The organism is Paractinoplanes tereljensis (assembly GCF_016862435.1).
GTDB lineage: Bacteria > Actinomycetota > Actinomycetes > Mycobacteriales > Micromonosporaceae > Actinoplanes > Actinoplanes tereljensis.
Map to the genome: position 1 here is coordinate 1 of NZ_BOMY01000061.1, position 111,274 is coordinate 111,274.

Below are 111,274 nucleotides of genomic sequence, written 5' to 3' on the forward strand. Positions count from 1 at the left end.
CGGAGCAGATCCTGTTCAACGAGCTGCGCCCCGGCCAGATCGTGGTCGTGGACTGCGAGGGTGACCCGGAGAACATCGAGAAGTCGAAGCTGACCTTCAGCGCCGCCGACCGCCGAGTGCCGGACGCCGTTCCGGACGACCTCGGAGCCATCACCACCGAGGAGTGACGACCGATGGCCTGGCCGGCGATGCCGGCCGGGCTTCTCGGCCATTCGCGCCGCCGTGCACCTGGACACCGACGCCGACGCCGCGGCGATCGCCGAGCTGCACCGCAAGGTAGCCGCGACCTCCCCGGTCGGACACACCCTGCAGTCCGCGATCCCGGTCCAGATCACGCCCGCCTGAAACAGCTTGGGTCGCTGTGATCCGCAGGATCAAGGTCTTCTTTCGGTACGGGCTGGTTCAGTTCCGTGGCACTCAGTCCCGGTGGGTGCAACTCGCCCTCCGCGCGCCCGCTGCGGGTGGGCCCGGCCCCGGACGCCCGGTCCCGCTTGCCGTCAGGGCGTAAGCACCGTAATGCTCAACGGGCCACCCCCGTCGAAGGCAGGTTCAGCAGCCGCAGGACGGCGTGGGCGAGCACGTCGGCTGCTTCGGCGGTCTCTGCGGGCGAGAGCGAGATCGTTCGCCGGAGAACGGCCATGATCGCACCGAGGGTGGCGGTGACGAGGATGTCGAATTCGAGCGTTTCCGGAACTGCACCGCCCACGGCCATCGCGGCGCGCACATCTGCCCGGATTCTCTGTCCGCGCGGATCGTCACCGTTATCGAGCAGTGCGAGGCGACGGGTAAGGATCGCGGCTATCCGCGGTTGCTCGAGGGCCAGCCGCCCGGTCTGGCGGACGCTTTCGATCAGACGGGCAACAGGGTCGATGCCATCGGGTAGGCGCTCAGAGAGCCAGCGCAGGTAGTCATCGACAGCCGTGGCCGCCGCCGCTTCGAAGAGCTCCTCCTTGGAGGAGAAGTAGTTGTAGAACGAGCCGAATCCGACATCAGCCAGCTCGGTGATCGCCTGGATGCTGGCGTGCGCATCTTCACCCTCCGAGAGGAGGTGCTGCGCCGCTGCGACAAGGGCTGCACGCGTGCGTGCCTTGCGGCGGTCCTGCCGGGCAGGAGGCGGTGCACTGAAGGCTGACACGGCAGGATCTTACAGCACTCAGCAGTTTTGATAATTCCATCAATAGTGGCTATATGATCACCTGGGGAATCGAGCGAAGGATGAAGAGATGTCTGAAAATACCGACGACCCGGGCACTGAGCAGGTGGAACGTGGTCCATCGGAGGTGAAGTCGGCGCGGCGCAGCTCTCGTCGGGCCTTCCTGAAGCGCGCGGGATTGGGTACCGCCCTTGTGGGGCTCGGGGTGGCCGCCGACGAGACGATCAGGAGCGCGACAGCGCCGGTGGTGCCGCCACGAACCACCGTCACCGCAGCGGACGGCGTGCGGATCGACAACGTGACCGTCATCGACCCGACCGACGGCAGCAGACGAGCCCGTCAATCGATCGTCGTGCGCAATGGGCGCATCGCCGACGTCATGCCGACCGCGTCGGCGCCTGTCGAGTCGTCCCTGCGTGTCATCGACGGCGCGGGGCGCTTCGCTGTTCCGGGCTACAACGATATGCACACCCACGTGCTCCAATCGCCCAGCACCGAGCTCGGTTTCGCACTGATGCTGGCCCAGGGCATCACCGGGATTCGCCAGATGGAGGGTTCCGAGGAGCTTTTGACCAACCGCGCCGAGAACCGGCTCGGGCTGAACGAGACAGCCCCGCGGCTCCTGCAGCTGCCGGGCGCACTGCTTTTGCCGTTCAACGCGAACAGCGTCGACGACGCCCGAACCGAGATCGCCCGCCAGTGGGATCAGGGTGCCGACTTCATCAAGATGGTCCTGACCGACCAGGACGTCTTTTTCGCTGCCATCGACGCGGCCCACGAGAAGGGCCTGCGCATCGCGGGTCACCTGCCTCCGCCGGTGCACATCGACGCTGCGGCCGAGAAGGGCTTCGATTCCATCGAGCATCTCGGGACCGGTTCGAGCGTCTTTCTCACGCTCTCCACGAAAGCCGATGAGCTCTGGGCACAGACCCCGTCCACGCTGCCGTTCCCCACCTGGGCTGCGAGCATCCCCTTCGCAGGCTGGGCGTTCGACACCTTCCTGAAGAAGAACTTCCTCGGCCCGGCCACCAGCACCACTAATGCCGCCCAGCTCGGCCTCCTGAAACAGGCCTTCGCCACCTACTCCGAAGACCGCGCGACCGGACTCGCCGGATCCTTCGTCGAGAAGCGGATTTGGAACATCCCGACCATGGCGAACATCAGGAGCAAGTACGTCCTTGACGATCCGGAGTTCCGTGACGACCCCTGGCTCAAGCAGCTCCCCGCCAAGGAACAGGAGGAACACCTCGCCGCCGTCGAATCGTTCCGCTCCACCCCGCCGGCCGACCTCGACATCTTCCACGAGTACTACGAACGCACCCTCCAGACCGTGGGCATCTGGGCAAAGGAAGGAGCGCCGATCATGACGGGAACCGACGGCAACGGCCGCGGGGTCGGCAACAGCTTCGCGATCGAGTTCCGCGAACTGGGACGCGCAGGTCTCACCCCGCTCCAGGTTCTGCGGGCTACGACCAGCCAGCCGGCGACCTACCTCGGCCGCACCGACCGAATGGGCCGGATCGCCGCGGGAATGGACGCCGACCTGCTCCTTCTCGACGCCGACCCGCTGGCGTCGATCGAGGGCCTGAGCTCCATCTCCCTCGTCATGCGCGACGGACACGACCACACGTCCGCCGATCTCGAAGCACGCATCGAACGGCTCATGACGGCACAGGACTGATCCTGACGCGGAAAGCTTGGCTCACGCTGGGGTGGGGAAGCGCAGCGGCAGCTCGTTCGGGCCGTGGGTGCCGATCGCCGGGCGCCAGGTCACCTCGCCGGTGATGACCGGTGGGCCGAAGCGGCGGACCAGGACCGGGAGGGCCTCGCTGAGCTGGGCGCCGGCTAGCGCGGAGCCGAGGCAGTAGTGCGGGCCGGCCCCGAACTGGAGCAGCGGCGCCTCGCGTACCGCAGCGATGTTGAATGTTTCTCCGCCGGGGTAGGCCCGCGGGTCCCGCTGGGCGGTCTGCACGGCCATCGTCACGAAGGTGCCGGCGGTGATGGCCAGGCCCTGGAACTCGAAGTCCTCGGTCGCGCGCCGGAACACGCTCGCTGCCGACGGCCGCCAGCGCATCGTCTCGGTCACCGCGCGCTCGATCAGTTCCGGGCGGTTGCGCAGCAGCGTCCACTGCGCGGGGTGTTCGGCGAACGAGACCATCGTGTTGGACAGCTGGTGGCGGGTGTTGTCGTGGGCGCCGAAGACCAGCGTGACCAGCAGGTTGCGCAGCTCCTCGCGGGTGACCGTTTTCTCGTTGCGCCAGGCGGCGACCATCTTGGAGATCAGGTCGTCGGCCGGGTGCCGGGTCTTCTCGTCGATCAGGGTGTCCACGTAACCGTCCAGGCCCGCTACCGCCCGTTCCACCCGGGCCTCGGTGTCGCCGCCGGCGGCCAGGGCGAAGATCAGGCCGATGTCGCTGGACCAGACGCTGAAGATGTCGTGGTCGGCGGCCGGCACGCCGAGCAGTTCGCCCATCACCGCCAGCGGCAGCCGGTTGGCGAACGCGTCGACGAAATCGGCGTCCTGCACCTCGTCGGCCAGCGACTCGGCCATCGAGGCGATGAACGGCCGCAGCCGGTCGATGGTGCGCGGCGTGAACGCGCGGCTGACCAGGCCGCGGAGCCGGCGGTGGTCGGCGCCGTCGTGGTTGACGATCATCGGGGCCCACCAGTCGTGGATCGGCCCGGCGGTGATCCCGTTTTGCTGCAGGTAGCCGTCGCCGCCGTGGTCCAGCCGGCGGTCCCGGAGCAGTTCCTGGGTCTCCGCGTAACGCAGCACGAGCGGTCCCAGCGGGCTGTCGGCGTGCCAGCCGGCGGCCTGTGCGGCGAACACCTCCGGCGCGGTGAAGTCAAACGCCGGATCAACAACGTTGAGGTACGGCATGGAGCCGAGTGTGACGCACCGGTCACCAAGAGCGGAATGCCTCAGGGGCGCCAGCGGGGGCCGTGGATCTGGGCGTGCAGCCGTTCCATCCGCTCGTCGAGACGGGCGGCGTCGGTCGCGGCGGCGGTCAGCTCGTCCTTGAGCGCGGCCGGCACGTCCTCCTCGTACTTGTAATAGATCTTGTGTTCGAGGCTGGCCCAGAAGTCCATCGCCACGGTGCGCAGCTGCACCTCGACCGGGACGGTGACGACCCGGTCGGAGAGGAAGACCGGGATCTCCACGATCAGGTGCAGGCTGCGGTAGCCGTTGGACTTGGGCTCGGCGATGTAGTCCTTGGTCTGCAGCAGCGTGACGTCCTGCTGGCGGGTCAGCATGTCGGCGACCGTGTAGACGTCCGAGACGAAGCTGCACACGACGCGGACGCCGGCGATGTCGCGGATCCGGGCGCGCACCACGTCCAGCGCCTGCGGGCAGCCGATCCGCTCGGCCTTGGCGGTGAGGCTGTCCACCGTCTTCAGCCGGGTGTTGACGTGCTCGATCGGGTTGCCCCGGCCCCGGTGGGCCAGCTCCTCGGCCAGGATCGTGATCTTGGTGCCGATCTCGGCCAGCCCGAACTTGTAGACCAGCATGAAGTGCTTCAGCTCGTCGGCCTGCCACCGCAGCGGCTCAAGCCCGCCGGCGGTCACCCGCGCCAGCGCGGACCGATCGGTGGTCACTGTTTCGTCTCCCGGGATGTTCCTGCGTCGTTCGACGCGCGCCACCACCGTATGCGGCCCGCGCACCCCGTGGTGGTCCATCTGTGGCATGACTCTCAGCTGTCGCCCGGTGGACTGTACCGCTGGTAGATGGCGGCCCGGTCACCGTCCGGATCGAGGCGCCGCAGGATGGCGCCGGTGATCTCGCCGAGCTGGGTCACCTGTTCGGGGGAGAGGGCATCGATCACCTTCTCCCGGACGATCGCCACGTGGCCCGGGGCGCTGTCCTGCACCTTCTGCCAGCCGGCCTCGGTCAGCCGGGCGTTCGTCGCCCGCCGATCCTCCGGGCAGGGGAAGCGTTCGAGCAGGCCACGGCCTTCTAGGCGCTGCACCACGTGGGAGAGGCGGGCCAGGGTGGCGGTGGTGCGCTCGGCCAGCGCGGTCATCCGCAGGGTGTGCTCGGGCGCCTCGGAGAGCATCGCTAGCACGTAGTAGTCGAAGTGGGTGAGCTCGGCGTCCCGCCGGAGCTGGCTGTCCAGGGTCGCCGGGAGCAATTCCAGCACGGCGGCCAGCCGCACCCAGGTCGCCAGCTGTTCCGAGGTAAGCCATCGCGTGTCCACGCTCACAGTATGTCACCGAGTTAGTTGTTGCTACAACCTTCAATCACGCGTAGGTTGTAGCTACAACCAATTGGGAGGCCATCATGGCGCACATCAGCATCATCGGCAGCGGGAACATGGGACAGGCGATCTCCGGCCTGGTCGCCAAGGGTGGCAACACCGTCGAGCTGGTGACCAGCTCCGACACCGACAAGGTGGTCACCGGCGAGATCGTGGTGCTCGCCGTGCCGTACGCGTCGGTCGCCCAGATCGTCGCCGACCGCGGCCCGCAGCTGGCCGGCAAGGTCGTCGTCGACATCACCAACCCGGTCGACTTCGCCACCTTCGACGGCCTGACCGTGGCCGCCGACGGCTCGGCGGCCGCCGAGATCGCCGCCGCGCTGCCCGAGTCGCGGGTCGTCAAGGCGTTCAACACCAACTTCGCCGGCACCCTGGTGGCCGGTTCGGTCGGCGACCAGCCGACGACCGTACTCATCGCGGGCGACGACGCCGACGCCAAGGCCCTGCTGGCCGCCGCGGTCGGCGCGGCCGGCCTCCGCGCGATCGACGCGGGCGGCCTCAAGCGCGCCCGCGAGCTCGAGGCCCTCGGCTTCCTGCAGATCACCCTGGCCGCCGGCGAGAAGGTCTCCTGGGCCGGCGGCTTCGCCGTCGCCGCATGACCCAGGTAATCGCGACTGCCGGTTCGAAAGACTCGTCGGTGCCGCTGGTCGTGCTGCTGCACGGCCGCGGCTCCCACGAGAAGGAGATCATCAACCTCGCGGATCACCTTCCGGCCACTGTGGCGTACGCGGCGGTACGCGCCCCGATCGCCGAGGGCAGCGGCTTCGCGTGGTTCGCCAACCGCGGCATCGGGCGCCCCCGCCCGGATTCACTTGCCGAAACCATGCGGTGGTTCCGGGAATGGCTCGACGACGAGGCACCCGAGGGCCGGCCGGTGATCCTGATCGGCTTCAGCGGCGGCGCGGCCTTCGCCGGCGGCCTGCTGCTGGCCGACCCGGACCGTTACGCCGGGTCGGCCACGGCATCGCCCCGGCCGCCCTGGAAAACCTCGCCGATTGGCTGACCACGCACACCGCGACCTAGACCCAGAAGTCGAGGCCGGGTGCCGCCCGATCCACCGGTGGCTCCCGGCCCGCGGTTGCCCAGTCCGCGCGGTCGTACTCCCGGACGAGTTCGAGAAACGACCGGATCGCCGCCCGCTGCCGGTCGTCGAACTGCTCGGCCCGGGCCTGGAAGAAGTCCCATTCCCATCCGTCGCGCCGGGCCGGGGGAGTGAGGTTGAAGATCGTGCCGTCCAGGGCGGCTCCCACGTCGTGCCGTGCCTCCACGCAACCGGCCAGGTAGGCGGGCAGGTAGTAGCGGAAGGCGGCCGGCGTGAACAGCGGTAGCGCGTAGGCGTGGGTGCGCAGTTCCGCGGTGGTGATCTCGTGCCAGCCCCGGCCGGCGAAGGACGTCACGATCTCCCGGGCCTCGGGGTCGCCGGGGGACACCACCAGGCTCTCGCCGTCCGGGCGGGGTACCTCGCCGAACGCGTCCTCGAGCTGTCGCCTGGTCAGCGACGTCATTTACATTTCTCCTTCATCACGTGCTGGCAGTTCAGCAGCGAGGCGCGCTGCTGGGCGATCTGCTGCATGTGGCCCTGGTACCCCGGATGGTCCTTGGCCCAGCAGTGTTTCTGGATCCGTTCGCGCAGGTCGATGCACGCGTAGAGGGCCGCCACCTTCGCGGTCGCCGAGGCGCAGGTGTCGGTCTGCATGTTGCAGCCTCCCTCGCCGCACCGCTTCTTCATCTCTGAATACCACTCGTCCAGCTGCGCGTTGGTGCACAGCTGTTTCGGGTCCGCCCGCTGGTGCGGCAGCGTCCCGATGTCGGGCAGGGTTCGCGTCCGGGTCTTCGGCTTCGGGGCTCCCTTCAGGGCGATCTCGATCGTGTCTATCGACTTGTCGAGTGCCTGCGGGACGGTCGGGTCGACGCGGGGATAGTCGAGCGTGGCGATGTAGTAGATGCTCAGTCCCACGGCCACCGCCACCACCGCGACGATGAGCACGGCGGCCACGGTGGTGCCCACCCCCACCGCCGCGCCCCCGGCCACCGTGCCGCCGGCGGCCGTGGTGGCCCCGGCTCCGGCCCCGACCGTGGTGGCGGTTCCGGCCCCGGCCCCGGCTAAGGTGGCGGTTCCGGCCGACTCGGCCAGGGCCAGCGGGACGAAGGCCAGGGCCGGGCCGCCCAGATCGGCGGTCAGCGGAACAGCTGCCCGCTCCGGCAACGCGGGCATTTCCACACCGCCGCGCAGCAGCGCGAAATGGGCCGAGCGGAGCGCGTCGTCGATGGTGAGCGCGTCCGCCAGGGTCAGATCGTCCTGCTTCATCCGCTGGTAGTACTCCGCGGTCAGCGCCTCGAGCCGCCGGATCCGCGCCGGATCGACCACCTCCGAGGTCCGAACCTGACGGCACTCCTCCTCGGTCGGGGCGATCACCGGTCCGCTGTAACCGGTCTCGCCGAGGCAGGACTCGTTGAAACCGGGGATGGCCGACTCGTCGACCGTGCCGCCGGACAGCACGTGGCCGCACGCTCCCTGCATCGCCACGCAGGCCGCCTGCCGGGAGTACGCCTTGGTCCCCGGCGAGTCGATCCGGCCGGGCGAGCCGAGGTGCGGTACCTCCACGGTCCCCGCGTCGGCCTGGCGGGCGATCCGGCCCGGCGGCGCGTGGTCCTGCTGCTGAACGACGTGCGTCAGCTCGTGCGCGAGCAGCCGCTGCCCGGCCGGGCTGTCCGGCGCGAACTCGCGGCCACCGAACACGATGTCCTGGCCCGACGTGTACGCCCGGGCCTGGATCGACCGGGCCGAGCTGGCCGCGGCCGGGCCGGTGTGTACCCGTACGCCGCCGAAGTCTCGTCCGAAGCCGGCTTCGAAGCTGGACCGGGTGGCCGGCGGCAGCGGCTGCACCACGTCGCCGGCCGGGCCCTCCGGCGTTCGCTGCACCCGGCCGGCCGGCGCCGACGGGACCAGGCGTTCCGCGGTCCGTTCCGCCTCCAGCTCGTCGGCATCGCCGGGATGGCTGACGGCGGCGGCCTTCTGCTCGGGCGGGCAGTCGCACGACGAGTCGGTTCCGCACCGCTGCACCCAGGCCGGCCAGACGACCGGCCGGACCCGTTCGGCTTCATGACCCGAGGCCGGGGGCGTCCGGGGCGAGGCTGGGGCCGCGCATCGGGCCAGGAGCCGAGGTCCCATCTTCCGGACCTTCGTCGTGGTCCGTCACCGCAGCGTCACCGGCCGGTCGCGACGGGGCAGCGCGGATCGCGGCGCGTTGCTAAATTCCGACCGGCATGATCGTCGATCTTTTGAGCCGTCCGGGGGTGAGACGATGAGCGCCCGCCGCGATCGGGTCGTCGAGGTCATGCGCGCCGGGCAGGACGCGTTCGGGCGCGCCCTCGAGGAGTGCGACGGCGGGGGCCGCTTCACCCCGCACCGGTGGAGCCGGCCCGGCGGGGGCGGCGGCGAGGCGCGCATCCTGGAGGACGGCCGGGTCTTCGAACGGGCCGGGGTCAACGTGTCGGCGGTCTACGGCGACGAGGCCCCGGCCTCGATCGCGGCCGAGCACGGGGTGGACCCCGCGGTCGGCTTCTTCGCCACCGGCCTGTCGACCGTCGTGCACCCGCGCAACCCGCACGTGCCGTCGTTCCACGCCAACTTCCGCTACTTCGAGATGGGCGACCAGGCCTGGTGGTTCGGCGGCGGCGCCGACCTGACCCCCGCCTACGGGTACGCCGAGGACGCGGCCCACTTCCACCGCACCCTCAAGGACTACTGCGACGGTTACGGTCCGGCGTTCTATCCCGAGGCCAAGACCGCCTGCGACGAATACTTCTACCTGCCGCACCGGCGGGAGACCCGGGGCGTCGGCGGCATCTTCTTCGACGGCCTGCGCCCCGACGGCCCGGACGGCTGGGATCGCGGCCTGAGGCTGGCCGCCCGCGGCATCGAAACCCTGGCGGCGGCCTATCTGCCGATCGTCCGCCGGCGCACCGACCAGCCGTACGGCGACCGCGAACGCCAGTGGCAGCTCTACCGCCGGGGCCGCTACGTGGAGTTCAACCTGGTCTACGACCGAGGCACCAGGTTCGGCCTGCAGACCGGCGGCAACATCGAGGCCATCCTGATGTCCCTGCCCCCACTGGCCAGCTGGGCCTTCGACGTCCAGCCCGAGCCGGGCACCCCCGAGGCGGAGATGCGCGACAACTTTCTGACTCCGCGCGACTGGGCATCACCCGCACGATGATGAACAGCGTCCGGCCAGGTGATATATGGTGGCATAGCCGCCCTGGACCCCGGTGGCACGCCAGTTCTGGCTAGGTGCCCGGGGGAGCATTTTGACTGTCGATGGCCTGCAGCCTCCATACCTGTTGACCGCCATCACCGACGGTAGCGGCGTGGGCGTGACCATCACCGGTGACGCCGGCCTGGCGGTCGTCGAGGTGGTAGCGCACGGACTCTGGTCGGAGCAGCTGGGTGATCAGGTGACCACCGCCCTGCAGATGTGCCTGGCCGGGCTGTCCGTCTCGATAATCGTCGATCTGCACGATCTGGACGATCCGCCCGGGGTGAGCATGTCGTTCTGGCTGGCGCTGTGGCGGCAGGCGCGGTTCGGAGCCCCGCCGGCGCACCTGACGTTCTGCCTGCCCGCGACGACCACGCTGAGCCGGCGCCTCCGGTATCTCCGCGGACCGCAACCACGGGTCTTCGCGACCGTGGCCGAGGCCCGCACCGCGATCGCCGGGCGGCTGTCGCGCGCCGACCAGCTGCAGGCCCGCCTGGAGCCGCGGCCGGCTTCGGTCCGGGTCGCCCGCAACCTCGTCACCCAGGCCTGCCACGCCTGGCAGCGGCCGGAGTTGCTGGCGGACACCTCGCTGATCGTGTCCGAACTGGCCGCCAACGCGGTCGAACACGCGGCCACCGACTTCATCGTCACCGTGTCCCGCAACGGCACCGGACTGCACCTGGCGATTCACGACTGTGTCAGCCGGTTCCCGCGCCCGAGCGGATCGGAACTCACCAGTCCGCAGGCCTCGTTCGTCGAACGGGGGCGAGGCCTGCGGCTGGTGCACACGGTCGCCGCGGCGTGGGGCACGATGCCCACCCGCGAGGGCAAGGTCGTGTGGGCCACGGTGATGTGACGGGTATCTGCGGCGGTCGGACCGGCCACATCTCGGGCGACATCGAAAATTCTTCGTCCCGGGGAGTTGCCGTGCGGACTCGTCACTCGCACACCGCCGCCATCGTCGTGCTGGTCGTCATTGTCGTAGGGATCATTCTTTCGGTGCTCGGTTGACGCGTTAGTGTCGCGATCATGTCTGTTGTTCTTTCGCTGCTCGACCTCGCTTCGGTGCCGGCCGGAAAGCCGGTGCGGGACAGCTTTGCCGCCTCCGTCGAACTCGCCCGGGCGGCCGAGCGCAGCGGGTTTCGCCGGGTTTGGTACGCCGAGCACCACAACATGCCGGTCATCGCCTCGTCGGCCACCAGCGTGCTGATCGGGTACATCGCCGATCGGACCGAGTCGATCCGGCTCGGGGCCGGTGGGGTGATGTTGCCCAACCACTCGCCGCTGGTGATCGCCGAGCAGTTCGGGACCCTGGCCACGCTGCACCCGGGGCGGATCGACCTCGGGCTCGGGCGGGCGCCGGGCAGCGACCAGAACACGATGCTCGCGCTGCGCCGCGATCCGGCCTCGGCCGACTCGTTCCCGGAGGACGTGCTGGAGCTGCAGGGATACCTCAGCGGGCACAGCCGGGTGCCGGGCGTGCAGGCGGTGCCGCGGGCCGACGAGGTGGTTCCGCTGTACATTCTCGGGTCGTCGATGTTCGGCGCGCGGCTCGCCGCTCAGCTGGGACTTCCGTACGCTTTCGCCTCGCATTTCGCCCCGGATCTGCTGCACCAGGCCGTCGACGCCTACCGGGACACGTTCCGGCCGTCGGAGCAGCTTTCCGCGCCGTACGTTATGGCGGGGGTCAATGTTTTCGCGGCTGAGGATCATGATCTGGCGGTGCAGCAGAAAACCGTGGCCTACCGGTCTCGCACGCGTGCCTTCCTGCGGCGGGGCAATTTCACCGACGCCGAGATCGACGCGTTTCTGGCCTCGCCGAACGGTGCTCAGCTGGCCGGGATGACCCGGTACACCGCGGTCGGCACCCCGGATGAGGTGGCCGAATACCTCGGTGCCTTCGCGAAGGGCTGCCAGGCCGACGAGTTGATCACCACTCATCAGGCGCCGGAGCCGGCCGACCGGGTTCGCTCGATCGAACTGACCCGAATAGTTTCGTAAGCGTTTCCAGCGCAGGGAAGAAGATCTGTAACCTCGCTCACTTCACCCGGTGCCGGGTCGCGTAATTGTTTGCACGGAATTTACCTGGCACCGGTTTGTGTGCAGGTCAGCGCGATCTCGGAAATCGATCAAGAACGTTTGGATATGCCGCCGGAAATGTGACCGGAAAGAAATGTTCCGCAAACGCTCGTCGATGAAACGTATCTCCGGTTATCTGGATATCGGCACCGAATTCACGGTGTTGAATATCAACGATCCGGGGAGCATCCATGACGGCAACGTCCCCTACGCCGGCTCGGCTGGCATGGCGGCCGCTGCAACGGTCAACGCGCGTCGCGATCATCGCCGCTCTCGCCGCCACCGTGTTCTACCAACTGTTCCTGCTGAACCCGGCGTACCGCGGACCGGGCTGGCTCTGGGTCACCATGCTGCTGGCCGAGGGGCTGACCGCCCTGCACCTGGTGGGCACCTGGTGGACGATCCTGGCCCACGACGACCGGGCCGAGGCGGTGGACGCCACCGTCTGGCGCAACCGGCTGCGGGCCGGCGCCGACGTCCCCACCATCGACGTCTTCATCACCGCGTACGGCGAGGAGCCGGCCCTGGTCGGCCGGACCGTGCTCGCCGCCCGGGACATGGAGCTGGAACACCGCACGTTCCTGCTCGACGACGGGGACAGTGACGAGCTGCAGCGGATCGCCGAGGACGCCGGCATCGGTTACCTGCGCCGGCCCGGTGGCGCGCACGCCAAGGCCGGCAACGTCAACGCCGGTCTGGCCCGCACCGACGGCGAGTACGTGGTCATCTTCGACGCCGACCACGTGCCCGAGCCGGGCTTCCTGATCAGCATCCTGCCGCACTTCCAGGACCCGGACGTGGCGTTCGTGCAGTCCCCGCAGTCGTACACCAACAACGTCAACCTGGTCGCCACCGGCTCCGGTGAGGCCCAGCGCATTTTCTACGAGCTCGTCTGCCCGGGGAAAAACCATTTCAACGCCGCATTCTGCGTCGGCACCAACGTCATGTTCCGGCGTACGGCGTTGGACAGCATCGGTGGCATCTGGACCGGCAGCAACTCCGAGGACATCTGGACCTCGATCGAGCTGCACAAGCGCGGCTGGAAGTCGATCTACGTGCCGCAGGTGCTGGCCCGCGGGCTGGCACCGGAGGACGTCTCGGCCTATCTGAAACAGCAACTGCGCTGGGCCGGCGGCGGTTTCGAGGTGCTGCTGAAGGGCCGGCTGTTCAAGCGCGGCATCGGCCTGACCATCGACCAGCGCCTGCAATATCTGTTCTGCGGCACGCACTACCTGCTGTCCCTGGCGATGCTGACGTTCATGCTGTTCCCGGCGCTGTACCTGCTGTTCGCGCTGAGCCCGATCCGGGCCGACGGCGTTGCCTGGGCCACTCACTACCTGCCGTTCCAGGCGGCCGTGCTGCTTGTCACCTGGCTGCAGTCGGGCGGGTTCAAGCTGTCCGCGATCGTGGCCAGCATCGGCGCGGTGCCGGTGCACCTGCGGGCGCTCGGCGGTGTGCTGATCGGCCGGCCGGCCAAGTGGAAGGTCACCAACGCCGGTGGTCAGGGCGTCCGGTCACTGTGGGCGGTCATGCCGCTGTTCGCCCTGCTCGTGCTCAATACCACCGCCATTGTGGTCGGCGTGCTGGTGATGGCCGACCCGGCGCCGACCTGGCTGTCGGTCGGCTGGGCCAGCATGATCGTGCTCATTCTCGGCCGGATGATCGTCGAATCGATCACCGGTGGCCGGATCCGGAACCGCAACGCGGTGCCGGTCGCGACCCCGCTCGCGCCCGCCGGCGCCGAGCTCGACAGCCGGCCGCAGCCCGTCCCGGCCGTCGCCTGAGCCTTTCCCGCCAAGACCTGAGCCATTCCTGCCGAGAGAGGCACGACTATGACCACCACCATCGAAGCTCCCGTCGAAACTTCACCGGAAACGCCCCCGCCGCCCAGTAAAGGCCGATTGCGGAAGGCTTTGCGGGTCACGCGTACCATTCTCGTTGTCTTGATCTTGCTGGCTGTGGCCGTTGGCGGCGGCAGCTACGTCGTGCGGCAGCGCCTCGCCGAACGGACCATGGTGGACGCCGGCACCGCCGTGCTGACCGCGCAACCGATCACCGTCGGCTCGGCCGACGCCGCCGTCGTCGACAAGGTGCTGGTCGCGGAGCGCAAGACCGTGGCCGCCGGGACGATCCTGGCCGCGATCACGCTGACCTCGGACGGGGGAGCGCCGCGGGTGCAGGAGCTGGAGGCGCCGGCCGCCGGCATCGTCACCGAGATCAATGTCGCGCCGGGGCAGATCGCCCGGGCCGGTGAACCGATCGTCACGCTGTACGACCCGGCCAAGCTGTCCTTCCAGGTCGACGTGCCGTTGGAGACGTTGCGGCAGCTGCGGCTGGGGATGACCGCCTACGTGAGCGGGCCTGGCCTGTCCGGCCGGATCACCACGAAACTGCAGGAGGTCGAGGCTCGCGTCGATACTCAGGCCACGGCCACGCCGGACCTGCTCACCGTCGTGCTCAAGCCTGACCCGGCCGCCCTCTCGACCGTGCGGACGCTGGTGCCCGGGTTGCGGTTCGACGTTGTCGTGGACACCACCACGGCCTCCGGTGGAACCCCGGCGGTGAACAGCGCGTGAGTCGCCTCCTTGTCGCTTTTGCGATGATCGCCGTCCTGGCCGCTTGCAGTTCCGCTGCTCCGAAGGAAAGTGGCTCGATCACGGAAGACGCCGCGAAACCGCGGCTCGGCGTTCCCGCGGTTACCGGCCGCGGGAGCATTGCCGGCACCCTGCCGGCCGCCTCCGCGCCGACCAAGACCCCCGCCCAGGCCGGTGACCTGGCCGGGCAGGCGCTGCCCACCAACCAATGGTGGAGTTCGGCGCTGACCGGGCCGCGCACCCAGCCGATCTGGGCGCACCCGCTCGCCGTGCAGGCCGCGGCGGGCGGGGTGCAGATCAGCGGCGCGGCCGTCACCGCCTCGGCGAACGCCATCATCACCCCGTTCCTGCCCGCGCTCACCGCGGCCGGCGCCACCGGCCCGGTCAGCGTCGCCTCCTACGGCGCCTTCCATGTGGTACTGCGGGTGGGTCAGGTCGAGGTCACGCTGGTGCAGGGCAGCCCGGTGGTGTGGCTGCGGTTCGCCGACAAGGCGCCCACCCTGACCGGCGCGTTCCAGGACGTCGGCAGCTCGGACAGCCGGGCCCGGCTCGACATCGCGGGCGGGCGCTGGGATGTCCTCGGCACCGGCCTGACGCTGAGCGGAACCACCGTCACCGGTACCGGCGAGCAGATCGCCGTCGCCCGGGTGCCGGCCGGGGCCGACCGGGCGAGCTGGGAAAAGGCCAGCACGGCCGATCCGGTGGTGCGGACCACGGCCGCGATGGCGTACGACGAGAAGGCCGGCACGGTCACCCAGACCCTCACCGCCGAGCGGGCCGGCGGTGGCACCGGGGCGTGGGCGCTGCTGCCGCACCAGCAGGCCGGGCAGACCCCGCTGGCGGGCTCCTATCCGGACGCGCGCGGCACGATGTCCCTGGTGGTGGCCTCCTCGATCCGGATCACCGTGCCGATGCCGGGACTGCTGACCAGCGTGCCCAAGGTGCCGCTGAACGCGGCCGCTCGGACTGCGGTGCTGACTGACCTGGACCGGGACCTGGCCGACCCGCCCGGTGCCGGCGGCAGCTACTTCGGACTCAAGGAACTCGGCCGGCTGGCCACCATCGCCGAGGTGGCCGGCGCGGCCGGTGCTTCCGCGCAACGGCAGAAGGCGCTCGACCGGCTGCGCCCGCAACTGGTCGACTGGCTGACCTACGGCGGCCCGTCCGACGCGCGCTACTTCGGCTACGACAAGGTCTGGGGCGGGCTGATCGCGGTGCCCGCCGAATTCGGCGCCAACGACTACAACGACCATCACTTCCAGTACGGCTACCTGGTGCGCGCCGCCGCGGTGCTGGCGGCGGCCGACCCCGGGTTCGCCCACGACTACGGCGACGTCGTCGACCTGATCGTCGGCGACTACGCCGGCTCGAAGACGCCCGGGTTGCCGCCGTTCCGGGTGTTCAACGCCTATCTCGGCAGCTCGGCGGCGTCCGGGTTCGCGCCGTTCGCCGACGGCAACAACCAGGAGTCGTCAAGCGAGGCGGTGGCGGCCTGGGAGGCCGTGGTCCGCTGGGGCCTGGTCCGCGGCAACGCCGAGATGACCGCGTACGGCGTCACCCACTACGCGCTGGAAGCGGCGACGGCCCGGATGTACTGGCTCGGCGCCGGGCTCACCCGCCCGGCCGGGTACGCGCACACCACGGCCGGCATCGTCTGGGACGCCAAGGTCGACTACGCGACGTGGTTCGACCCGAAGCCGGAGTCGATCCTCGGCATCCAACTGCTGCCGCTGACCGCCGGCTCGTTCTACCGCGGCCCGTCGGCGGTGCGCGAGCGGGAGCTGGGTGACAAGCCGGTGGTCTGGGGCGACCTGTTCGCCGCCGACCTGGCCCTGTCCGACCCGGCCGCCGCCCGCCGACGGCTCGACGCCGGGGTCACCCGGGAGGAGAGCACCAGCCGGGCCATGGTCCGGTACTGGATCGAGGCACTGGTGGTGCTGGGACCGCCGAAACCCGGTTCCGTTCAACCGGTCGGAGCGCTGGCGTTCGGGTCGCGGGTCGCCGGGAATCCCGGACGGTAACGCCGCCCGGCCGGGGTCCAGGCGGAGTAGGGTGATGTTCGCATCCACCGCCTGGACCCAGCGGGTTTTACCTGACGTCCGGCGTGCCATCAGAGGTGTCACCAAACCGGGCCGGTCGTCGGCATGACCTACCCGGCAAGGACGTTCTTCATGGACATCGACGCCCTGACTCACCCCACCGACACCCGGTCCGGGGCCCTGGCCCTGGCCGATGCGGCCGCGACCGCCGGATACGCTCCCTCGATCCACAACACCCAGCCGTGGCGGTGGCGCCTTACCGGCACCACCCTCGACCTGCATCTGGTTCGCAGCCGCATCCCGCCGGGCACCGATCCGGACGCTCGCCTGGCCACCCTGAGCTGCGGTGCCGCCCTGCACCACGCCCGGATCGCGATGGCCGCGCACGGCTGGCAGATCACGGTGAACCGGATGCTGCGGGGCGCCGACCGTGATCTGCTCGCCCGGCTGCACGTCCACCGGCGGGCACCGGTCGATCTCACGTCCGCGAAGCTGCTTCGCGCCGTCCCGACCCGGCAGATCATCCGCCGTCCGGGCGTCGACACCACGGTGACCCGGGAAGCCTTGACGGCGATCACCACCGCGGTCGAGGCCGAGGACACCCGGTTGTACGAGATGCGGGCCGGCCAGCTCTTCGGGAAGGACACCGTACTGCTGCACGCCGCCCACGACGAACCGTTCGACTGGCTGCGCGCCGGCGAAGCGGTCTCCGCCGCCTGGCTCACCGCCACCGGCAACGACATCTCGGTCGTGCCGCACAGCGCCCCGATCGAAACCGCCGCCACCCGCCAGTCGCTGCGCACGATGATCGCCGACGCCGGTTTTCCCTGCCTGTTGCTGCGCCTCACGCCGGCCGGCCCGGCCGTGATCGGGCTGCCGCGCCCGGCACGCCGACCGGCCAACCAGACCATCGAGCGATATTGATCCCCCCGGAGGGGAGGGCCACCGTGAATCTCGCCATCACCAGCCGAAGCACCGCGACCAGTGTTCGCCTCAACGTCTCGGGCGAGATCGACCTGGATACCGCCGGCCAGCTCGACGACGCCATCGCCGCGGTGCTGGGTACCGGCGCCGACCGGCTGGAGGTCGACCTCTCCGGCACCACCTTTTGCTCCTGTGCGGGCATCACCGCCCTGCTCAACGGCCGCCGCGAGGCCGTCGCCAGGCAGGTGGGATTCGAGGTGGTCAACGCGACCGGCATCCCGCTGCGGGTGCTGCAGCTCACCGGCGTGAGCAGTCTTCTCACCACTCGCAGCCATCGACCGCCTCGCCGGCCGGTCGAGGCTGCCTGACGCGGCTCGCCCGGTGGGCCGGTGCCGAGGGGGAATCGGCCCGCCGGGCAAGTCGTGCCGCGATCAACCGGCCGGGAGACGGCCGATCGTGTCGAGATGCCGCAACGCCTGCGCGTACGACGGGATCAGGCCGGTCTCCAGGTAGGACACCTGGTGGTCGCGGCAGAAGGCCCGGACGAGGGGCTGGGCGTGCCGCAGGTTACCGCGCGGCATCGACGGGAACAGGTGGTGCTCGATCTGGTAGTTGAGCCCGCCCAGGCCGAAGTCGGTGAGCCAGTGACCGCGCACGTTGCGCGAGGTGAGGACCTGCCGGCGCAGGTAGTCGGCGTCGTCGGCGGCGCTGAGCGGCGGCATGCCCTTGTGGTTGGGCGCGAACGAACAACCGAGATAAAGGCCGAACAGGCCCTGGTGGATCGCTACGAACGCGACCGCCTTGCCGGGGGAGAGAACCACAAAGACCAGGATCAAATACGCGACGATGTGTACGCCGATCAGCAGCGCCTCGCGCAACCGTGGCCGATCCCGCCCGCCGCGGAGATATCGCATGCTCGCGACCCGCAGGTTGACCGCCTCGAGCAGCAGCAACGGGAAGAACGTCCACGCCTGGTAGCGGTAGAACATCCGGGCGACCGGCCCGCTGGCCTGGGCCTGCCCGGCGGTGAAGATCAGCGCCCCGGCCCCGATGTCCGGGTCCTTCTCCTCGTCGTTGGGGTGGGCGTGGTGGCGGCTGTGCTTGTCCACCCACCAGCCGTAACTGAATCCCACGCCCAGGTTCGCGAACGCGACGCCGAACAGATAGTTGGCCCGGCCCGAGCGGAAGATCTGCTTGTGCCCGGCGTCGTGGCCGAGGAATCCCAGCTGGGTGGAGACGACCGCGAAGTACGCCGCGATGGCCAGCTGCCACCACGAGTCGCCGAGGAGCAGGAACGCGGCCACTCCGGCCGCAGCGAGGACGAGGATGAACGCGATCTGCCCGGTGTAGTAACCCGGACGCCGGTCCAGCAACCCGGCCTGCTTGATGGTTCGCGACAATTCCGCGAAAGCGCTGCCGCGCGCGGGCGCGATCACTTCGGTTGACTGCATGGACGCTCCAGCTTGACGCCGCCTGTGGGAAACGTCGCCGGGGTCCGGGGCGAGCAGGCCCAAGTATTACCCACCTCCGGTGCGTTGACACCCGAGCAGGTAGGATCCCGAGTTATTCAACAGGCTGCTGCCCCGGACCACGGCGGTTCCTCGGGTCAGGAAGAGGTGCGGCCGTGGATGAACTGCTCGCCCGAGTCGCGCGCCTGATCGCCGACGAACCGCCACGGGACGCTGACCGAGCCGGAGTCGGCGGAGCGTTACGCCGGTTGTGCAGTGCCGCTGGGCGGTCGCTGGCCGCCTCGGGAGTTGGGGTGAGCGTGATGGCCGAGGACGGCATGCGCGGCGTGGCGGCGGTGTCCGAGCCCGCCTACGAGGCCATCGAGGAACTCCAGTTCACTCTCGGCGAAGGCCCCTGCCTGGAGGCTTTCGCCACCCGCCAGCCGGTGCTGGTCCCGGAGCTCGCCGGCCCGGCGATGCTGCGGTGGCCCGGCTACACGCCGGCCATTCACGATCGTGGGCTGCGCGCGGTGTTCGCGTTCCCGTTGCAGGTCGGCGCCGCACGCCTCGGCGTCCTCGACGTGTTCCGGGCCGAGGAGGGTGCGCTGTCGGCCGGGCAGGTCCGGCAGGCGCTGACCTTCGCCGACGTAGCGGTCACCACGTTGCTCGACGAGCAGGAACGGGCCGCGCCGGGAACGGCGGCCGAGGGCCTCGACGAGGTGATGGGACAGCGCGCGGAGGTGTACCAGGCTCAGGGGATGGTGTCGGTGCAGATGGGCGTGACCCTGGTCGACGCACTCGCTCGGCTGCGTGCCTACTCCTACGCCGAGAACCGCCCGCTGGGAGAAGTCGCGCGCGACGTGGTGGCGCGTAGGCTGACCTTCGACAGCGACCAGCCTGGAGAGGAACGGTTGACCTGATGTCCACTGTTTCCGCCGCACGGCTCTCGTCCGTGTTCGTAGAGGTCGCCGACACCCTCGTCGACGAGTTCGACGTGATCGAGTTCCTGCAGATGCTCACCTCGCGGGTGGCGGGGTTCTTCGACACCGCGGCGGTCGGCCTGATGCTCGCCGACCACCGCAACCGCCTCAACTTCATGGCCGCCTCCGACGAGAACGCCCGGCTCATGGAGCTCATCCAGCTGCAGTACGACGACGGTCCATGCCTGGACGCCTTCCGCAGCGGCCGGCCGGTGACCAACGTAAGTCTCGAAGGGGCCGAGAGTCGCTGGCCGCAGTTCGCGCCCCGCGCGTCCGAGGCCGGATTCGAGTCGGTGCACGCGTTCCCCTTGCGCCTGCGTAAGGAGGTGATCGGCGCGATGGGCGTTTTCGCCGGCGCCGTCGAACTCGACGAGTCGGACAACCACATCGTGCAGTCGCTGGCCGACGTCGCCGTGATCGGGTTGCTGCAGGAACGGGCCATCCGCCGCGGCGAGGTCCTCTCCGAGCAACTGCAGAAGGCCCTGAACAGCCGGGTCGTCATCGAGCAGGCCAAGGGCATCATCGCGCAGGCCCATGGGGTGACCCCCGACCAGGCGTTCGTCCTGATCCGGGACTACGCCCGCAGCCACAACCGGCGCCTCGGCGAGGTCACCCACGGCATCGTCACCGATCTGCCCACGGTGTCAGACCTGAGGTAAAGCCGGATGGCCCGATCAGCCGACGTGCTTGATGTCGGCGAGCAGTTCGGGTGTTCGCTGCCGGTTCTTTCCGTCGGCCGCGGCGGTCAGTGCGGCGTCGGCCGAGTCCGGGCTCGCGTCCGGCGGGATGACCAGAAGATCGAATCGGTCGCGGCCGAACTCGCTCACCACGGTGATCAACCCGGCCGGTTGGGAGGTGTACCAGCCGAGGTTCACCCGGCGGGAACCGGTAGCGGCTCGGCGGTCGTGCGGGAGGTCCCACTCGGCGGCGTTCAACAGGACGTGGGTGATCTCCCCGCGGGCGTCGCCCAAGGCGTCGAGCAGGCGGGGGAGTTCCTCGACCGCGTTCGTCGAGCGGGGCCACCAGGCCCCGTCGAGGACGGTGGTCCGGGAGGAATCCGGGTCCAGCCGCAGGCGTGCGTCAATGGTGGCCGATGTCATCAGAAAGCCTCTCTCTCGACGACGTCCGCCCTCAGGGGCGGGCGCGATGTGCGCACGTCGGAGAAAGTCGAGAAGCCGCTTCTACCCCCACAGTACGCGGCTTACCGGCGGCTGCGCGTACGGTGGGGTAAGTAGATCCGCACGCACCGGCCTCGGTGGACCTCGTCCTCGCCCTTTCCCAGGGTTGGGCCCCGCGCCCGCGATTGGTCCACAACGATGGGAACCCACCAATGGCCTCACGGCCTGCACTCGAATCGCCCCGGATGCGGCTCGAGCCGGTTTGGTTGCACCACACCCTGCTCGACGGAACCTGGTGGCCGGAATCGGCCGACCCCAGCCTGGAACTGCCCGTCATGCTGTCGATCCTCCAGGACGCGCACGGCCCGGTGACCCGGTTGCTGTTGAGCGCCGCGGGCTGGTCGGCCCGGCCGCACCAGGTGGTCATGGGTGGCCGTCCGGTCAGCATCGGCTATTGCTCCGACCAATCCCCGTCGATGATGCGGGTTTTCTGCGCCGACGGCCGCACGTTCATCCTGCGCGTCGCGCCTTCCGGGTTGCCGCTGCAACGGGTGGGCGGGCCGGCCGACTGACCCTGTTTCATCTGGCACGCCCGCCGCGCTGCCGCCGTTGACAATCGCGCGCATGCTCGGCCGATGGCGTACCCGACAATTGCCGAAATTGATCGAGCTGATATCGAGAAATTGGCTCGGGAAGCGGCCGCGGGCGACCCGGTCGCGCTGAACTCCCTGCTGTCCGCGATCCGGCCGGAGACTCTCCGGCTGTGTGCGCGCTTTCTGCCGAACCGGGAGGACGCGGAGGAAGCGTGCCAGGACGCGCTGTGGGCGGTGACCCGCGGCATCGGCGACTTCCAGGGCCGCTCCACGTTCCGGACCTGGCTGTACGGCCTGACCGCCAACCGGGCTCGGTCGACCTACCAGGCGCTGCGCCGCCGGCACGAGAGTGGCGGCCCGCTGCCTGATCCGCCCGACCCGAGGCGGACCAGCGTGGTGGCCGGCACCCGGCTGGACCTGCTGGAGGCCCTGGACGAGCTGCCTGCGGAGTATGCGGAGGCGGCCACCCTCCGGGACGTGCTCGGCCTCGGTTACGGCGACATCGCCACCCTGCTCGATGTACCGGTGGGGACCGTGAAGTCGCGTATCCACGAGGCCCGGCGGCGGCTGCGTCTGCGGCTCAGCGATTACCGATAACCAATGACCTTGCGAAATCCGCGAACAAAAGGCGGTAACGGCGTGACCAACAGAGTGACCGAGCAGAAAGTCAACGAAAGAGAGTTGTCATGCGTCACTCGAAGTTTCGTCGTATCGCGGCCGCCGGTGCGCTCGCCCTGATCGTGACGACTCCGCTGGCCGCCTGCGGCGACCCGGCGGTGTCACCGCGGCCGGCGGAGGCGGCCACCCCGAGCCGCGCCCCCGCGTCGGCCGCCCCGAAACCGGCCGCCCCGAAACCGGCCGCCACGAGAACATCGGCCGAGCCGGTGCGGACCCGCACCGTGAAACCGAGCCGGACGACGACAAAGCCGAAGCCGACCGGCACCTGCCTGGGTGCCGTCCGGTACGACCTGGACCTGCGGAACACCGTGCTGGACCTGGTCAAGTCGATGTGCTTCCACACCGGCGGGGTGCTGCGCCTGCAGGGAATCGGGCCGGGCCTGGTGACCGCGACCCCCGAGTCGCTCCGGTCGCAGAGCTACGAGGGCGGCGTGGTGGACATTCGCTTCCTCCGGCCGGGAACGGTCACCGTGATGATCCCGCAGGACGACAAGACGTACACGATCGAGGTCGTGGTCATCTCCTAGGGCCGCACCTCTACCCCGGCGAGCAGCGTGTCGACGAAGGTCGACGAGTTGGTCGCCGGCGGTGCGATCTGGACGTAGATCAGCCCGGTGCCGGCCGCCTCGACCAGCATGCCTCGCCGGTCCGGGCAGAGGTAGGCGGCGATCACCCAGTCGATGCCGGCCTGCCGGCTGCGCCGCACCGGTTCCGGCGCGCAGCCGGCGTGCGGAATGCCGGCGACGAATCTCTCCGGTGAGCCGCCGTCGGGCACCAACCCGAGGAAAGCCCCCCGCACCGCATCGTCGGTGCGCCAACGGGCCGGGTCGGGGGAGATCACCAGCGCCGGCCCGGACCAGCGGCCGGGCTGGGCCCGCCAGCCGTCCGGGAGCCGTACCGAGATCCGGCCGGTCCGGTCCGTCGCCACCCCGGCCGGCCGGGAGGTGTCGGCGGCCAGCACCGACACCGCGGCGGCCGACGCGAACGCCATCGTCACCCGGGCGGTGCGGGCCATCGGTTTGGTGGTGGTGGCCCGGTCGAGGGCGGTCGCCATCGCCCGGGCATCCGGATAGCGGCCGGCCGGGCGCTGTGTCGTGGCGGTCCGGAGCACGTCGGCGACCTTGCGCGGTGCGCCGGGGCGGAGCCGTACCGGCCCGTCCGGCCGGCGGCGCACCGGTGCACCGAGCAGCCGGATCCCGAGCTGACCCAGGCCGTACACGTCGGTGCGCCGGTCGACGACGGCCAGTGGGTCGTCCTGCTCGGGTGCCATGTAGCCGGGCGTGCCGGCGCGGGCGGTCATCCCGGAGGCGGTGGCGAGCGCCTTGGCCAGCCCGAGATCCGCGACCATGACCTGGCCGGCCCGGAAGAGAATGTTTCCCGGCGTCAGATCACGATGGACGATGCCGTGGTCGTGCAGCACCGCGACGCCGTCACAGATCGCCCGCAACAGCGGTGCGGCCTGCCGAACCGGGATCGGTCCCCGCGCCAGCCGATCGCGCAGGCTGCCGCCGTCGGCCCAGCCCATCACCGTGTAGGGCCGGCCGTCGGGCAACTCGCCGAGGGCGTGCACCGACACGATCCGATGGTCGTCGAGCTGCCAGAGCATGCGCGCCTCGTCCCGGAATCGTTCCCGGATGCGCAGGTCATGACTCCAGTTCTCGGCCAGGACCTTGATCGCCACATGGGCGCCGAGCGCCGCGTCGTATCCCAGCCAAACGGTCGCGAAGGAACCGATGCCGAGCAACCGTTCGATGCGGTACGACCCGATCCGGACCGGAGAGGTCACCACGGACCGAGCATAGAGCGCGGGTGGAGTGCCGGCCGGTCGGGCGACCGGCCGTCACCAAGCCGCTGGATCAGACCGGGCGGATGTTCTCCGCCTGGGGGCCCTTGGCGCCCTGGGCCACGTCGAACTCGACCTTCTGGTTTTCCTCGAGGGTGCGGAAGCCCGAGGTCGCGATGGCCGAGAAGTGCGCGAACACGTCGGCGCCACCGCCGTCCGGCGTGATGAATCCGAAGCCTTTGTCACCGTTGAACCACTTGACGGTACCGGAAGCCACTATTTCTCCTTTTTAGAATGTGAAAACGCCTGACAGGTCAAGATGACCCATCAGGCGTCTAAACGTCCTAAGGCTAGCACGTACTAAATGAGCGTCAGCGCCTCGGCATAGTGGCAGGCGGTCTGATGTCCCTGGCCCCGCTCGGCGAGCGCGGGAATTTCGTCAGTGCATTTCTTGCGTTCATCGTCAGTTAGCTGACCAGCGAACTTGGGGCACCGGGTGCGGAAACGGCAACCACTCGGCGGTGACACCGGACTCGGTACGTCACCCGCGAGAATTACTCGTTTTCGAGTCCTTTCCTTTTTCGGATCGGGCACCGGAATAGCCGAGATCAACGCTTGGGTGTACGGGTGGGCGGCGTTCCGGAACAGATCTTCCACCGCGGCTATCTCCACGATCCGGCCCAGGTACATCACCGCCACCCGGTCGGCGATGTGCCGCACCACCGACAGGTCGTGCGAGATGAACAGATAGGACAGTCCGAGCTCGTCCTGCAGGTCCTCGAGCAGGTTGATCACGCCGGCCTGGATGGAGACGTCCAGGGCCGACACCGGCTCGTCCAGGACCAGCAGCTTCGGTTGCAGGGCCAGGGCCCGGGCCACGCCGATGCGCTGGCGCTGACCGCCGGAGAACTCGTGCGCGTAGCGGTTGCCGTGCTCGGGACTCAGGCCGACCATCTTCAGCAGATCGCGGACCTTGTCCCGCTTGTAGACACCGTGGATGCGCAGCGGCTCCGCGATGATCTCGTTGACCGTCATCCGGGGGTCCAGCGACGCGTACGGGTCCTGGAAGACGATCTGCATCTCGCGGCGCAGCGGGCGCATCTGACTGCGGGACAGCGGCACGATGTCCCGGTCCTGGAAGCGGATCTCGCCGGCGGTGGCCGGCACCAGGTTGAGCAGCAGGCGCCCGGTGGTGGTCTTCCCGCAGCCGGACTCGCCGACCAGGCCGAGCGTCTCGTGCGAGTAGATGTCGAAGTTGACGTCGCAGACCGCGTGCACGTCGCCGACCTGACGGCGCAGGACGCCGCGGGACCGGACCGGGAAATGCTTGACCAGCCCGCGTACGGAGACGATCGGGGTCTTAGTCGGGGCCAGGGTCACGAGAACACCTCTTCGGCGGTGGCCGAGGCGAGCTCGGTGTGGAAGTGGCAGGCGGCCTGATGGCGCGGGTTGGTCGTGCCGGTCAGCGCCGGTTCGGACGCCTCGCAGAGATCCCGCACCTTCGGGCAGCGCGGCCCGAACGGGCAGCCGGGCGGCAGGTTGAGCAGCGACGGCGGGGTCCCGGTGATCGGGATCAGCCGGGGCCGGCCGGACTCGTCGATGCGGGGCAGGCTGCCCAGCAGGCCCAACGTGTACGGCATCCGGGGCTGGTAGAAGATCTCGTCCACCGTGCCGGTCTCGACCAGCTTGCCGGCGTACATCACGTTGACCCGGTCGGCGTGCCCGGCGATGACCCCCAGGTCGTGGGTGATCAGGACGAGCGCCGCGCCGGTCTCCTTGCGCGCCGCCTCCAGGGCTTCCAGCACCTGGGCCTGCACCGTCACGTCGAGCGCGGTGGTCGGCTCGTCGGCGATGATCAGGTCGGGGTCGTTGGCCATCGCGATCGCGATCACGACCCGCTGCCGCATGCCGCCGGACATCTCGTGCGGATAGCTGTTGACCCGCAGTTGCGGGTTCGGGATGCCGACGACCTCGAGCAGCTCGGCCGCCCGCTGCATCGCCCGCACCTTGCCGACGCTGTGGTGTGCCTGGATCGCCTCGGCGATCTGAACACCCACGGTGTAGACCGGGTTGAGCGAGGTCAGCGGGTCCTGGAAGATCATCGCGACCTTGTTGCCGCGGATCTTCGACATCGCGTCGTCGGTGCGGCCCAGCAGTTCCTCGCCGAGCAGCCGGATCGAGCCGGTGATCCGCGCGTTGCGGGGCAGCAGGCCCATCACCGCGAGCGAGGTCACCGACTTGCCGGAACCGGACTCGCCGACGATGCCGACGGCGTCGCCCCGGCGGACCTGGTAGGAGACACCGCGGACGGCCTGGACGATGCCATCTTCGGTGGGGAAGCCGACGGTGAGGTCGTCGACCTCGAGGAGAACCTCGGAAGGCGCTGTCATTGCCGTACCCTCGTCTGCTTGGGGTCGAACGCGTCCCGCAGGCCGTCGCCGACGAAGTTGATGGTCAGCGCGATGAGGATGATGAACAGGCCGGGGAAGTAGAACAGCCACGGCCGGGTGTTCACCGCGTCCCGGTTGATCGACACGAGCAGCCCGAGCGAGGTGTCCGGGGACTGCACGCCGACGCCGAGGAACGACAGGGCCGCCTCACCGAGGATGCCGGTGGCGATGGTCAGGGTGGCGGTCACCGTGATCGCGCCGAGGGCGTTGGGCAGCAGGTGCCGCAGGATGATCCGGGTGCTGCCGCCGCCGAGGGCCCGGGCCGCCTCGATGAATTCCTGCTCGCGCAGGGAAAGAACCACCCCACGAACCACCCGGGAAACGTACGGCCAGGTCAGCGCGCCGAGGATGATCGCGATCGACCACCACTGGCTGCCGCCGACGCCCTGAGCCGCCACCGCGGCGGCGACCGCGATGGTCGGCAGGGTGAGGATGACGTCGACGATGCGCATCATCAGGAAGTCCCACCGGCCGCGGTAGAGGCCGGCGATCGCGCCCCACAGCGAGCCGAGCACGGTGCCGATCAGCGCGATCGAGAGCGCGATCTTCAGCGACTGCTGGGTTCCGCGCATCACCTGCGCCATCGTGTCGTGGCCGATCAGGTCGGTGCCGAACGGATGGCCCAGCGACGGCGGCTGGGACAAATCGTCGGTGATGTCGGTGAAGCTGTACTTCCAGATCAGCGGCCCGACGTAGGCGAACAGCACCACCAGCAGCAGGAGCACCAGGCTGGTCACCGCGGCCCGGTGCCGGCTGAACCGGCGCAGCACCATCTCGGACTGGGTGCGTTCGCGGACCACTGCTGCTGCTGGTACCGGTACTACCGGCGGGGCGCTAGTCATGACGGATCCTCGGGTCCAGCACCGCGTACAGCACATCGGCGATGACGTTGAAGGCGATGACGACGAGCCCGGCGAGAAGCAGCCAGCCGGCCACCGCGTTGGTGTCGGCCCGGCTGACGCCGGTGAGCAGCATCCGGCCGAGGCCGTTCCAGTTGAAGACGGTCTCGGTGATCACGGCGCCGCCGAGGATCGCCGCGATGTCCAGCGCGGTCACCGTGACCAGCGGGATGAGCGCGGTGCGCAGCACGTGCTTGACCAGCACCTTGCGCCAGGTGAGTCCCTTGGCCCGGGCCAGCCGCACGTAGTCGGAGTTGAGCACCTCGAGCATGGCGGCCCGCTGGTAGCGGCTCCACGCCGCGTACGAGATCAGGGCCAGCGAGATCGTGGGCAACACCAGGTGCCCGACGATGTCGCCGAACTTCCCGGCGGCCGACAGGCTGTCGTAGTTCTGGGAGGTCTCGCCGATCGTGTAGAAGACCGTGGTGCCGGTGGCCTTGTTGTAGCGGACCGCGAAGTCCTTGAGCACGATGGCGATCCAGAACGACGGCATGGCCAGGAAGACGAAGCCGAGGAACGTCGTGGTGTAGTCGAACTTCGAGTACTGCCGGACCGCGCTGAGCACGCCGGTGAGCACGGCCAGGATCAGGGCCAGCAGCATCGCGACCACCACGAGCCGCAGCGTGACGACCGACGAGCGGGCCAGGTTGTCGCCGATGTCGTAGTTACTCTGCACCGACTCACCGAAGTTGCCGTGCAGCACGCCCCAGAGCCAGTGGCCGTACCGGGCGAAGATGTTGTCATCCAGACCCAGACGCTGGGTTTCCAGGTCGATGGTCCGTTGTGGGGCCGGAGGGTTGCGCAGCTTCATCGGTTCGAGCGGGTCACCCGACAGGGCGACCAGCGCGTACGCGAGGAAAGACGCGACAACGAGGACGGGAATGGCGGCGATCAAGCGCCGCACGACGTACGCGAACATGGGTTTCTCCATCAAAGAGCAGGCCGCCGGGTGCGGGGGATCCCACACCCGGCGGCGCTACGGGGCTACTTGGCGGTTGCCTTGAGGCCCCACTCTTCGGTGTTGAACGTCGGCCCGGTCGAGGTGGAGTTCGGCCGGATGTTCACGTAGTCGGACTTGGAGACCATGAAGTTGGCCCGCTGGAACAGCGGCAGGACGTAGTAGTCCTTGGCCATCAGCGCGTCGGCCTGGTTGAGCAGGTCGGCGCCCTTCGCCTCGTCCAGGCCCGCCTGCACACCCGACTTCAGCACCGCGTCGGCCTCCGGGTTGACCCAGTGGCCGTAGTTGCTGTCGCTGTCCTTGCCCCAGAGCTGCTCGGCGCCCTGGAAGAAGAACGGGGTGTTCACCCAGGCGAAGACGATCATGTCGAAGTCACCCGAGTCGAGCGTCGCGCCGAGCGTGTTGGTGGTCTGGATGGTCATGTTGATGCCGAGTTCCTTGAGCTTCGCCTGCACCAGTTCCGCCGTGGCGGCCCGGTTGACGTTGCCCTCGGTGTGCCGGAACCGCAGGGTGACCGCCTCGCCCTTGGGCGTCTTGAGGGCGGTGCCGACCCCGGTGTAGCCCGCGTCGGTCAGCGCCTTCTTCGCACCCTCGATGTCCGCCTTGCCGACGCCGGTGTCGCTGACGACGTCCTTGTAGTACGGGCTCTCGGGCGTGAAGTTGTGGTTCAGCAGCGGCTTGGCGTCTTTCCAGAAGGTGCCGACCGTACGGCTGATGATGCCCTGCACGTCGATCGCCTTGAAGATCGCCTCACGCAGCGCCTTGTCCTTCAGGAACTTGTTCTCCAGGTTGAGGTCGATGTGCTCCCACGAAAGCCCACCGGCGACTCGGTAGTTCACGCCCTGCTGGTTCTGGATCTGGGTGACCATGTCGAGGTTGGGCTGCGGGTCACCGGCGTTGATCTCGCCGTTCTGCAGCGCCGGAACGAACGACGACTGGTCGGTCACGATCTTGAAGATCAGCTTGTCCAGCGACGGCTTCTTGCCCCACCACTTCGGGTTCGGCACCTCCACCAGCTGCTGGCCCTGCGCGTAGCTCTCGATCTGGAACGGACCGCCGGACCAGGTCGGCTGGGTCTTGCCGAAGGCGGTCCAGGACTTGGCCAGACCGGCCGGGGTGCCGTCGTCGCCGGCCGCCTTCGCGATGTGCGCCGGGTAGATCTCGCCGAACAGCGACTTCCAGTCCGGGTAGACCTTGCCGGGCTGGAACGTCGCGGTGACGGTCTTGCCGCCGTCCGAGCCGACCACGCTGGCCAGGATGTCGTAGCCGGAGTTGCTGGACGAGGCGCAGTCCGGGCAGTCCTTGGTGTTGCGGGCCCGGAAGGCGTAGGCGAAGTCGTCGGCGCTGATCGGGGTGCCGTCGCTCCACACCGCCTCGGGCTTGATCTTGTAAACCACGGTCTGCGGGCTGCTGCTCGTGACCTTGGGCTCCTCGGCCACCAGGTTGGTGTTGAGGCCGGGCTTGGTGTCCGGTGCGCCGTAGTAGACGCCGGGGATCAGGCCGCCGAGCATCACCGAGGTGGCGTAGTGCCCACCGTCGGCGCCCACCGTGTTCCAGGTGGCGATGTCCTGCTCTTCGTAGTAGACCAGCGAGCCGCCGGCCTTGGTCTCGCCGGTATTACAGGTCAGTGGGGTCTTCGCGCAGGAGTCGAAGCCGAGCAACTCCTCGGTCGGGGTGCCCTCACTGCCGCTGCACGCGGTTATGGCGAGCAACGAAGCGGCCGCGATCGCGATCCCCTTCGAACGGATAGTCATATTTCCTCCGGGCGTGCCGGGGCGCCATCGATCAGAAGGTCGCCGATGCGAGACTGCGGTGTGAGCACATCTGACTGCACACAGTGGAGAACCGCATAGACTCCAGTATCGACTTGTGACTATCCCGTTATTTGATCTAGATCAATTTTACGAGAGCGCAACGCCGCCGGGCGTTGATCGTCGATCAACTTTTCATCTATTTCGTGGGCCTATGGTCGGTTTGCTGGTCGCGGCCGGAGACGCTGTAGGGGAGTGGAACTGGTCGCGTCGCCTCCGTGGTCCTGGGGGATCAACGACTCGGAGGTAAAAGCGGTGCGGTGGCCACGCCGGCCACCGCACCGCACGGCTTCGCGAGGGCTTCCCGACGGCTTCACTTCGGCAGAACTGATCGTTGAGTGGGGTTCACCTACGGTCTGCCCATGACGGTCGTTGTTGCTGGTCACAGGGTTCGGCCCGGGTGCCGGGGGGTGCACCGGCTGGAGTTCCGGGTGCTCGGTGGGGTGCGGGCCTTCCGCAACGGGACGGAGCTGGACCTCGGGTCGCCGCAGCAGCGGACCATGCTCGCGGTCCTGCTGCTGCACGAGGGACAGGTCGTGCAGTGGGCCGACCTGATCGCCGCGGTGTGGGCCGACGGCCCGCCCCGGGCCGCGCTCGGCACCCTGCGCACCTACGCCTCCCGGTTGCGCCGGGTGCTGTCGCCGGCCGCGATCGACGCGACGGCCGGTGGTTACGCGCTGCGACCGGGGCAGTTCGAACTCGACCTCACCGTGTTCCGCGCGCTGGTCCATCGAGGGCGGTCGGCCCGGGCGGCCGGGCGGAACCGGGAGGCGGCCGCGCTTCTCGCCGAGGCCCTCGACGGGTGGCGCGGGGTGCCGCTGGCCGGGGTGCCGGGTGGATACGCCGAGGCCCGCCGGGCCGGGCTGAGCGAGCTGCACCTCGCCGTACAGCTGGAACGCATTGCCCTTGACCTGGAAGAGGGCCGGGCCGGGACCGTGATTCCGCAGCTCACCGCGATGGTCGAGGCGCATCCGCTGCGGGAGCGGCCCCGCGAGCTGCTGATGTCCGGGCTGAGCCGGGCCGGGCGCCGGGCCGAGGCGCTGGCCACCTTCGCCGAGGGAAGGCGGCTGCTCGCCGACGGACTCGGGATGGATCCGGGGCCGGGCCTGCAGGAGATGTTCCGGCAGATCGTGCGGATCGCGCCGGCGCCGGCCCAGCTGCCCCGCGCCCCGGCCGACTTCACCGGGCGGGTCCGCGAGCTGGACCGCCTGGTCGACCGGCTGCGCGGCCCGGGCTCGCCGATCGCCGGGATCACCGGCCCGCCCGGGGTCGGCAAGAGCGTGCTCGCCGCGCGGGCCGGGCACCGGCTGCGGGACGCCTTCCCGGACGGGCAGCTCTACGCCGACCTGCGGGAATCCGGCGAGGACGTGCCGGCCCGGTTCCGGGGTGCCTTCGGGCCGTCCGGCCGATGGCCGGAGATCCTGGCCGGGCGGCGGGTGCTTGTGGTGCTGGACCACGCCGACGATCCGGAGCGGGTGCGCGCGCTGCTGCCGGCGGTGGCCGGATGCGCGGCGATCGTCACCGGGCGGCGGCCGCTGCCGGGATTGCCGGGCGTGTCCTGGTCGGAGCTGGCGGGCTTCGCGCCGGACGAGGGGGTCGAGCTGCTCGCCCGGATGGCCGGGGAGCGGCGAGTGCGGGCCGAGCCGGCCGCCGCCCGCCGGGTGGTGGCGGCCTGCGGCGGGATCCCCGGCCGGCTGCGCATCTGCGGTGCGCGGCTGGCCAGCCGCCCGGAGTGGACGGTCGCGTCGCTGGCGGCATGGGTCATCGCGGACGGCGGCTAGCGATTAGGCTGCGGGGTCTGAACCGGCGACCGCAGGAGTGCGCCCCCGTTGACTGTCCGTTTCACCGTGCTCGGCCCGGTGCGTCTCTGGGTCGGCGACGCCGAGGTCGATCCCGGCGCGCCGAAGCAGGTCGCCCTGCTCGCGATGCTGCTGGTCGCGGGCGGCCGGCCGGTGGGGCTGGCCGAGCTGGTCGCGGCGCTGTGGGGGAGCGAGCCGCCGGCCTCCGCGGTCAACATCGTGCACCGGTTCGTCGGCGCGCTGCGCCGGCTGATCGAGCCGGAGCTGCCGGCCCGCGCGACCGGACGCTGGCTGCTCGCCTCGGCCGGCGGCTATCGGATCGACGCCGGGCCGGACAGCCTCGACCTGCTGCGGTTCCGCGATCTCGGGCGGCAGGCGCGCTACGCCGAGGCCCTCGACCTGTGGCAGGGCCCGGCCGGGGCCGGTCTGCCGGCGAGCGTCCGCACCGAGCCGTCGGTCGCCGCCCTGAACCTCGAACACGCGACCGTGGCCAAGGCCGCCGCCGATGCCGCCCTCACCACCGGCACCGACGCCGCCCGGCTGCTGCCGGGGGTCGGGCGGGCCGCCGACCTCGCTCCCTTCGACGAGCCGTTGCAGGCCCGGTTCATCCGGCTGCTGCGGGCGGCGGGCCGGCCCGGCGACGCGCAGGCCCGGTTCTGGACGGTCGCCGACCGGCTCGCCGGCGAGTTCGGCCTCGACCCCGGCCCGGAGCTGACCGCGGCACTGGGCGACGCCGCGACGCCCGCCCAGCTGCCCGCCGACCTGCCGGCCTTCGCGGGCCGGGCGGCCGAGCTGGCCCGGGCGATGAGTCTGCTGGACACCGGCCAGGCTCCGCCGGCCGTGCTGATCACCGCGATCGGCGGAATGGCCGGGGTCGGCAAGACCGCCCTGGCCGTGCACTGGGCGCACCGGGTCGCCGACCGGTTCCCGGACGGTCAGCTCTACGTGAACCTGCGCGGCTTCGACCCGCAGTCGGCGCCGGTCGAGCCGGCCGAGGCGCTGCGCGGGCTGCTCCGGACCCTGGACGCCGGGCCGGGTGACCAGGGCGCCGGGCTGGCCGAGCTCTCCGCCCGGTTCCGCACCCGCACGGCCGGGCGCCGGATGCTGCTCGTGCTCGACAACGCCCGCGACGAGAAGCAGGTCCGCCCGCTGCTTCCGGCGTCGCCGTCCTGCCTGGTCATCGTGACCAGCCGCAACCTTCTCGGCGGGCTGGTCGCGGCGGACGGGGCGATCCCGCTGCCACTCGACCGGCTCGGCGACCGGGAGAGCCGCGACCTGCTGATCCGCCGGCTCGGCGCCGACCGGGCCGGGGCCGAACCGGACGCGGTGGCCGAGATCGTCGCCCGGTGCGCCGGCCTGCCGCTGGCGCTGTCCATCGTGGCCGCCCGCGCGGCGCTGCACCCGTCGTTCCCGCTCGACGCGCTCGCCGAGGAGCTGCGGGCCGCGCACGGCAGCCTCGAGGCGTTCGCCGGGGCCGAGACCGCCGTCGACGCCCGGGCGGTGTTCTCCTGGTCCTACCGGGCGCTGACGCCGGCCGCCGCGCGGCTGTTCCGGCTGCTCGGCGTGCACCCGGGGCCCGACCTGTCGGCGCCCGCGGCGGCCAGCGTCGCCGGGCTGCCGGCCGACCGGGTGCGGCCGCTGCTGCGCGAACTGGTCCGGGCCCAGCTGCTGACCGAGAGCGCCCCGGGCCGCTTCGGCTTCCACGACCTGCTGCGGGCGTACGCGATCGAGCTGGCCGACGACGAGGCGCCGGCCGCCCGGGAACGGATGCTCGACCACTACCTGCACTCGGCGCTGCCGGCCAACCGGTTGCTCAACCCGGGCGCCCACCCGATACCCGTCGCCGAACCGGCCGGCGGGGTCACGCCCGAGCGGGTCGACGACGAGAAGCAGGCTTTCACCTGGTACCGGGCCGAGGAGGCGGTGCTGTTCGAGACGGTGCCGCTGGCCGTCCGGCACGGCCTCGACCGGCACGCGGTGCTGCTCGGCCGGGTGACGTACTCATACCTGCGCCGGCAGATGGCCCCCGACCGGGTGATCGCGATGATGACGATCGCCTCGGCGGCGGTCGACCGGCTCGGCGACGACGTCCTGCGCGGCGCGGTCTCGCTGAACCTGGCCGGCCTGTACGTCCAGGCCGGCCGGCTCGATCTCGCCGACGACGAGTACCGGCGGGCGCTGGCCGGATTCGAGCGGATGGCCGACCTCGTCGGGCAGACCGCCGTCCATCAGGGTCTGGCCTCGTCGTCGGATCGGCGCGGTGCGCATCACGAGACGATCCGGCACGCCGAACGGGCCCTGGCGATCAGCCGCCGGATCGGCGACCGGGGTGCCGAGTTACGGGCGCTCGGCGGCCTGGCCTGGGCGCGGACCCAGCTGGGCGACTATCGCGACGCCCTCGCCCTGGCCCGGGACCTGGCTGACCTGTCCGCGGGGGCGGATACCGCCGACGCCGGCGCGATGTGGCACACCATCGGGTACGCCCACCTCCGGCTCGGCGAACACGACCGGGCGATCGAGATCCTGGGGCGGGCCGCCGAGCTGCTGGAACTGGCCGGCGAACGGTTGCTGTCCGGCCTCACCCTCGGCCACCTGGGCGAGGCCTGCGCGGCCGCGGGCGACCCGGCGACGGCCCGGCCGCGCCGGCGACCGTCGTGCCCGGACGGCAGATGCAGAACATGCAGACCGGCACCTGTTTATATGCGCCGGACTCCGGCGGCGGCCTCGAACTCTGGGCCTGCACCGGCACCGACCCGCAGAAGTTCGACCTGCCGTCGGACGGGACGCTGCGGGTGCGCGACCGATGTGTGCAGGTCGCCGACGACGGCGCCGCCCTGCAGTTGGCCACCTGCTCCGGGTCGGCCCGCCAGCAATTCGCCCTCAATGCCGCGTACGACCTGGTCAATGTGTCGGTCGACCGGTGTGTGGAGGTGCCGGGCGGGGACAGTGGCAACGGCGTCCCGGCCCGGATCGCGACCTGCACCGGCGCCGGCAGCCAGAAATGGCGTTACTGAGGCTGGCTGCCCGGGGTCACGAGCCCGTTCTGGTAGGCGACGACGACCGCCTGGGACCGGTCGTGCACGTCCAGCCGCATCATGATCCGGCAGACGTGGGTCTTCACGGTCGCCATCGCGAGGTACAGCTGGGCGGCGATGTCGTCGTTGTTCAGGCCGTGCGCCATCAACGTCAGGATCTCCCGCTCGCGGGGGGTCAGCCGGTCCAGGATGCCGGACACCGGGCGGGCCGGGGAGGGCCGGGTGGCGATGCTGGCGATCACCCCGCGCGTGATGTCCGGCGCGAGGTAGCCGTTGCCCCTGGCCACACACTTGATCGCGGTGGTCAGCTCGGCCGGCGCGGACGCCTTGAGGACGAATCCGGACGCCCCGGCGCGCAGGGCGGCGTGGACGTTCTCGTCGTCGGCGAGCCCGGTCAGCATCAGCACCTTCGCGGTGTAGTCCGGGTCCGGGGTGAAATCGTCGGCGGTGAGCTGCCGGGTCGCCTCGATGCCGTCCATGCCGTCGTGCAGGTTCAGGTCCATCAGGACGACGTCCGGGGTCAGCTCGCGGGTCAGCGTGATGGCCTCCTGGCCGCTGCCGGCCTCGCCCACCACCTCGAGATCGGGCTGGACGGAGAGCATCAGGGACAGCCCGCTGCGGATCAGCACCTCATCGTCGGTGAGGAGCAGGGTGATCGGCATCAGCTCGAGATCCTCTCGTGCGCCGCCCCGAAGGCGGAGAGCGGGACGGTTGTCGGCAGAACGGCCTGGACGACGAAACCGGTGGAGCTCGGCCCGGTGTGCAGGGTGCCGCCGGCGGTCTGGACGCGCTCGCGCAGCCCCAGCAGCCCGTGCCCGGTGGAGAGCGCGCTGCCGGACGGGTGCTTGCCCGGCAGCGGCGCGTCGTTCTGCACGGTGACGGTGAGCTGCTCGGGTGCCCAGTTCAGGGCGACCTGGGCCACGGTTCCCGGCCCGGCGTGCTTGAGGGCGTTGGTGAGTGACTCCTGCACGAGGCGGTACGCGGCCAGGTTCACGCTCGGGTCCAGCAAGCCCGGCGTTCCCGATACCTGCTTGTCGACGGTCAGCCCGGCGGCCCGGGCATTGGCGAGCAGCGTGTCGACGCCGTCCAGATCGAGGTGTTGGTCGGTGGCCGGCACGTCGAGGTCGGCGGAGGCGGAGCGCAGCAGGCCGAGGAGCCGGCGCAGCTCGTTCATCGACTGCCGCCCGACGTCCTGCACGGTGTCGAGGGCGGCCTCGGCCCGCACCGGATCGGTGGTGAGCACGGCCCGCGCGCCGGCGACCTGGAGCACCATCACACTCACCGCATGGGCGACGATGTCGTGCAGTTCACGGGCGATCCGCAGCCGCTCGGTGCGCACGGCCTCGGCGGACGCAGCGGCCCGCTCGGCGTCCCGCTGCGCGGCCAACTGTTCGGCGAGCCGGCTGCGATCACCCAGAATCCACGCGGTTCCGGTGATGAGCATGAAGATGAATACGAAGGTGACCTGCCACGGACCGTCGTTCTTGCCCTGCGCGTAGAGCACGTAGGGAAGCAGGCAAGCCGCCCAACCCGACACTGACTGGAGCTTGGATCGGTGGTGGGCCAGCGCGTCGATCGCCACCAGCATCCCGATCACGGGGGTGTACTCGGTGAACCAGATCCCGCACGCGGTCGCCCACAGCAGCTGGACGACGAATACCGGCAGCGGAAAACGTTGCCGCAACAGCAGGGTGGCAAGGGTGGCGAGGCTGCCGACCGGGACTACCCAGGGCGGCACGATTTCGCCGCTGCGCAGGCCGTTGTCATCCGCCCACATCAGTAGGTCCAGCGCACCGGCGGCGCCCACCAGCAGGAAGCCGCGGACCCGGTTCATCGGGCTCATGGCTCGAGCACCAGCGTTCCGATGTCGATGCGGTCAATCTTCTCGTTCCACCAGGTGCCCTTCGGCGGACGGGGCACCTTCCAGTTGATGAAGTCGCCGCCGTGATTGGCGGCCTCGTCGCCGTTGGGGAACAGAGCCGACACCGAACCGGGCAGGGTGACCTGCGTCGTGCTGATGATCGGCTCGTCGCCCGGCTCGGGCGGTGCGGCCTGGGCCTCCTGCGGGCCGGCCAGGAGAATCAGGGCGCAGGCTCCCACCGTCCCGAGCGTGGCGAGCGAAATATGCCTGATGTTTCTTTTGTCGGTCATGAACTTATAGTCGGCTTTCCGGAAGCCGGACGCGTCAGGCTTCAGCGGTATTGCCGGCCGGCTGTCGTACACCCGACGCGGTAATACCCAGGCGTTAGATGCGACGTCGCCGCAGAGGTGGACCTGGACCCCGAGAGCGGACAACAGGGCCGCCTTCGCCAGCAGGGCCTTGTGGCGGTAAGAGCGTTGGCTTTGTGGCGGGCCATGAACTGGTCTCGGCTGACGCCGTGCAGGACGGCGTACATGATCGGCCAGGCCGGGGTGGTGGCCTGGGAGCGGCGCTCGGACTCCTCGGCCGGCAGCGTTACCGCGCTCGCCCCGCCCGGGTCGGCTTTGCGGAGGCGCTCCTTATATTTATACCGAGGGGATCGAGCAGCGGCGCCGTGATGATCGCCCTGCTCCGGCGGTGCGGCCTGCGCCTCCGGCGCGCCGGGCAGGAAGGCCCTCGCCGTTGACTCCCGTACATCCATGGCGGTAGCCCCCGGGCGGTAATCGCCTCCCCGAAGGCCTCACGACAGCGGATCGACGATTTCTTGCCGGGCCGTGCCGGGGAACCGGGGCGTGCGCCGCGGACGGTAGCCGTGCACGGCCGCGAACAGGCCGTCCGCGAGGATCTGGGCGGCGGCAATCTGGTCCTGGCCGACCAGGTCGATGTAGACGACCGGGCCGAGCAGGCCGGCGGGATCGCATTCACGTACGCGCACCGGCACCACCCGACGATTCTCGCCGTTTGGATCTTCGGGCCAGGCGGCCTGCCATTCCGCGGTGCCGAAGGGACTTTCGGCGAGATAGGTCGGCGACAGCACCGGAATGATCCGTTCGCTGCGCTCGATGCCTTTATGGATCATGTCGACCCAATTGCTGCCCGGCACGAAGTCCTTGTGCTGGAAAAGCACCGTGGCGGGCTCGCCGGCCGTGTTCCGGGAGCGCTCGGCCTCGGCGGCGATCCATTCTGCCCAGTCGGCATCCGCGGCGGCGAAACTGACGAAGTAGTCATACCGCTGACGCATGCGTCCAGCATATCCTCGGGGGATTCGGAGGCAGCGAGGGTGAGGGCGAGGGGTGCATGGCGACTTTCGGTATCGATCTTGGCACCACCTATTCGTGCATCTCGTACGTGGATGGCAGTGGTCAGCCAGTGATCATCAAGAATGCTGATGGAGAGGAAACGACACCGTCCGTCGTGCATTTCGAGTCACCTCATCGTGTGATGGTCGGAACCCAGGCCAAGGATGCCGCCAAGGGTGATGCGAGCCGGGTCGTCTCGCTGATCAAAAGGCACATGGGCAGCACCGACACCGTTTTGGAGTTCGACGGGGTCAGCTATTCACCGGAGGGGGTTTCCGCGTTCATCGTGCGCGAGCTGGCCCGCTCGGCCGAGAAGTTCACCGGGCAGCCGGTGAGCGACGTAGTGATCACCGTTCCGGCCTATTTCGGGATCAGCGAGCGGAAGGCCACCGAGGTCGCCGGGAAGATCGCGGGGCTGACGGTGGTGGGCGTCGTGGCTGAGCCGGTGGCGGCGGCGCTCTATTACGGGGCGCTGGCCGGCGGTGACCGCACCATCCTCGTGTACGACCTGGGCGGCGGGACGTTCGACACCACCGTCATCCGGCTCGAGGGCGGCGACGTGACGGTGATCTGTACCGACGGCGACCACCAGCTCGGCGGGGCTGACTGGGACGAGCGGGTCGCCACCCACCTGCGGGATCGGTTTGTCGCGGAGTACCCGGAGGCGGGCGCCGCCGACAGTGAGGACTTCCTGCAGAGCCTCGGCCTGATTGCCGAGGGCACGAAGAAGGCCCTGTCGGTCCGTACGTCCCGGCGGCAGCCGATCCAGTTCGAGGGCAAGAAGATGCTGGCCGACCTGAGCCGGGCGACGTTCGAGGAACTCACCACCGACCTGATCGACCGGACCGTCGAGATCACCCGGCGGACGCTGCGCACGGCCGAGGAGATGGGTGCTCGGCGGCCGGAGACGGTGCTGCTGGTGGGCGGGTCGACGCTGATGCCGGCGGTCGCAACGGCACTGCGGGCGGCGTTCGGTTTCGAGCCTAGGCTGCACGACCCGCATCTCGCGGTAGCCAAGGGCGCCGCGCTGTACGCGATGCAGGTGGCGACGGAGAAGCCCAGCCGGAAGGTCACGATCGTGGTGCCGCGGGCCTTCGGCACATCGGTGGTGGCCGAAGGCACCCAGCCCGAGGAGGGCAAGCTGGAGATCAGCCACCTGCTCTTCGCCAACACCCCGCTGCCGGCCGGGCCGGTCAAGGAACGGTTCATCACGGCTTTCCCCGACCAGACCGGCATCGAGATCGACGTCTGGGAGCAGGCCGGCACCGAGGTGTCGCGGCGGCCGGAGGACAACAAGAAGATCGGTGCGGGGGAGATCATCCGGCTGCCGCGACTGCCCAAGGGCTCGCCGATCGACATCACCTTTGCGATGGACGAGACCGGACTGCTCACCGTGGACGCCGTCGAGCTGGTCACCGGGCAGCGCGAGCGCATCGAAGTGCAGATCGGCGGGCTGGACGACCGGCAGATCGACGAGGCGCGGGAAGCGGTCGCCCGGCTGTCATGACCGCGGGCCGCGGTGCGGGCCGACGACCAGGGGCACGCCGGCAACAGACGAGTGCCGGGAGCGCATGTCGCGCAGGGTCTGGTCGATCGAGGGTCCGAGATAGTCGGGCGCGCCGTCGGCGAACGGGCGCTCGCCGTCGAGGGTGCGAATGCGCCGCAGCCACCGCTGGTCGCGCCACCGTCCCTCGGCCGCGGCCAGTTCCGGCGCGGCGTCCGCGCGCCGGCCGGCCGCCGCGGCCTCGATCAGGACGCGGGCGGCGGCCAGCCCCGGCGGATCCAGCCCATCCGCCCACCGTGCTGACCGGCTGAAGTAGTCGAGTGCGTCCGCTCCCCGGCTCGAGTCGCGCTGAGCCCGGCCGAGATGGCGCAGGTCATGCACGATCGCGTACGGGTCGCCGAGCCGTTCCGCGATGGCCAGCGACTCGGTCAGGTGCCTGGCCGATTCCTCGGGTGGCGTGACCCGGGCCAGCGAGCGCAGGCAGTCGGCGGTCAGCGTGCCCGGCACGGGCTCCAGCGTGCGCGCGGTCGCGAGGGCCGTCTTGATCGACCCGGCCGCCGCCGGATCGCCGGTCGCGGTCCGCTCCTCGCCCGCCGCGAGCAGGCCGATCACCCGCAGCGGCTCCGGCGGCAGCGGCTCCACCAGGATGCCCGCCTCCAGCGCGGCGGGGCCGGCTGCGTCGTCCTCGCCGATCATCAGCGCCGACCGGCATCGGTACAGCTGGCAGAGTGCGACCGCGGCGCCGATCTCGTACCGCCGGTAGAAGCCGAGGGCATGGTCGAGGTCGGCCAGCGCGCCGTCGTGGTCGTCGTGCATCGCGCGCACCCGCCCGCGATGCCGGTAGGCCTCGGCCAGGAAGTCCGGGAAGATGTTGGCGTCGAGCAGGGCGACGACGCTGCCGTACGCCGCCTCGGCCGCCTCCCGGTCAAGTCCGTCGGAAGCGATCCGGCCCAGATGCAGCAGCGCCCCGGCCGCGGCCCGGTCGTTGCCCGCGGCCCGCGCCCGGCGTTCCGCCTCCCGTAGTTTGATCACCGCGTGGTCGTCGCGCTGCTGCTCCCGGTCGAGCAGGGCGAGCGCGGTCAGGCTGGAGATTGCCGCTCCCTGATTACCGGCCCGGTCGGCGGCCTCGCACGCCAGCCGGAACCATGCCGCCGCCCGATCGGGCTGCCCGTCGCGGGCGTCCAGGCTGCCCAACTGCATCGCCGCCGCGATCCACACCGCGTCGGTCTCGGACTCCGCGTCCCGCTGGGCGAGCCGCAGCTGCTCGCGCGCCTCGCCGGCCCGGCCGGCCTGTTCCGCCGCCGCCCCGCGGAACAGGTGCGACGACGAGATCAGCACCCGGTCGCCGAGCCGTTCGGCGATGGCTGTCGCCTCGGCGAAGTGTTCCGCGGCCACGCCGGCCGCATCCGCCGGATCCTGTTCGGCCAGCACCCGGCCGAGCTGCTGCTCCGCGACCGCCTGTCGCACCGGGTCACCCAGGTCGGCGGCCGCCTCGGCGAACCGGCGATAGGTCACCGTGGCCTCGTCCAGCTTGCCTGCCTCGAACAGGACGTCGCCGCTCAGCTGCAGGCACTGGGCGTACAGCGGCAGGTCGCGCAGGCGGCCGGCGACTTCGAGTGCGTGCACCAGCGGTTCGGTCGCGAGCACCACCGAGCCGCTCAGCAGCCGTACCGCGCCGGTCTGCAGGGCGGACGCGGCGATCAGCCGGGCCGCGTCCCGGTGGATGGCGGCGTGCTCGCCGGCTCGGATCTCGTGCTGGTCGGCGCGGTCGGTCTGGCCCAGCGCGCGGGCGAGCCGGGCCAGGTCGCGTTCGGTGCCGGCCGGGCCGGCGTCCTCCTCGAGCTCCTCGGCGATGTCGAGTGCGCCGGCGCTCCACCGCCAGGCCTCGTCGTCCTCCTGGGCCAATTCGAGGGCGCCGAGCTGCTGGTAGCAGGAGGCAAGGACGGTCCGGGCCGGCGGGCTCTCCCGCACGGACGGGTCGGAGCATCGGCCGATGGCTTGTTTGTAGTGGTCGCGGGCGATGGACACGTTGCCGCTGAGCTGGGCGACCGCGCCGAGCTCGGTCAGGGTGCCGGCCTGGGCGACCAGATCGCGGTGCTCCTCGGCGACCGTCAGGCACCACCGCAGGTGGGCCTGCGCCGTCCGGTAGTCGCCGTGACCCCGGGCGATCACGCCGAGCTGGTGCCGGAATAGCCGGGCATCGGGCACGTCGCCGATGGCGGCCAGGGTCTCGGTGCACACCAGCACCTCGGCCCGCAGCGCGCTGCGGGCGTGCAGGGCGATGCACAGGGCAGCGGCGACGCCGGTCATCTGCCGTACGTCGCCGGCCGCCGCATAGTGGTGCCGTGCCTCCTCGAGGTCGGTGTGGTCGTACTCGGGGTCGTCCGCGCGCAGGCCCGCCCACCAGCGTCGGTAGGCGGCGGCGCGCAGGTGGGCCGGCCGGACCGCGTCCGGCATGGCGGCGGCCAGCGCGGCCCCGGTCCACCGGTGTACCAGGTAGTGGTCGTCGCCGGCCGGGGTGAGCAGACCCAGGTCGACGAGCGTGTCACGGGCCTCGGCCAGCCACGGGACGTCCGGCGGCAGCGTGCCGGTCAGCAGATCCCGGTCGAGCTCCGCGCGCACCTCCGCGGTCACCGGCAGATCGTCGAGAATTGGCGCCAGGCCCCGGCGTTGCATCCGCAGCAGGGAGCCGTAGGCCCGCCGCAGCCGTTCGCGTTGCTCCGGCTCCAGGACGGGGCCGGTGGTGACTACCCAGCTCAGGCCGCGGGTGTCGACCGGCAGCCGGTACACCGAGGCGGCGACCAGCAGATCGCGAGCATGCGGGTCGAGGCGCTGCAGGATGCGGTCGAGCAGGACGTCGGCCGAGCTCTGTGCGACCACCTCGGCGATCGCGGTGTCCACGTCGTGCCCGGCGGTGCGCATCCAGCCGGTCGGGTCGGCGATCCCGGTGCCGCGCAGGGTGGACTCCATCCGGTCGGCGATCTCCACGAACCGCCGGCGGTGGACCGGGGCGCCCGTGTCGGTGTCGTGCCCGGCGCGCAGCAGGGCATCCAGATACTCCAGGGCCCGCGGATGGCCGCCGAGATCCCGGTAGGCCCGCTGCTGCTCCTCCTTGGCCAGCGCGGCCAAGGCCGGCAGCCGCCAGAACAGCTTGTACGTCTCGGCCTGCGACAGCGGCCCCAGATGGTGGCGTAGCAGCGGCGGCCCGGCCCGGCCGAAAGCCCCGGCCTCACGGGCCGTGACCACCAGGGCGGCCGAGCGGCCCAGCCGCAGCCACGCGACCAGGAACCGGCGGGTCTCGTCGTCCAGTTCCTGCTCCCGCCAGGTGTCGCCGTCGCCGGCCCGGATCGGGTCACCGAGCGGGTCGTCGAGCAGCACCAGCACCTCGCGCCCCGACTCGCCGAGCCAGCGGCGGAGCAGCCGCAGCCGCCAGTCCCAGGAGTCCTGCCGGTCGGTCAGCCGCCGGCGCAGCCGGGCATCGTCGGCCTCGAGATGGATCTGGCCGGCGACCTCCTCGAGGATCTCGTCCGGGCCGCAGCGGCCATGCAGGCTCGCCACCACGGTCCGCTCGCCGGCCGCCATCCGGACCAGCTGAACGGCCAGGCTGCTCTTGCCGACCCCGCCCATCCCGAAGATCAGCACGCCGCGTTCCGGACCGCGCATCGTCCGCAACAGCCGGCGCAGGTCGGCGCGCCGGCCGACGAATTCGCCGCGGTCCGCCCCGATGATGCCGTCGGCCAGGTCCCAGTCGGGCGCGACCCCGGCGAGCGGCTCCGCGGGGGCGCGGGCGTCGTAGAGGACGACGTCGTCGACGCGGGTGAAAAGGGCGGCCATCGGCCACTCGGGCAGGCGGCTCACCGGGTCGGTGGCGGGCTGGCCGGGCCGGGACGCCTCGATCTCCCGGCGGACGTCGGACAGCGCCGTCAGCGGATCGGCCGGCCCGGTCGCGCGGGCGAGACGTCCGTACATCCGGGACATCAGGGCGGTGGCGTACGCGTCGGTCACCCGTTCGGTCATGGCGAGTACGGCCGGCACGCCGTACGCAAGCAGGGTTTGGGCGAAGCCCGGAAGTTGATCTGGAGTTTCGCCGCCGCGAGCGGTATCGCAACCGGCCAGCACGACCAGCGGCACCCCGCGGTCGGCGACCACCAGCTCGGCGGCGAAGTGCGGCGCGTCCACCGGATCGGGCCGGCCGTCCGCGGTCTCCAGCAGCAGCACCCCGGGCTCGGCGTGGCAGGACAGGTGCAGCACGTGGAACCGTTCCCGGGTCAGCGCTTCCCGGATCGCGGCGATCGAGCCCCAGTTCAGGATCCGGACGTGAGCGGAATCGCGCCGCGCCTCCTCGACCCGATCGAGGATCTCGCCGAGCTCGTGCTCGTAGTCGAGCAGCTCGAGGTCGCCGTGGTCGGGACTGGCGACGACGGCCAGGATCCGCAGTGGTCCGGGCACGTCGATCTGCACCGTCTCGGCCAGGTCGGCGACGCGGTGCAGGCGCACCCGTGGGTGCAGGGCCAGCGGGGTGGGCGCGCCCGGCGCGATCAGATGCTCCCACGGCAGGTCGGCGAGATCGGGCGCGTCCGGGTCGATCTCGATGCCCAGCCGCAGTGACTGGTTGCGGCGGTCGGCCGTGGCCAGCAGCCCCGTGATACCGGAGCCGACGTCACCGCCGAGGAATCGCCGGCCGAGGTCGCCGCCGAGCCGGGCGATCGCGATGTCGGCCCGCCGATCCGGCAGGTGGCGGGCCCGGCCGGTGGTCCACAGCAGTTGCCGCAGCCCGGGCCCGAGACCGTCGTGCGGCGCGGTGACCTCGCCGCCGCCGGGCCGGGTGAGGATCGTGGCGGTGGCGGTGATCCGCAGCCGGGCGACCAGCGGTTCCTCCCTGACCAGCCCGAAGTTGAGCCCGGCGCGGCTGCGGCGCGGGACCGGTGTCCCGTTCAACGCGTCCGTCAGCGCCGCGACGCGCCGGGCGAAATCCTGCTCGTCGTGTATGCCGGCGAAGTCCACGTAGGCCCGGCCGCTCAACGCCGGGGGGATCACGCCGCCGGCGAGCAGGACCGGCACCAGGCTCAGCCCGCCGCGGTCGGCGCGGTGAGTGAGGGCCGGGTATTCCTCGATCTTCCGGCTCGCTTCGCTGAGCAGCAGCACGGCCGCGGTGCAGTCCTGGATCGCATCGTCCATCCGGTGGATTCGGACCTGGCCGGGCACGATGTCCCAGGCCCGGAGGAAGACACGCGATCCGCGTTCTTCCAGGGCCTCCGCGAGATTCTGCGCCTGCCCCTCGTCCGCGGTTGCGTAGGCGAGGTAGATCAAATTCGAGGCCGACATGAATGGTCATTCACTCCCGGGGGAAGAACTGTTTTCCGATCATTGCAAGGGTTAACCTCTGCGGCAATACGCCAACCGAGACACTTTGATCATTGATCACGGGATTCCGAACCGCCGCGCACCGCGTTATGGTGAACCACGCCTATTCCGGGCACCTTTTCTGGAGAAGGGACACGTGCCGAGTGGATGTTCCGCCGGAACCGTCCGACGGTGAGCGTCAGGCCGCGAGGCTGCGCTCCATCGACGACGGTCTGAGCGCGTTCCATCAGCGCGCGGCCCACCGCGAGGCGGTCATCGATCGCCTGCACGAGGAGAACCAGCTGCTGCGCGAGGGGCAGCGCCGGAGCCTCCTGCAACCGGTCCTGGTCGACCTGCTCAATCTGTACGACGGCCTGTTCCAGCAGTCCCGGCGCTTGACCGGGATGCCGGAGAGGGCCGCCGAGCAGGCGTTGTTCGAGAGCTTCGCCGACGACGTCGCGATGGCCCTGGAACGCTGCGGCGCGATGATCACCACGGCCGAGCCCGGCGAGCCGTACGAGCGGGGCCGGCACGTCGCGGCGGGCTTCACCGACCACGTCGACCCGGCCGCCGACGGCACCGTCGCGGAGATGGTCGCCGTCGGGCTTATCGATCAGGAGAACGGACAGATTCGCCGTCCCGTACGGGTCCGTCTCTATCGGGCCGTGGTTCCGGAAAAATTGCGCACCGGGGGAGATCATGCCGACGTTCGGAATTGATCTAGGAACGACCTACTCATGTATTGCGCTGGTGGACGACACCGGCCGGCCGGTGGTCGTGAAGAACGCGATCGGCGAGGATTCCACACCGTCGGTGGTCTTTTTCGAGACGCCGGACAACGTGGTGGTCGGGCGCGAGGCCAAGAATTCCGCGCGGATCTATCCCGACCTGGTGGTGTCACTGATCAAACGCCGGATGGGCGAGGACGGTGTCGAACTCGAGTTCCACGGTGCCCGGCACACCCCGGTCAGCATCTCCGGGCTGATCCTGCGCGAGCTGGCCCAGGCCGCCGAGCAGATCGCTCACCTGCCGGTACGCGACGTGGTGATCACCGTCCCGGCGTACTTCGGGGTCAAGGAGCGGGAGGCCACCCGGGCGGCCGGCAAGGCGGCCGGGCTGAACGTCCTCAACGTGGTGCCCGAGCCGGTCGCCGCAGCCCTGCACTACGAGGCGCTGGACAGCGGCACCGACCGCACCCTGCTGGTCTACGACCTCGGCGGCGGCACCTTCGACACCACGGTCATCCGGATCAGCGGCGGCGACATCGAGGTGATCTGCACCGACGGCGACCACCATCTCGGCGGCGCGGACTGGGACGACCGGATCGCCGACTTCCTGCTCCAGCAGTTCGAGCAGGAGCATCCCGGCTCCGGGGCCGGGCAGAGCGAGGACTTCCTGCAGGAGCTTGCCACCGCCGCGGAGGAGCTCAAACGAGCGCTCAGCAGCGTCACCGTACGGAAGCACAACCTGCGCTTCGGCGACGACGTCACTCGGGTCGAGGTCAGCCGGGAGACCCTCGAGCGCATCACCGGCGACCTGATCGAGAAGACGTACGAGATCACCCAGCGCACCGTCGAGGCGGCCCGGGAGCGCGGCATCACCAGCTTCGATGACGTGCTGCTGGTCGGCGGGTCGACCCGGATGCCGGTGGCCGCCGAGATGCTGCGCAAGCGGTTCGGCTTCGAGCCCAAGCTGCACGACCCCGACCAGGCGGTGGCCAAGGGTGCCGCGCTGTTCGCGCTCATCGAGTCGGTGAAGGGCGCACCCGGCTCGGCTCGGCTCGCGGACGTCGCCGCCGAGTTGGGCATGGACGCCGGCAGCATCGAGCGGCTCGCCGCGAAACGGGTGACCACGGTGGTGCCGCGCGCGTTCGGCCTGCGGGTGGTGGACGAGAAGAACCCGCACGCGGACCGCGACGGCATGGTCATCGATCACCTTCTGCAGGCCAACACGCCGCTGCCGGCCAACCCGCCGGTGCGCCACTACGGCACCGCCTTCGAGGGGCAGCACGGCATCACCCTGGAGATCTGGGAGCAGGCCGGGGCGACCGAGTCGGATCGGCCCGAGGACAACGCACACATCGGTGAGGGCCGGATCGACGGGTTGCCGGCGCTCCGTAAGGGTTCCCCGATCGAGGTCACCTTCGCCATGGACGAGATGGGCACGCTGCGGATGCACGCGATCGAGGGCACCCACGGCAAAGAGGTCTCGGTCGTGCTGGCCATCGCCGGTCTGACGGCACAGGAGGTGGACGAGGCTCGCAGCGCGGTGGCCAAGTACACCGTGGGCGCCTGAGCGGAGCGCGACGACCACCATGCCCAGCGACTGGGACGACTACAAGGCCACGGTGCTCGATCCGGCCCGCAAGGCCGGCAACGTCCCGCCCGAGGACCTCTTCCTCCGCTACCGGATCACCGGCGTGCACCGGGAACCGGTCCAGTTCGACGCCCGGGTCGAGGAGACCGTCCGGTTCTGGAAGACCCAGAAGACGGTCAGCAAGGTCTACCAGCCGCTGGCCGGGGCGCTGCTGGTCGCGCACGCCGAGCTGAATCGGGCCAAAGCCCTGACGTACGCCGAGTTCGCCCGTCGTCGCGAAACCGCCGCGGCGCAGGCCACTACCCGGCTGGACGATCGGATCGCGCTGGTCGCCAAGGGCATCCCGCTCCTCACCCGGGCAGCGCTCGAGCATCTCGTCGCGGAGAACGGCGGCGTGCTCTCCGCGGACGAGGTCCGGGCCCGGATCAAACTGGGTGGGGTCACCATCATCGAACCGCCCTGGGACATCCCCGACCGCCCGGCCGAATCGGCCATCGCCCTGCCGCCCAAGCTGCGACTGCTCGGCCTGCGGATCTCGCCCGAGGTGGTGTTCAGCCGCGAGCGGCTGGCCGCCGGTTTCACCCTCAAACAAGGCTTCCAGCTGACCGCCGACGGCGGCCGGCTCACCTCGGAGGTCCTGGAGGTGGCCAAGGGGCTGCAGGCCCAGCGCACTCGCGACGACCGCACCACCGCCGCCGACACGGTACTGACCATCCTGCTGCGCGCCCAGCGGGCCGGGACGCTCGACCAGTTGGTCTGCTGGGAGGTCGCCGAGCTCGTCCGGGCCCAGCTCGGTCACGGGCTGCCGCCGGCCGTGGCCGCGGAAGCCGCCGTCGCGGCCGGCCTGGACCGGGCCGAGGCGCTCGAGCTGACCGCGAGCCTGGTGCCCGGCACCGGTCGCCCGGCCGAGGCCAAGGACGGCGAGACCGTGTCGGCGGCATTGGCCGCCGGCTCGCTGCGGGAGGCCGAACGGCTGCTCGCCGCGCTCCCGGAAGCGGCCGTACCGGCCGAGGTGCGGGTGCGGGTACGGGCTGCCGCCGCCGCCCTGCAGGAGCTGGTCGGACGGGCCGACCGGGCCGAGCGCGAGGGCCGGTCCGAGGAGACGGCCGGACTGCTGGCCGAAGCGGTGCATCGGGCCGTGGACGACCCCGACCTGGCGGCCCGGCTGGACCGGATCCCGCCACCGCCACCGGCCGGCGTGCGGGCCGAGTCCGACGGCGTCCGGATCGCCGTGCGCTGGGCGCCGAGCCCGGCGGTCACCGGCCGGATCGGCTACCGGGTGGTCCGCGCGGCCGCCGCGGCGATCTCGCCCGACGGTGGTGAGCCGGTCGCGGAGGCCACCGTCAATCACGCCGCCGACCCGTCGCCGCCGGTGGCCCGGCCGGTCGTCTACACCGTCTTCGCGGTCCGTGGCACGAGCGTGTCGCCCGGGGTGGCCGCCGCCCCGGTCACCCTGCTGCCGCCGGTCACCGGTTTCGAGCTCGGCACCGACGGCAGCTCGGTCACCGGCTCCTGGCAGTCGCATCCGGCCGCGTCCGCCGTCGAGGTGACCCGCACCCGGACCGACGGCGACGGTGGGGAGGTCGTGGTGGCGGCCGGGTCCGGGCCGGCCACCGCCTTCGCCGATCCGGCGGTCGAGCTGGACGTCAACTACGCGTACGTGGTCCGTCCGGTCTACTCGGGCCCGGGCGGGGAGCGCTGCACCGGTCCGGCGGTCGCCGGGACTGTCCTCGTCGAACGTCCGCCGGAGGCGGTCACCGATCTGCGGGCCGAGGTGGTCGACGGGCCGGACGGATCGCGGTTGCGGCTCACCTGGACCACCCCACCGGGCGGCCGGGTGGAGATCCGGCGGTCCGCCGGGCCTGCGCCCTGGCCGGCCGGGGAGCGGGTGACGGCGGCGGCGGTGAACGGCTGGGGCGAGGTGGCCGGGGGTGGCCACCTACCCGGAGCCGGCGGACGGACCGAGGTGCTCGTGCCCACCGGGCAGGGAAACGTGGTGCTGACCGCGGTCAGCCGCGGCCGGTCCGGCGCGGTCATCGGCAACTCGCTCGAGCTCGCGCTGGCGGCCACCGTGACCGGCCTGCGGGCGCGCCGCCGATGGGACAGCGTCCAGGTGGACTGGTTGTGGCCGGACGGCATCCACGAAGCCCGGGTCACCTGGTCGGCGCCGGACCGGCGGGGGGAGCGGGAGATCTCCCGGCGGACGTTCGTGGACGACGGGGGAGTGCGGCTGGACACCGGCCCCGGTGAGGTGGCCGTGTCGGTGCGGTCGGTGATCCGGGAGCGGCACACCGAGCTGGCCTCGACGCCGGTCACGGTCCGGGTGGCCGGCCGGCCACCGCGGGTGGAATGGGCGTTGCAGAGCGCCCGGTTGCGGCGCCGGCGCGTCCTGCGGCTGCGCGCCGACCAGGACTGCGTGCTGCCCGACCTGCGGCTTGTCCTTGGCTCGGCCGGCTCGGCCCGGGTGGCCGGCCGGCCGCTGGTGGCCGGACAGGTCGCTGAGGTGGATGTGACCGCCTTCGTGCCGGCTACCGGGACGGCCGCGGCGGCGTGCGAGCCGGCCGACCCGGCCGCCACCACGGTGGTGCTGGTCCCGTGGACCGGGCACGGCCAGGAGCGACGATGACCGGAACGGTGCATTGCCCGTACTGTTATCGGTCGTTGCCGCCGCGGGAGATCATGTTCCGCTGCGCGGGCCGGCTCGGGAGCACCGGCCGCCGCTGCGAGGCCCGGCCCGACCAGGTCCTGGTCTCCTACGCGGACGACAACCGGGCCCGGCACCCGGCGTTCAAGGCGGACGGGCGGCGCCGTTCGGCGGTGCACGCCGACTGCGGCGTGGAGACCACCCACCGGATCTGCCCGCACTGCCACAGCCAGCTGCCGACCCACTTCGGCGACGCGGACAACCGGCTGATCGCGCTGGTCGGCGCGAAGGAGAGCGGCAAGACCGTGTTCATGACGGTGCTGCTGCACGAACTGCGCAACCGTGTCGGCGCCCGCTTCGGCCTGTCGGTGATGGCCGCCGACGACCACACCCGCAACCAGTTCCCGGCCGACTACGAGGACCGGCTGTACGACGACCGGCTGCTGCACGACCCGACCCGGACCGCGGGCGGCTCCCGGGGCGGCCGCCGTCCGCTGGTCTTCAGCATGTCCCGGCAGCGGCGCCGCCTCGGCCGCGCACAGGTGAACCGCAGCCTGTTCTCGTTCTTCGACACGGCCGGGGAGGACCTGCGGTCCGGCGACAGCGTCGAGCGCAACGTGCGCTACCTGACCGGTGCCGACGGCATCATCCTGCTGCTTGATCCGCTGCAGATGCGCGGGGCGCGGGCCCTGGCCGAGCCGGGGGCGCTGCTGCCCGATCCCAGCGTCGTGCAGGACGACCCGGCGAGCGTCCTGGGGCGGATCACCGATCTGATGCACAGCGCGCTGCCGCCCCGGCACAGCGGACTGATCCGCAAACCGATCGCGGTGGCGTTCTCCAAGATGGATGCCCTCGAGCACACCCTGCCCGAGGAGGCCGCGCTGCTGCGCGAGTCGGCGCACGGCGACGCGGCGTACGACGAGCCGGACGGCGCCGCCGTGCACCAGGAGATACGCGCGGTGCTGCAGAAGTGGCAGGGCGGCAGCATCGACCTGGTCCTGTCGCAGAACTTCGAGCGCTACCGCTTCTTCGGTGTGTCCGCTCTCGGCGCCAGCCCGGTGCGGGCCGCGGACAACCAGCAGCGGGTCAGCGAGTACGGCGTGCAGCCGCGCCGGGTGCAGGACCCGTTCCTGTGGTTGCTCAGCACGTTCGGCACGATCCCGGCCGGCCGGAGCTAGGGGGACCACCGATGGCATTCGGGCAGCTCTACTACACCTCGTGTGTGACCGGTCTGGCCGGCGCGCCCGGCTTCCAGTTCGCTGCGGTCAGCGACGGGCTCGGGCCGGACGTACTCGATCGGGTGGAGTCACTGACCGCTTATCAGGCGCCCCGGGCGGTCACCGTGGCGGGCGCCGCGGGCCTGCCCGACGCGCCGGTGAACCTCTGCTTCTCGCCGGGCACGGACACCGTCATCGCCCGGGTGGCGTACGTCGGCACCGACTATTCCGGGCGGCCGGGAAACTACTTCGCGCACGCCCTCGTGACCCGGGATCCCACCGCTGACCTCGGTGGTGTGCTGCCGATCGAGTTGTGGGACGCCCCGTGCTGGGTGGACACACCGGGCGGCGGCACGCGCCTGCCGGACCTGCCCGGACCGCCGGCGCCCGGCCCGCTGAACCGGGCGGCGGTCGGCGAGTTCCTCCACGACCCGGTCCGGGCGGCCCTGCTGCCCGCGCTGCTCACCGCGGCCGACGACGCCGTACACCGCGGGAGCCGCCGGGTGGTACTGATCGCCGAGACGTCCACCGAGGTCGCCGCCTGGATCGCCGCGCTCGGCTACCTGTTGCCGCCGGACACCACCGGGCTCCTGTCGTTCGCCACCTACGAGCACGATCCGCAGTACGGCCGGACGCACGTGGCGGGCACGCTGCCGGGCGGCGGAAGCCGGTTGGACGGCGTGGCCGGCACGCTGCACCTGTTCGACCTGACCACCGGGCGGGCCACCGATGTCGTGGTGCATCCGCTGGCCCGGATCCTCGCCCAGCTCGAGGTGTCCGATGCCGCCCCGGCCTGGCAGCGTGCTATCCGGCTGAGCGCGGGCGACGAGCGGACCTTCGACGACTGGCTGCCGGTTGTCGCGGCCGCGCTCACCACCTGGCCGAGCGGGCCGGAGCGCGCCCGGGACCAGCCCGCCGAGGTGGCCGCCTGGCTGGCTGTGCACGCGGCTCGGCTCGGCCGCGCCGACGTCGAGGAGCTCGGCACGGCCACCCTGGTCCAGCTCACTGTCGGGCCGATCGTCGCCGACCGGCGCACCGCCGACGCCCTGGCCGGCCTGGCCCGGGCGGCCGAGGCCGCCGGCGTGCCGGATCTCCTCGCCCAGATCGAGATCCGCACCGTGGACGTAGTGGTCGCCTCGCCCGCTCCGGTGCTGCCCGAGATGGTGCTGCGCACCGACGACGGCCGCAGGCACGCCGCCATCACGCTGTCCGGGCACCTGGCGGCGGTGCCCGCGACGACCGCCCTGCTGCTGCTCGACTGGGCGGTCACCGCCGGCATCCCGATCGAGGACGCCGACGTACGGCAGGCCGGTGAACTGACCATCGGGCCGGGACTGCTGCTCGGCTCGACCGGCCCGGCGGCGCACCGGTCATTCGCCGACCGGCCCGCGCTGCGTGCCGGCGTCGTGCGATACCTGGGTGCGGTGGGTCTCGAGGAGCTGGACCGGATGGCGGCCGCCTTCCAGGGTGGCCTCGCCGACGTGCTCGGACCCGAGCTGGAGCAGGCCGGCCCGGCGGTGCGGCAGGCGCTCGCGGTGGCCCGGGTGCGGGCCGGGACGCTCGACCCGGCGGCCGGCCTGGGCGCGGTGCTGGACGCGGCCGGTCGCGAGCCGCCGGACGAGCGGGTCCTGGACCTACTCTTCCCGGACCGCCGCTGGACCGCGGCTGAGGCGTTGCGTGTCCTCGACGCGCTCGGCGAGCGGCGGGTCACCACTCCGCCGGTCGTGCGTCGGCTCTCCGAGACGGTGGCGGCCGAGCCGGCCCCGGCCGCCTGGCCCGAGCACACCGAGCTGTGCTCCCGGCTGGCCCGGTCGGCGGCGCTGCCGCTGTTGGCCGAGCCGGCCCGGCGCCGGGTGGAGGTGTTCCGTGCCGCCGATGACTGGGTGGATCAGCTCCGGCGTGCGGGCAAGGATCGTGCGGGCTTGCTGGTCGCGTTGCGCCAGTGGTTCGGCGAGCTGGGACCGGACGACCAGCGCCGAGTCGAGGCAGTGCTGATGGGGCGGATCGACAAGCTCAAGGCGACCGATCGCGGTGACCTGATCCGCACCCTGCCGGGGTTGCGGCGTGCCTACTGCCGGATGACCGTCGCCGAACTTGGTGACCGGAACGTGGAGTTGGGCCGGGTCACTGCGGCGATGCGGACGCTGCGCCACCTCGACCGGCCGGAGCCGTCGCGGGCCACCGGCGCCGCGGCCACCGAGCTGGACACCGCGCTGCGGCGGGCGGTCGGCGGCCGCAGCAGACGCTGGCAGGCCCGGCTGATCGAGCATGCCGAACACGAGTCGGCGCCGGAGACCGCCGCGTTCATCCGGCGGTGGTACAAGCACGCGCCGCCGACCATGTTGGACCGCCTGTTCCGGCGGCGCGGCACGCCGGACGGCATGCCGATCGATGCGTCGACCGAGCGGAAGGCTTTCTGATGGCGGCCAGGGGCTCCAATCGCCCGTTCCACTACTACTCGTACGTGCAGCCGGTGGACACGTCGATGACTCCGCTCGAGATCGGGCTGTCGCTGCTGGCCTTCCCGTTCGTGCTGCTGTTCGCCGGCCTCGCTGATGCTCTGCACTTCGTGCGGGCCTGGGGCCGGGGTGTGATGGCCGGGCTGGGCTTCGGGTCGAAGGCCACCCCACTGGCCATCCGCCCGCAGGTGGAGGCGTGGGACGGCCGGCACGAGCCCGCCTACACGCAGTACCTTTTCGGGCCGGTGTGGCGCGACGTCAAGCACACCGTCACCGTCGCGGCCGGGCACGAGAAGAAGTCGGTCGGTGACCGGTTCAAGAAGGTGCAGAAGAAGTACTTCCTGCCGCCGGGCGACGATACCCGCGACCAGCAGGGCAACCCGATCATCGGGGTCGGCCGGCTGGTCGCCATCGGCGTCGGTCTGCTCCTGGCGCTCGCTCTGCTGCTGGTGGCGTTCGTCGCCCAGGCGGCGGTGATCGGGCTGATGTGGCTGGCCGGGCTGGCCCTGATCTACCTGCTCCGTGGCATCGACTCGGTGCTGCAGGCGGTGCGGCACATTCGGATCACCTGCCCATCCTGCGGCCGGCACGCGGCCTATCCGTCCTACCGGTGCGCCGAATGTGGCAAGGTCCAGCACGACGTGCGGCCCGGCCGGTACGGGATGATCAACCGCCACTGCCGCTGCGGCCAGGCGATGCCCACCCTGCTGATGCTGGGCAGCCATCAGCTGACGGCGATCTGCCCGCACTGTGACCGGGAACTCGAGAAGGAAGCCGGCCGGATGCCGGAGACCGTGCTGCCGGTGTTCGGCGCGGCCGGCGCCGGCAAGACGCAGCTGCTGGTCGCCACCGCGATGGCCGTCCGGACAATGCTGGAACGCGGCGGCGGCAGCGTGTCGGGGGCCGACCGCCCGGCCGACGACTGGCTCCGGCAGACCGTGGAGCCGTTCGCCAGAGGCGTCGCCGTCACCAAGACACCCCCGGCGGCCCAGCACGCGCACGCGCTGCGCCTGGAGATCAATGGACGCCGCCGCGTGCTGAAGATGTTCGACGCCGCCGGCGAGTTCTTCCAGAACGGCGAGCGGATCGCCGAGATGCGCTATCTGGAGGCGAACCCGACGTTCGTCTTCGTGGTCGACCCGCTGACCGTGCCGAAGCTCTGGAACGCCCTGGACGCCGGGCGACGGGAAAAGCTCAAGGACATCCGCGCGGCCCGGCCGCCGTACACCGTCTTCGAGGCCACCGTGCAGAGCATGCACCGCGACCTGAAGACCAAGCTGAGCTCGTCGCGCCTCGCCGTGGTGGTCAGCAAGGCCGACCTGATCCGTCCCGAGGTCACCGCGGCCGGCGTCGGCGCCGACGGCAGCATCCGCGAATGGCTCGAGGGAACCCTCGAACTGGGGCACCTGATCCGCTCGATGGACGTCGAGTTCAGCTCGGTGGGTTACTTCCTGACCACCGCGACGATCGTCGACGGTGAGGTCGACGCCAGCATCGAGACGTTCCTGTCCTGGGTGCTGGACGGTGCGGGGATGCGGCTGTGACCCCCGTCGACGTCTACCGCCGATGGCGGCTGGCACTCCTGGTCACCTGGGTCGCCCTCGGCGTCGCGGTCGGCGTCGCCGCGGTGCTGTTCCTGCTCTGGGCGGTCGGGGTGGTTTGACGCCGATCGTCCGGCCGCCCCTACTTCGCGGTCAGCGCGACGTCGTCGAACCAGACCGTGCCGCTGTTCGCGCCCGACTTGAGGTGGACCTGCAGGCTGGCCGCGCCGGCCGGGGCGGCCTGGTCGACACTCAGCCTGGTCCAGCCGGTGGTGCCGGTGGGCAGGGTCGCCGACGAGTTGCCGCCGAGCCACTTGTCGTTCGCGTCGAACCAGCTCAGCGCGATCTGGGTGGTGCCGGTGGCGGCATTGCCGCGGGCCCAGACCTCGGCGTGCCACTTCTGCCCCGGGCTCACCGGGGTGAGCGGCGAGACCCGGTAGGCGGGCAGGCCGGCCGCCGTCTTGCCGGTGCTGGAGAGGCTCACCGACCAGGTCCCGGAGTGGGCCGCCGACTGGGTGCGCGCCGGCACGCCCAGCTCGGGCATGAACGCCTTCCACGGCGTCTGCGCGGCGGTGTTCTCGAAGCCCGGGTCGAGCAGGCTCGCCGGGTAGGCGGTGCCGGTCCAGGCGGCCTTGACCGCGGCCGCGGCCGGCTTGGCGGTGCCGTCGGTGCGGTACAGGCCGTAGTGGTACTCGGCCGGGACCTTGGCCACCGCGGAGTCCGGGATGGCGTTGGCGGTGAAGTCGTACAGCGTCCAGGGCGCGACCGAGCCGACGCCGGCTGCCGCGGCCGCCTGGAACACCCGGGCCAGGAACGCGGCCTGCTCGCCCTCGGTGACGGCGAGGGTGCTGGTGCCGGTCTCGCCGATCACCAGCGGGGCCGACCCGACCACGGCCTTGGCCTGCTTGATGGTCGTCAGCGCGCGTTCCGAGTAGCCGTACAGGTGGAAGTCGTAGTAGTCGAGCGGTAGCGAGGCTTTGATCTTGGTCAGGTTGGCCATCGTGTTCACCGAGACGGTGACCGGGATGGCCGGCACGGCCGACTTCACGGCCGGGACGAGCTTCTTGGCCCAGGCCAGCGCGGCCGCGTTGGCCGGGTCGAGCTCGTTCTGCAGGTCGATCGAGATGATCCGGCTGTCGTTGCGGTACGGGGTGAGGATCGCGGTCGCCCAGGCGCTGCTGCCGCTGACGTCGGCGTAGCCGTTCCACCAGTCGAACAGGGTGAGCTTCACGGTCAGGCCGTTCGCGGCGGCCAGCTCGACGAACTTGGCCAGCTTCGCGGTGTACTCCGCCTTCGGCGCGGGGTAGCCGAACACCGACGGGAACACCATGGCCCGGACGCTCGTCGCGCCCATGCTCTTGGCGAGGGCCAGGTCGGCGTTGATCGTCGCGGCGTCGAACGAGGTCCACATCTTCGTCCAGCCCGCGGCCGACGGGTAGTAGTTGATCTGCTTGGCGCTCTGCACTGCACTGAGCCGGCTGGCGCTCACCGCCGGCTTTTTGGGAGCGGCGTCGGCGGCGGTGGCGACCGGGCCGCACGCCAACAGCAGCGCGGCCAGCAGGGCAGGAGAGAGACGCATAGGTAGGGCCAGTCCTTCGTGCGGAAGTTCCGTGCGGGGCGAGTAGTCCTGTCGGCCGCGCGAAGGCGTACAAAAGGTCTGTTAATTGCGAATGGGGTGCGGATCGGTCGCCATCGGGTGTGATAGGCAGAACGAACCCCGAGCGAAGGAGTCCCGTCATGGGCAACCACGTGTACCGGCTCAGCGAGATCGTGGGCAGCAGCCCGGTCAGCGTCGACGACGCCATCCGGACCGGCATTCGCAAGGCAGCCGAGACCGTGCGTAACATCGAGTGGTTCGAGACCCAGGAGATCCGCGGACAGGTGGTCGAGGGCGACGTCGCCCACTTCCAGGTCCGGTTGAAGATCGGGTTCCGCGTCGAGGACTGACGAATGGGGAGTGCGTGATGGCCACGGAGAAGGCAATTCTGGCCGGCGGTTGTTTCTGGGGGATGCAGGACCTGATCCGCCGCCGCCCCGGGGTGGTGTCGACGCGGGTCGGCTACACCGGCGGCCAGGTGCAGAACGCCACCTACTACAACCACGACGGCCACGCCGAGGCCATCGAGATCACCTTCGACCCGGCGCTGACCTCATATCGCGACCTGCTGGAGTTCTTCTTCCAGATCCACGACCCGACCACGGTCAACCGGCAGGGCAACGACATCGGCACCAGCTACCGCTCGGCGATCTTCTACGAGACCGACGAGCAGAAGCGGGTCGCCGAGGACACCATCGCCGACGTCGAGGCGTCCGGGCTGTGGCCGGGCAAGGTGGTCACCGAGGTGACCGCGGCCGGAGCGTTCTGGGAGGCCGAGCCGGAGCACCAGGATTACCTGGAGCGGATCCCGGACGGTTACACCTGCCACTTCCCGCGGCCCGATTGGAAGCTGCCGCACCGGGTCAAGTGACTTACATCCAGCCGGCCGCGGTCGAATCCGGGGCGGTCAGATCCTCGGCCATCCGGACGATGAGCTGACTGACCCGGGTGTCCCGGTCGTGCGCGCTGTGCGAGAGGCTGGCGGTGCGGGCGGCCACCGCGTCGCCGGTCCGGATGGCGTCGAGCAGCGTGGCGTGCTCGGCGTAACTCGGGCCGAACTCACGGGCGCCGCCACCCGCCGTGGTCCACGGCGCGGACACCTTCACCTGCGCCTCGATCGTGCGCAGCAGCGCGGTGATGGTGCGGTTGTGGGCGGCGTTGCGCACCGCGTCGTGGAAGTGGTTGAAGATCCGGCGCACCTCGGCCGGGTCGGTGCTGGCCTGCGACCGGTCGTGCAGGTCCTGCAGCCGGGCCAGGTCGATCGGGGTGGCCCGGGTCGCGGCCGCGTAGGCGGCGGAGGACTCCAGGATGGCCCGGGTCTCGAAGATCTCCAGGATCTCCTCGTCGGTGCGGCGGCGGATCTCGAAGCCGCGCTTCCCGGAGGCGAGCAGGCCGTCGTTCTCCAGCAGGGCGAGTGCTTCCCGTACGGGCGTGCGCGAGACCTGGAACTCGTCGCTGAGCACCTGCGGGATGAGCGGTGTCTCCGAGTCGTAGTGGCCGTGGGTGAGCCGTTCCAGGAGCGTCCGGTAGACCGTGTCCCGGGCGTTCGCCGTCATTCGCGTCCCCGTTCGCGCCATTCGCTTAGTGAGCCGTCGTACAGCCGCGGGGCGGGCAGGCCGGCCGCTTCGAGCGCCAGCACAAGCCCGGCCGCGTTGATCCCGCCGCCGCAGTAGACGATCGCCGACGCCGAGAGGCCGATCGCGGCGGCACGCTCCCGGATCAGGTCGAGGTCGAGGGTGCCGTCCAGGCGGAGCAGTTCCGGGTACGGCAGATTCGTGCTCCCGGGGATGTGCTCGTCCTCGAAGCTCGGCCGGCGCAGGGCGCAGACCAGCTGGTCCTGACCGGCGGTGACGTCGGCGAGGTCGGCGGTGACCGGCCCGGGGGCACCCAGGGTCAGCGTGCTCGACTCCACCGGGAACGTCCACGCGCCGAGGCCGCCGTCGAGCACGCTCACCGACTCGAACCCGTGGACCCGCAGCAGCCACCAGACTCGGGCCGCCCACGCGCCGCCGTTGCGGTCGTAGACGACCACCCGCGCGCCGTCGCACACCCCGACGGCCTGGGCGGCGGCTCGCAACTGCTCGACCGGCGGCATGGTGAACGGGTACGGCGCATCGGGGTCGGAGAACGCGGTGAACAGGTCGGCGAACCGCGCTCCCGGGATGTGCGCCTCGGCGTACGCGGCAAAGCCGGGTTTGAAGCCCTCGGCCGTGCGTTCGATGGAGGCATCAAGCACGACCACCTCGGCGAGGTGCTCGTGCAGCCAGGCCGCGTCGACGAGCGGCGCGGTCATCGGCGGCGGGCCTTCCACTCGCCGCGCTGCGGGCGGGTCAGGCCGAGGTTGTCGCGCAGGGTGCCGTCCTCGTACTCGGTGCGGAACAACCGGCGGCGCTGCAGCTCGGGCACCACCTCGGCGACGAACTCGTCGAACGAGCCCGGCACGTGGGTGGCCTGGATGATGAAGCCGTCGGCGGCGCGGGCGTCCACCCACTGCTCCATCGTGTCGGCGATGCCGGCGGCCGAGCCGACCAGGCTGCCTTCGGTGCGGGCGCCGTACCAGCGGCCGATCTGCCCGACGGTCAACTTCTCGCGTTCCGCGAACTCCACCACCTCACGGTAGTGCCCCTCGACCCCGACCTCCTCGAGTGTCGGCAGCGGACCGTCCACGTCGTACTTGGTCAGGTCGACATTCACGTGATAGGCGAGCCGGGACAGGCCGGCCTCCACCGAGACCAGTTCGGCGAACGCCTCGTGCTTGGCCAGCGCGTCCTTGGTGTCCACGCCGATCACCGGGGTGGCGGCGGGCAGGATCTTCACCTGGTCCGGGTCCCGGCCGTGGGCGGCCGCGCGGGCCTTCACGTCGGCGTAGAACGCGATCGCCGATTCGAGCGACTCGTGGCTGCAGAAGATCACGTCGGCCCAGCGTGCGGCGAAGTCGCGGCCGGACTCGCTCGCCCCGGCCTGGATGATCACCGGATAGCCCTGCGGCGGCCGGGGCACGCTGAGCGGACCCTGCACCCGGAAGTGCTCGCCGTCGTGGTCGATCGCCTCGACGTTCTCCGGTTTGCCGAACACCCCGGATTCCTGGTCGGCGATGATCGTGTCGTCCGCCCAGCTGTCCCACAGCCGGGTGGCGACCTCGAGGAACTCCTCGGCCCGGGCGTAGCGCTGCGGCCGGGGCGGTAGCTTCGGCTCGCCGAAGTTCTGCGCCTCGGCGTCCTGGAAACTCGTCACCACGTTCCACCCCGACCGGCCGCCGGTGAGGTGGTCGATGGTGGCGAACTCGCGGGCCACGTTGTACGGCTCGTGGTAACCGGTGGAGACGGTCGCGGCCACCCCGAGGTGGGTGGTCGCCGCGGCCATCACGCTGATCACCGGCACCGGGTCGAGCCGGGGCGTGCCCGAGCCCCACTTCACCGCGGGCGCGAACGAGTTGCCGAGGCTGCGCGGGACGCTGAGGGCGTCCGGCACGAACGCGAAGTGGAACTTGCCCTCTTCCAGGACCTTGGCGATCCGTACGTAGTGGGCGGCGGTCAGGAATGCCGGGGAAGCGTCTCTGTGTCGCCAGCCCGCGGTGCCCTGTACGCCGGCGTTGAGGAAGGCGGCCAGGATCACAATAGGGACAATTCGTCCACCAGGGCGACCGCGAACTCGCCGGTGCCGCGGGTGCGGGCGCCCGCGCGCTCGGCCGCCTCGGCGTAGGCCGCGTGCGAGACGACGGCTCCCTGGAACGCGTCGCCGTTGGCGAAGACCGCGGCGGCGGTGAGCGCGCCGAGGGCGCAACCGGCCCCGGTCACCCGGGTCAGCCGCACGTCGCCGCCGGGGACCTCTTCGGTGCGGGTGCCGTCGGAGATGTAGTCGACCGGGCCGCTGACCGCCACCACCGCGCCGATCCGGGCGGCGAACTCGCTCACCGCGGCGACCGCGTCGGCCGAGGACACCGTGGTCTCCACGCCCTTGCCGGTGGCCTCGCCGCCGGCCAGCGCGATCAGCTCGCTGGCGTTGCCCCGGATCACCGCGGGCCGGAACTCCAGCAGTGAGCGGACGAAGTCGTCGTACTTCGCGGCGCCCGCGCCGACCGCCACCGGGTCGAGGACCCACGGGGTGCCGGCCTCGTGCGCGGTGCGGGCCACCGTGCGCAGCGACTCCTCGTCGCTGCTCATCAGGGCGGCGGTGTTGATCCATACCGCACTCGCGCCGGCCGGGAACGTCGTGGTCCAGTCGGACGCCGCGCCGATGGCCGGCCCCGCGCCCGCTGCCAGCAGCACGTTCGCGCTCAGGTTGGCCGCGATGTAGTTGGTCAGCCCGTACACGAAGGGGCCCTGCCCGGCGATCTGCGCCCAGCCCGCGCGGACGTCGTCGTCCTTCCAGCTCTTTGTCATCCCTGTATATTGCTGCATACAGCGTAGTTTCGGCTGGTGACCCTAATCTCTATCCCACTTCTCCCGCTGGGTCGATAGGATATGGCGCCGATCACCGCGGTTTACGAGATCAGCGGCCCCGACCCGGCGTTGCGGGCCGAGCTTGTCGCCGTCGAGCAGAGCCACGAGCTGCCCACCGAGGTGGCCCCGGCCAACGCGGTCCGGGATTCGCTCGCCCACGTGCGCACCGTCGTCGAGCGGCCCGGGCAGCCCGCGCTGGTCACCGTCGACTATCCCGCCGACCTCGCCGGAGGCGAGCTCGGCCAGCTGTTGGTCCTGCTGCTCGGCAACGTCTCGCTTCAAGATGGCGTACGCCTGGTAGACGTCACGCTGCCCGCCTCGTTGATCGAGGCGCTGCCCGGGCCGAGGCTCGGCATAGCCGGGATCCGAGCGCTGACCGGCGCACCGGAGGGTGCGCTGCTGGCGACCGCCCTGAAGCCGGTCGGCATGACCGTCGACCAGCTCGCGACCTTGGCTGCCGAGGTGGCGGCGGGCGGCCTGCACGTGGTCAAGGAGGACCAGGGCCTGGCCAACCAGCCGTGGGCGCCGTTCGCCGACCGGGTGCCGAGGCTGGCCGAGGCGGTCCGCCGAGCCAACCCGAACACCGCCTACCTGCCGGTGGTCAACGGCCCGGCGGCCGGCTTCGCCGACCAGGTGAAGCTGGCGCGCGACGCGGGCGCCCACGGCGTACTGGTCATGCCCGGCATCGCCGGCTTCGGCGCCCTGTCCCACGCCGCCGAACTCTTCCCCGGCGGCATCGTGCTGGCCCACCCATCGTTCCTGGGCGGCTTCACCGCCGCGGCCAGCCACGGCATAGCCCCCGACGTCCTGTTCGGCACGTTGCTGCGTCTGGCCGGCGCGGACGCCACGATCTTCCCAAGCTGGGCGGGCCGCTTCAGCCTGACTCAGGCCCAGTGCCTGGCCATAGCCGACGCGGCCCGCCGCCCATTGAACGGCCTGCCCCCAACGCTGCCCACCCCAGGCGGCGGCATGTCCATCGAGCGAGCCCCAGAGCTGCTGGCCGCCTACGGCCCAGACACCCTCTTCCTGATAGGCGGCGACCTACACCGAGGCAACAACCCGCGGCGCGCCGCCGAACGCCTGGTCGCAGCGGCCGCAGCCGCGCGGCCCGTCAAGCGTCCGTAGCCGGTTGCGGTCCGCGCCGAGCGGCAGTCCCGCAAGGTCCACGGCCGTGCCGTGCCAGGCCGTGCTCGCGCGTGGCGCGATCTTGTGGGGTTGCGGTCCGCGCCGAGCGGCAATTCCGCAAGGTCTACGGTCGGCGTTGGTCGCACGTGGCCGGGGGCCTGCGGGTGGCCGGGGGCATGCCCGGCTTGGGGTCGGGCCCGCCCGCAGCGGGCGCGCGGAGGGCGAGTTGCACCTGCCGGGACCGAGTGGCACGGGACTGAACCAGGCCGTATTTATCAGAGGCGCCGCGGCAGACGGCCCGGCGCCCCGGCACGGAGAGGGCGGGGACGCCCGGCGTTGGGCTCGAAGGTTTCTAGGCCCGGATGAAGGCTGCGATTTCTGGGTTGCGGCGCAGGTCGGCGAGTTGGTCGGGGGTTGGCAGGACTGGGCGGTCTCGGTCCAGGATGACCGCGCAGAGGAAGCCGAACGGCTTGTCGACTGGGGCTCGGAACTGGTGCCAGGCCCAGCTTGGGACGAACACGACGTCGTGCTGGGCCAGGGGGAGGACGCGGTCGGCTACCAAGGCGCGGCCGTGGCCTCGGATCGGGATCACCACGTGGGTGTGTTCGTGGCGTTCCAGCGTGGTGTGGCCGTCGGGGCCCACCTCGAAGTAGCGCAACGACGTGCCCTGGCCCTGGGTGGCGTCGGTCAGGACCTGGCGGGTCACGGCTCGGTGGGTGCCGTCCTGCTCCTTGTAGGCCAGGACCTCGCCGCCCTCCCAGACGAACGGCTCGCGCTGGGCGCGCCTGGTCATTGCAGGCCGGAGCGGACCGAGGTGATGCGCTGGGTGTTGAAGCCCAGCCAGTGCATGCGGCCTACGTAGCGGGCGTGTTCGACCTTCAGGCAGCGGTCCACGATCACGTCCAGGCCGCCCTCCTCGGCGATTTGGGCGCCCTCGTCGTTGATCACGCCGAACTGGGTCCACAGCGTGCCGGCCTTGATCGCCACCGCGTCCCGGGCGATCTCCGGCAGTGCGGACGGTGCCCGGAACACGTTGACCACGTCGATCGGGACCGGCACGTCGCGCAGGCTGGGATAGCTCTTCTCGCCGAGGATCTCGGTCTCCCTCGGGTTTACCGGGATCACCTGGTAGTCGTGCCGCTTCAGGTAATAGCCGACGAAGTAGCTGGCCCGCAGGTGGTTGCCGGACAGGCCGACGATCGCGATCGTCTTCGCGTTGTGCAGCACCCGCTGGATCGTCGTGACGTCCTGGTAATCCGTCATTTGGCTGCCACCTTCTCCAGCGCCTGTCCTAGGTCCCAGATCAGATCGTCCACCGATTCGGTGCCGACCGACAGCCGGATCGTCCCGGGGCCGACCCCGGCGGCCCGCAGCTCGTCCTCGCTGAGCTGCCGGTGCGTCGTGCTGGCCGGGTGGATGATCAGGCTCTTGGCGTCGCCGATGTTGGCCAGGTGCGACCAGAGGGTGACGGCGCGGATCAGATCTTGACCCGCGTCGCGGCCGCCCTCGACGTCGAACGAGAACACCGCCCCGGCGCCGAGCGGGAGGTATTTCTCCACCAACGGGCGGTATTCGCTGTCCGGTAGCCCCGGGTAGCCGACCCTGGTGACCAGTGGGTGCTTTTCCAGGAAGGCCGCGACGCGAACCGCGTTGGAAACGTGGCGTTCCATCCGGAGCGACAGCGTCTCCAGGCCCTGCAGGAACAGGAACGCGTTCAGCGGGGCCAGCGTGCCGCCCAGGTCGCGCAGTGTCTCGGCGCGCAGCTTCATCAGGTAGCCGTACGTTCCGAAGGTCTCGTGGAACTGCAGGCCGTGATAGGCGGGGGAGGGGTCGGCGACCACCGGGAAGCGCCCGTTGGACCAGTTGAACGTGCCGGCCTCGACCACGATGCCGCCGATGCTGGTGCCGTGCCCGCCGATGAACTTGGTCGCCGAGTGAATGACGATGTCGGCGCCCCACTCGATCGGCCGGCAGAGATAGGGCGTGGCGAACGTGTTGTCCACGATCAGCGGCAGGTCGTGCTCGTGCGCGATACCGGCGATCGTCTCGATGTCCAGCACGTTGCCGCCGGGGTTGCCGATCGTCTCGCCGAAGAACGCCTTGGTGTTCGCCTTCACCGCCTTGCGCCACAGCTCCGGGTCGTCGGGATCGACCCAGGTCAGCTCCACGTTCATCTTGCGCAACAGGTGCTTGAGCTGGTTGACCGTGCCGCCGTAGAGCGCCGACGACGCGACCACGTGGTCGCCCGGTTCGAGCAGGGTGAACAGCGCCGCCGCCTGGGCCGCGATGCCGCTCGCGAAGGCCACCCCGCCGGAGCCGCCCTCCAGGTTGGCCACCCGCTCCTCGAAGACCGCCACGGTCGGGTTCATGATCCGGGAGTAGGTGTTGCCGTACTCCTGCAGGTTGAAGTAGGCCGCCGCCGACTCCGGATCTTCGAACACGTAACTGGTGGTCTGGAAGATCGGCACCGCGCGGGCGCCGGTGTTCGGCTCGGGTCGCTGGCCGGCGTGCAGCTGGCGGGTCTCGAACCCGAACTCGTGTTCTTTACTCATGGTCGCCTTCGTTCAGGAATCGGCGGACGATCGGTGTCTGCCGCGCCTCCTCCAGGAGGAAACAGTCGTGTCCGTACGGTGCGTCGATCAGGTGATATTCGACCGGCTTGCCGGCCTCGCGCAGCGCCTCCTCGATCGCGGCCGAGGCGGCCGGTGGATAGAGCCAGTCGGAACTGAACGCGATGAGCAGCGTCCGGGCTTCGACCTCGGCGAACGCCTCGGCGAGGGACTTGTGCCCGCGGGCGGCGTCGAAATAGGTCAAAGCCCGAGACAAATACAGGTACGTGTTGGCGTCGAACCTTTTCACGAACGAGTTCGCCTGGTGCCGGAGGTAGCTCTCGACCTCGAACTCCGGCTCGCGGATCGTGTATCGGATGTCGTCGGCGAACTGCAGCCGCCGGGCGAACCGGTCCTCCAGCGCGGGCGCCGAGAGATAGGTGATGTGCCCGACCATCCGGGCGACGCCCATGCCGGCGTCCGGCGCGCTCCCGGTGCCGTAGTAGTGGCCGTCCTGCCAGGCCGGATCCCGCATGATCGACTCGCGGGCGATCGCGTTCCAGGCCACACCCTGCGGGTGCAGGCCGTGGGTGGAGGCGATCACCACGATCGAGTCGACCTGATCGGGGTACGACATCGCCCACTGCAGGGCCTGCATGCCGCCGAGCGAGCCGCCGGCCACCGCCGCGAGCCGCTCGATGCCCAGCACGTCGAGGAAGGCCCGCTCGCAGCGGACCATGTCGGCCACCGTGACGACCGGGAAGTCCGATCCGTACGGCTTGCCGGTCTCGGGGTTGATCGAAGAGGGTCCGGTCGTGCCCCGGCAACCGCCGAGCAGGTTGGTGGAGACGACGTAGTAGAGGTCGGTGTCGAACGCCTTGCCCGGCCCGATCATCCCGTCCCACCAGCCCAGCGCCTTGCCGGCGGTGCCGTCCCGGCTCTCGGCCGCGAACCCGTCGCGGGTGCCCGCCTCGCCCGGAGTGCTCGAAAGACCGGCCGCATGGGCATCGCCACTGAGCGCGTGGCAGACGAGGATGACGTTGTCTCTTGCGGGTGACAGCGTGCCGTATGTCTCGTAGGCGACGCGCACCGAGTGCAGCTCACGCCCGCAGTCGAGGGGCAGCGGGGCGGGCAGTTCGAGGAAACGGGTGTCGACGCTGCCCACGGAACCTGCCATGCGGGGACTATAACTAGGCAGCGTCTGGGCAGGCCAGTATGGTTGTCGAGATTCCCCATGGGTTTAATAGGAGAACGGGCGAAAGGGAAAGATCATGACGACGGTGGACAACGGAGTCAACGTGCAGGCGCTGCTTGACGCGCGCGAGGCACTCAAGGGGGCGCCGGAAGCGGCCCAGTTCACCTGGAAGGCCACGGCCAAATGGGAGAACGGGGTGCACAGCACCGCGACCATCAAGAACTTCTTCGGCCTCGGGGCCGAGCAGTCGCACAAGCAGGAGACCGTCTTCACCGCTGACCACCCCGAGGTGTTCGCGGCCGAGGACCACGGCATCACCCCGATCGAATACCTGTTGGTCGGCCTGGCCAGCTGCCTGACCGCCGGCGTCGCCTCGGTCGCCCAGAACCGCGGCATCCAGCTGCGCTCGGTCGAGTCGACCGTCGAGGGCAACCACGACATCCGCGGCATCCTGGGCGCCGACAGCGACGTCCGCAACGGCTTCAACGACGTCAAGGTCACCTTCAACATCGACGCCGACGCCTCCAAGGAAGAGATCGAGGCCCTGGTCGCGCAGTCGCAGAAGCGCTCGGCCGTCTACGACGCGCTGACCAACCCGACCTCCGTCACGGTCGAAGTGGCCTGAGGAGGGCCGACCCATCGAACGCGTCTCCACGGTCGTCATCGGCGCCGGTCATGCCGGCCTCGCGGCCAGTCACTTCCTCAGCGACCGGTCGGTCGACCACGTCGTCCTCGAACGGGGCGAGGTGGCCAACTCGTGGCGACGCGAGCGATGGGACTCCCTCCGGCTGCTCACGCCGAACTGGCTGAGCCGCCTGCCGGGCCAGGACTACGACGGCCCGGATCCCGACGGTTACATGACGACGGGCGAGGTGGTCGACTTCATCGAGCGCTTCGCCCTCGCGTCCCGGGCCCCGGTGCGCACCGGCACCGAGGTCACCTCGGTGCGCCCCGCCGACGGTGGCTATCACGTCGCGACCAGCCAGGGTGACCTGCTCTGCCGGGGGCTCGTGCTGGCCAGCGGCGCCTGCAACCTGCCGGTCGTGCCCGAGCTGAGCGCCGGGGTGCCGGCCGCGGTCACCCAGGTGACCCCGCTGGACTACCGCGGTCCGGGCGAGCTTCCGGACGGCGGCGTGCTGGTGGTGGGCGGGTCGGCTACCGGCGTCCAGCTGGCCGCCGAGCTGCGGCGGTCCGGCCGGCCGGTGACCCTGGCGCTGGGCGAGCACGTGCGGCTGCCCCGGCTCTACCGCAAGCGCGACGTGCTCTGGTGGATGGACGCCTCCGGCGTCTGGGACCAGCGGTACGACGAGATCGACGACCTCAACCGGGCCCGCCGGCTGCCGTCGCCGCAGCTGGTCGGCACCCCCGAGCGCAGCACCCTCGACCTCAACGCGCTGACCGAGCTCGGCGTGGAACTGGTCGGCCGGCTCGCCATGGTGCGCGACGGCGTCGCCCTGTTCTCCGGCGGACTGCGCAACGTCTGCTCGCTCGCCGACCTCAAGATGCGGCGCCTGCTCGCCACTTTCGACGAGTGGGCCCGGGCCGGCGGGCGCGAGGACGAGGTCGGTCCGCCCGAGGAGTTCCCGCCGACCGTGGTGCCGGCCGCCCCGCGGCTGAGCCTCGACCTGCGCCGCGGCGAGATCGGCTCGATCGTCTGGGCCACCGGTTACCGGCCGGATTACCGCTGGCTGGACGTGCCGGTGCTGGACGAGAAGGGCCGGCTGCGCCACGAGGGCGGTGTGGTCGACGCCCCGGGCCTGGTCGCGCTCGGCCTGCCGATGCTGCGCCGACGCCGCTCGACCTTCATCAACGGCATCGAGGACGACGCCCGAGCGGTCATCGACCACCTGGTCAGGTGATCCGGCGTACGTCCTGGTGGGTCTCCAGGAGCGCCTCCAGGCGCTCGGCGGGCATCGGCTTGCCGAGCAGATCGCCCTGACCGAGCCGGCACCCGGCCGCCCGCACCGCCTCGAGGTCAGCCGGTGACCGCAGGCCGTGGGCGATCACCTCGAGGCCCAGCCGACGGCTGAGTGTCACGGTCACGTCCATGATCACGTCAGCCGGCTGGCCGAACACCTCCCGGTCGATCTTCAGCAGGTCGATCGGGAGGATTCGTAGCCGGCTCAGCGAGGTCGGCCCGGCCCCGAAGTGGTCCAGCGCGGTCCGGATGCCCTGCGCCCGCAGCCGGCCCAGGAGAACCGGGAGGTCCTCGACGGCCGGCAGGTCCACCTCGGCCACCTCGAATACCAGCGCGGCCGGCGGGATCTGATAGAGGTCCAGGGCGGTGTGCAGGCTCGCCTGGAAGGCCGGATCGGCCAGCGCGCGCGGCCGCACGTCGAGGGCCAGCCAGAGCGACTCGTGGTGCTGCCGCCAGCCGGCCAGCAGCCGGCACGACCCGTGCAGCGCCCATTCGGCTACCGGCGGGAGCAGGCCCAGGTCCTCGGCCAGGGCGAGCAGCTCGGCGGCCGGCACCGGCCCGAGGGTGGGGTGCCGCCAGGACGGCAGCGCCTCGACGCCCACCGGCCGCCCGGTCGCCAGCTCGACGATCGGCTGGTAGCTCAGCTCCAGCTCGCCCCGCTCCACCGCGCCGGGCAGATCCTGCTCGAGGGTGGAACGACGTAGCAGGCGCACTTCCATCCGCTCGTCGTACCACTCGACCACGCCCGGCGGACCGGACCGCACCGAGCGCAGCGCCAGCACCGCCCGCCGGATCGTCTCGTCGATGCCGTCGGCCGGATTCACGTCGGCCATCCCGGCCCAGGCCGACAGGTGCGAGACCGTGCCGGCCGTCGGATACGGCGCGGTCAACGTGTTGAGCAGCCGACTGGTGAGCAGGTGGGCGCGGACCGCACCGCAGCGGGTCAGCACCGCGAACCGGGTCTCACCCAGCCGGGCCGGCACGTCCGTGGAACCGACTCCGGAGCGCAGCCGGCGGGCCGCCTCGACCACCACCACCTCGGCCATCTCCGGCCCGTGCACGTCGCCGATCGCGGTCAGCCCGCCCAGCTCGAGGACGATCATCGCGCCCGCGTCCGGGATCAGTTCGGCCGCCCGGCCCAGGCCCTGCGGGTTGACCAGGCCGGTCTGCCCGTCGAGGTGGGTCGCCACGCGCAGCGCCTGTTCCAGGTCGCGCAGCTCACTGACGTCCCGCACGTGCACGACCAGGTTGTGACCGGGCTCGGCCGGGTCGGCGCCGGAGGTCGTCCACTCGGTCGCCCGCCACCGGCCGAAACCGTCGCGCAGCCGTACCGGCAGGCACTCCCCGCCGGCCGGCCCGTGCATCCGCGCGGTCAGGTAGGCATGCACCTCGTCGGCCTGGTCCGGATGCACCAGCACCGACACCGTCCGGCCGAGCACGTCCTGATCGGAGAGCCCGAACTGGCGGGCCGCGGCCGGCGACTGCCAGCGCACCGCCAGATCGGCATCGAGCACCATCGCCACGTCGGCGGCGCCGAACATCAGGTTGCGTAGCCGGTTGCCCTGGTCGGTCAGATGGTCGGCGTGCCGGCGTAGGGCGAACGCCGCCACCCACTCCCGGGCCGCCACCGCCGTGATCGCACTGATGCCCAGCATGATCGACACCGGATCCAGCCGGCCGCCGTTGATCAGGTGGTAGACGGTGACCAGTGCGGCCCCGAGCATTGGCAGGGTGAGCAGGGGAACGCCGGCCGAGGGCTCGCTGCCGGCCGGCGGGATCGGGCCGGCGTCCGGGCGGACCCGGGTCGAGCCGTGCCACATCAGCCCGGCCGCCACGTTGATCGCGAGGGCGGCGGCCACCGCCGCGATCGGCGCGTTCGGGTTCATCGGGAAGTCCAGGCCGACGACCATCGCGGTCAGCCCGACCAGGGACAGTGCCGCACCGGGCGCGCACCATTGCAGCGCCGACCGGTTGCGGGTCGCGTGCACACCGGCCACCGCCACGGTCGCGATGGCCCCGGCGCCGAAGACCAGGGCGGTGATCGCCGCGCCGCGCCGCTCGCCCTCGGTGAACAGGAACAGCCAGGGCAGGTAGATCAGGCAGCCCGCGATGCCCAGGATGTCGAGCCCGAAACGAAGCCGGGCGAGCAGGTCCCGGCGCTGACGCGGGCGGAGGATCGCCGGAAGGTGGAGGGCCGCCACGAAGAACAGGCTGACCAGCGGAATCTCCGCCGGCAGCGGAACACCCCCGCCGACCAGCACGTGCGGCGCGACGAGCGCGGCGACCGCGCTGGCCAGCCCGGCCGCCGCGGTGAGCAGGACACCACCGGCCAGGGCCAGGGCGCGGGGACGCGGGCCGGCCGACCGTCCGGTGACGACGGCGCGAATCATCAGCCCGGCGAAGACGGCCGAGCAGGCCGTCAGGAATCCGGCGGCGGCCGGGGTGGGAAGCAGGCCGAGCAGTGCGGTCAAGGCGAACACCACGGCAGCGGCCAGCGCCGGCCGGCCCAGGTGCCCGCCGGCCGGGCGGTCGGGGGTCCCGCCTGCCATCGGCCTCATTTCAGGCGCTAACGAGTGACCCACCATTCTGGTTACGGCCGAGAGGTTCCCGTCAATGGACTATTTCTGGCCGGTTCGCGCGCCCGCCCGGCCTCACCATCGGACTCGACCCCGAGGAGGACCGATGGAAAAGCTCGTTCCCACCAGCACCCCACCCACACCGGACGACGTCCGGGCCCGGCTGGCCGGCCGGGTCGCCGGCCTGTCCCCGTCCGCGCGGCACCTGGTGCAGGCGACCACGGCCCTGCCCTCGTCGTTCCGGCCGGCCCGGCTGAGCGCGCTGCTCGGCCGGAGTCTGATCACCCTGCTGCCGGACATCGAGGAAGCCATCGCGGCGGGGCTGCTCGTCGCCATCGACGACATGCTGGCGTTCAGCCACGAGCTGGTTCGCCCGACCGTCGAGGCGTCGATGCCCGCCGCGGTGGTGGCCGCCCTGCGACGCGAGCGGCCGCGCGCGGCACCGGCCCGGCAACCAGGCGACCTGGGCCTCCTCAGCGACCGTGAGCTGGAGGTCGCTCAGTTGGTCGCGCTGGCGCTGACCAATCAGCAGATCGCCGTCCGGCTGGATCGGTCACCGCACACCGTCAACTTTCACCTCCGTCAGATCTTCCGGAAGCTCGGGCTGGCGTCCCGGGTCGAGCTGGTGTCGCTGCTGGGAAGGAGGGAAGCCACCCGGCGACCGTAGAGCCAGTCGTGCGAGCCCGGCGGGGCCGCCGCCATCGCGGTGTCCCGCTGCCTCTGCTCGTCGCCGTCGGGCAGGTGATAGACGTGGGCGCCGGCCCGGGACAGGTCGGCGACCGGCCCGACTCGCTCGCGGCGCAGCGCCTCGAAGCGCCGGAACGCGTCCGGCCGCCCGCCGCACCGGGCCAGTGCGGCGGCGTCCTCGATGGCCTGGGCCGCGCCCTGGGCGATGAACGGCAGCATCGGGTGGGCCGCGTCGCCGATGAGCACGACCCGGCCGTGGTGCCAGCGCGGGGCCGGCGGGCGGTCGTAGAGGGTGTGCACCTCGGGCCGTTCGATCCGGTCGATCAGGTCGCGCACCGCCGGATGCCAGCCGTCGACGTTCGCGTCCCCGGGGCGGCCGACCACGACCAGGTTGAGGTGTCCCCGGCCGATCGGGTAGGCGACCACGTGCCGGTGCGGGCCCAGCCAGACCACGACCCGATCCAGCTCGGTTTCCATCGGCAGGACGGCCCGGACGGCCACGTACCCGCTGTCCCGCAGCTCGTCCCGGACGACCAGGCCACGAACCGCCGAGTGCAGCCCGTCGGCGCCGACCACGGCGGTGGCCCGCTCACCGGTCCCGTCGGCGAAACAGAGGGCACCGTCGTCGGTGACCGACACGCACCGGCGTCCGAAGACCACCGCGGCCTCCCGCAGCGCGCCGACCAGCGCACCCCGGCGCATCGCGTAATACGGGGTGTCGTACCGGCTCAGGTCGGTACGGCTGATCACCGTGTTGTCCTGCCAGCGACGGATCTCCCGGCATGACGGTCGAGCCGCCGCCTCGAACACCTCGCCCAGGCCCAGTTCGTGCAGCTCGGCCGCGGCGTTCGGGGCGATCTGGATGCCCGCCCCCTCGTCCGGGAGCGCGTCCCGTCGCTCGAACACCACGCTGCGGATGTCCCGGCGGGCGAGCGCGATCGCGGTGGTGAGACCGCCGATCCCGGCGCCCACGATGGCGATCCGGTCCATGCGTGCCGCCTTTCAGTAGTAGCGCAGGGCTCGATCCCAGTTCTCGCCGGCGGCGAACAGGCCGCGCGGCTTCATCACCTCCGGCGCCGCGGTGAGCACGTCGTCGGGCACCAGCGTGCCGGGTGGCACGGCTTCCACCCGGGCCTCGCGGCCGAGGAGAGCGGCCAGCTCGTGCACCGCCGCGTCCGCGTGTCGAGTCGGGACCTCGATCTGCACGTGCAACCCGGGTGGCTCGGCTGGCTCGGGACGGGCTCGCCAGAACATCACGCCGTACTCCGCCGGAAGCTGGAAGATCAGATCCTCCAGCTCCACCTGGGTCAGGCCGTCGCCGGCCGCGAAGCGGCCGAGCACCCGGACCACCGGCAGCGCCCAGCCGCACGGGCAGTCCCGATAGGCCACCTCGACCCGGTCGCCCAGGTGGTAGCGCAGCAGCGGCATCGCCTCCCGGAACAGCGGCGTGACCACCAGCTCGCCGGCCCCGTCGGGAGTGATCCGGCCGGTGACCGGGTCGTACACCTCGAAGATCGCGCGGTCCGCCCACAGATGCAGGCTTCCGTGCGGGCATTCGCCGGCCAGCCCGCCGGTCTCGCTCGCGCCGTACTCCTCCACCACCGGCGCCTGCCAGATCTGCGCGATCCGGGCCCGCCGGGCCGGGCTCAGCGGTTCACCGGCCACCAGCAACGCGCGCAGGGCGGGGAAATCGCGGCCGGGCGCGAGGCCCGCCCGGGCGGCCGCGGCCGCCCAGAGCAGGGCATCGGTGGGCAACGACCAGGTCAGGGTGACCTCCAGGTCGTGCATCAGGCGGACCACCTTGGCGTACGGGGTGGCCAGCGACCGATTGTCGGCCGGCACCACGGTCGCGCCGCAGGCCCGCGCGCCGGCGTGGGCCACGTGCCCGGTGAGCATCAGTGCGTACGGAGTGCGGACCATCAGCGTGTCCGACGGCCGGATGCCGATGTGCATGCGCGTGTACCGGTCGATCAGATCGGCCCAGTCGCTCTCGGTGTAGTACGACGCGGTCGGCGTCCCGGTGCTGCCGCTCGACTCGTGATAGGTCGCCAGCCGGGACCGGTCCACCGCGAGCAGCCCGAACGGGTACCCGTCGCGTACCTCGGCCTTGCTGGTCAGCGGGTATCGGTCGAACTCGGCCCGGTCGGCCGGAAGGCCGCGCCGGCGGTAGAACGGCGAGCCGGCCGCGGCGGCCAGCGCGGCCGGCAGCAGCTCGTCCTGGAGCTTGGCGAGGGCATCGAAGTCGCCCCAGTCCCCGATCCGGGGCCGGTCAGAGCTCATGGCAGAGCTCGTCGATCGGATAGCCGACGTGCCGTTCCCGGCCGGGCAGGTAACCGAGCACCTCGTCGCCCGGCCGGAGCTCGGTGGAGTTGAGCACCACGCCGCCCGGGCCGAGCAGCCGTACGTGCCAGTCGTCCTGCACGATCAGGTTGAGCTGCTCGCCGGTGGGTGCCACGGCGTCGATGGCGAGCAGCGGCCGGGTCTCGATCTTCACCCGGCCGACGGTCACCGGCCGGCTGCGGCCGTCCGCGCGCACCGCCAGCACGGTGGCCCCGGCCTGTAGCTCGCACAGATAGCGGGTGCGCTCGTGGTCGGCCAGCGTGTACGACATGACCGCGCCGGCGTTGACCCGGAACGGCCGCATCGGCATGTAGGGCAGCGGATGCGTCTCGCTGACGCACAGCAGCAGCCCGCGGGAGCGTGACCCGACCAGGATTCCCTCGTCCGGGTTCAGGTACGAGCAGGTGTCCACGCAGGCCCGCTCGCCGGAGCCGCAGTGCCGCACCCCGGTGACGGTCAGGGTGACCAGGTCGAGGTCCGGTGAGCGGTGCCGCACCACCTCGGTGAGTTTGGTGGCGTCGCCCGGTCCGCCCGGCCGCAGCAGCACCCCGTCCGGCCCACGTTCCAGCACGGTCAGGTGCACCGAGGCCTCCTCGACCCCGCTCACCTCGGTGATGATCCGGCCGTCGGCACCGTCCGCGGCGGCCAGCACGATCTCCAGCGGGATGTGCGTGGGGTCGTGGAAGCGCAGCACGGTGAGCTCGTCCCGGCGCACCCGCTCGCAGGCCAGTTCCAGGCTGGCCGCGTCGGTGACGTCCACCCGGGTGCCGAAACGTACCCCCGGCCGGTCCACCGTCGCCCGGGTGGCCGGGTCGACAAGCACGAGGTCGGCGTTGCCCAGGTCGTCCGGCAGGTCGCCGGTGACGGTAAGCACCCGGGTGACGGTCGGCGGCAGATCGGCCAGATCGGCCGGGTCGTCCGCCACGATCGCGTCGAAGCGCAGGTGGACGGCCTCCTCGCAGACCGCCTGCCGCCAGGGCCCGGCCTCCCGCAGGTCGAGCCAGCACTCGCGGCGCTTGCTCGCCGCGCTCATCGGACGGCCACCGAGGTGCGGTCGTGCACCACGGCGGCGAGCCGGCGCACCATCGCGCCCGGGTCTCCGGCGGTGAACACGAGGCGTCCCACCGCCACGCCGGCGGCACCGGCCCGGATGGCCGTCGACATCCGGCCGAGCACGGCGTCCGGGTCCGATCCCGGGTCTCCGCCGGCCGCCAGCACCGGGACGGCAGCGCCGGCGATGATCCGGGCAGTCTCCGCCGGGTCGTCCGGCAGGGCCGTCTTGACCAGGTCGGCGCCCAGTTCGGCGGCGACCGCGACGGCGTGCGCCACGAGATCCGGGGCCCGGCCGTCACGAACCGCCGGGCCGCGCACGTACATCATCGCGAGCAACGGCACCGACCAGCGGTCGCACTCCTCCGCGACGGCGGCCAGGTGGGCGATCTGCGCCGCCTCGGTCCGGGATGCCGCGTTGACGTGCACGCTGACCGCGTGCGCGCCGAGCCGGAGCGCCTCCTGGACGGTGGCCACCGGGAACTTCGCGTCCGGGTCGGCCGCCATCCGGGTGCTCGCGTTGAGCTGGATCACCAGCGACAGGTCACGGAACCGGTCGGGGTGGATCCGGCGGGCCGCGCCCTTGTGGACCACCACCCCGTCGGCGCCGTGCTCGGCCAGCTGGCCGACGAGGGTGTCGAGGTCACCGTCGTCGCGCAGCGGGCCGGCGCCCACGGCGTGGTCGAGGGGGATCAGGAGCAGACCGGAGCGGCCGCCCCGGCCGAGGTGGCTCAGGCGTAACCGCCGTCCGAATGCTTCGTTCGGGTACATCGCGACTCCTCGGTGAGTGCTTCGTCGATGCCGTCCGAAGTTAACGACGGATCCCGCCGCGGCCTACCGCACGATTGAGTGGGTGCGCGGGCGAATTTGGCGAAAGTGCAGGTCGGCGCCGTCGTACTCGTATTGACCTGATCAAATAGGTAGTCGTTGGCAAGATCGGGTTATCTCGTTGGTGCACAACGGAATCCGCTGTTCGTACCTAGCCAGTAGGCTGCTCGCCGGAAAGGTCGCGCCCGATCGAAAAGCGCGCCGCCACGGGGGATTTCCAGCACGACGGATGGCTGAGCGAACCGCACGAACGGCTATTAGCCCGTTGCGTTGACGGCCCGCACAATCAGCCTCCTAAACCTCGATGGGGGCGTAATGGAGATCAATCCAGGTGGGGGGCCACCGGCGTGAGCTGGCGCCTTCTCGGGCGGGAGCCGGAGGTCGAGCTGCTGACCGGGATCCTGGACGACACCGCGGCCGGTGCGGGTGGCTGGCACGTGCTGACCGGCCCGCCCGGCATCGGCAAGTCGCGGCTGCTGCAGGCCGTGTTCGAGCTGGCCGCCCAGCGGGATCTCGCGGTGGCGACCCGCGAGGCGTTCCGGCTTGATCAGGCCGCGCCGCTGGTGACCCTGGCCGGCGCGCTGCGTGACTGCACCACCGAGACCTCCGCGTTCGCCTGGCTCACCGAGCACGAGCCGGAACGATCCGATCCGCTCGGCACCCTGCAGCGGCTGCGCACGTCGCTGGAGCAGGCGACTCGCGAACGTCCGCTGCTGATCGTGATCGACGACGCCCAGTGGACGGATGAGCTGAGCGCGCTGGCGATCCGGGAGCTGATCCCGGCGCTGGCCTCCGCCCCGGTGCGCTGGTTGTTCGCCCACCGTCCGCCGTCCACCGAGGACCGGGACAGCCCCGGCCACCAACTGATGCGGTGGCTGCTGCGCGACGGCACCCCGCCGATCCGGCTGAACCCGCTCGCCGATCCGGACATCGCCGAACTGAGCGCGGACGTGGTCGGTGCCGCGGTGGACAACACCGTGGTGGCGCTGGCCGCCTCGTGCCTGGGCAACCCGCTGCGCACCGAGCAGTTGCTGCGGGCGCTGGTCGCCACCCGCCAGCTCGTGGTGGCCCGCGGAGTCGGCTCGGTGGTCGGCGACGACCTGCCGTCCAGCTTCGTCGACTCGGTCCGGGAACTGCTCGACTCGCTGTCCGAGCCGGCCGCCTGGCTGCTGCGGTCGGCGTCGGTGTTCGGCCGGCCGTTCGGCGTCGACGAGGTGGCCCGTCTCTCCGGGCATCCGCTGACCCGGCTGTATCCGCTGGTCGGCGAGGCGATGACCGACTTCCTGGTCGAGGACACCCTGGGCGGCCTGGCCTTCGCCCACGACCTGGTCCGGCAGGCGGTGTACAGCATGCTGCCGCGGCCGATGCGCGAGCAACTGCACCGGGAGGTCGCGGCGATCACCAGTGACGCCGGCCGGCCGGCCCTGGAGACCGCCGAGCACCAGCTCAAGAGCGGCCCGTCCGGGGCCGGTGCCGCGGTCCGGATGGTGCGCTCGATGGCCCGCGAGATCGCCCGGGTGGCGCCGGGCGCCGCGGCCGACATCATGTTGCGGGCGCTGCCGGCGGTGGATGCCGGCGATCCGGACCGGCCGGTGCTGATCGCCGACACGGTCGGCCTGCTCGCTTCGGCCGCACGCCTGGAGGAGGCTCGGCGGCTCGGCGGCGAGGCCCTCGGCGCGGGGCTGGACCCGGACACCGAGGCGGTACTGCTGCTCGGCCTGGCCGAGGCGTGCAAACACGGTGGGCTGAACACGATGACGGTCGAGTACACCGACACGGCACTGCGGAACCCCAGGATTCCCGCCGGGGTGCAGGCCCGGCTGCACGCGGTGCGCACCCACGCCCTCTGCTACCTCGGCGACCTGGCCGGGGCCGACGACTCGGGCGTCCGGGCCGAAGCCCTCGGCCGGCCGGCCGGTGAGTACGGCGCCGTGGTGTTCGGCCTGGCCGGCCGCAGCCTGGTCGCCTATACCGAGGGCCGGTTGGACGACTCGCTGGCGTACGCCCGTTCGGCGACCGAGCTGGCCGACCAGGAGGGTGGTGCGGCGGCCCACCAGCATCCGCGGATCTGGCTGGGTGGTGCGCTGACCGCGCTCGACCGGTTCGACGAGGCCGAGCAGGTCATCCGGACCGGGCGCCGGGAGTCCGACCGATCCGGCTCGGCCTGGGCCGATCCGCTCTGGCACTACTTCCAGACCGCCCTGCTGTACGCCCGCGGCCGGCTCGAGGAGGCCGCGGTGGAGGCCCAGTCGGGTCTGGCGGTGGCCGAACAGCACGAGGCCAACGCCCTCGCCATGCCGTTGCTGGGCATGCTGCTGCGGATCGCGGTCCGGCGCGGCGAACTGAGCCGAGCGCAGGACCACCTCGATCAGGTACGCCGGCTGGCCGGCGACGGGGTGACCGCCGTGCCCGAGGACGTGCTGTGGGCCGAGGCCGTCCTGCTCGTCGCGACCGGCGCACCGAAAGCCGCGTTCGACCTGCTCCGCGACCTGTACGCGGGCCTTGCCGACCGGCCGGCCCTGTTCGCCGCCGACCCCGCCGCGGCCGCCGAGCTGGTCCGCCTGGCCCGGGACACCGGGCATCTCGGCGAGGCGTCGATCGTCGTCGCGGCGGCCCGGCGCCTCGCCGAGCGCAACCCCGGCTCGCACTCGGCGGCCGGTGCCGCCGAGCACGCCGCCGGCGTCCACCACGGTGACCTGGCCCGGGTGGAGCGGGCCGTCGCGGAGTTCCGGCTGGCGAACCGGCCGCTCGCCCTGGCTGCTGCTCTCGAGGACGCGGCATCGCTCGGTGGCGACGGCTACCAGGAGGCGTTGTCCATCGTGACCGGATGCGGCGCCGAGCGGGTCCGGGCGCGGATCGAAGCGGTACTTCGAGCCCGCGGTGCGGTGGCGCCGGAGCCGTCCGCGCCGCCTGCGCCCTGCCTGCCGCAGCTGTCTCCGGCCGAGCGCCGGGTGGCGATCGAGGTCGGCCGCGGCGGCACCAACAGCGAGGTCGCCGAGATCCTGTTCATCTCCAAGCACACGGTGGACGCGCACCTGCGCAACATCTTCGCCAAGCTGGGCGTGCGGCGACGGGCCGAACTCGCCGCCCTGGTCGCCCGGGAGTGCGGCCCAACCACGTGAACACGTGATGACGGATGACCCTCTCGGCACCGAGCATGGCGGTGTAACACCGCCGCCCATCCCTCCGCTCAAGGGACACCCATGCCGCCCTCCGCTCTGCGTACGCCGGTGCTCGTGGCCGGTGCCGGCGTCGTCGGCTCACTGACCGCGCTCGAGCTGGCTCACCATGGCGTGCCGAGCATGGTGGTGGAGAGAGCCGACCGGCCGGCCCGGATTCCCGACCTGCTGCTGATCAACGGGCGCAGCATGGAGCTTCTCCGCCGGCTGGACCTGACCCGCGACCTGCGGGCGGCCGGCCTCGACCCGGATTGCCCGCTGGACTTCCTCTGGTCAGCGGGGATCGACCGGCCACCGGCGCTGCAGTGGCGGCTGCCGCCGGTGGCCACCCTCCGCCAGGCGTACGCCTCGACCACCGACGGCACCGCGCCGATCGAGCCGTACCTGCTCATCTCCAGTCCCGGGCTGATCGGCCGATTACGGCGGGCGCTGCGCGGGCACCCGCTGATCGACCTGCGCACCCGCTGGACCCTGACCGAGGTGGAGGCCGAGGCCGACACGGTGACCGCCACGGTGCTGGACGCCGAGGCGGGCGCCCGGCACTTCGTCGAGGCCGGCTATCTCGCCGGATGCGACGGGGCCGACAGCACCGTGCGTCGCTGCGCCGGACTGACCCTGGAGGAGCTCGGGCCACCCGCACCCCACCTGATCCTGCATTTTCGCAGCCCCACTCTGGCCGCCCGGTGGGCCAACCCGACCGTGGCGGTCACCGGGGGAACAACCGTGATCACCGGGCACGACGGTGACCGGTGCGTGGCCTACGTTCCCCTCACGGCGGACGAGCAGGCCGCCCTCGCCAACCCGGCCGACCTGCTGCAGGACCGGCTGGGTGTCGCTGAGGACCCGTCGCGGATCGTGACCGTGGTGCAGCGAGCCGGCGTGCCGTCGGTCGCCCGGTCCTATCGCCGGGGCCGGGTCTTTCTCGCCGGGCAGGCCGCCCATCAGGTCGAGACACCGGGGGATGACCTGGCCACCTGCATCGGCGACGCCGTCGGCCTGGGCTGGCGGCTGGCCGCGGCGGTGCACGGCTGGGCCGGTGACCGGCTCCTGGCCGGCTATCAGACCGAGCGGCGGCGGCAGGCCCTGGCCGACCGGGAACATGCCGTCCGCCGCCGGGCGACCCGGCTTCGCCTGCAGCGCCTGGTGGAGTCCGGGGTGGACGGCGCGGCACTCGCGGCCGTTCTCCGCAACGGGCCGGCCCAGCTCGACCCGGCCGGAACCGGACCGGCCGAGCTGGCCGGCGTTGCCGGGTACCGCCCGCCCGCCTTCCGGCTCACCGGCGGCGGCCAGTTCTTCGATCGGCTGGGACCGCAGTTCACACTTGTCGACCTGACCGTCGGCCAGGACGGCTATCCCCTGGTCAAGGCGGCGCGGACGCGGGGCATCCCGGTGCGCCACCTGCCGCTGGCCGGCGCGCCGACCCCGGCCGCCTGGTCCGGCCGGCTCGTGCTGATCCGGCCCGACCAGGTGGTCGTCTGGTCCGCGGACGGCCCGCCGATCGACTGCGACGGCGTGCTCGACGAGGCGACCGGGGCCCGATCGCGGTTATACGAGAACACGTGATGCGCAATCCCGGTCCCTCCGGCGAGGCTCGACATCTCCCCGTAGATCTCGAACGGACAGAGGGACGATGTCAACGAGGATCACCGAGGACCTGGGGCGAACCACGATCGGGAGCTGGTACATCCGGCTTTCCGACAACCCCTCCCCGCGCCGTAACCATTGGCAGACGAAGATCATCTATTACCAGGCTGTCGCCGACCTGCTCACCGCCTCGCCGGGGCGCCCGCTGACCTGGAAGACCATTGTGGGTGCGGCCCGGCCGCGCGGCTGCCGCAGTACGTTCTACGAGGTGGCCGGCCCGCACGCCCGACACGGGATGATCGGCGATCTGATCGCCGACGGGAGCGCCCGCTCGATTGAGATCGCCTGGCGGTACCGGCGACTCGACCCGGTCGAGCAGCTGATCGACGAGACGAAGGTGTGGTCGTTCTGGCCGCATCGGCAGCCGTACGCCGAGGTGGCCACCGACCCGCAGCTGGCACCGGACACGGTTCCGGACGAACTGCGGGCCGCGCTACTGGCCTGGGCCCGGGCCAACCCGGCGCTGGCGGCCGCGAACGGGTACCGTCCGCCGGCCTGCGCCGTCGAGGACCTGGCGGTGATGCATCGGGGACGGCTCGCCGCCAGCCGGGCGGAAGGCCGCCTCACCGAGGTGCTGCGGCAGGCTCACTGAACCAGGTGTTCCCCGGACCAGCCCGCCCGGTCCTCAGGCCGAGCGCGGCTGGTCCGGCGGAATGCACAACTGGGCGTGGAGTGCCTCGATGCAGATTCCGCGGCCACGCAGCGGCAGCGGGTGGCGGCCGATCCGGCGCGCGATGTCCTCCTCCGCCACCGCGGGCACGTCGTAGGCGTGCTTGCGGGTGATGGTGGGCAGGTTCGCGGCCAGGTAGGTCGCGCACTCGGCCTCGGGATCCTGCACCTGCTCGCGGACGATCTCGATCGGCTCGTGCACCCGCCAGCTGAATCGGACGGTGGCGTCGAAGAACAGCGCGTCACCCGAGGCGGGTAACTGGCAGGCGAACACCGCGTGGTGCGGGCGGCTGTCCACGACGTACGCCGTCGTCGGGCCCTTCCACCAGGTCTCCCCGGTCGTGTACGGCGGTTCGGGGGCGACCAGCTCGTTGTCCGGCATCTGGAAGACAAGGACGGTGCCCGGCTGGGCGATCGGCCGTCGTGCGAACGGCAACCGCTTGAGCTCCAGTGTGTTCAGGATCGGACCGGGCATCGCCATCTCGCTTTCGTGCGGGCGTCGCGTGGCTTCCGGGCCGTCGGGAGCAGCGGATTTTGCGGCACAGGCCAATTCTCGAAGCCACGGTGGGCGGAGCCCATCGCCCTGCGGTGCACAACGGACGGTGATGATCGGCACCGGTCCGGGCCGATCGGCCCTTTCGTTCCGCTTCTGGCCAGCTCAACGGCTGGTCAGTCCGATGGCGGCGGTCGCGGCCATCAGGCCGAGCGCGGCGAGCAGGCCCAGGACCGCGACGTTGACCGCCCGATATTTGCGGGTGGCCACGTTCGCGTTGGAGAGGATCTGCCCGGTCAGGGCGGACATCAGCGCGGAGCGGTCGGTGGACAGCCCGGCGAACTCCCGGGCGAACGCGTCGGCGTCGTACCCGAACCGGGCCGTGATCGTGCGGTAGAAGAGCAGGCTGGGGCTGCCCTTCCGGAGGAGCTGGCGCGGGCGCAGCGCGATCCCGGCCGCGATCCCGGACGTCACGATCGTGGCGGCGGCGAGGGTCGCCACGACGGTGAACAGGGTGCCGGCCGTCCGGGTCTGCGCGACCAGGGTGTAGAGGAGACCGCCCAGCACACCGCACGACGCCAGCGCCGCGGCGGCCTTCGTCTCGGCGTGCTTGACCAGGTCGAACTGGAGCTGCAGTGCCCGCCAGGCGTCGTCGGTGGCCGGCGGTGGTGGCGGTGGTGACGCGGCCTGGTCCTTGCGTGTCGCCATCGGACTCCTCAACTGGGGGCGAGATCCACCAGCTTGGCAGTACCGGGCAACGGGTGTTCGGGCCGGCAACCGGCATGATGAGGTGTCATGGCGGAGACAATCTCCGGGCGACCCACCGGTTGGGCCCCCGGAACGTTCCTCGGCGGCCTGTCCCGGGCCGCCGCCGAGGAGCTGCTCGCACGCAGTGCCCGGCGCCGCTACCTGAGCGGCCGCCGCATCCTGCGCGAGGGCGTGCTGGGCTCGCACGTCGTCGTGCTGGAGAGCGGCTTCGTCAAAGTGACCACGGCGGTCGAGGGGTGCGAGACCCTGCTGGCCATCCGGTTGCCCGGCGAGCTGATCGGCGAGATCGGTGCGCTCACCGGAACCCCGCGCAACGCGACCGTCACCGCCTGCGGCACGGTCTATGCCGCGGTCGTCACCCGAGCCGGCTTCGAGGAGTTCCTGCGCGGCCATCCCGAGGCGTCCAACCTGGTCATGGCGGTGATCGCGGGCCAGCTCAGGTGGGCCAACCGGCGGCGGAGCGACTTCGCCGCCTTCCCGGCGCACATCCGCCTGGCCCGCCTGCTGGTGGAGATCGCCGAGGCGTGCGGCCGGCCGCTGGCGGACGGCAGCATCCAGATCGTCGTCCCGCTGAGCCAGCCCGAGTTGGCGGCCATGATCGCCATCGCCCGCGCGACCATGCAGAAAGCCATCCATGAGCTGCGCGCCCGCAAACTGATCAGTACGTCCTATCGCCGGATCGTGGTGCTCGACATCAAGGGCCTGGCCCGGCTGGCCGACGGTTGACCGGCCGGCGCCCGTAGCGCGGCCGCCTGCACGCCGGCCCGTAGCTCGTCGTCGGTCATCACCAGGTAGACCAGCGGGCAGTCCTGCGGCCCGGTGGCACCCAACTGACACAGCCTGCAGTGCTCACCCGGGCGCAGCGGGCACCGCTCGTCCGGCTTCCACGCGGTCATACCTACAGCCTCCCGCCGGGCGGCCCCGGGCGGCAGGGCCGGTGGTCCTCGAAGCTGCGCGGCGGTTGAGAAAAGGCGCGCAGGCAACGTGTCACAACCGGCGGGCCTGTCCGGTCCTAGGAGGCATGGCTGTCATCACCAAGACCCACGCGCTCCGCGTCATCCGCCGCGCCTACGGGCCCGAGCACGCCGACGCGGTGGCCGGGCAACTGCCCGAGCGGATCGACATGACCAACCCCGCCGACACCGCCCTGCTCTACCGCCTCGGCCTGACCCCCGACCGCCTGGCCAGCGCCCTGGGCGGTGAGCTCTGATGGATGCCATCACGAAGCTGGCCGTGCTGCTCGACGACCCCGAGGTCCGGGGGCTGATCCTCGGTCTGGGCGCCGCGCCCCGGCTGCAGGAGAACGACCGGGAAGCCGGTGCTTTCGGCAACTAGAACCTCTCGCGGCTTCCGAGAACTGGCGCTTTCCCCCAGAAAGCGCAGACCTTTTCGGTACGCGCCGGTCCGCTCCCGTGGCACTCGGTCCCGGCAGGTGCAACTCGCCCTCCGCGCGCCCGCCACGGGCGGTCCCGGCCCAAGACCTCACCCCCCACCCCAACCGTCGACGGCCGGCGCGGCGATCACCGCATATTGATGAAGCTCGTCCGGTTCACCGTGGCCGGCCTGCCCAGGACCGACCTCGGCAAGCCGTTGCGCAAGCGGTTCCTGGCCCCGCTCGGCGTGGTCGCCGGGTTCGTCGACGCCACCGGCGGAGGCGGCTGGGGCCCGGTCGGCACGCCGTCCATCCTGGCCAGCGGCCGGCTCGAGCCGCGCAAGACGATCGGCTCGATCGACACCAGTGAGTTCCTGGTCGCGATCGCGGCCAGCCTCGGCTTCCTGTTCGGTATCGGCGGGGAGGGTGTCAATGCCGGCTGGGCGCTCGCCCTGCTGCTGGGCGGCGTGATCGCGGCGCCGATCGCGGCCTGGCTGGTGCGGCACATCCCGCCGCGGGTGCTCGGCTCGGCGGTGGGCGGGATCATCATCCTGACCAACGTGCGCACCCTGCTGCGCAGCGACTGGATCGACGCCCCGGACACCACCCGCTATGCCGTCTACACGGTGATCTACGTGATCTGGGTGGCGGCTCTGGCGTACTCGATCCAGCAGTACCGCCTGCATCGCGAGGAAGATCGCCAGATCATCGCGGCGGCGGCCGCCTGAATCTGTTGCGCCGCCGCGGCCCGACCAGCGGGTCGCGGCGGTGTGATCATGGTGACCATGGCGAGTAAACCTATGAGAGTTGTAGGGTTTGCCTGGGAAGTCGCCAAGATCAACTAAGGGGATGGCCACCGTGACGGTGGAGGAACACGCAGCCTGGACGTCGGCCCGCTACCGCGCGGTCACCGCGCCGACCGGCAACCTGGCGCTGATCGACACCCGCTGGGGTGCCGACGATCCGAACGCCGCGCTCGCCGGGCAGCCGGAGACCGTGACCGCGACGCTGCTGCGCAACCGTGAGGGGCTGCCGGGCGTACGCCTCTGGGACTCCGAGTCGCCGGCGATCCGCAACTTCGAGCGGATCGACGCGTTCGCCTACGACCCGGCCTGGGTGCTCGAGGCCCGCTGGACCGACGCACCCGACCAGAAGCCGTTCGCGCACCTGCGTGATGAAGGACGCACCCGTGACCTGCCGGTTCCCGGTGATCTCCACCTCACCCTGGCCGGCCGCGACTACACGCTGAGCGCGTTCGACGACGACGGCGACCTGCTGCTGGTCTTCGGCGACCCGACCAACGGCTCCCAGACGTACGGCGGCGGTCGGTTCTTGATCGTCGAGCGAGTCTCCGACGAGCTGGTCCGCCTCGACTTCAACCGGGCCTTCGTGCCGCCCTGCGGGTTCTCGGAGCACTACAACTGTCCGCTCCCGCCGCCGCAGAACCGCCTGGCCGTGCCGGTCGAAGCCGGCGAAAAGCTTCCGATCTTCAAAGCTGGATTTGAGCACTGAAATGGAGAAATACACCGTGCGACGTTTGATAACGGCCTCGCTGGCGGCGGTCACGACGCTGAGCCTCCTGGCCGCTTGCGGCGGGGGTGACGACGAAGCGTCCGGCAATAAAGACAGCAGCGCCGCCACCATCCAGGTGGGCTCGCTCTATGAGCCGCAGAACCTGGACAACACCGCCGGCGGCGGCCAGGGCGTCACCGAGGCGCTCAACGGCAACGTCTACGAGGGGCTGTTCAAGCTCACCGACGACGGCAAGGTCGAGCCGCTGCTGGCCAAGGACCAGAAGGTCAGCGACGACGGCCTCACCTACACGTTCACCCTCCAGCCGAACGTGAAGTTCCAGTCCGGCAAGGCGCTGACCTCGGCCGACGTGAAGGCCAGCATCGAGAAGGTGACCGCCGAGAACTCGAAGTCGGCCCGCAAGAGCAACCTCGAGGTCATCAAGTCGATCGCGACTCCGGACGACTCGACCGTCGTGGTCACGCTCAAGACCCGGTCGATCTCGTTCGTCTACAACCTCAGCTACATCTGGGTGATCAACTCGGCCGCCACCGACCTGGCCACGACCGCCGACGGCACCGGCCCCTACAAGCTGGGCGAATGGAAGCGCGGCTCGACCCTCACGCTGACCAAGTTCGACGGCTACTGGGGCACGCCCGCCAAGAACGCCGGCATCGTGTTCCACTACTTCACCGACGCCACCGCGCTGAACAACGCGCTGCTCACCAACGCCGTCGACATCGTGACCAGCGAACAGAGCCCCGACGCGCTGGCCCAGTTCAAGAGCAACAGCAACTACAAGGTCAACAACGGTCAGGGTACGACGAAACTGCTGCTCGCCTTCAACGACAAGGTCGCGCCGTTCAACGACGTGAAGGTGCGCCAGGCGATCACCCAGTCGATCGACAAGAAGAAGCTGCTCAGCTCGATCTGGGGTGAGTACGGCACCGTGATCGGCTCGATGGTCCCGCCCAGCGACCCCTGGTACGAGGACCTGACCTCGGTCAACGCCTACAACCCGGACGCCGCCAAGGCCGTGCTCAACGGTGTGAAGTTCACGCTCGACACCCCGAGTTACGACCCGCACCCGACCGTGGCGACCTTCATCAAGAGCGAGCTCGCGAAGGTCGGCGTCACCGTCACCATCAACACGATCAGCGCCGACGAGTGGTACACGAAGGTCTACCAGAAGCACGACTTCACGGCGACGCTGCAGGAGCACGTCAACGACCGCGACGTCGTCTGGTACGGCAACCCCGACTTCTACTGGGGCTACGACAACAAGCAGGTCACCGCGGACATCGACCAGGCCGAGCAGGCCACGACCACCGATGAGCAGACCGCGCTGCTGAAGAAGGCCAACGAGCAGATCGCCGCCGACGCGGCCAGCGACTGGCTCTACCTCTACCCGCAGATCGTCGTTGCCTCGTCGAAGCTGTCCGGCTACCCGCTGAACGGCCTCAACGCCCAGTTCTTCGCGTACGGCATCACGAAGAGCTGATGATCTCGTACCTGTTGCGGCGAACAGCGATCCTCCTGGGGTCGCTGTTCCTCGCTGCCGTGGCACTGTTCGTGCTGCTGAGGCTGCTGCCCGGCGACCCGGCCAACGCCCTGCTCCCGGTGGGCGCGACCCCCGAGCAGATCGAGGCCGCCCGGCGGCAGCTGGGCACGGACGCGCCGCTGCTGGACCAGTTCGGCACCTGGCTGGGGCACGTCTTCACGCTGGACCTGGGCAAATCCCTGATCAGCACGCTGCCGGTCGGCCCCGAGATCGTCACCCGGCTCCCGGTAACCGTGCCGCTGACGCTCGCTGCCTTCGTGCTGGCCGTGCTGGTAGCGGTGCCGGTCGGCGTCCTGGCCGCGGTCCGCGCCGACCGCTGGTACGGTCCCGTGCTCAACGCGGTAGCCCAGTTCGGCATCGCCGTACCCGCGTTCTGGGTGGGTTTGTTGTTGATCACCGTCTTCGCGCTGCGCCTGCAGATCCTGCCGGCCGGCGGCTTCCCACCGGACGGCTGGGCCTCGCCCGGCCTTGCGATCGAGGCCCTGGTCCTGCCGGTGATCACGGTCGCGCTGGTCATGTCGGCTTCCTTGATCCGCTACGTCCGGGCCGCCACCCTGGACGTCCTAGGAGCCGACTACCTGCGCACCGCCCGCTCGCTGGGCATGTCCCGGTCAGGCGCCATGCGCCGGCACGGCCTGCGCAACGCGGCGGTCCCGGTGATCGCCGTCCTGGCCATGGAATTGGCCACCACTTTCCTGGGCGCGGTAGTGGTGGAGAGCGTCTTCGCCCTCCCCGGCCTGGGCGGCCTGCTGGTGCGAGGCATAGCCCAGCACGACTACCCGGTGATCCAGGGCGTGATGCTGGTAAGCACCGCAACGGTCCTGGTGGTCGGCTTCCTGGGCGACCTGGCCCAGCGCCTGGTAGACCCCCGCCTACGAAACCGAGCGGCCTCATGAGCAGCACCGCCTCACCGCCGGATTTGTCGCCCGCCCCGCAGTCTGACCCGTCGCCGGCCTCGGCGCGGGCAGGCGCCGGCTCGCGGCGCCGCTCCCTGCACCTCGTCATCGGCCTCGTGCTGGTCGGGATCATCGCGGGCGGCGTGCTCATCTCCTACTTCTGGCTGCCCTTCGCCCCCGACGACACGTCCGGCGGCCGGTTGGTGCCGCCCGGCGGCGACCACCTGCTCGGCACCGACAAACTCGGCCGCGACCTGCTCACCCAGCTGCTGATCGGCGGCCGCATCGCGCTGGCCACCGCTCTCGGCGCGGTAGCCGTAGGCGGCGTCCTAGGAGTGAGCTTCGGCCTGCTGGCCGGTTTCGCCACCCGCTGGCTGGACGACGCCGCCGCGGTAGTCCTGGACATCCTGATCGCGTTCCCCACCCTGCTGCTGGCCATGCTGCTGGTGGCCGGCGCCGGCGCCTCCCTGACCACCGCCATCCTCGCGATCGGCCTGGCGATGGCCGCGATCGTGGCCCGTCTGACCCGGGTGCTGGTCAAGCAGGTGCTGGGCCGCGACTACATCACCGCCGCCCGCATCGCCGGCGTCTCCTGGCCGCGCGTAGTAGCCAGCCACGTCCTGCCGAACATCGCGCCGGTGGTCCTGGTAAACCTGGCCCTACAGGCCGGCCTGGCCGTCCTCGCCGAGGCCAGCCTCTCGTACCTGGGCCTGGGCACCCCACCGCCAAACGCGTCGTGGGGCCGCATGCTCTACGAGGCCCAGGCCACCGTCCTGACCGCTCCGGCCGCCGCCCTAGCTCCCGGCTTGGCCCTGGTAGCCCTGGTAATCGGCATGAACCTGACCGCCGACGGCTTACGAGACCTGGCCGACCCCCGAAGGGCCGCGCGATGAGCCTGCTCACCGTTGCGGGACTGACCGTGCGGGACCAGGCCGGGCGGGCGCTGGTCGACGACGTGTCGTTCGCTGTCGCGGCCGGGGACCGGGCCGGCCTGATCGGCGAGTCCGGCTCGGGCAAGTCGCTGACCGCGCTCGCCGTCACCGGCCTGCTGCCGCCCGGCCTCACCGCCACCGGCGAGGTCCGGCTGGATGGCGTCGACATGATCCGCGCGCCGGAGAAACACCGGACCGCCACCCGCGGCCCGGTCGCCGCCATCGTCTTCCAGGAACCCCTAACCGCGCTGGACCCGCTGATGACGGCCGGTCGGCAGATCGCCGGCCCGCTCCGGCGATTGCATCGCCTGCGGGGTGCGGGGTTGCGCGCGGCGGTCAACGACGCCCTCGACGAGGTACGCCTGACCGACACCGACCGCATTGCCAATTCCTACCCGCACCAGCTTTCCGGCGGCCAGCGCCAGCGGGTGGCGATCGCCATGGCCCTGGCCTGCCGCCCGCGATTGCTGATCGCCGACGAGCCCACCACCGCCCTCGACGTCACGGTCCAGGCCGAGATCCTCGACCTGCTGGACCGCCTGGTCGAGACCCGCGGAACCGCCCTGCTGTTCATCACCCACGACCTGCCGGTGGCCGCCCGAGTAACCCGAGACACCCACGTGATGCGCAACGGCCAAATCGTCGAATCAGGCCCGATCGCCGACGTGATCGCCCACCCCAGCCACCCCTACACCAAAACGCTCGTCGAGAGCGCCCGCCGCTTCGACGCCGCCCTGGAACGGACCGCCCGTGACTGACCCGATAATCGAGGCGTCCAAGGTCGGCTTCACCTACCGAGGCGGCAAGCCAGTACTGAACGACGTCGACCTGGCCGTCCACCCCGGCCAAAACGTGGCCCTGGTAGGCGAGTCCGGAGCAGGCAAGACCACGCTGCTACGCCTGCTGCTGGGCCTGGCCAGCCCCACCGACGGAACCATCCGCTTCGACGGAACCCCACTGACCCGAACCCGGCTACGCGATTACCGACGAGCGGTGCAGGCCGTATTCCAGGACCCATACTCGTCCCTGGACCCCCGCCACCGGATAGGCCGAATAGTCGCCGAGCCGCTGCGAGGCCTGGGCCTGGGCACCGACCCAGCCAAGGTGGCGGCGGCGCTAGAGGCGGTAGGCCTACCCGCCGACACAGCCACCCGCTATCCCCACGAGTTCTCCGGCGGCCAACGCCAGCGCATAGCGATAGCCCGAGCAATAGTCGGCAACCCGCGCCTGCTGCTGGCCGACGAGCCGGTAAGCGCCCTGGACCTGACGACAAGAGTCCGCATAGTCGACCTGCTGGGCTCCCTGTGCGCCGACCGAGGCCTAACCATCCTCCTGGTCTCCCACGACCTAGGCGTAGTAGCCGAACTGTGCCAACACACAGCGGTGCTGGAACACGGCCGCCTGGTAGAACAGGGCCCCACCAGCCAGGTCCTAGGCGAGCCTTCCCACCCGTACACCCGAAGGTTGTTGGAAAGCGTCCCCCGCCTACCGCAGTAACCGGCGCGGAATGTTCGCTTAGCCCCCCACAAAGCCCGGCCTGCCCAAGCTGACCTCTTGGCGCCCCCACAGCGCGGAAGCCAGACCGCAGTGCGGAAGGGGACCGCCCAGCCCAGCCACGCAGTGAGCGGCGAGGTACCAAGATCCTGGCCGTAACGGATTCCCACGCGAGGTTGGGGGCCGAGGGTGATCCTGCAGGGCATAGATGCTTTACCGCCCAGCAGGGTCACCCTCGGCCCCCAACCGTCCCACCGCAAGGAAAAGCCCCGCCACCCAGCAGAAAGCCAGGCAGCGGGGCAGGGAGATCAGACCAGGCCGTTCTCGGAAAGGAAGGCCTTGGCCACCGCGGCGGTGTCCTTCTTGTCCACCTGGACCTGGGCCAGGTAGGTGGTCAGGTTCTCGGTGGTCAGCTTGCCCGAGACGGCGTTGAGAGCGCCGCTCACGGTCGGGTTGTTAGCGGCCGTGCGGATCAGCGGGATGATGTTCTCGGCCAGGTAGAGGTTCTTCGGGTCCTCCAGGACGACGAACTTGTTGGTGGCGATAGACGAGTCGGTGGAGAAGATGTTGCCGACGTCGATCTGGCCCTTGGTCAGCGCGTTCACGGTCAGCGGGCCGCCGGCGTCGAGGGGCTTGAAGGTCTTGAACTTGATGCCGTAGAGCGATTCCAGGCCCTTGAGGCCCTGGTAGCGCTCCTGCCACTCCGGCCCGGCACCGATGGTGAGCTTGTCCGCCACCGGCTTGAGGTCCTCGATGGTCTTCAGGCTGTACTTCGCGGCCGTCGCGCTGGTGACGGTCAGGGTGTCCTTGTCCTCGGCGGCCGACTGCTCGAGCACCTCGGTGCCGGTCGGCAGCACCTTCTTGAGCTCGGTCAGCACCTGGTCGGGGCTGCTGACGCCCTCCGGCGCCCCGCCCTTGGCCAGCGCGGACAGCAGCGCGCCGTTGTACTCCGGCAGCAGGTCGATCGAGCCGTCCTGCAGCGCCTTCAAATAAAGCTCACGGGCGCCGATGTTGAACTGGCGCTTGACCGTCACGCCCTTGGCTTCCAGGGCCTGCGCGTAGATCTCGCCGAGCAGCTCGCTCTCGGCGAAGTTGGCCGAGCCGATGGTGACCGTGGAGGTCGAGGCGCTGCTGCCACCGGCCGGCTCGTTGCTGAGCGGGTCATCGTTGGCGCCACATGCGGACAGGGTGAGGGCAAGGGTCACACCGGCGGCGAAAACACCGGCGAATCGCGTACGCAACAAGGGTCTGGCCTTTCGTTCTTTTTTAGCGGAGCCCGGGGGAGACGATCCAGCGCTGGGCCAGCGCGAGGATCAGGTCGAGTACGACCGCCAGCACCGCGACGACGATGGCGCCGGCCAGCACACGGGAGTAATCGTTGACGGCCAGGCCGTCGATCAGGAGGCGGCCGAGGCCGTTGAGGCCGACCGCGGCGGCCACCGTCGCGGTCGCCACCACCTGCAGGGCGGCGCTGCGGAAGCCGCTCATCATGACCGGCAGGGCCATCGGCAGTTCCACCTTGAACAGCACCTGCCAGGGGCGCATGCCCATCCCGCGGGCCGCGTCGACCACGCGGTGGTCGAGGGTCCGCATGCCGGCGTACGCCGAGGTCAGGATCGGTGGGATGACCAGCACGGTCAGCGCGATGAGCACGGGGGTGAGGCCGAGGCCGAGCAGGGTGACCATGAGCATCAGCAGGCCGAGGGTGGGCAGGGAGCGGCCGGCGTTGCCGGCGTTGATGGCCAGGAACGAGCCGCGGCCGGTGTGCCCGATGTACAGGCCGACCGGCAGCGCGATGATCGTGCCGATGATCAGGGCCAGCACCACGTACCAGACGTGGGACAGGATCAGCTGCGGGATGCTGCCGTCGGCGGTGAGGCTCCAGTGCGCCGCGTCGAACAGGTAGGAGAGGTTCACGCCGCGCCCCTCTGGTAGCGGGTCCACGGGGTGACCAGCCGCTGCAGCCCGACGATCGCCAGGTCGCAGATGCCGGCGAGAGCCACCGACAGAACGATGCCGACGATGATCGGCTGGGTGTAGAACAGCTGGAAGCCGCGGGTGAACAGCTGGCCAAGACCGCCGACGCCGATCAGCGCGCCCACGCTGACCAGGCTGATGTTGGAGACCGTGGCCACCCGAAGGCCGGCCAGGATGACCGGCAGCGCGACCGGTAGTTCGACGTCGATCAGCCGCCGCAGGCGGCGGTAGCCCATCGCGGTGGCCGACTGCACGACCAGGGCGTCGACCGAGCGCAGGCCGTCCGCGACGGTGCGGGCGAGCAGCGCGACGGTGTAGATGGTCAGCGCGACCACGATGTTCAGCGGCGACAGGATCTTGGTGCCGAGGAGGACCGGCAGGAAGACGAACAGCGCCAGCGACGGGATCGAGTAGAGCACCCCGCACGTGTTGACCAGCGGGTGGTAGAGCCAGGGGAAACGGACGCCGAGGTAGCCGATCGGCAGCGCCAGCACGAAGCCGATCACCACCGGGACCAGCGCGAGCCAGACGTGCTGGCGCAGCGCGGTCAGGATGGTCTCCCAGTTGTTCGACAGGTAGGTGCTCACTTGGCCGCCCGGCGTTCAGCGAGGTGGTCGACCAGGTCGTGGTGCGGTACCAGGCCGTCGGCCTTGCCGTTCGCGTCGACCCGCACCGCGATGCCGACCGGCGAGGTGATCGCCAGGTCGGTGACCAGCCGCAACGAGTCCTCGACGGTGAACGTGCCGCCGGTGGGCTCGCCGTCGCCCCAGCTGACCGGCCGGCCGGCCTCGTCGAGCAGGAGGTCGGCGGTCAGCGGGCGCACCGGCAGGCCGGCGGCGGTGTCGAAGGACAGGCTGCGCAGCCCGCGGTCGCGGCCCACGAACTCGGCCACGAACTCGTCGGCCGGGTGGTCGAGCAGCTCCTGCGGGGTGCCGATCTGGGCGAGCTTGCCGCCCTGGCGGAGGATGACGACCACGTCGCCGAGCTTGATCGCCTCGTCGATGTCGTGGGTGACCATCGCGATCGTCTTGCCGAGGTCTTTCTGCAGGCGCAGGAACTCGCGGTGCAGGCCCTCGCGCACGACCGGGTCGACGGCGCTGAACGGCTCGTCCATCAGCATCACCGGCGGGTCGGCGGCGAGCGCCCGGGCCACCCCGACGCGCTGCTGCTGGCCGCCGGAGAGCTGGGCCGGGTAGCGACTGGCGAACTCGGCGGACAGGCCGACCCGTTCGAGCAGCCCCAGCGCGGCGGTGCGGGCCTCTTTGCGGGACTTACCGAGCAGCATCGGCACGGTGGCGACGTTGTCCAGCACGGTGCGGTGTGGGAAGAGGCCGGCGTGCTGGATGACGTACCCGATCTTGCGCCGCAGGAGAGCGTCGTCCTGCCCGGCCACGTCCTGGCCGTCGATCAGGATCCGGCCCGAGGTCGGGTTGATCATCCGGTTGATCATGCGGAGCGAGGTGGTCTTGCCGCAGCCGGACGGACCGACGAACACGGTCGTCTTGCCGGTGGGAAGCTCGAGGGAGAGGTGGTCGACGGCCGTGCTGCCGCCGGGGTACACCTTCACGACGTCGTCGAATGTGATCATGGTACTCCCATGGCGGCGCTCCGGTGAATGAGGCTATTCATACTTCAGCGATAGTGAATAGGATGTCAAACGATCGGGGTCGAGCTTTACGCTCCTGAAACTAGGTGACGTTGTTATGCGTGCAAAAGTCCGGCTCGACGGCCATTCGCTCACGGTGGAGGACCTCGTCGCCGTCGCGTCCGGCCGGGCCGAGGTCTCGGTCGACCCGGCTGCCCTGCGGCTCGTCGAGCGGCGGCACGCGGTGCTGCTGGAGGCCCGGGTGGCGGGCGCGGTCTACGGCGCCAACACCGGTGTGGGAGCCAACCGGCACGAGATGACCGCCGACGACGGTGGGCACGGCCTGCGGCTGCTGCGCAGCCACTGCGCCGCGGTGGGACCGGTCGAGGACGACGAGACGGCCCGGGCCGCGATGACCACCCGGCTCAACCAGATCCTGGCCGGCGGATCGGGCATCTCGCGCCGGGTGGCCGAAGCGCTGGCCGAGGCGGTGTACGCCGGAGCCGTCCCGACCCTGCACTCGTGGGGCGCGATCGGCACCGGTGACCTGGCCGCCCTCGCCGAGCTGGGCCTCACCCTCTCCGGGGAGCGGCCGTGGCGCTCCGGCCAGGGCCCGGTCACCACCATCGACGCCACCGACGCGCTCCCGATGATCAGCTCCAGCGCGCTGACCGTGGCCACCGCGGCCCTCGCCCTCGACCGGGTGACCGCCCAGCTCCGGGCGTCGATCGTGGTGGCCGCGCTGACCTTCGTCGCGCTGCGCGGCAACCCGGAGGCCTACGACGCCGCCGTGCACCTGGCCCGCGCCCACCCGTGCCAGGCCGAGGTGGCCGCCATGCTGCGCAAGCTGGTGGCTGGCTCGGGCGCGCCGGTGCGCATCCAGGACCCGTTCGGGCTGCGGGTGATGCCACAGGTGACCGCGCCCGCCCTGGACGCGATTCGCGACCTGCGCAACGTGCTCGGCGAGGAGTTGAACGCGGCGGTGGAGAACCCGCTGGTCACGGTGGCCGGCGTGCACCACCACGGGCAGTTCCACACCGCGACCCTGGCCTCGCACCTGGACGCGGTGCGTAACGCCTTCCTGCCGGTGCTGTCGCTGTCGTCGGCCCGGCTCGGGCTGCTGATGCGCCCCGACCTGACCGGCCTGCGCGCCTTCCTGGCCGACGGCCCGACCGGCAGCTCCGGCCTGATGATCAGCGAGTACGTCGTGCAGGACCTGCTCACCGAGATCCGGGTCGGCATGCAGGCGGTCGCGGCCGGCACGCTGACCATCTCGCTCGGCCTGGAGGAGCACGCCAGCTTCGCCACCCAGGGTGCCCGCTCGCTGCGCCGGATGACCGAGCTCGCCCCCACGCTGCTGGCCGCCGAGCTGGTCGCGGCGGTCCGGGCGCTGCGGATGGCGCCCGGCCGGCTCGTCGACGGCGCCGCCCGGGAGGCCTTCGACCTGGCCGCCAAGGCGCTGGAACCGGGCATGGAGGACCGGCCGCTCGGCGCCGACCTGGAGAGCGCCGCCGCCCTGCTGCCCGAACTGGCCGCTTTAGTCGAGAGGCCGTAACTCGTCGGCGTAGCTCACCGCGCGGCGGCGCAGCACCCCGCTCGGGCTGATCGAATATTGCCCCATCCGCCACAGCGGCGGTGAGTAGGCGTGGATCGAGACCGAGCCGTCGACCGCGCCGGCCATCCGGTGGATGTGGTCGGGCCCGAAGCCGAACGAGCGACCGGCCTTCACCACCCGCGTCGCCGGCGTGCCGCCCATCCGCGGGGTGGCCTCGGAGACCGCGCCCCGGGTCACCGCGACCGCGCCGGAGGAGATGTCGTGGTCGTGCCAGCCGGTGTCGTCCTGCAGGTTCCAGCACAGCACCCAGACGTCGATGTCGGTGTCCCGGTAGAGCGAGGCGTAGTGCCGCTTGCCGGTGTCGTGCCGGACCAGCGGCTCCCAGAGCTCGGTGCGGGCGGCCAGGTCGGTCACCCAGCGTCGTAGTTCCTGGGTGGTCAGCACCCGGCCGAGCAGGGCCGGCATGGTCATCTGGGTTCTCCCGTCAGCAGGTGTCGCGGGTTGGCGGTGAACAGGGCGTGCGTGAAGGCCGCGCCGAAGCCCGGGTCGGTGGCTTCCGCGTACGGCCGGTCGGAGCCGTTGACCAGCGGGTCGACCCCGACGACCCGGACCATGGCGTCGATCGCCCGGGTGCCGTAGGACGAGGTCTCGTAGAAGACCTCCGGGTCGAGCGGGCCGAGTGCGCCACCGCGGGCGGCCAGCCGTTCGTGATGCAGCGGGGCCAGACCGGCCAGCGCGACGAAGGCGATCCGCTGCCGGCGGCCGGCGACATGCCAGGCCATCCAGGCCTGCTGGAGCTGAGAGACATACGGCACCAGGGCGGGCCACCAGGCCGGAAGGCCGGGATCGGCCAGGACCGGGGCCGGGCCCGGATGCACGAGTACGGGCTTGCCGGCGCGCTGGACCTCGTCCAGCAGTGGCCGCATCCGGGCGATCGCCGCCGGATCGGCCAGCGCCGTCGCGGGTAGTTGCAGTCCGACGATGCGTTCCTCGCGCAGCACCTTGGCCAGACCGTCCGGGTCGAGGTCGGTCACGCTCGCCGCGGCCCAGACCCGGAACGGATCACCCAGCTCCAGGGCGCTCTCGTGCCAGACGTCGATGAGCTCGCCGCCCTCGCAGGCGGGCAGGTGCTCGATGCCGAGCGGGCTGGACAGCGAGACGAGGGCCAGAGCGGCCTCCTCGCCCTGGCGGCGTTTCGCCACGTCGTGGGCGGCCGGGTGCACCTCGTAGGGCGGCTCGCCGGGCAGGTGCAGGGTCCATTCGCGCAGGTAGGGGTAGGTCTTCCGGCGGCGCAGGGCGTCGAGGAAGCGTGGCGGCCAGAGGTGCTGGTGGCAGTCGATCCGCATGGCCTAGTCCCTCGATAACCCCGGAAGCGCTTCACAAGATGCATTGAGTGAAGCGCTTCCGTGTTACAGGGACAAGCCCATCTCATGCACTGGGCTGTTACTGTCGGCCGAGTGTCAGGCCGTCGCACGCTGCAGGACCTGGCGGACGCCGCCGGGCTCTCGCTGGCGGCCACCTCCTACGCACTTCGTGGAGTGCGCGGCTCACCGGCCACCATCGCCCGGGTGCGCGAGATCGCCGCGGAACTCGGCTACACGGTCGATCCGATCGCGCGGGCGCTCGCGAGTGGCCGTACCGGATCGGTCGGGGTCTCTGGATCTTTGCGAGATCTCTGGCAACAGGACTTCTCGGTGCTGCTGACCCGGGCGCTGCGCCGCCAGGGCCGCTACGCGACGATCGCCGACGCGGACGCCGACCCCGCGCTGGAACGCCTGATCGTCGAGCAGTTCGCGGCCCAGCGCGTCGACGGCGCCCTGGTCTCCCCGGTCGACCCGACCGCCGGCTACTGGCGGCTGCTCGGCCCCGAGGTGGCGGTGGTCGCCATCGGCGACGCCCTGACCGCCCGGCCCGGCTCCGGCAGCGTCCTGTTCGACAACCGGTACGGCGTCGAGACCGCCCTCGCCCACCTGGCCGGCCTCGGCCACCACCGGGTCGGCCTGCTCGCGCCGGCGCTGCCCTCCACCCCCGGCCGCCCGGCCCAGGTGCTGGCCGCTTCGGTTGCCGCGGCCCTGGGCATCGAGCTGGTCGAGATCTCCGCCCCGGCCGCCACCGCCGACGCGGTCGAGGCGGCCACCGCTCTACTCACCGCCGCCGATCGCCCGACGGCGGTGTTCTGCCTGAGCGACTCGCTGGCCTTCGCCGTCTACCGGGCGGCCCGCGACGTCGGGCTGCGTCTTCCCGACGACCTGTCGGTGGTCGGCTACGACGACCATCAGCTGGCCGGCCTGGTCGATCCCGGCCTGACCACGATGGCCTGGGACGAGGACGCGATCGTCGAGGCGGCCATCAGTCAGCTCGAGGGAGCGGTCGACGGCATCCCGATGTTCCGCCCGGAGCTCGTCGTCCGGGGCTCCACCGGCGTACCCCCTTCTTTCTGATTTTTTGTTGTCCGGCCGGCGGCGCCGCGTCTACCAGGTAGGTCGTCTGGTTCATTGACATCTGTCAATTTGTGAACGACGATTCCATAACCTGCCGTGGGAGCGCTCCCGGCCGGATGGGAGGGGTGTCATGCGACGTCGTGTGCTCGGGGCTGTGGTGGTCGCCTCGACGATGCTGCTGGGCGGGATACTCGCCCTGCCGGTGCAGGCCGCGGCCGGCGACGGTACGCCGAGCGACTCGAACATCAGCTTCGTCGGGCGCTGGAACACCACGAACGCCTCGGCCTACGTGCCCTACTGGGCCGGCGCCTACCTGCGGGTCGGCTTCACCGGGCGGACCGTGAAGCTCAAGCAGCGCAACGCCATCGACCTGTGGGCCAGCATCGACGGCGGCGCCTTCACCGGTTACAGCGGCTCCGGCACGATCAACCTGACGCCGACCGCGCTGACCGCCGGGAACCACACGCTGATCGTGAGCTACCGGCAGGTGGCCGGCTCGTACACCGGCGACGCGGTCTTCCAGGGACTGACTCTCGACTCCGGCGCCACCACGTTCAAGGCGGCGGCCCGGCCCAAGCTCCTCGAGTTCATCGGTGACTCGATCACGGCCGGCACCACGAGCAGCCAGCTGGCGGTGACCGACTACGGCTTCAAGACCGGTGAGGTGCTCGGCTACAACCACACGCAGATCGCGATCGGCGGCATGTGCCTGTCCGAGACGACCGACGCGTGCTGGGCGCACGAGACGCGCTACTGGATGTCCAGCGGCGGGCAGGCCGGCACCGACCTGTGGGACTTCAGCCGCTACACCGCCGACGGCGTGGTGATCAACCTGGGCACCAACGACAAGAGCCACGGCGTGAGCAGCGCGGACTTCCAGGCGAAGTACATCACCTTCCTCACCAAGATCCGAGCTAAGTTCCCGAACGCCAAGCTCTTCGCCATGCGTACCTTCATCGGTCGTTATGCGGCGGAGACGCAGGCGGCGGTGCTGGCGCGCAACAACGCCGGCGATGCCGGCGTGTTCTATGTGGACACGACGGGCTGGCTGCCGTCGGACGGCCTGAGCGACTCGGTGCACCCGAACGACAAGGGCCACCAGGCCATTACCGACAAGTTGGCCCCGGTAATCAGCGCGAAGCTGGCCACGGTCACCGCGCCGACCACTCCCTCAACGACCGGCCCGACCACCGCGCCAACCACCGCGCCCACGACTCCGCCGGCCTCTGGGGCCTGCGCCGTCATTTACAAGAAAACCGGTGATTGGGGCACCGGCGCGCAATTTGACGTCACGGTCACCTCTCCCGCGGCCGTCAACGGCTGGACCCTGACCTGGACCCTCCCCGCCGGTCAGACGATCACCCAGGCCTGGAATGCCACCACCAGCCAGACCGGCACCGCGGCCCGGGCCGTGAACGCTGCCTGGAACGGCTCGATCCCGGCCGGCGGCACCGCGAGCTTCGGCCTCATCGCCGACAGCAACCTCGGCGGAGCGACCGGGTTCGCCCTCAACAACGCCCCCTGCACTGCCACGTCCTAGGAGCAACCCCGATGAAGGTTTCCCGGTCGGCCCTGGCGATCGCGGCGGTTGTCGTCGCCGCCGGCGGCTTCGGCATCGCCACCGCGAACGCGGCCACCCCCGCGTGCAGCGTCAACTACAAGGTCACCAGCCAGTGGACCGGCGGCTTCGGCGCCGACGTCACCGTCACCAACCTCGGTGACCCGGTGACCGCCTGGACGCTGACCTGGACGCTGGCCTCCGGCCAGGGCATCACCCAGGCCTGGAACGCGGGCGTCAGCGTGGCCGGCTCGGCCGTCACCGCCACCAATGCCAGCTACAACGGCGCGGTGGGCACCGGCGCATCTGCCAGCTTCGGCTTCAACGGCACCTGGACCACCAGCAACCCCGTGCCGTCGTCATTCACGTTCAACGGCACGACCTGCACCGGCGCCGCCGCGACCACCAGCCCGCAGTCCCCGTCACCGACCCCGTGCACCGGCCCGAGCACCCCTCCGGCCACCCCGACCCCGACCCCGACCGCCACCGCCGCGGCCCCGGTGAAGGTGTGGATGGCCGGCGACTCCACGATGATGAACGCGAGCACCTGCCCGATCGGCTGGGGCAGCCAGTTCGCCCCGTACTTCAACAGCAACGTCACGGTCCAGAACAGCGCGGTAGGCGGCCGGAGCATCCAGACCTGGCTGTACGAGGGCAACGTGACCACCACCAAGAACGCGGCCGGCGAGTGCACCCTGAGCTCGACCGCCTACAGCTCCCGCTGGACCGCGATGCTGGACGCGAGCACCGGCTTCAAAACCGGCGACTACCTGGTCATCCAGTTCGGCATCAACGACGGCGACACGGCCTGCCCACGGCACGTAGGCACGGCCCGCTTCAAGGAGCTGCTGGGCGTGATGGCATCGGCGGCCAAGGCCCGAGGCGTAAAACCGATCTTCGTAACCCCGGTAGCCGCAATCACCTGCAGCGGAAGCACGGCCGTAGGAAACCGAGGCTTCGTAACGGAGACAAAGGACGCCGCCACGGCAAACGGCGTCCCGGTGATCGACCTGCACACCCGAAGCGTGGCGCTCTACAACACCCTGAAGCTGTGCCCGAACAACAGCGACTACACCACCGGAGCGGTAGGCGCCTTCTTCTGCAACGACCACACCCACTTCGAGGCGTACGGCGCCCAGCAGATAGCCGCCCTGATAGCCACCGCCCTGCGAGAGCAGAACATCCCCCTCGCCGCCTACCTAAAGTAAGGGAGTGCAGGACGATCCCGCCGGCCGGCTACGACGCCTCACCTTCCGCCGCCCGGTGTCGCGGGGTCCGTCAGCCGCGTTCAGCGGAACGGCTGAGTAGTCGCCAGGCCAGTAGCCCGAGCTCCTATCGAGCAGTTCGGAACGTTTTGTGGGCGATGGCGAGCCGGGTCCGGTACTGCCTGGTGATTGCTCCGTTGTAGACGTCGTCGATCAGGTGGGAGATGCATGCGAACAGGCCGCTTCGTGCCTGCGGTGCCATGGCTCGATTGCCGGAGTGGGTCATGAGCAGGTTCAGGTACTCGGGCGAGGTATAGGTCTGTTGCCATTCGTAGCGCCGGAATTCGACTGGCCCGAATCGTGCCGATCGGTCGAACTCGGCCGTCTCCTCGGGGGTTTCGTCGTCGGTCGTCAGACGCACGCCGGGCGGTGTTGTGGGGTCGAAACGTTCGTAGCATCGTTGTGCGTCGGCGAAGAAGGCGGTCGTCCCGCCGGCGATGTGGTGAGTCGAGACGATGCCGAGGGATCCGCCGGGCCGCAACAGGTCAGCGGCTTTGACCATGCGCACGTCGGGGTCGAGCCAGTGGAACGCGGTCGCGGAGAGGACCGCGTCGAAGGTTCCGTTCGAGGGCTCCCAGTCCTCGAAGGCCGCCGTGACGACGGCGACATTCGGGAACTGCGCGAGGTTGCGCCGGGCGATGGCGGCCATGTCGGGGCTGAGGTCCATCGCGACGACATCGCATCCCAGTTGGGCCAGGGGCCGGGTCGCTTGGCCGGTTCCGCATCCGATCTCCAGCACCCGGGAGCCGGGACCGAGATCTGCCAGGGTGGCGAGGTCGGTGAACAGCTGGGGTGGGTAGGTCGGACGGCATCGGTCGTAGAGCTCGGCGTCCTGGCCGAACGCGGTGCGCAGGGTTTCTCGGTTGGTGTCGGTCATGGTCGCGGGTGATCCCTTCAAGTCGCGCGGGCCGGGCCGGAGCGAACGCAACCCCCTTGCCTTGGCCGGGCAGACTCTTTTGGGTGGCCCTTGAGGATCAACGCGTTTCGGAGGCATTCCGAGACGGTTTGGTAGGCCTCGTCGTCTGTGTCGGCGCCGCCATCATCTACCCCATCGCGGGGGCGGTGGTCACTACCGTTAGCCGGGCTCGACGCGGCCGAGTGCGAGCGAACCCGGGCCGCCTGCACCGACGCTGACCAATTCGTGCTGTTCGTCTACGCGCACCGCAGCGCGTTCGCCGCCGTCCGGCGGGATGACCCGGCGGACGTGTGTGCCGCCCTCACCGCGATGTCGCTGACTGTTCGCCGCGATCCGGCCGGGCTGAATGCCCGAGGGGAGTCGGGCATTCAGCGACGGATCAGAAGACGGTGGTGACCCCGGCCGCCTTGCAGGCCGCGTTGAGGTCCTTGCCGGCCTTCTCCGACTCCGGGGTGTCGGCCGCCTCCACCGGGTTCGGCTCGCCGGCCGCCTGCAGGGCCGCGTCGGCGTTGGCCTTGAGGGCCGTGGCCACCGCGCCGTCGCCGCTGTCGGCCAGCTTGGTCAGGGTGGACGCGAAGTCGGTCAGCATGGCCTTGGCGTCGGTGACCGGGATGTCGCCGGCCGCGGCCAGGGTGAGGGCCGCCTTCTTGAAGGAGTCGGCTGCCTTGTTGGCCTGCTCGCAGAGTTCCTTGTCGGAGACCCCGGCGGCCGCGGCCGTGGTGGCCTCGGCCGCGGGAGCGGCGGCGGAGGCCACCGTGGTGGTGCTGGTCCCGGCTGCGGTGTCGGCGTCGTCGCCGCACGCGGAAATGCCCAAGATGGATACGCCGATCAGAACGGCGGAAGAAATTCGGGTTGCAATCACGCGTCGAGACCCTAGGGGACTGCCTAGATAAAGATCAATTCAGCTTTCCGGTGGATACCACCGTCGCCCGTTCAGTGCAGATATCGGCTGATCGTTGCCCCACGGATCCGAGCCGGGCCACGTGCTGGGGGAGTCGGCGACCTCGGCCCGGAGGACCGTGTCGTCGGGAAGCTGCTGCAATGCCGCCCGCAGCCGCCCGACGGTCCACTGATCAACCCGATGGTGGTGCTCGGTCACGAGGCGGCCAGCGCCGGGCGGCGGCGCAGGCGCAGCCGCCAGAGGCGACCGGCGCCGACGATCAAAAGAAGCCAGAGGGCGTACGTCAATGGAGTCCAGGCCCCACCGTGGTGGCTGGCCGCGCCGTCGCTGAAGGTGTAGGTGATGGCCGACTGCAAGCCGCTCACGCCGGACCACACGTACACCCCGGTGGCCTGTGGATCGGCGGCGGTCACGCCGCTCTCGAAAGCGTTGGCGGCCTCGCTGAGGAAGAAGTTGAGCAGCAACGGCAGCAGCGCCGCCGCATAGATGGCGCCGATCCACGAGGGGCGTGGCCCGTCGCCGAACTCGGCGACCAGGTATTGCTCGGCCAGCTGACGACTGCCGCCGACCCGGCGCAGGGCCTCGGTGGTGCCGACGTCGTGCGCGGCCTCCAGCAGGTTGGCCCGAACCTCGCGGCGGTTGGCCAGGCGCTGGGCCCGGGGCAGGTCGTAGAGTTGCTGGTCGAGACTCCAGACGAGCCGTTCGATGCGCAGCCGGTCGAATATCGTGACGTCGGGCATGTCAGCTTCCTTCCGCAGAGGCCGGCAACGGCCGGGACAGCACGGTGTCGACCGCGCTGATGTGCCGCGCCCAGGAATCGGTGCCGCTCGCGAGGGCCTCGCGCCCGGCCGGGGTCAAGCGGTAGTACTTCCGGGCCGGCCCGGAAGTCGACGGCACCAGCCGGGTCGCCAGCCGGCCCTCGCGCTGCAGTCGGGTCAGGGCCGGATAGACGCTGCCCTCGAGCACATCGGCGAAACCGGCCGCTTGCAGCCGCTGCACCACCTCGTAGCCGTAGGACTCGTGCTCGGCCAGCAGGTGCAGCAACAGCAGGGACAGCACCCCCTTGAGCAGCTGGGGGTCGTGGGTGTCGGTCACCCTTATATACAAAGTCAGGTACTTGAGAATGTCAAGTAGTGAATGATCCGATCAAGGTCGCGCCCGAACGCCCGGTCGGCGGTGCCTTCCGGCACGACCTCCGCGATCCGGTCCAGCCCGGCCGGAACAACAGCCCCAAGCAAATTCCCCTGATGTACGGCGAGCAGCTCGCACGCCAGCACATCGCGCACCCCGGCGATCGCCTCACCGAGGCACTCGGCGGCCTCGAACCCGAAGCTCTGCACGTCCTCCTGCCCGAGCGAGGTCTCCATCGCACCGAGCAGCGCCGGCATCGCAAACCGGCGCAGCCGATGGGTGACGCCAACGGCCCGCTTGTGCACGGTCACCATCCCGGCGTGCAGCCCGGGGTAGTCGGACAGCTGCCGGGGCAGCCCGGTGAGCGCACCGTCAAGAAGCCGATGCAGCCGGGCGGTGCCGAGCTCAGCGAGGTGAACCAGAGCGGTGCTCAGGGAGCTCACCGCCGCGACCAGATCGGTCCCGGCAAACCCGAACGTCCCCACAAACCGCCCGTCGAGGTGCGCAGGCGAGTCGGTGACCGCCCCCAGCGCCCGGTCAACGGCCTCTTCAACGCCCGCGACCGCCCGAACCGCCACAGCGATAGCCGGCGCAGTAACCCGAAACGACACCGGCGCTTGAAGCGCCCGCCCCGCCCCGACGCCCGCCAGCACGCCGCCCGCGCCGGGCGCAGAGCCCGGGATGGGCGGGCTGTCTGGGTTGAGGAGGGTGCGGAGTGTGGTGAGGACGTCGGCCAGCTCGGGGCTGTCGGCCAAGGCGGGATGCAGCGGGTCGTGGCTGGCTCGGAGCACGGCATGTGAGGCCGCCGTCGCGGCGGTGATCTGGGTCAGCAGCGCGCGGGTCTCGGCGGCGGCGAGGATGGCCAGACCGGTCAGGCCGGGGACGCCCTCCAGGAAGGCGACGCCCTCCTTCGCCTCGAACGGGCGCGGCGAGAGGCCGGCGGCGGCCAGCGCGGGGGCGGCGTCGATTGCGGCGCCGGCCCGGTCGAGGACCTGACCGATTCCGATCAGGACGGCGCCCGCGTGGGCCAGCGGGATGATCTCGCCGGCCGCGCCGCCGCGCAGCGGGATCGCCGGGACCACGTCGGCGTCGAGCAGGGCGAGCAGGTGCCGGCAGAGGTCGGGGGAGGCGCCGGCGGCCGGGTGCAGGAGGGTGCGCAACCGAGCCGCGAGTAGGGCGCGGGCCTCGGCCCGGCGCAACCACGGCGCCGAGCCAACGGCCCGGCCGACCATCAGGTTGTTCTGCTGGCGGGCCTGGGCATCGGCATCGAGGCGCACGCCGGACATCGCGCCCATTCCGGTGTTCACCCCGTAGACGGGCTGGTCGCCCGCGAGGTCGTCGAGCATCGCCCGCCGGTTGGCGGCTACCGCGGCGAGCAGGCCATCGGAGAGCACGATCCGGCGCTCGCCCCGGGCCACCGCGCCGATCACCGCGCGATCGAGCTGCTCGGCCCGGTCGATTCTGATCAGCGGTGGAGGACCGTCGACGCTCATCGGTAGTCGAGGATTGTGCCTGCGCTGGCGGTTTCGGCTCTGGTCAGGATCAGGTGGGCCAGGGCCACGTCGAGGATGGACAGGCCGCGGTGCCAGAACAGGATGCGCTCGTCGGGGTGTTCGCGGCCGGGCATGGCGCCGCTCACGATCTCGCCGATCTGGGCGTAGAGGGTGTCCTCGCTCAGGCGGCCGGTGTCTACGTGGGCGCGCAGGGCGCCGAAGCGGCCCGAGCGGGACTCGCGCCAGTCGTCGACGACCACCTTGTCCATCACGTCGAGCAGGTCCAGTTCCACGGCGCTGATGGTCCCGTACGGAACCACGAAAGCGCCGGGCTTTACCGAGGCCGTACGCAAAAGGGGTGTTGGTTCTTCCAGCCTTGAGGCTTCCACCAGGATGTCGGCCTGGTCGAACGCCTCCTCCGCGGTGGCCACCGCCCGCACCGGGGTGTCGGTGACCTCGCGCAGGCGCGCGGCGAACGCCTCCCGGGACTCGGGGCGGCGGCTGGTCACCCGGATCTCCTCGAGCGGGAACAGGCTGTCCAGCATCGTGACGTTGGCGAAGGCGGTGCCGCGCGCGCCGACGTGGCCCAGGATGCGGGAATCGGGGCGGGCCAGGTGTTTGGCGCCGACCGCGGTCATCGCGCCGGTGCGTACCTCGGTGATCAGCGTGGCGTCCATGATGGCGAGCGGCACCCCGGTGGTGGGGTCGTAGACGGTCATCAGGGCCAGTTCGCTGGGCAGGCCTTTCTGATAGTTCGGCACGAAGTCGCCGACGACCTTCACGCCGCTCAGCCCGTGCTCGCCGAGCGTCGAGACGTGGCCGCGCAGGATGTTGAAATGGCCGACGCCACCGTTGTCGGGCACCAGGTGGGTGCGCGGCTCGAAGACCGTGTGGCCGCGGCCGTGGGCGTCGACGACCGACTCGACGGCGGCGATGACATCGGTGCTGGTGATGCCGAGACCGTCGATGTCGCCCCCGGAGAGGAAGCGAATCTGAATCATGACATGCACCCTATAGCCTAGGTGTTTCAAGTTATTCAGGTACGGCGAAGGGGTGCCCATGGCGCGCGCGGAGGACTGGCTGCTCGCCCTGGCCCAACGGCACCGGCTCTCGCCGACCCAGCGCCAGATCGTGCAGCGGATGCTCGGCATGTTCCCGGACGTAGCGTTCAAATCAACCATCGAGATCGCCGAGCAGACCGGCGTGAGCCAGCCGACCGTGACCCGGCTTGCCACGGCTCTCGGGTTCGCCGGTTTCCCCGAGTTCCGGGCGGCGCTGCGCGACGCGGTGCTGTCCGCGTCGGCCGCCCCCGAGCACCAGGAGACCTCCCCGGTCGACCAGGAGATAGCCAACCTCGCGAGCCTGAACCGGGTGCTGGGCACCGACGCCACCCGCGAGGCGGTGCGGCTGCTGGCCGGCACCAGCCCGCTGGGCGTGCTCGGCCTGCGCGCGTCGGCCGCCCTGGCCACCTATTTCGGCTACTTCGCGAAGCGGTTGCTGCCCGCGGTGACCGTGTCGACCGACGCGAGCACGATCGACGACACCGTTCTCCAGCTGCACCAGCAGGGCGCGACCGCGGTCTTGGTCTTCGCGATGCCCCGCTACCCGGCCGCCACGGTCGGCGCCATCCGGCTGGCCCGCGAGCTGGGCCTGGCCACGGTGGTGGTCACCGATACGGCGCTGGCCCCCTTCGCCGCCGCCGCCGACATCCTGCTGGTAGCCCCGGTCGGCACCGAACTGGTCTTCGACTCCCACGCCGCGGTCGTGGTGCTGGCGATCAGCCTGCTGGACGCGATCGCCCGCACCGCCCCACAGCAAACCCAGGAACGCCTGGAGGCCCACGAGGCCTTGGTAGACCGCTGGATCTTCTAGACAAAGGCCTTTTTCGGTACGGCCTGCGACCCCACAACCGCAAGCACACCCGACCGCCGCCACCGCGCGGCCGGGTGCAACACCAGCGCGTGCAGCGACTCTCGCGCAACCGGACCCCCCAACCCCAACCCCCGCCCGGCGTGGGGCCGGGCCCGCCCGTAGCGGGCGCGCGGAGGGCGAGTTGCACCTACCTGGACCGAGTGCCACGGGACTGAGCCGGCGCGTACCAAAAGGGATTGAATTACCGGTTCTTAGCTTTTGCCGGTGTCGAGGATCTTGGCGGTGGCGGTGATGGTCTTGGAGCGCTTCTTGCCGTCGGCGCCCAGGGCCCAGATCGCGTAGGTGTGTTTCTCGGTCGAGCCGACCTCGGTGGCGCAGCTGAAGGTGAATTCCTCGGTGCCGGTCAGCGGCTCCGGGCCGTAGGTGCCGGGGGTGTTGGTCGGGTCGTCGACGCTGAGGGCCGCGCTGTCGGCGCCGGTGATCGTCCACTTGATGATGGCCGGGACGGCGGGGGCGCGGAACACCGCGGTGCCCTCGGGGCATTTCGGCTTCTGCACCAGCTTGAACGAGACGATGGTCGGGCCGGAGTCGGTGGTCTTCGTCTTCGTCGGGGTCGGCTTGGTGGTCTTCTTGACCTTCGCCGAGGTGGTGGTCTTGCCCGGTTCCGGGGCGGCGGTCTCGGTCGGCCCGGTGGTCGCTTCCGAGGTCGGGTTGTCGCCAGTGCCGGAAGCGGAGTCGGAGTCGGCGTCGACGGAGGCCGCCACGGTGGTGGACGCGGCCGACGGGGAGTTGGTGGCTTTGCAGCCGGAAAGGATCACGAGCGTGGTCGCGGCCAGGGCCAGGACCGTCGTCTGCGTCTTCATGCGATGAACGGTAGGGATCTTGCTACTTTCTGTGCTCCTCCATTCGTGCCGTCCGCCCGGGCCGGATTAATCGCGTTGCCGCGCCGGCCGGAGGTCCCTACCGTATTGCTCACCACCGATCACCACGGTCAGGAGAGACAGATGTTCCGGCACGGCATTCGAGGTCACGGCAAGCGGTGGCGTCTCTGACGTGTGTAAGTCAGGCCCACCGCCGCCGCCCCGATCACCGGGACAGGCGGCTTTTCTGTTTCTTGCGGCTGTAGCTCAGTAGGGAGAGCGCCACCCCGCCAAGGTGGAGGTCGCCGGTTCGAACCCGGTCAGCCGCTCGCGTCGCCGTAGCTCAGCAGGTCAGAGCGCGGAGCTGATAACTCCGAGGCCGGTGGTTCGAACCCACCCGGCGACACCGGCCGCAAGGCCGCAATGGTGGCTGTAGCTCAGTGGTAGAGCGCCGGGTCGTGGCCCCGGAGGTCGCCGGTTCGAATCCGGCCAGTCACCCGGCCCCCGTAGCTCAGCGGAAAGAGCGCGGCGTTCCGAGCGCCGAGGCCGCTGGTTCAAATCCAGCCGGGGGCACGCAGCCTTGTGCGCGGCGCGGCGCGGGTGGAGGCTGAGGGCGTGACCGGAAGCCCTCAGTTGCCGCCGCTCAGCGGGGCCGGTGCGTGGCTCAACTCGCGGCCGCTGCTGCCCGAAGAACTGCGCGGCCGCGTCGTACTGGTCAATTTCTGGACGTTGACCTGCATCAACTGGCTGCGCCAGGAACCCTACGTGCGAGCCTGGTCGCAGGCCTACCGCCACGACGGCCTGCTGGTGATCGGCGTGCACACGCCGGAGTTCTCGTTCGAGCACGACGTCGCCGGCGTGAAACGCGCGGTGCAGGAACGGGAGATCGACTACCCGGTCGCGGTCGACAGCGACTACGCGATCTGGTCGGCCTTCGACAACCACTACTGGCCCGCGCTCTACTTCGCCGATCGGGACGGTGCGCTGCGCGACTTCCACTTCGGAGAGGGCCGCTACGAGGAGTCGGAGCGCCGGATCCAGCGGCTGCTCGGCATTCACCGGGAGCCCACCGCGGTGCGTGCGCTCGGCGTCGAGGCGCCGGCCGATTGGGACCATTTGCGTACGCCGGAGACCTACCTCGGCACTGCCCGGGGCGAACGGTTCGCGTCGCCGGGTGGGGCTCGCGACGGCTCGCACACTTACGCGCCGCCGGGCTACCTCGACTTCAACGACTGGGCACTCGACGGCGTCTGGACGGTCGGCCGGGAAAGCGTCGAGCTCGACGAGGCCGGCGGCAGCATCGGCTTCCGTTTCCAGGCCCGCGACGCCCACGTCGTGCTGGCTCCGGCCGGCGAGGATCCCATCCCGTTCCGGCTCTTCGTCGACGGCGAGCCGCCGGGCGAGAACCACGGCGCGGACGTCGACGAGCAGGGCCACGGCGTGCTCGGTCCCGGCCGCCTCTACCAGCTGTTCCGCGAGCGCGAGAAGGTCCGCGAACGCACCCTGGAGATCACCTTCGCGGAGCCGGGTGCGCGGGCCTACTCGTTCACCTTCGGCTGACGACCAGGCCGGTCTCGTACGCGAAGACCACCAGCTGAGCCCGGTCGCGGGCGCCGGTCTTCATCATCGCGCGGTTGACGTGGGTCTTCGCGGTGGCGGTGCTGATCCCGAGCCGGTCGGCGATCTCGTTGTTGGCCAGTCCGGTGCCGACCAGCGCGGTGATCTCCCGCTCCCGGCCGGTCAGCACGCCCAGCGCGGCCTCGCCGGTCACCGCGCCGGGGTCGGGCTGGGCCAGGAAACGTTCGATCAGGGCGGTGGTCGCGCTCGGTGACAGCAGCGATTCGCCGGCCGCTATCACCCGTACGGCCTGAAGAAGCTCGCCGGGATCGACTCCCTTGCCCAGGAAGCCGGAGGCGCCGGCGCGCAGCGCGGCGACGACGATGTCGTCGGTGTCGAACGTGGTCAGGACCAGCACGCGCACGCCGGCCAGGTCCTCGTCGCCGGTGATCCGGCGGGTGGCCTCGATGCCGTCCATGCCGGGCATCCGGATGTCCATCAGGATCAGGTCGGCGCGGGACGAGCGGGCCAGCGCCACCGCCTCCTCGCCGGAGGCGGCCTCACCGACCACCGTGATGTCCGGTTCGCCGTCGAGCAGCAGACGGAAGGTGGCCCGCAGCAGGGCCTGGTCATCGGCGAGAAGCACCCGGATGGTCACCCGACCATTCTGGCCCGGTTCAGGGCGTCCCGTCGGTACCGCAGGTGCGGTACGAGGAAAGTTCCCGATGGGCAATGTTTCGCGATGGGAACGGAGCTATTGCTGAACGGTTACCGTCGCGATAACGTCCGAGCATGGACGGTCCCAGCGCGATCTTGGTGGGCGTCGACGGCTCGGCGACCTCGATGCGGGCGGCGGCCTATGCCGTGGGGCTGGCCCGGCGGCAGCGCTGCAAACTGGTCGCCGTCTACGTGCGGTCCCTGCCCTCGGCGATCATGCCGCTGGCCGATCTCGGCGGCGGCGCCACCACCACGCTGATCGCCACCCACGACGACGTCGAGAAGGAGCTGCGGGCCTCGATCGGGCTGTGCGCCGAGATGGCGGTCGACGCCCGGCTGGTCGTCCGCACCGGCGAGCCCTACGCCGAGCTGCTCGACGTGGCCCGGGAGATCCAGGCCGACGCGGTGATCGTCGGCCGGTCCGCGCAGGCGCTGCACCGGTTCGCCGGTTCGCTAGCCACCAAGCTGGTCCGCTGCGGCCGCTGGCCGGTCACTGTCGTCCCCTGACAGCGCCGGCACGGTCTCCAGCAACCCGGCCGCGATCGTGGCGGCCGGGCCGGCCAGCTGCTGGTTGAGGCGGAAGAACAGCTCCTGGGCCGCAACCGCGGGCCACGACTGCGGCAGATGCGGCATCGGCAGCCGGGGATCGCGGCGGATGATCTGCAGCCAGTCGGTGACCAGGTGCAGCTTGGCCGCGAGCGGGTCGGCCGGTATCGCGGAGCCTTCCCAGCGCGTACCGAAATCGGTGTATCGGGCCGCCAGGGCCGGCAGGTCGTAGGCCCCGGCGATCATCTCGGTGACGTCGGTGGAGGCGTCGGCCCGCGCGTGGAAGACCCGGATGTGCGGGCCGAGGGCCAGCACCGACTCAATCTCCGGGGTGCCCGGGGCGATCCACAGTCCGCCCTGCACCGGGCCGAACCCGGCCCAGGCCAGCGCGGCCCGCAGGTCGTGCCGTTCGCGCTGGCGCTCGCCGGGCAGTGAGAACGCGAGCAGCGTCCAGGTGCCGTCCCAGTCGTGGTTGACCGCGCCGGTCTGCCACAGCCGCACCGCGCCGTCGTGCAGCACCCGCACCGAGCGGCCGGTCAGTCCGAAGTACATGCGGCGGCCGTGCCGCTGCCGGCGCAGCAGGCCGCGGGCGGTCATCCGGGTCAACGTGGACCGGGTCGCCTCCTCGGAGATTCCGGCGCGCGCGAGCACCTCGATGACGCTTCCGGAGTAGACACACACGCCCTGGTCGAGGACGTGATCACCCAGGAACGTCAGCATGATCGCCGAGGCAGCCGGTGACGGGGGCACGTCGCGCACAGTACCGGCGTTGTTAGCGGCATGTGCTGTGATGTCGGGCAATTTATTGACCAGCGTCAAATTCGCGCCTAACTTGACGACACCCGCTCCTGAGTACACGGAGGTACTCATGCGACGCCTCACAGCGCTCCTCCTCTTGCTTTCCGCGTTTCTGGCCGCCTGCAGCAACGACTCACCGTCCACCGAGGACAAGCTGAAGGTCGGCCTGATCGTGT

General features: G+C 70.8%; 107 protein-coding genes, 4 tRNA genes and 1 pseudogene (1 of these 112 cut by a window edge). 59 read left to right on the forward strand and 53 right to left on the reverse strand.

Going from position 1 to position 111,274, the window contains the following annotated elements:
- The first annotated feature begins 222 nt into the window (after positions 1-222).
- Positions 223-345: a hypothetical protein gene (locus Ate02nite_RS49655; protein ID WP_203814295.1), complete on the forward strand. Its 123-nt coding sequence runs from the start codon at positions 223-225 to the stop codon at positions 343-345.
- Between the two features lie 175 nt (positions 346-520).
- Here Ate02nite_RS49655 and Ate02nite_RS45865 read toward each other — a convergent pair whose 3' ends face one another.
- On the reverse strand, positions 521-1,135 hold the full coding sequence (locus Ate02nite_RS45865; RefSeq protein WP_203814296.1) for a TetR/AcrR family transcriptional regulator: 615 nt from the start codon (positions 1,133-1,135) through the stop codon (positions 521-523).
- A gap of 88 nt (positions 1,136-1,223) precedes the next feature.
- Here Ate02nite_RS45865 and Ate02nite_RS45870 point away from each other — a divergent pair, with 88 nt between their 5' ends.
- Complete coding sequence (locus Ate02nite_RS45870; protein WP_203814297.1) at positions 1,224-2,834, forward strand: amidohydrolase family protein; 1,611 nt, start codon at positions 1,224-1,226, stop codon at positions 2,832-2,834.
- A gap of 21 nt (positions 2,835-2,855) precedes the next feature.
- On the opposite strand, the gene Ate02nite_RS45875 is transcribed toward Ate02nite_RS45870, so the two are convergent.
- The 3 genes from Ate02nite_RS45875 to Ate02nite_RS45885 form a co-directional block, all read right to left on the reverse strand.
- Positions 2,856-4,034 carry a cytochrome P450 gene (locus tag Ate02nite_RS45875; protein ID WP_203814298.1) on the reverse strand — a complete coding sequence of 393 codons (1,179 nt, stop codon included), beginning with the start codon at positions 4,032-4,034 and terminating at the stop codon, positions 2,856-2,858.
- A 41-nt stretch (positions 4,035-4,075) separates the two neighbouring features.
- The gene (locus tag Ate02nite_RS45880) at positions 4,076-4,750 is read right to left on the reverse strand and encodes a GTP pyrophosphokinase (RefSeq protein WP_239148204.1); all 675 of its coding nucleotides are present in this window, start codon (positions 4,748-4,750) and stop codon (positions 4,076-4,078) included.
- Positions 4,751-4,845: 95 nt separating this feature from the next.
- Positions 4,846-5,349, reverse strand: coding sequence for a MarR family winged helix-turn-helix transcriptional regulator (locus Ate02nite_RS45885; RefSeq protein ID WP_239148205.1), 504 nt, complete (start codon positions 5,347-5,349; stop codon positions 4,846-4,848).
- Positions 5,350-5,432: 83 nt separating this feature from the next.
- Between Ate02nite_RS45885 and Ate02nite_RS45890 the strand changes: the two genes are divergently transcribed.
- Together Ate02nite_RS45890 and Ate02nite_RS45895 are read left to right on the forward strand one after the other, a co-directional pair.
- Entirely contained in the window at positions 5,433-6,008 is a 576-nt protein-coding gene (locus tag Ate02nite_RS45890) for an NADPH-dependent F420 reductase (RefSeq protein ID WP_203814299.1), read from the forward strand.
- A complete protein-coding gene (locus Ate02nite_RS45895) occupies positions 6,005-6,412 on the forward strand; it encodes an alpha/beta hydrolase (protein ID WP_203814300.1) in 408 nt (135 codons plus the stop codon). The genes Ate02nite_RS45890 and Ate02nite_RS45895 overlap by 4 nt, the downstream gene beginning before the upstream one ends.
- A 16-nt stretch (positions 6,413-6,428) precedes the next feature.
- On the opposite strand, the gene Ate02nite_RS45900 is transcribed toward Ate02nite_RS45895, so the two are convergent.
- On the reverse strand, positions 6,429-6,914 hold the full coding sequence (locus tag Ate02nite_RS45900) for a DUF6714 family protein (protein WP_203814301.1): 486 nt from the start codon (positions 6,912-6,914) through the stop codon (positions 6,429-6,431).
- Positions 6,911-8,581: an eCIS core domain-containing protein gene (locus Ate02nite_RS45905; RefSeq protein WP_203814302.1), complete on the reverse strand. Its 1,671-nt coding sequence runs from the start codon at positions 8,579-8,581 to the stop codon at positions 6,911-6,913. The genes Ate02nite_RS45900 and Ate02nite_RS45905 overlap by 4 nt, the downstream gene beginning before the upstream one ends.
- 133 nt (positions 8,582-8,714) lie before the next feature.
- Between Ate02nite_RS45905 and hemF the strand changes: the two genes are divergently transcribed.
- From hemF to Ate02nite_RS45945, 8 genes are all read left to right on the forward strand, one after another.
- Positions 8,715-9,629, forward strand: a complete 915-nt coding sequence (gene hemF, locus Ate02nite_RS45910; RefSeq protein WP_203814303.1) for an oxygen-dependent coproporphyrinogen oxidase — start codon at positions 8,715-8,717, stop codon at positions 9,627-9,629.
- Positions 9,630-9,780: 151 nt separating this feature from the next.
- A complete protein-coding gene (locus Ate02nite_RS45915; RefSeq protein WP_203814304.1) occupies positions 9,781-10,524 on the forward strand; it encodes an ATP-binding protein in 744 nt (247 codons plus the stop codon).
- Between the two features lie 173 nt (positions 10,525-10,697).
- Entirely contained in the window at positions 10,698-11,669 is a 972-nt protein-coding gene (locus Ate02nite_RS45920) for an LLM class flavin-dependent oxidoreductase (protein ID WP_203814305.1), read from the forward strand.
- A 269-nt stretch (positions 11,670-11,938) separates the two neighbouring features.
- Entirely contained in the window at positions 11,939-13,531 is a 1,593-nt protein-coding gene (locus tag Ate02nite_RS45925; RefSeq protein WP_203814306.1) for a glycosyltransferase family 2 protein, read from the forward strand.
- Positions 13,532-13,690: 159 nt separating this feature from the next.
- Positions 13,691-14,323 (forward strand): biotin/lipoyl attachment domain-containing protein, encoded by a 633-nt coding sequence (locus Ate02nite_RS45930; protein ID WP_203814307.1) that lies wholly within the window; start codon positions 13,691-13,693, stop codon positions 14,321-14,323.
- Complete coding sequence (locus Ate02nite_RS45935) at positions 14,320-16,362, forward strand: glycosyl hydrolase (RefSeq protein WP_239148206.1); 2,043 nt, start codon at positions 14,320-14,322, stop codon at positions 16,360-16,362. Before Ate02nite_RS45930 ends, Ate02nite_RS45935 begins: the two co-directional genes overlap by 4 nt.
- Before the next feature lie 150 nt (positions 16,363-16,512).
- On the forward strand, positions 16,513-17,304 hold the full coding sequence (locus Ate02nite_RS45940; RefSeq protein WP_203814308.1) for a nitroreductase family protein: 792 nt from the start codon (positions 16,513-16,515) through the stop codon (positions 17,302-17,304).
- Between the two features lie 23 nt (positions 17,305-17,327).
- Complete coding sequence (locus Ate02nite_RS45945; protein ID WP_203814309.1) at positions 17,328-17,672, forward strand: STAS domain-containing protein; 345 nt, start codon at positions 17,328-17,330, stop codon at positions 17,670-17,672.
- 63 nt (positions 17,673-17,735) lie between these two features.
- On the opposite strand, the gene Ate02nite_RS45950 is transcribed toward Ate02nite_RS45945, so the two are convergent.
- The gene (locus Ate02nite_RS45950) at positions 17,736-18,755 is read right to left on the reverse strand and encodes a fatty acid desaturase family protein (RefSeq protein ID WP_203814310.1); all 1,020 of its coding nucleotides are present in this window, start codon (positions 18,753-18,755) and stop codon (positions 17,736-17,738) included.
- Between the two features lie 173 nt (positions 18,756-18,928).
- On the opposite strand from Ate02nite_RS45950, the gene Ate02nite_RS45955 reads away from it, so the two are divergent.
- Positions 18,929-19,672, forward strand: a complete 744-nt coding sequence (locus Ate02nite_RS45955; protein WP_239148207.1) for a GAF and ANTAR domain-containing protein — start codon at positions 18,929-18,931, stop codon at positions 19,670-19,672.
- Positions 19,672-20,391 (forward strand): GAF and ANTAR domain-containing protein, encoded by a 720-nt coding sequence (locus Ate02nite_RS45960; protein WP_203814311.1) that lies wholly within the window; start codon positions 19,672-19,674, stop codon positions 20,389-20,391. The genes Ate02nite_RS45955 and Ate02nite_RS45960 overlap by 1 nt, the downstream gene beginning before the upstream one ends.
- A gap of 15 nt (positions 20,392-20,406) precedes the next feature.
- Here the strand turns inward: Ate02nite_RS45960 and Ate02nite_RS45965 are convergent, their stop codons facing one another.
- A complete protein-coding gene (locus Ate02nite_RS45965) occupies positions 20,407-20,832 on the reverse strand; it encodes a DUF5994 family protein (protein ID WP_203814312.1) in 426 nt (141 codons plus the stop codon).
- Between the two features lie 263 nt (positions 20,833-21,095).
- Here Ate02nite_RS45965 and Ate02nite_RS45970 point away from each other — a divergent pair, with 263 nt between their 5' ends.
- The 3 genes from Ate02nite_RS45970 to Ate02nite_RS45980 all read left to right on the forward strand — a co-directional run bounded on the left by Ate02nite_RS45970 (position 21,096) and on the right by Ate02nite_RS45980 (position 22,648).
- On the forward strand, positions 21,096-21,422 hold the full coding sequence (locus Ate02nite_RS45970) for a DUF5994 family protein (protein ID WP_203814313.1): 327 nt from the start codon (positions 21,096-21,098) through the stop codon (positions 21,420-21,422).
- A gap of 63 nt (positions 21,423-21,485) precedes the next feature.
- Positions 21,486-22,040, forward strand: a complete 555-nt coding sequence (locus Ate02nite_RS45975; RefSeq protein WP_203814314.1) for an RNA polymerase sigma factor — start codon at positions 21,486-21,488, stop codon at positions 22,038-22,040.
- Between the two features lie 89 nt (positions 22,041-22,129).
- Complete coding sequence (locus Ate02nite_RS45980) at positions 22,130-22,648, forward strand: hypothetical protein (protein WP_203814315.1); 519 nt, start codon at positions 22,130-22,132, stop codon at positions 22,646-22,648.
- Here Ate02nite_RS45980 and Ate02nite_RS45985 read toward each other — a convergent pair.
- The 7 genes from Ate02nite_RS45985 to Ate02nite_RS46015 all read right to left on the reverse strand — a co-directional run bounded on the left by Ate02nite_RS45985 (position 22,645) and on the right by Ate02nite_RS46015 (position 29,965).
- Positions 22,645-23,910 (reverse strand): serine/threonine-protein kinase, encoded by a 1,266-nt coding sequence (locus tag Ate02nite_RS45985; RefSeq protein WP_239148208.1) that lies wholly within the window; start codon positions 23,908-23,910, stop codon positions 22,645-22,647. The genes Ate02nite_RS45980 and Ate02nite_RS45985 overlap by 4 nt on opposite strands.
- Positions 23,911-23,977: 67 nt before the next feature.
- Positions 23,978-24,181 (reverse strand): cold-shock protein, encoded by a 204-nt coding sequence (locus Ate02nite_RS45990; protein WP_203814316.1) that lies wholly within the window; start codon positions 24,179-24,181, stop codon positions 23,978-23,980.
- An 83-nt stretch (positions 24,182-24,264) separates the two neighbouring features.
- Positions 24,265-25,284 carry an ABC transporter ATP-binding protein gene (locus tag Ate02nite_RS45995; protein ID WP_239148209.1) on the reverse strand — a complete coding sequence of 340 codons (1,020 nt, stop codon included), beginning with the start codon at positions 25,282-25,284 and terminating at the stop codon, positions 24,265-24,267.
- On the reverse strand, positions 25,281-26,294 hold the full coding sequence (locus Ate02nite_RS46000; protein ID WP_203814317.1) for an ABC transporter ATP-binding protein: 1,014 nt from the start codon (positions 26,292-26,294) through the stop codon (positions 25,281-25,283). The genes Ate02nite_RS45995 and Ate02nite_RS46000 overlap by 4 nt, the downstream gene beginning before the upstream one ends.
- A complete protein-coding gene (locus Ate02nite_RS46005; protein WP_203814318.1) occupies positions 26,291-27,196 on the reverse strand; it encodes an ABC transporter permease in 906 nt (301 codons plus the stop codon). Before Ate02nite_RS46005 ends, Ate02nite_RS46000 begins: the two co-directional genes overlap by 4 nt.
- A complete protein-coding gene (locus tag Ate02nite_RS46010; protein ID WP_203814319.1) occupies positions 27,189-28,172 on the reverse strand; it encodes an ABC transporter permease in 984 nt (327 codons plus the stop codon). The genes Ate02nite_RS46005 and Ate02nite_RS46010 overlap by 8 nt, the downstream gene beginning before the upstream one ends.
- 65 nt (positions 28,173-28,237) lie before the next feature.
- Entirely contained in the window at positions 28,238-29,965 is a 1,728-nt protein-coding gene (locus Ate02nite_RS46015) for an ABC transporter family substrate-binding protein (RefSeq protein ID WP_203814320.1), read from the reverse strand.
- Between the two features lie 467 nt (positions 29,966-30,432).
- Between Ate02nite_RS46015 and Ate02nite_RS46020 the strand changes: the two genes are divergently transcribed.
- The 3 genes and pseudogenes from Ate02nite_RS46020 (at position 30,433) to Ate02nite_RS49915 (ending at position 34,835) form a co-directional block, all read left to right on the forward strand.
- Positions 30,433-31,803 carry an AfsR/SARP family transcriptional regulator gene (locus Ate02nite_RS46020; protein WP_203814321.1) on the forward strand — a complete coding sequence of 457 codons (1,371 nt, stop codon included), beginning with the start codon at positions 30,433-30,435 and terminating at the stop codon, positions 31,801-31,803.
- 144 nt (positions 31,804-31,947) lie between these two features.
- Positions 31,948-34,353, forward strand: a pseudogene (locus Ate02nite_RS46025) (ATP-binding protein); the annotation flags it as partial.
- A 146-nt stretch (positions 34,354-34,499) separates the two neighbouring features.
- Positions 34,500-34,835 (forward strand): ricin-type beta-trefoil lectin domain protein, encoded by a 336-nt coding sequence (locus Ate02nite_RS49915; RefSeq protein WP_354264023.1) that lies wholly within the window; start codon positions 34,500-34,502, stop codon positions 34,833-34,835.
- Here the strand turns inward: Ate02nite_RS49915 and Ate02nite_RS46030 are convergent.
- The 4 genes from Ate02nite_RS46030 to Ate02nite_RS46045 form a co-directional block, all read right to left on the reverse strand.
- A complete protein-coding gene (locus Ate02nite_RS46030) occupies positions 34,829-35,518 on the reverse strand; it encodes a response regulator (RefSeq protein WP_203814323.1) in 690 nt (229 codons plus the stop codon). The genes Ate02nite_RS49915 and Ate02nite_RS46030 overlap by 7 nt on opposite strands.
- Entirely contained in the window at positions 35,518-36,699 is a 1,182-nt protein-coding gene (locus tag Ate02nite_RS46035; RefSeq protein ID WP_203814324.1) for a sensor histidine kinase, read from the reverse strand. The genes Ate02nite_RS46030 and Ate02nite_RS46035 overlap by 1 nt, the downstream gene beginning before the upstream one ends.
- Positions 36,696-37,079, reverse strand: a complete 384-nt coding sequence (locus tag Ate02nite_RS46040) for a hypothetical protein (protein ID WP_203814325.1) — start codon at positions 37,077-37,079, stop codon at positions 36,696-36,698. The genes Ate02nite_RS46035 and Ate02nite_RS46040 overlap by 4 nt, the downstream gene beginning before the upstream one ends.
- 437 nt (positions 37,080-37,516) lie before the next feature.
- Positions 37,517-38,017, reverse strand: a complete 501-nt coding sequence (locus Ate02nite_RS46045; RefSeq protein ID WP_203814326.1) for a toll/interleukin-1 receptor domain-containing protein — start codon at positions 38,015-38,017, stop codon at positions 37,517-37,519.
- Between the two features lie 56 nt (positions 38,018-38,073).
- On the opposite strand from Ate02nite_RS46045, the gene Ate02nite_RS46050 reads away from it, so the two are divergent.
- Positions 38,074-39,582 carry an Hsp70 family protein gene (locus Ate02nite_RS46050; protein ID WP_203814327.1) on the forward strand — a complete coding sequence of 503 codons (1,509 nt, stop codon included), beginning with the start codon at positions 38,074-38,076 and terminating at the stop codon, positions 39,580-39,582.
- On the opposite strand, the gene Ate02nite_RS46055 is transcribed toward Ate02nite_RS46050, so the two are convergent.
- A complete protein-coding gene (locus Ate02nite_RS46055) occupies positions 39,577-44,904 on the reverse strand; it encodes a CHAT domain-containing protein (protein WP_203814328.1) in 5,328 nt (1,775 codons plus the stop codon). The genes Ate02nite_RS46050 and Ate02nite_RS46055 overlap by 6 nt on opposite strands.
- A 182-nt stretch (positions 44,905-45,086) precedes the next feature.
- On the opposite strand from Ate02nite_RS46055, the gene Ate02nite_RS46060 reads away from it, so the two are divergent.
- Genes Ate02nite_RS46060 through Ate02nite_RS49660 form a run of 7 tightly spaced genes read left to right on the forward strand, consistent with a single transcriptional unit; the run spans position 45,087 to position 55,221 of the window.
- Positions 45,087-45,641, forward strand: a complete 555-nt coding sequence (locus Ate02nite_RS46060) for a molecular chaperone GrpE (RefSeq protein WP_203814329.1) — start codon at positions 45,087-45,089, stop codon at positions 45,639-45,641.
- Positions 45,622-47,217 (forward strand): Hsp70 family protein, encoded by a 1,596-nt coding sequence (locus tag Ate02nite_RS46065; protein ID WP_203814330.1) that lies wholly within the window; start codon positions 45,622-45,624, stop codon positions 47,215-47,217. The genes Ate02nite_RS46060 and Ate02nite_RS46065 overlap by 20 nt, the downstream gene beginning before the upstream one ends.
- A gap of 19 nt (positions 47,218-47,236) precedes the next feature.
- Positions 47,237-49,864 carry a SaeA-related protein gene (locus Ate02nite_RS46070; protein ID WP_203814331.1) on the forward strand — a complete coding sequence of 876 codons (2,628 nt, stop codon included), beginning with the start codon at positions 47,237-47,239 and terminating at the stop codon, positions 49,862-49,864.
- Positions 49,861-51,060, forward strand: a complete 1,200-nt coding sequence (locus Ate02nite_RS46075) for a TRAFAC clade GTPase domain-containing protein (RefSeq protein ID WP_203814332.1) — start codon at positions 49,861-49,863, stop codon at positions 51,058-51,060. Before Ate02nite_RS46070 ends, Ate02nite_RS46075 begins: the two co-directional genes overlap by 4 nt.
- 11 nt (positions 51,061-51,071) lie before the next feature.
- Positions 51,072-53,519 carry a GTPase-associated protein 1-related protein gene (locus Ate02nite_RS46080; protein ID WP_203814333.1) on the forward strand — a complete coding sequence of 816 codons (2,448 nt, stop codon included), beginning with the start codon at positions 51,072-51,074 and terminating at the stop codon, positions 53,517-53,519.
- Positions 53,519-55,102 (forward strand): TRAFAC clade GTPase domain-containing protein, encoded by a 1,584-nt coding sequence (locus Ate02nite_RS46085; RefSeq protein WP_203814334.1) that lies wholly within the window; start codon positions 53,519-53,521, stop codon positions 55,100-55,102. The genes Ate02nite_RS46080 and Ate02nite_RS46085 overlap by 1 nt, the downstream gene beginning before the upstream one ends.
- Entirely contained in the window at positions 55,099-55,221 is a 123-nt protein-coding gene (locus Ate02nite_RS49660) for a hypothetical protein (RefSeq protein ID WP_275423005.1), read from the forward strand. The genes Ate02nite_RS46085 and Ate02nite_RS49660 overlap by 4 nt, the downstream gene beginning before the upstream one ends.
- Positions 55,222-55,241: 20 nt before the next feature.
- Here Ate02nite_RS49660 and Ate02nite_RS46090 read toward each other — a convergent pair whose 3' ends face one another.
- Positions 55,242-56,678 carry a cellulase family glycosylhydrolase gene (locus tag Ate02nite_RS46090; protein WP_203814335.1) on the reverse strand — a complete coding sequence of 479 codons (1,437 nt, stop codon included), beginning with the start codon at positions 56,676-56,678 and terminating at the stop codon, positions 55,242-55,244.
- A gap of 158 nt (positions 56,679-56,836) precedes the next feature.
- Between Ate02nite_RS46090 and Ate02nite_RS46095 the strand changes: the two genes are divergently transcribed.
- Entirely contained in the window at positions 56,837-57,046 is a 210-nt protein-coding gene (locus Ate02nite_RS46095; RefSeq protein WP_203814336.1) for a dodecin, read from the forward strand.
- Between the two features lie 17 nt (positions 57,047-57,063).
- Entirely contained in the window at positions 57,064-57,567 is a 504-nt protein-coding gene (gene msrA / locus Ate02nite_RS46100; protein WP_239148210.1) for a peptide-methionine (S)-S-oxide reductase MsrA, read from the forward strand.
- A gap of 1 nt (position 57,568) precedes the next feature.
- On the opposite strand, the gene Ate02nite_RS46105 is transcribed toward msrA, so the two are convergent.
- Genes Ate02nite_RS46105 through thiM form a run of 4 tightly spaced genes read right to left on the reverse strand, consistent with a single transcriptional unit; the run spans position 57,569 to position 61,078 of the window.
- A complete protein-coding gene (locus Ate02nite_RS46105) occupies positions 57,569-58,252 on the reverse strand; it encodes a GntR family transcriptional regulator (RefSeq protein WP_203814338.1) in 684 nt (227 codons plus the stop codon).
- The gene (locus Ate02nite_RS46110) at positions 58,249-58,989 is read right to left on the reverse strand and encodes a sulfurtransferase (protein WP_203814339.1); all 741 of its coding nucleotides are present in this window, start codon (positions 58,987-58,989) and stop codon (positions 58,249-58,251) included. The genes Ate02nite_RS46105 and Ate02nite_RS46110 overlap by 4 nt, the downstream gene beginning before the upstream one ends.
- Positions 58,986-60,311 (reverse strand): LLM class flavin-dependent oxidoreductase, encoded by a 1,326-nt coding sequence (locus Ate02nite_RS46115; protein WP_203814340.1) that lies wholly within the window; start codon positions 60,309-60,311, stop codon positions 58,986-58,988. The genes Ate02nite_RS46110 and Ate02nite_RS46115 overlap by 4 nt, the downstream gene beginning before the upstream one ends.
- Positions 60,308-61,078, reverse strand: coding sequence for a hydroxyethylthiazole kinase (thiM, locus tag Ate02nite_RS46120; protein ID WP_203814341.1), 771 nt, complete (start codon positions 61,076-61,078; stop codon positions 60,308-60,310). The genes Ate02nite_RS46115 and thiM overlap by 4 nt, the downstream gene beginning before the upstream one ends.
- An 81-nt stretch (positions 61,079-61,159) precedes the next feature.
- On the opposite strand from thiM, the gene Ate02nite_RS46125 reads away from it, so the two are divergent.
- Positions 61,160-62,263, forward strand: coding sequence for a RuBisCO large subunit C-terminal-like domain-containing protein (locus Ate02nite_RS46125; protein ID WP_203814342.1), 1,104 nt, complete (start codon positions 61,160-61,162; stop codon positions 62,261-62,263).
- A 352-nt stretch (positions 62,264-62,615) separates the two neighbouring features.
- On the opposite strand, the gene Ate02nite_RS46130 is transcribed toward Ate02nite_RS46125, so the two are convergent.
- From Ate02nite_RS46130 to metX, 4 genes are read right to left on the reverse strand one after another with little or no spacing between them, the layout of a single operon-like run.
- Complete coding sequence (locus Ate02nite_RS46130) at positions 62,616-63,056, reverse strand: cupin domain-containing protein (RefSeq protein WP_203814343.1); 441 nt, start codon at positions 63,054-63,056, stop codon at positions 62,616-62,618.
- Positions 63,053-63,526 carry a CoA-binding protein gene (locus Ate02nite_RS46135; protein ID WP_203814344.1) on the reverse strand — a complete coding sequence of 158 codons (474 nt, stop codon included), beginning with the start codon at positions 63,524-63,526 and terminating at the stop codon, positions 63,053-63,055. The genes Ate02nite_RS46130 and Ate02nite_RS46135 overlap by 4 nt, the downstream gene beginning before the upstream one ends.
- Positions 63,523-64,815 (reverse strand): O-acetylhomoserine aminocarboxypropyltransferase/cysteine synthase family protein, encoded by a 1,293-nt coding sequence (locus tag Ate02nite_RS46140; RefSeq protein ID WP_203814345.1) that lies wholly within the window; start codon positions 64,813-64,815, stop codon positions 63,523-63,525. Before Ate02nite_RS46140 ends, Ate02nite_RS46135 begins: the two co-directional genes overlap by 4 nt.
- Positions 64,808-65,989, reverse strand: coding sequence for a homoserine O-acetyltransferase MetX (gene metX / locus Ate02nite_RS46145; RefSeq protein WP_203814346.1), 1,182 nt, complete (start codon positions 65,987-65,989; stop codon positions 64,808-64,810). Before metX ends, Ate02nite_RS46140 begins: the two co-directional genes overlap by 8 nt.
- Positions 65,990-66,083: 94 nt before the next feature.
- On the opposite strand from metX, the gene Ate02nite_RS46150 reads away from it, so the two are divergent.
- A complete protein-coding gene (locus Ate02nite_RS46150; protein WP_203814347.1) occupies positions 66,084-66,632 on the forward strand; it encodes an OsmC family protein in 549 nt (182 codons plus the stop codon).
- Between the two features lie 37 nt (positions 66,633-66,669).
- A complete protein-coding gene (locus Ate02nite_RS46155; RefSeq protein ID WP_203814413.1) occupies positions 66,670-67,866 on the forward strand; it encodes an NAD(P)-binding domain-containing protein in 1,197 nt (398 codons plus the stop codon).
- On the opposite strand, the gene Ate02nite_RS46160 is transcribed toward Ate02nite_RS46155, so the two are convergent.
- Complete coding sequence (locus tag Ate02nite_RS46160; protein ID WP_203814348.1) at positions 67,859-70,474, reverse strand: EAL domain-containing protein; 2,616 nt, start codon at positions 70,472-70,474, stop codon at positions 67,859-67,861. The two genes, Ate02nite_RS46155 and Ate02nite_RS46160, sit on opposite strands and share 8 nt — an antisense overlap.
- A 133-nt stretch (positions 70,475-70,607) precedes the next feature.
- Between Ate02nite_RS46160 and Ate02nite_RS50065 the strand changes: the two genes are divergently transcribed.
- Positions 70,608-71,168 carry a response regulator transcription factor gene (locus tag Ate02nite_RS50065; RefSeq protein WP_438871332.1) on the forward strand — a complete coding sequence of 187 codons (561 nt, stop codon included), beginning with the start codon at positions 70,608-70,610 and terminating at the stop codon, positions 71,166-71,168.
- Here Ate02nite_RS50065 and Ate02nite_RS46170 read toward each other — a convergent pair.
- Genes Ate02nite_RS46170 through Ate02nite_RS46185 form a run of 4 tightly spaced genes read right to left on the reverse strand, consistent with a single transcriptional unit; the run spans position 71,084 to position 75,349 of the window.
- A complete protein-coding gene (locus tag Ate02nite_RS46170; RefSeq protein ID WP_203814350.1) occupies positions 71,084-72,178 on the reverse strand; it encodes an FAD-dependent monooxygenase in 1,095 nt (364 codons plus the stop codon). The genes Ate02nite_RS50065 and Ate02nite_RS46170 overlap by 85 nt on opposite strands.
- Positions 72,179-72,190: 12 nt before the next feature.
- Entirely contained in the window at positions 72,191-73,468 is a 1,278-nt protein-coding gene (locus Ate02nite_RS46175; protein ID WP_203814351.1) for an AMP-binding protein, read from the reverse strand.
- Positions 73,458-74,561: a 3-dehydroquinate synthase II family protein gene (locus tag Ate02nite_RS46180; RefSeq protein ID WP_203814352.1), complete on the reverse strand. Its 1,104-nt coding sequence runs from the start codon at positions 74,559-74,561 to the stop codon at positions 73,458-73,460. Before Ate02nite_RS46180 ends, Ate02nite_RS46175 begins: the two co-directional genes overlap by 11 nt.
- On the reverse strand, positions 74,558-75,349 hold the full coding sequence (locus Ate02nite_RS46185) for a 2-amino-3,7-dideoxy-D-threo-hept-6-ulosonate synthase (protein ID WP_203814353.1): 792 nt from the start codon (positions 75,347-75,349) through the stop codon (positions 74,558-74,560). The genes Ate02nite_RS46180 and Ate02nite_RS46185 overlap by 4 nt, the downstream gene beginning before the upstream one ends.
- A 404-nt stretch (positions 75,350-75,753) precedes the next feature.
- Between Ate02nite_RS46185 and Ate02nite_RS46190 the strand changes: the two genes are divergently transcribed.
- The 3 genes from Ate02nite_RS46190 (at position 75,754) to Ate02nite_RS46200 (ending at position 80,821) form a co-directional block, all read left to right on the forward strand.
- Positions 75,754-78,528, forward strand: a complete 2,775-nt coding sequence (locus Ate02nite_RS46190) for an ATP-binding protein (RefSeq protein ID WP_203814354.1) — start codon at positions 75,754-75,756, stop codon at positions 78,526-78,528.
- A gap of 81 nt (positions 78,529-78,609) precedes the next feature.
- Positions 78,610-80,148: an FAD-dependent monooxygenase gene (locus Ate02nite_RS46195; protein WP_203814355.1), complete on the forward strand. Its 1,539-nt coding sequence runs from the start codon at positions 78,610-78,612 to the stop codon at positions 80,146-80,148.
- 67 nt (positions 80,149-80,215) lie between these two features.
- Complete coding sequence (locus tag Ate02nite_RS46200; protein WP_203814356.1) at positions 80,216-80,821, forward strand: hypothetical protein; 606 nt, start codon at positions 80,216-80,218, stop codon at positions 80,819-80,821.
- 33 nt (positions 80,822-80,854) lie between these two features.
- Here the strand turns inward: Ate02nite_RS46200 and Ate02nite_RS46205 are convergent, their stop codons facing one another.
- Together Ate02nite_RS46205 and Ate02nite_RS46210 are read right to left on the reverse strand one after the other, a co-directional pair.
- Entirely contained in the window at positions 80,855-81,373 is a 519-nt protein-coding gene (locus tag Ate02nite_RS46205) for a hypothetical protein (RefSeq protein ID WP_203814357.1), read from the reverse strand.
- Between the two features lie 183 nt (positions 81,374-81,556).
- Complete coding sequence (locus tag Ate02nite_RS46210) at positions 81,557-82,099, reverse strand: Pycsar system effector family protein (protein WP_203814358.1); 543 nt, start codon at positions 82,097-82,099, stop codon at positions 81,557-81,559.
- Positions 82,100-82,186: 87 nt separating this feature from the next.
- On the opposite strand from Ate02nite_RS46210, the gene Ate02nite_RS46215 reads away from it, so the two are divergent.
- Positions 82,187-82,885 (forward strand): Crp/Fnr family transcriptional regulator, encoded by a 699-nt coding sequence (locus Ate02nite_RS46215; protein ID WP_203814359.1) that lies wholly within the window; start codon positions 82,187-82,189, stop codon positions 82,883-82,885.
- On the opposite strand, the gene Ate02nite_RS46220 is transcribed toward Ate02nite_RS46215, so the two are convergent.
- On the reverse strand, positions 82,828-83,055 hold the full coding sequence (locus Ate02nite_RS46220) for a DUF6767 domain-containing protein (RefSeq protein ID WP_203814360.1): 228 nt from the start codon (positions 83,053-83,055) through the stop codon (positions 82,828-82,830). The genes Ate02nite_RS46215 and Ate02nite_RS46220 overlap by 58 nt on opposite strands.
- 125 nt (positions 83,056-83,180) lie before the next feature.
- Between Ate02nite_RS46220 and Ate02nite_RS46225 the strand changes: the two genes are divergently transcribed.
- From Ate02nite_RS46225 to Ate02nite_RS46260, 9 genes are all read left to right on the forward strand, one after another.
- Positions 83,181-83,369, forward strand: coding sequence for a hypothetical protein (locus Ate02nite_RS46225; RefSeq protein ID WP_203814361.1), 189 nt, complete (start codon positions 83,181-83,183; stop codon positions 83,367-83,369).
- Positions 83,369-83,494 carry a hypothetical protein gene (locus tag Ate02nite_RS49665; RefSeq protein ID WP_275423006.1) on the forward strand — a complete coding sequence of 42 codons (126 nt, stop codon included), beginning with the start codon at positions 83,369-83,371 and terminating at the stop codon, positions 83,492-83,494. Before Ate02nite_RS46225 ends, Ate02nite_RS49665 begins: the two co-directional genes overlap by 1 nt.
- A gap of 198 nt (positions 83,495-83,692) precedes the next feature.
- Positions 83,693-84,259, forward strand: a complete 567-nt coding sequence (locus tag Ate02nite_RS46230; RefSeq protein ID WP_203814362.1) for a TSUP family transporter — start codon at positions 83,693-83,695, stop codon at positions 84,257-84,259.
- Between the two features lie 121 nt (positions 84,260-84,380).
- Complete coding sequence (locus Ate02nite_RS46235) at positions 84,381-85,043, forward strand: DUF1684 domain-containing protein (RefSeq protein ID WP_203814363.1); 663 nt, start codon at positions 84,381-84,383, stop codon at positions 85,041-85,043.
- Positions 85,044-85,059: 16 nt separating this feature from the next.
- On the forward strand, positions 85,060-86,544 hold the full coding sequence (locus Ate02nite_RS46240; RefSeq protein WP_239148211.1) for an ABC transporter substrate-binding protein: 1,485 nt from the start codon (positions 85,060-85,062) through the stop codon (positions 86,542-86,544).
- Entirely contained in the window at positions 86,544-87,500 is a 957-nt protein-coding gene (locus tag Ate02nite_RS46245) for an ABC transporter permease (RefSeq protein WP_203814365.1), read from the forward strand. The genes Ate02nite_RS46240 and Ate02nite_RS46245 overlap by 1 nt, the downstream gene beginning before the upstream one ends.
- Complete coding sequence (locus tag Ate02nite_RS46250) at positions 87,497-88,393, forward strand: ABC transporter permease (RefSeq protein WP_203814366.1); 897 nt, start codon at positions 87,497-87,499, stop codon at positions 88,391-88,393. The genes Ate02nite_RS46245 and Ate02nite_RS46250 overlap by 4 nt, the downstream gene beginning before the upstream one ends.
- Positions 88,390-89,190, forward strand: a complete 801-nt coding sequence (locus Ate02nite_RS46255; RefSeq protein ID WP_203814367.1) for an ABC transporter ATP-binding protein — start codon at positions 88,390-88,392, stop codon at positions 89,188-89,190. The genes Ate02nite_RS46250 and Ate02nite_RS46255 overlap by 4 nt, the downstream gene beginning before the upstream one ends.
- A complete protein-coding gene (locus Ate02nite_RS46260) occupies positions 89,183-89,929 on the forward strand; it encodes an ABC transporter ATP-binding protein (protein ID WP_203814368.1) in 747 nt (248 codons plus the stop codon). Before Ate02nite_RS46255 ends, Ate02nite_RS46260 begins: the two co-directional genes overlap by 8 nt.
- A 305-nt stretch (positions 89,930-90,234) precedes the next feature.
- Here Ate02nite_RS46260 and Ate02nite_RS46265 read toward each other — a convergent pair whose 3' ends face one another.
- The 4 genes from Ate02nite_RS46265 to Ate02nite_RS46280 all read right to left on the reverse strand — a co-directional run bounded on the left by Ate02nite_RS46265 (position 90,235) and on the right by Ate02nite_RS46280 (position 93,491).
- Positions 90,235-91,131: an ABC transporter substrate-binding protein gene (locus Ate02nite_RS46265; protein WP_239148212.1), complete on the reverse strand. Its 897-nt coding sequence runs from the start codon at positions 91,129-91,131 to the stop codon at positions 90,235-90,237.
- Positions 91,132-91,192: 61 nt separating this feature from the next.
- Positions 91,193-91,843, reverse strand: coding sequence for an ABC transporter permease (locus Ate02nite_RS46270; protein WP_203814369.1), 651 nt, complete (start codon positions 91,841-91,843; stop codon positions 91,193-91,195).
- A complete protein-coding gene (locus Ate02nite_RS46275; protein WP_203814370.1) occupies positions 91,840-92,490 on the reverse strand; it encodes an ABC transporter permease in 651 nt (216 codons plus the stop codon). Before Ate02nite_RS46275 ends, Ate02nite_RS46270 begins: the two co-directional genes overlap by 4 nt.
- Positions 92,487-93,491, reverse strand: a complete 1,005-nt coding sequence (locus Ate02nite_RS46280) for an ABC transporter ATP-binding protein (RefSeq protein WP_203814371.1) — start codon at positions 93,489-93,491, stop codon at positions 92,487-92,489. The genes Ate02nite_RS46275 and Ate02nite_RS46280 overlap by 4 nt, the downstream gene beginning before the upstream one ends.
- 115 nt (positions 93,492-93,606) lie before the next feature.
- Between Ate02nite_RS46280 and Ate02nite_RS46285 the strand changes: the two genes are divergently transcribed.
- Entirely contained in the window at positions 93,607-95,043 is a 1,437-nt protein-coding gene (locus tag Ate02nite_RS46285; RefSeq protein WP_203814372.1) for an aromatic amino acid lyase, read from the forward strand.
- Here Ate02nite_RS46285 and Ate02nite_RS46290 read toward each other — a convergent pair.
- Positions 95,026-95,514 (reverse strand): cysteine dioxygenase, encoded by a 489-nt coding sequence (locus Ate02nite_RS46290; protein ID WP_203814373.1) that lies wholly within the window; start codon positions 95,512-95,514, stop codon positions 95,026-95,028. The genes Ate02nite_RS46285 and Ate02nite_RS46290 overlap by 18 nt on opposite strands.
- Positions 95,511-96,389, reverse strand: coding sequence for an amidohydrolase family protein (locus Ate02nite_RS46295; protein WP_203814374.1), 879 nt, complete (start codon positions 96,387-96,389; stop codon positions 95,511-95,513). Before Ate02nite_RS46295 ends, Ate02nite_RS46290 begins: the two co-directional genes overlap by 4 nt.
- Before the next feature lie 111 nt (positions 96,390-96,500).
- Between Ate02nite_RS46295 and Ate02nite_RS46300 the strand changes: the two genes are divergently transcribed.
- The 3 genes from Ate02nite_RS46300 to Ate02nite_RS46310 all read left to right on the forward strand — a co-directional run bounded on the left by Ate02nite_RS46300 (position 96,501) and on the right by Ate02nite_RS46310 (position 100,250).
- On the forward strand, positions 96,501-97,484 hold the full coding sequence (locus Ate02nite_RS46300) for a LacI family DNA-binding transcriptional regulator (protein WP_239148213.1): 984 nt from the start codon (positions 96,501-96,503) through the stop codon (positions 97,482-97,484).
- Between the two features lie 130 nt (positions 97,485-97,614).
- A complete protein-coding gene (locus tag Ate02nite_RS46305) occupies positions 97,615-99,024 on the forward strand; it encodes a cellulose binding domain-containing protein (RefSeq protein ID WP_203814376.1) in 1,410 nt (469 codons plus the stop codon).
- 11 nt (positions 99,025-99,035) lie between these two features.
- Entirely contained in the window at positions 99,036-100,250 is a 1,215-nt protein-coding gene (locus Ate02nite_RS46310) for a cellulose binding domain-containing protein (RefSeq protein ID WP_203814377.1), read from the forward strand.
- 124 nt (positions 100,251-100,374) lie between these two features.
- Here Ate02nite_RS46310 and Ate02nite_RS46315 read toward each other — a convergent pair whose 3' ends face one another.
- The 7 genes from Ate02nite_RS46315 to Ate02nite_RS46340 form a co-directional block, all read right to left on the reverse strand.
- Positions 100,375-101,184, reverse strand: a complete 810-nt coding sequence (locus Ate02nite_RS46315) for a class I SAM-dependent methyltransferase (RefSeq protein WP_203814378.1) — start codon at positions 101,182-101,184, stop codon at positions 100,375-100,377.
- Positions 101,185-101,602: 418 nt separating this feature from the next.
- On the reverse strand, positions 101,603-102,037 hold the full coding sequence (locus tag Ate02nite_RS46320; RefSeq protein WP_203814379.1) for a hypothetical protein: 435 nt from the start codon (positions 102,035-102,037) through the stop codon (positions 101,603-101,605).
- A gap of 87 nt (positions 102,038-102,124) precedes the next feature.
- Positions 102,125-102,322, reverse strand: a complete 198-nt coding sequence (locus Ate02nite_RS49920) for a DUF6225 family protein (RefSeq protein WP_354262131.1) — start codon at positions 102,320-102,322, stop codon at positions 102,125-102,127.
- Entirely contained in the window at positions 102,319-102,864 is a 546-nt protein-coding gene (locus tag Ate02nite_RS46325; protein ID WP_203814380.1) for a hypothetical protein, read from the reverse strand. The genes Ate02nite_RS49920 and Ate02nite_RS46325 overlap by 4 nt, the downstream gene beginning before the upstream one ends.
- Before the next feature lies 1 nt (position 102,865).
- Positions 102,866-103,219 (reverse strand): PadR family transcriptional regulator, encoded by a 354-nt coding sequence (locus tag Ate02nite_RS46330; protein ID WP_203814381.1) that lies wholly within the window; start codon positions 103,217-103,219, stop codon positions 102,866-102,868.
- Between the two features lie 14 nt (positions 103,220-103,233).
- Complete coding sequence (locus Ate02nite_RS46335; RefSeq protein ID WP_203814382.1) at positions 103,234-104,748, reverse strand: aromatic amino acid lyase; 1,515 nt, start codon at positions 104,746-104,748, stop codon at positions 103,234-103,236.
- Positions 104,745-105,749 (reverse strand): ornithine cyclodeaminase family protein, encoded by a 1,005-nt coding sequence (locus Ate02nite_RS46340; protein WP_203814383.1) that lies wholly within the window; start codon positions 105,747-105,749, stop codon positions 104,745-104,747. The genes Ate02nite_RS46335 and Ate02nite_RS46340 overlap by 4 nt, the downstream gene beginning before the upstream one ends.
- Before the next feature lie 58 nt (positions 105,750-105,807).
- Between Ate02nite_RS46340 and Ate02nite_RS46345 the strand changes: the two genes are divergently transcribed.
- Positions 105,808-106,620 carry a MurR/RpiR family transcriptional regulator gene (locus Ate02nite_RS46345; protein ID WP_203814384.1) on the forward strand — a complete coding sequence of 271 codons (813 nt, stop codon included), beginning with the start codon at positions 105,808-105,810 and terminating at the stop codon, positions 106,618-106,620.
- A gap of 251 nt (positions 106,621-106,871) precedes the next feature.
- Here the strand turns inward: Ate02nite_RS46345 and Ate02nite_RS46350 are convergent, their stop codons facing one another.
- Entirely contained in the window at positions 106,872-107,483 is a 612-nt protein-coding gene (locus Ate02nite_RS46350) for a hypothetical protein (RefSeq protein ID WP_203814385.1), read from the reverse strand.
- Positions 107,484-107,736: 253 nt separating this feature from the next.
- Here Ate02nite_RS46350 and Ate02nite_RS46355 point away from each other — a divergent pair.
- From Ate02nite_RS46355 to Ate02nite_RS46375, 5 genes are all read left to right on the forward strand, one after another.
- Positions 107,737-107,809 (forward strand) — tRNA-Gly (locus Ate02nite_RS46355).
- Positions 107,810-107,812: 3 nt separating this feature from the next.
- Positions 107,813-107,886 (forward strand) — tRNA-Ile (locus Ate02nite_RS46360).
- A 20-nt stretch (positions 107,887-107,906) separates the two neighbouring features.
- Positions 107,907-107,978 (forward strand) — tRNA-His (locus Ate02nite_RS46365).
- Between the two features lie 2 nt (positions 107,979-107,980).
- Positions 107,981-108,053: transfer RNA gene (locus tag Ate02nite_RS46370), tRNA-Arg, on the forward strand.
- A 42-nt stretch (positions 108,054-108,095) separates the two neighbouring features.
- A complete protein-coding gene (locus tag Ate02nite_RS46375) occupies positions 108,096-109,040 on the forward strand; it encodes a thioredoxin family protein (RefSeq protein ID WP_239148214.1) in 945 nt (314 codons plus the stop codon).
- Here Ate02nite_RS46375 and Ate02nite_RS46380 read toward each other — a convergent pair.
- Entirely contained in the window at positions 109,027-109,695 is a 669-nt protein-coding gene (locus tag Ate02nite_RS46380) for a response regulator (protein ID WP_203814386.1), read from the reverse strand. The two genes, Ate02nite_RS46375 and Ate02nite_RS46380, sit on opposite strands and share 14 nt — an antisense overlap.
- Positions 109,696-109,829: 134 nt before the next feature.
- Here Ate02nite_RS46380 and Ate02nite_RS46385 point away from each other — a divergent pair, with 134 nt between their 5' ends.
- Positions 109,830-110,261, forward strand: a complete 432-nt coding sequence (locus tag Ate02nite_RS46385) for a universal stress protein (RefSeq protein WP_203814387.1) — start codon at positions 109,830-109,832, stop codon at positions 110,259-110,261.
- Here the strand turns inward: Ate02nite_RS46385 and Ate02nite_RS46390 are convergent.
- A complete protein-coding gene (locus tag Ate02nite_RS46390; protein WP_239148215.1) occupies positions 110,208-111,050 on the reverse strand; it encodes a PaaX family transcriptional regulator in 843 nt (280 codons plus the stop codon). The two genes, Ate02nite_RS46385 and Ate02nite_RS46390, sit on opposite strands and share 54 nt — an antisense overlap.
- Positions 111,051-111,168: 118 nt before the next feature.
- Between Ate02nite_RS46390 and Ate02nite_RS46395 the strand changes: the two genes are divergently transcribed.
- Positions 111,169-111,274 carry the beginning of an ABC transporter substrate-binding protein gene (locus Ate02nite_RS46395; RefSeq protein WP_203814388.1) on the forward strand. Its footprint extends 1,073 nt past the window's final position, so the window shows 106 of its 1,179 coding nt (coding positions 1-106); its start codon is at positions 111,169-111,171; its stop codon lies off the right edge, out of view.

Excerpts from the sequence above, each read along its gene's own strand:
- Ate02nite_RS46015 (WP_203814320.1), bottom strand. The coding sequence starts at position 29,965 with ATGACTATCCGTTCGAAGGGGATCGCGATCGCGGCCGCTTCGTTGCTC.
- Ate02nite_RS46035 (WP_203814324.1), bottom strand. The coding sequence starts at position 36,699 with ATGAGCCCGATGAACCGGGTCCGCGGCTTCCTGCTGGTGGGCGCCGCC.
- Ate02nite_RS46255 (WP_203814367.1), top strand. The coding sequence starts at position 88,390 with ATGAGCCTGCTCACCGTTGCGGGACTGACCGTGCGGGACCAGGCCGGG.
- Ate02nite_RS46170 (WP_203814350.1), bottom strand. The coding sequence starts at position 72,178 with ATGGACCGGATCGCCATCGTGGGCGCCGGGATCGGCGGTCTCACCACC.
- Ate02nite_RS46230 (WP_203814362.1), top strand. The coding sequence starts at position 83,693 with ATGAAGCTCGTCCGGTTCACCGTGGCCGGCCTGCCCAGGACCGACCTC.
- Ate02nite_RS46195 (WP_203814355.1), top strand. The coding sequence starts at position 78,610 with ATGCCGCCCTCCGCTCTGCGTACGCCGGTGCTCGTGGCCGGTGCCGGC.
- Ate02nite_RS46175 (WP_203814351.1), bottom strand. The coding sequence starts at position 73,468 with ATGAGCTCTGACCGGCCCCGGATCGGGGACTGGGGCGACTTCGATGCC.
- Ate02nite_RS45900 (WP_203814301.1), bottom strand. The coding sequence starts at position 6,914 with ATGACGTCGCTGACCAGGCGACAGCTCGAGGACGCGTTCGGCGAGGTA.
- Ate02nite_RS45895 (WP_203814300.1), top strand. The coding sequence starts at position 6,005 with ATGACCCAGGTAATCGCGACTGCCGGTTCGAAAGACTCGTCGGTGCCG.
- Ate02nite_RS46055 (WP_203814328.1), bottom strand. The coding sequence starts at position 44,904 with ATGTCGGCCTCGAATTTGATCTACCTCGCCTACGCAACCGCGGACGAG.
- Ate02nite_RS46085 (WP_203814334.1), top strand. The coding sequence starts at position 53,519 with ATGGCGGCCAGGGGCTCCAATCGCCCGTTCCACTACTACTCGTACGTG.
- Ate02nite_RS46215 (WP_203814359.1), top strand. The coding sequence starts at position 82,187 with ATGGCGGAGACAATCTCCGGGCGACCCACCGGTTGGGCCCCCGGAACG.
- Ate02nite_RS45870 (WP_203814297.1), top strand. The coding sequence starts at position 1,224 with ATGTCTGAAAATACCGACGACCCGGGCACTGAGCAGGTGGAACGTGGT.
- Ate02nite_RS45940 (WP_203814308.1), top strand. The coding sequence starts at position 16,513 with ATGGACATCGACGCCCTGACTCACCCCACCGACACCCGGTCCGGGGCC.
- Ate02nite_RS46315 (WP_203814378.1), bottom strand. The coding sequence starts at position 101,184 with ATGACCGACACCAACCGAGAAACCCTGCGCACCGCGTTCGGCCAGGAC.
- Ate02nite_RS46010 (WP_203814319.1), bottom strand. The coding sequence starts at position 28,172 with ATGTTCGCGTACGTCGTGCGGCGCTTGATCGCCGCCATTCCCGTCCTC.
- Ate02nite_RS45875 (WP_203814298.1), bottom strand. The coding sequence starts at position 4,034 with ATGCCGTACCTCAACGTTGTTGATCCGGCGTTTGACTTCACCGCGCCG.
- Ate02nite_RS49915 (WP_354264023.1), top strand. The coding sequence starts at position 34,500 with ATGCAGACCGGCACCTGTTTATATGCGCCGGACTCCGGCGGCGGCCTC.
- Ate02nite_RS46340 (WP_203814383.1), bottom strand. The coding sequence starts at position 105,749 with ATGATTCAGATTCGCTTCCTCTCCGGGGGCGACATCGACGGTCTCGGC.
- Ate02nite_RS45890 (WP_203814299.1), top strand. The coding sequence starts at position 5,433 with ATGGCGCACATCAGCATCATCGGCAGCGGGAACATGGGACAGGCGATC.
- Ate02nite_RS46250 (WP_203814366.1), top strand. The coding sequence starts at position 87,497 with ATGAGCAGCACCGCCTCACCGCCGGATTTGTCGCCCGCCCCGCAGTCT.
- Ate02nite_RS46310 (WP_203814377.1), top strand. The coding sequence starts at position 99,036 with ATGAAGGTTTCCCGGTCGGCCCTGGCGATCGCGGCGGTTGTCGTCGCC.
- Ate02nite_RS46150 (WP_203814347.1), top strand. The coding sequence starts at position 66,084 with ATGACGACGGTGGACAACGGAGTCAACGTGCAGGCGCTGCTTGACGCG.
- metX (WP_203814346.1), bottom strand. The coding sequence starts at position 65,989 with ATGGCAGGTTCCGTGGGCAGCGTCGACACCCGTTTCCTCGAACTGCCC.
- Ate02nite_RS46160 (WP_203814348.1), bottom strand. The coding sequence starts at position 70,474 with ATGGCAGGCGGGACCCCCGACCGCCCGGCCGGCGGGCACCTGGGCCGG.
- Ate02nite_RS45960 (WP_203814311.1), top strand. The coding sequence starts at position 19,672 with ATGTCCACTGTTTCCGCCGCACGGCTCTCGTCCGTGTTCGTAGAGGTC.
- Ate02nite_RS46220 (WP_203814360.1), bottom strand. The coding sequence starts at position 83,055 with ATGACCGCGTGGAAGCCGGACGAGCGGTGCCCGCTGCGCCCGGGTGAG.
- Ate02nite_RS46070 (WP_203814331.1), top strand. The coding sequence starts at position 47,237 with ATGCCCAGCGACTGGGACGACTACAAGGCCACGGTGCTCGATCCGGCC.
- Ate02nite_RS46075 (WP_203814332.1), top strand. The coding sequence starts at position 49,861 with ATGACCGGAACGGTGCATTGCCCGTACTGTTATCGGTCGTTGCCGCCG.
- Ate02nite_RS46090 (WP_203814335.1), bottom strand. The coding sequence starts at position 56,678 with ATGCGTCTCTCTCCTGCCCTGCTGGCCGCGCTGCTGTTGGCGTGCGGC.
- thiM (WP_203814341.1), bottom strand. The coding sequence starts at position 61,078 with ATGACAAAGAGCTGGAAGGACGACGACGTCCGCGCGGGCTGGGCGCAG.
- Ate02nite_RS46305 (WP_203814376.1), top strand. The coding sequence starts at position 97,615 with ATGCGACGTCGTGTGCTCGGGGCTGTGGTGGTCGCCTCGACGATGCTG.
- Ate02nite_RS46080 (WP_203814333.1), top strand. The coding sequence starts at position 51,072 with ATGGCATTCGGGCAGCTCTACTACACCTCGTGTGTGACCGGTCTGGCC.
- Ate02nite_RS46125 (WP_203814342.1), top strand. The coding sequence starts at position 61,160 with ATGGCGCCGATCACCGCGGTTTACGAGATCAGCGGCCCCGACCCGGCG.
- Ate02nite_RS45965 (WP_203814312.1), bottom strand. The coding sequence starts at position 20,832 with ATGACATCGGCCACCATTGACGCACGCCTGCGGCTGGACCCGGATTCC.
- hemF (WP_203814303.1), top strand. The coding sequence starts at position 8,715 with ATGAGCGCCCGCCGCGATCGGGTCGTCGAGGTCATGCGCGCCGGGCAG.
- Ate02nite_RS45950 (WP_203814310.1), bottom strand. The coding sequence starts at position 18,755 with ATGCAGTCAACCGAAGTGATCGCGCCCGCGCGCGGCAGCGCTTTCGCG.
- Ate02nite_RS45925 (WP_203814306.1), top strand. The coding sequence starts at position 11,939 with ATGACGGCAACGTCCCCTACGCCGGCTCGGCTGGCATGGCGGCCGCTG.
- Ate02nite_RS46350 (WP_203814385.1), bottom strand. The coding sequence starts at position 107,483 with ATGAAGACGCAGACGACGGTCCTGGCCCTGGCCGCGACCACGCTCGTG.
- Ate02nite_RS46030 (WP_203814323.1), bottom strand. The coding sequence starts at position 35,518 with ATGCCGATCACCCTGCTCCTCACCGACGATGAGGTGCTGATCCGCAGC.
- Ate02nite_RS46000 (WP_203814317.1), bottom strand. The coding sequence starts at position 26,294 with ATGACAGCGCCTTCCGAGGTTCTCCTCGAGGTCGACGACCTCACCGTC.
- Ate02nite_RS45980 (WP_203814315.1), top strand. The coding sequence starts at position 22,130 with ATGCGTCACTCGAAGTTTCGTCGTATCGCGGCCGCCGGTGCGCTCGCC.
- Ate02nite_RS46225 (WP_203814361.1), top strand. The coding sequence starts at position 83,181 with ATGGCTGTCATCACCAAGACCCACGCGCTCCGCGTCATCCGCCGCGCC.
- Ate02nite_RS46385 (WP_203814387.1), top strand. The coding sequence starts at position 109,830 with ATGGACGGTCCCAGCGCGATCTTGGTGGGCGTCGACGGCTCGGCGACC.
- Ate02nite_RS46050 (WP_203814327.1), top strand. The coding sequence starts at position 38,074 with ATGGCGACTTTCGGTATCGATCTTGGCACCACCTATTCGTGCATCTCG.
- Ate02nite_RS46180 (WP_203814352.1), bottom strand. The coding sequence starts at position 74,561 with ATGAGCGCGGCGAGCAAGCGCCGCGAGTGCTGGCTCGACCTGCGGGAG.
- Ate02nite_RS46135 (WP_203814344.1), bottom strand. The coding sequence starts at position 63,526 with ATGACGGATTACCAGGACGTCACGACGATCCAGCGGGTGCTGCACAAC.
- Ate02nite_RS46245 (WP_203814365.1), top strand. The coding sequence starts at position 86,544 with ATGATCTCGTACCTGTTGCGGCGAACAGCGATCCTCCTGGGGTCGCTG.
- Ate02nite_RS46335 (WP_203814382.1), bottom strand. The coding sequence starts at position 104,748 with ATGAGCGTCGACGGTCCTCCACCGCTGATCAGAATCGACCGGGCCGAG.
- Ate02nite_RS45975 (WP_203814314.1), top strand. The coding sequence starts at position 21,486 with ATGGCGTACCCGACAATTGCCGAAATTGATCGAGCTGATATCGAGAAA.
- Ate02nite_RS46140 (WP_203814345.1), bottom strand. The coding sequence starts at position 64,815 with ATGAGTAAAGAACACGAGTTCGGGTTCGAGACCCGCCAGCTGCACGCC.
- Ate02nite_RS46185 (WP_203814353.1), bottom strand. The coding sequence starts at position 75,349 with ATGTACCCGAACGAAGCATTCGGACGGCGGTTACGCCTGAGCCACCTC.
- Ate02nite_RS46095 (WP_203814336.1), top strand. The coding sequence starts at position 56,837 with ATGGGCAACCACGTGTACCGGCTCAGCGAGATCGTGGGCAGCAGCCCG.
- Ate02nite_RS46110 (WP_203814339.1), bottom strand. The coding sequence starts at position 58,989 with ATGACCGCGCCGCTCGTCGACGCGGCCTGGCTGCACGAGCACCTCGCC.
- Ate02nite_RS46290 (WP_203814373.1), bottom strand. The coding sequence starts at position 95,514 with ATGACCATGCCGGCCCTGCTCGGCCGGGTGCTGACCACCCAGGAACTA.
- Ate02nite_RS45970 (WP_203814313.1), top strand. The coding sequence starts at position 21,096 with ATGCGGCTCGAGCCGGTTTGGTTGCACCACACCCTGCTCGACGGAACC.
- Ate02nite_RS46130 (WP_203814343.1), bottom strand. The coding sequence starts at position 63,056 with ATGACCAGGCGCGCCCAGCGCGAGCCGTTCGTCTGGGAGGGCGGCGAG.
- Ate02nite_RS45905 (WP_203814302.1), bottom strand. The coding sequence starts at position 8,581 with ATGGGACCTCGGCTCCTGGCCCGATGCGCGGCCCCAGCCTCGCCCCGG.
- Ate02nite_RS49665 (WP_275423006.1), top strand. The coding sequence starts at position 83,369 with ATGGATGCCATCACGAAGCTGGCCGTGCTGCTCGACGACCCCGAGGTC.
- Ate02nite_RS46325 (WP_203814380.1), bottom strand. The coding sequence starts at position 102,864 with ATGCCCGACGTCACGATATTCGACCGGCTGCGCATCGAACGGCTCGTC.
- Ate02nite_RS45920 (WP_203814305.1), top strand. The coding sequence starts at position 10,698 with ATGTCTGTTGTTCTTTCGCTGCTCGACCTCGCTTCGGTGCCGGCCGGA.
- Ate02nite_RS46345 (WP_203814384.1), top strand. The coding sequence starts at position 105,808 with ATGGCGCGCGCGGAGGACTGGCTGCTCGCCCTGGCCCAACGGCACCGG.
- Ate02nite_RS46280 (WP_203814371.1), bottom strand. The coding sequence starts at position 93,491 with ATGATCACATTCGACGACGTCGTGAAGGTGTACCCCGGCGGCAGCACG.
- Ate02nite_RS46065 (WP_203814330.1), top strand. The coding sequence starts at position 45,622 with ATGCCGACGTTCGGAATTGATCTAGGAACGACCTACTCATGTATTGCG.
- Ate02nite_RS46285 (WP_203814372.1), top strand. The coding sequence starts at position 93,607 with ATGCGTGCAAAAGTCCGGCTCGACGGCCATTCGCTCACGGTGGAGGAC.
- Ate02nite_RS50065 (WP_438871332.1), top strand. The coding sequence starts at position 70,608 with ATGGAAAAGCTCGTTCCCACCAGCACCCCACCCACACCGGACGACGTC.
- Ate02nite_RS46045 (WP_203814326.1), bottom strand. The coding sequence starts at position 38,017 with ATGCGTCAGCGGTATGACTACTTCGTCAGTTTCGCCGCCGCGGATGCC.
- Ate02nite_RS46295 (WP_203814374.1), bottom strand. The coding sequence starts at position 96,389 with ATGCGGATCGACTGCCACCAGCACCTCTGGCCGCCACGCTTCCTCGAC.
- msrA (WP_239148210.1), top strand. The coding sequence starts at position 57,064 with ATGGCCACGGAGAAGGCAATTCTGGCCGGCGGTTGTTTCTGGGGGATG.
- Ate02nite_RS46235 (WP_203814363.1), top strand. The coding sequence starts at position 84,381 with ATGGCCACCGTGACGGTGGAGGAACACGCAGCCTGGACGTCGGCCCGC.
- Ate02nite_RS46105 (WP_203814338.1), bottom strand. The coding sequence starts at position 58,252 with ATGACGGCGAACGCCCGGGACACGGTCTACCGGACGCTCCTGGAACGG.
- Ate02nite_RS46205 (WP_203814357.1), bottom strand. The coding sequence starts at position 81,373 with ATGCCCGGTCCGATCCTGAACACACTGGAGCTCAAGCGGTTGCCGTTC.
- Ate02nite_RS46200 (WP_203814356.1), top strand. The coding sequence starts at position 80,216 with ATGTCAACGAGGATCACCGAGGACCTGGGGCGAACCACGATCGGGAGC.
- Ate02nite_RS46210 (WP_203814358.1), bottom strand. The coding sequence starts at position 82,099 with ATGGCGACACGCAAGGACCAGGCCGCGTCACCACCGCCACCACCGCCG.
- Ate02nite_RS46005 (WP_203814318.1), bottom strand. The coding sequence starts at position 27,196 with ATGACTAGCGCCCCGCCGGTAGTACCGGTACCAGCAGCAGCAGTGGTC.